Source organism: Streptomyces sp. NPDC047081 (assembly GCF_040643775.1).
Classification (GTDB): domain Bacteria; phylum Actinomycetota; class Actinomycetes; order Streptomycetales; family Streptomycetaceae; genus Streptomyces.
The window spans coordinates 394,611-509,953 of the sequence record NZ_JBEYUY010000003.1 but is presented as its reverse complement, the minus strand read 5'-3'; the positions used below and the strand labels follow the sequence as shown (position 1 = coordinate 509,953).

The following is a 115,343-nucleotide window of genomic DNA, read 5'->3' as shown; positions in this document are numbered from 1 at the left end:
AGAAGGGCGTCGCCACCCTCGTCAGCGAGCGTGCCTCCACCGGCTCCGGCGCGAAGGGTGTGAACGGCACCTGGCTCGGCCAGGTCTCCTACCTCGCGCCGGGCAAGTTCACGGTCTCCGGGCCGAAGGGCGCCGAGCAGGCCTTCTTCGTCGCCGACGACACCGTCATCAAGGGATACGGCACCATCTGCGGCAGCTCCGCGTCCCCCGCCACCTGCACGCTCGACCAGCTGGAGACCGCGGCGAAGAAGGGCCTCGACGCCACGGTCGTCCTCGCGAACGGCATCGCGACGTCGGTCACCGAGGACCACTGAACCGCCGGACGGCCTTCCGGCTACCGGCCCTCCGTGAACCGGCGTCCTACTGCGTCACCGTGAAGTTCCGCAGGATCGCCGCAGTCAGCTCCGGGTCGCCCTCCGCCTTCAGCCGGTCGGCGACCGCGTCCGGCGTCACCCGGCCGCAGGCCAGGCGGACGAAGGTCTCCCAGTCCAGGGTGAGGGTGGCGGCGGGGCCGAGCGCGGGGGCCGTCTCCAGGGTGCCGCGGCCCTGGATGTCGACGCGGATCGTGCGCAGGAACTCGATCGGGCCGTGCACGTCGAAGACGATCGCCGAACTGCGCGGCGCGTCCGCCTTCTCCGCGACCACGGCGGGCAGTGCACCGAGCAGCACGTCCCGCGCGATGTGCGCGCCGGGGGAGTCGAGGTTGCCGGGCCGGCCGAGGGCGGCGCGCAGGTCCTGCTCGTGCACCCAGACGTTGAACGCGTGGCTCCGCACGGCCTCTTCGAGCGTGAGCTCGGTGCCGAGCGGGCCGCGCACCTTGGTGCCCGGGTCCCGCGACTCGTTCCGCAGCTGGCGGTTGCGGCGGATGATCACGTACTCCAGCTCGGAGGTCATCTCCGGCGCCGTGTGATGACGGCGTACGTCGACCTGCATCTCCATGTAGCGCTGGTGGTCGTTGGTGACGTGGAACAGGTCGCGCGGCAGCGTGTGGATGGGCCGCGGGTCGCCGAGCATCTCGCAGTCCAGGCCGATGACATGGGACACCACGTCACGGACAGACCAGCCGGGGCACGGAGTCCGTCGGTTCCACTCACCCTCCACCAGCGGCCCCACCAGCTCGGATATCGCTTCGATGGAATGGGTCCAGGCGTCGGCGTAGGGCTGGAGGGTGGGATGCAGACTCACGGAACGGGACCCCTCGGCGGTCGGTACACGGGCTGGTTGGCGGCGTTGCCAGTGGGAGGTGGCTGCTGTCGGCGGGTGTCTTGAGACGCTAAGTTACGCTGCTGTGAGGCACCCCGGCAGTGCTTTCGTGTGACGATCGTAGGCCCGTGTGAACGACTCGAATGCCAGGACGGTGGTAGTGTGCGCGCCTCTCTGCTCCAGATCGACGTGAACGAGGGCGAATCGGTCGAATCGCGCCGGGGGCGTGTGGCCTCTCTGGTACGGGAGCAGGCCGGGGCCGATCTCGTGGTGCTGCCGGAGCTGTGGACCACGGGTGCGTTCGCGTACGAGGGGTTCACCGAGGAGGCCGAGCCGATCGACGGGCCGACGCACGAGGCGATGGCGAAGGCCGCGAGCGACGCGGGCGTGTGGCTGCACGCGGGCTCCATCCCCGAGCGTGCTCCATCCGAAAGCGGCTCCGCCGCCGGTTCGGGCTCTCTCTACAACACGTCTCTCGTCTTCTCCCCCTCCGGTGACCTGGTCGCCGCCTACCGCAAGATCCACCGCTTCGGCTTCGACAAGGGCGAGGCCGTGCTGATGGGCGCGGGGCGCGATCTGGTGACGGTCCGTCTGCCCGAGACCACGCTTGGCCTCGGCACCTGCTACGACCTCCGTTTCCCCGAACTCTTCCGCGGCCTCGTCGACAACGGCGCCGAGACCCTGGTCCTGCCAGCGGGCTGGCCGGAGCGCCGCCGCTCGCACTGGACGCTGCTGGCCCAGGCGCGGGCGGTCGAGAACCAGGCGTTCGTGCTTGCGTGTGGAACGGCCGGGACCCATGCGGGAGTTCCGCAGGCGGGTCACTCGATCGTGGTGGATCCGTGGGGCGAGGTGCTGGCGCAGGCGGGCGCCGGCGAGGAGGTCCTCACCGTGGAGTTCGACCCGGCGAAGGTGGCGACGACGCGGGAGCAGTTCCCGGCCCTGAAGGACCGGGTGCTGGGCCTGGAGCCCCCGCGCCGCTGAAGCGGGCCTGCACAAAGCAGAACCGGGCCTGCACAACAGCACAACCCGGCCTGCACAAAGAGGGCGTCAGTCCTCCTCCCGCTCCTTCTCCGCCAGGTGGATCACGCACACCGCCACCGCGATCAGCAGCGCCGGGTCCGCGTCGTCGCGTACGACGTCGACGCCGTACGTCTCCCGGACGTGCAGCCAGCGGCGCGAGATCACGGCGAGCAGCTCACCGTCGTACTCGACGGCGAACTCCCGGTCGAGGATCTTGCCGCTGACGTCGAGTTCGGTGCCGTCGACCAGGGTGACCCGGTAGTGGTTGCGCAGCAGCGACAGGCGCTTGCGCCTGATGCGGGCCAGGACGTCGCCGTCCCGTTCGATCACCATCGTGTCGCGCAGGGCGAACATCTTCTGGTGGATGTCGATCAGGACGCGCCCGTGGGTGTCCTTCAGCTCGAAGGTGTCCCTGAGCCGCATCGCCTTGCCGTCGACGAGGAACACCTTGTCGCCGTGCTGGTCCTCGATCCAGTAGTCCTCACCGAAGCCGAGGAGCCGGTCGCGCACTTGGAATCTCATACCGACACCCGTTCCCCGCCGACCGGTCCGAAACGCCGTCGGTAGGCCGACGGACTGAGCCCGGTCTCGCGGCGCACACGCGCGCGTAGGTTGGCCGCCGTCCCCAGGCCGCTGCGTTCCGCCACGACGTCGAGGCGCCGCTCCCCGCGCTCGATCAGCCGGCAGGCCAGCGCCACCCGCTCCCCCGTCAGCCAGGCCAGCGGGGTCGTGCCGAGCTGGGCCTGGAAGCGGCGGTGCAGGGTGGCGGGGGAGACGGCCGCGCGGGCCGCCAGGCCGGCCACCGTCAGCGGCTCCCCCAGCCGCTCCCGTGCCCAGGCCAGCAGCGGCGCGAGCGACTCGTCCGGCACCCGCGGCAGCGGCCGCTCCACGAACTGCCGCTGACCGCCGTCCCGGTGGGCGGCGAACACCAGGCGCCGGGACACCGCGTTGGCGACCTCGGCGCCGTGGTCCCGGCGTACGACGTGCAGCCCGAGGTCGAGGGCGGCGGCGCTGCCCGCGGCGGTGAGGATGCCGCCCTCGTCGACGAAGAGGACGTCGGCCACGAGCCGCACCCCGGGGTGCAGCCGGCGGAACTCCTCGGCCCACATCCAGTGCGTGGTGGCCCGCAGCCCGTCGAGCAGCCCGGCCTCGGCGAGCGCGAAGCTCCCGGTGCACAGGCTCATGACCCGCGCTCCACGCGCGTGCGTGCGCCGGATGGCGTCCAGGACGGCGGCTCCGCGCGGTACGACGTTGTCGGGCCGGCCGGGCACGACCAGGGTGTCCGCGTCGTCCACCGCGTCCAGCCCCGCCGCGCCGGTCAGCGTGAAGAAGCCGTGGTTCATCCGCACCTCGCGCGTGGGCGTGCACAGCGTCACCTCGTACAGCGGGGTCGGCAGCCCCAGCTCGGGCCGCGGCAGCCCGAACAGCTCGGTCGCCACGCCCACTTCGAAAGGGTTGGTGCCCTCGTCGACGATGACGGCGACCTTGTGCGGGCGGCGCCGAGCGGGTTCAGAAGGCCGAGAGCGCTGAGAGGATCCTTGCGGCATGTGCGATTTCTAGCACTCGCCCGCCGCCCGGACCACCCCGCACGATGGCCCCATGCCCACCGAACCGATCCGTCTCGCCCAGGCCCTCGCGTCCTTCAGGGACCAGTGGAGCCCCCGCATCGTCACCACCGTCAACGACTACGACGTCCGGGTCGCCAAGGTCGAGGGCGAGCACGTCTGGCACGTCCACGACCACACCGACGAGTTCTTCCTGGTCCTGGAGGGCGAACTGCACATCGCCCTGCGCGAACCGGCCGGCGAGCGCACGGTGGTCCTCGAGAAGGGCTCGGTCTTCACGGTCCCGCGCGGGACGGAACACAAGCCGTACGCGCGCGTGCCCACCGAGATCCTCCTCCTCGAACCCACCGGCACCCTCACGGTCGGCGACCACCACGACGAGATCCCGTCCCACGTGGACGCGACGACCGGCCACGCCCTCAGCTGACCGGCCCCCGGAATCCACCGGTCCGGGGGGTGTCCCGGAGTTGAACATTCCGCGCCGGAGCGGAAGTTGACCAACCAAACCGGCGCAACCCGAGTCGGACGTTACGCAAGCGGCGCAGCCGTACACGTCCCACTCGGAGGTCTTCATGCACGTTCGTCCCGCCCGCCGCGGCGCGATACGCGCCGTCCCCGCGCTGACGCTGGCCCTCGGCGCGGCCCTGGCCGCACCGCTCGCCCTGGCCGGCAGCGCGGACGCCGCGACCGCGTCGGCCACCGCCGAGGTCAACCAGTACGACTGGCAGCTCACCTACCGGGCCGCCCCCGGCCAGACCAACAAGGCGAAGGTCACCGCGTCGCTCACCGCGGACAAGACGGGGATCACCTACGTGATCGACGACATCGTCCCGATCACCGCGGGCCACGACTGCGCCTATCTGTCCACGAGCGACCACACCAAGGTCTCCTGCACGGTCACCTTCGTGGACAGCCAGGACCCGTACGCCGCCCTGATCGCGAACCTCGGCGACGGCAACGACACGCTCGCCTACGACAACGCGACGGACCAGATCTACTCGTACGCCCAGATCTCCCTGGGCGCCGGCAACGACAAGGCGACCGACTCCGGCCGTCTCGACGGCGCCTACGTCTCGGGCGACGCGGGCAACGACACGATCACCGTGGGCGCGGAGGGCCTGGCCTGGGGCGGTGACGGCAACGACACGATCAACGCGAGCGGCGGCGACAACATCGTGCAGGGCGGCAAGGGCGACGACACGCTGCACGGCGGCAGCGGGGCCCAGTACCTCTCGGGCGACGACGGCAGGGACACGATCACCGGCGGCACCGGCGCCGACACCCTCTACGGCGGCAAGGGCAACGACGTCCTGCACGGCAACGCCGGCAACGACAAGCTGTACGGCAACAGCGGCAACGACCGCTTGTACGGCGGCGCGGGCAGGGACACCCTCTCCGGCGGCCCCGGCTCGGACGTGGTCCACCAGGACTGACGGGGCCGGGCGACTCCGGAACAGGCGGGACGGCGGTCCGCGGGCGGGCCCGGGCCGGTTGTCAGTGGCGGGTGGCACCCTTGATCCATGACCGCTTCGACTCCCCGCCGCGTCCGCGTCCGCGCCCCCGAGCTGGTCGGCAAGGGTGGCTGGCTGAACACGGGCGACAAGCAGTACACCCTCGCCGACCTGCGCGGACGCATAGTCGTGCTCGATTTCTGGACGTTCTGCTGCATCAACTGCCTGCACGTCCTCGACGAGCTGCGTGAGCTGGAGGAGAAGCACCCGGACACCGTCGTCGTGATCGGGGTGCACTCGCCGAAGTTCGTGCACGAGGCCGAGCACGCGGCGGTGGTCGACGCGGTCGAGCGGTACGGCGTGGAGCACCCGGTCCTCGACGACCCGGAGCTCGCGACCTGGAAGCAGTACGCGGTGCGCGCGTGGCCGACGCTCGTGGTGATCGACCCGGAGGGGTACGTCGTCGCGCAGCACGCCGGTGAGGGCCATGTGCACGCCATCGAGCGGCTGGTGACGGAGCTGGAGGCCGAGCACGAGGCGAAGGGCACCCTGCGCCGCGGCGACGGCCCGTACGTGGCGCCGGAGCCGCAGCCGACCACCCTGCGCTTCCCGGGCAAGGCGCTCGTCCTGCCCGGCGGGTCCTTCCTGGTCAGCGACACCACCCGGCACCAGCTGGTGGAGCTGGCGGCGGACGGCGAGACCGTCGTACGCCGGATCGGTTCAGGGGCGCGCGGATTCGCGGACGGTACGCCGGACACGGCCACCTTCAACGAGCCTCAGGGCCTCGCCCTCTTCGATGAAAACTCGGTCGTCGTCGCCGACACCGTCAACCACGCCCTGCGCCGCCTCGATCTCGCGACCGGCGAGGTCACCACCCTGGCCGGCACCGGCAGGCAGTGGTGGCAGGGCTCGCCCACCTCGGGCCCGGCCCGCGAGATCGACCTGTCCTCCCCGTGGGACGTGGCCGTCTTCGGCGGCAAGGTGTGGATCGCCATGGCGGGCGTGCACCAGCTGTGGGCGTACGACCCGGCGGACGGCACCGTCTCCGTCACCGCCGGCACCACCAACGAGGGCCTGGTCGACGGCCCCGGGCAAGAGGCCTGGTTCGCGCAGCCCTCCGGGCTCGCCGCCACCGCCGACCGCCTCTGGCTCGCCGACTCCGAGACGTCCGCCCTGCGCTGGGTGGACCTGGACGGCAGCGTCCACACCGCCGTCGGGACCGGTCTCTTCGACTTCGGCCACCGCGACGGACCCGCCGAACAGGCCCTGCTCCAGCACCCGTTGGGCGTCACCGCGCTCCCCGACGGCTCGGTGGCCGTCAGCGACACCTACAACCACGCCCTGCGCCGTTACGACCCGGCGACCGGAGAGGTCACCACCCTGGCCACGGACCTGCGCGAGCCGAGCGACGCCGTCCTAGTCGGCGAGGACATCGTGGTCGTGGAGTCGGCCCGGCACCGCCTGACCCGGCTGCGGCTGCCGGAGGAGGCCGTACGGGTCGAGTCCGTCGCCCACCGCACCCGGCGCGCCGCCACCGAAGTGGCCCCCGGGAAGCTTCGGTTGGACGTGATCTTCCAGGCGCCGACGGGCCAGAAGCTCGACACGCGGTACGGCCCCTCGACCCGTCTCCTGGTCTCCTCCACCCCGCCGGACCTGCTGCTGGCGGGCGAGGGCGCGGACACGGACCTCTCCCGCACCCTGGAGCTCAACCCGGAGATCGCGGAAGGGGTCCTGCACATATCGGCGATGGCCGCGTCGTGCGACGACGACGCGGCCAAAGAGTACCCGGCCTGCCATGTCCACCAGCAGGACTGGGGCGTCCCCGTCCGCGTCACCGCGGCGGGGACCGACCGCCTGCCCCTGGTCCTGGCCGGCCTGGACGACGTCGGCCTGGACGACCGGACGCCGTGACCGGCCGTCGCTCAGACGCCGTAACCGTCGCTGTAGCCGTCGCGCCGGTGATGGTGGGGACCTGTCCCCTCCTCGTCGATGACCGGTGTGGTGGGCGGCACCACCACCCGGCGCCGGCGCGCGATGCTGCTGAAGGTGCTGACTCCGATCAGACCGACGATCATGAAGATGATCCCCACCAGGTCGAGGTTGACCCCCTTCATGTGCCAGTCGGTCGCGAACGTGAGAATGGCTCCCGCGGCGATGAGGATGATGCATCCACCGAGGCCCATGAGTGTCGCCTCCCTGTCCGGTCCGGTTCTTCCGGTCCTCCGGTCAACGGCGAGTACCCATGGGCCCGGTGTAGGAACCTATCCCTCCAGGAACGCGACCAGGGAGTTCGCCAGCAGGTACGGGTCGTCCGCGCCGCACAGCTCGCGGGCGCTGTGCATCGACAGGATCGCGACGCCGATGTCGACCGTCCGGATGCCGTGCCGGGCCGCGGTGATCGGGCCGATCGTGGTGCCGCAGGGCATGGAGTTGTTGGAGACGAAGGACTGGAAGGGCACGTCGGCCCGCTCGCAGGCGGCGGCGAAGACCGCGCGGCCCGAACCGTCCGTGGCGTAGCGGTTGTTGACGTTGACCTTGAGGATCGGGCCGCCGTTGACCCGCGGGTGGTGCGTCGGGTCGTGCCGCTCCGCGTAGTTGGGGTGGACCGCGTGGCCCGTGTCCGAGGACAGACAGACGGTGCCCGCGAAGGCTCTCGCCCGGTCCTCGTACGACCCTCCGCGCGCGAACACCGAGCGCTCCAGCACGCTTCCGAGCAGCGGCCCGTCCGCGCCGGTGTCCGACTGCGAGCCGTTCTCCTCGTGGTCGAAGGCGGCGAGTACGGGGATGTAGGGCAGGCCGGCCCGGGCCACGGCGGCGAGCGCGGCCACGCCCGCGTGGACGGAGAGGAGGTTGTCCATCCGCGGTCCGGCGAGGAGTTCCTGGTCCCGGCCCAGGTAGGCGGGCGGTTCGACGGAGTGCGTCATCAGGTCCCAGCCGGTGACCTCGCCCGGAGAAAGCCCCTCGTTCTCCTCCAGGAAGGCGATCAGGTCACCGTCCCGTACGTCGCTGCCCAGCCCCCAGATCGGCTGGAGATGGCGCTGCTTGTCCAGCTTGAGGCCCTCCGCGGACACCGAACGGTCCAGGTGGATGGCGAGTTGGGGGACGCGCAGCAGTGGACGGTCGATGTTCACCAGCCGGGTGGAGCCGTCCCGCAGGGTCAGCCGGCCGGCCAGGCCCAGGTCGCGGTCGAGCCAGGAGTTCAGCAGCGGGCCGCCGTAGATCTCCACGGCCACCTGGCGCCAGCCGTGCGCCCCGGTGTCGGGCAGCGGCTTGACCCGCAGGTTGGGGGAGTCGGTGTGCGCGCCGACGATCCGGAACGGCGTGTGGGGCGCCGCGCCCTCGGGGACGTACCAGGCGACGATCGCGCCGCCGCGCAGCACGTACTTGCCGCCGCTCGTCCCGTCCCAGGCGTCCGTCTCCGCGACCTGCCGGAACCCGGCCTTCTCCAGCCGCTCGGCGGCGCTCGCCACCGCGTGGTACGGCGACGGGCTGGCCGTCAGGAAGGACATGAGGTCGTCGGTGTGGCCGCGGTCGAAGCGGGGGGGTTCGCTCATGGGGTTCACCTTAACGACGTACGAGGGCCCGCTCCGCGTACGGGGAGCGGGCCCTCGCGAGGGCGATGGGGAATTCTGGCTACCCAGAACCGGGGGTGCTAGAACGCGGCCTCGTCGAGCTCCATGAGGTCCAGGTCGACGCCTTCGGCGAGCTTGCGCGCACCGGTGACGCCCGGCAGGACGTTGGCCGCGAAGAACTTCGCCGCCGCGATCTTGCCCGTGTAGAAGGCCTTGTCCTTGGCGGAGGCGGTCTCCAGCTTCTCGGTGGCGACCGCGGCCCCCTTGAGCAGCAGGTAGCCGACGACGACGTCACCGGAGGCCAGCAGCAGGCGGGTGGTGTTCAGGCCGACCTTGTAGATGTTCTTGACGTCCTGCTCGGTGGCCGCGAGGTCGGTCAGCATCAGGCCGACGATCGCCTCCAGCTCGACGGCCGCCTTGGCCAGGTGCTCACGCGCACCGGCGAGCTCCTCGCCGCCCGTGCCGAGTGCCAGGAACTTCTTGATGTCCTCGGCGAGGGAGTTGAGGGCCGCGCCCTGGTTGCGGACGATCTTCCGGAAGAAGAAGTCCTGGCCCTGGATCGCGGTGGTGCCCTCGTACAGGGTGTCGATCTTGGCGTCGCGGATGTACTGCTCGATCGGGTACTCCTGCAGGAAGCCGGAGCCGCCGAAGGTCTGCAGCGACTGGGCGAGCTGCTCGTAGCCCTTCTCGGAGCCGTAGCCCTTCACGATCGGCAGGAGCAGGTCGTTGAGGGCGTGGTCGGCCTTGGCGTCCTCGCCGGCCGCCTCCTTGAGCTGGATCGTGTCCTGCACCGCGGCCGTGTACATCACCAGCGCGCGCATGCCCTCGGCGTACGCCTTCTGCGTCATCAGCGAGCGGCGGACGTCCGGGTGGTGGGTGATGGTGACCTTGGGCGCGGACTTGTCCATGAAGTTCGCGAGGTCGGGGCCCTGGACGCGCTCCTTGGCGTACTCGAGGGCGTTCAGGTAGCCGGTCGACAGCGTCGAGATGGCCTTCGTGCCGACCATCATCCGGGCGAACTCGATGATCCGGAACATCTGCCGGATGCCGTCGTGCTTGTCGCCGATCAGCCAGCCCTTGGCGGGGTGCCGGTCGCCGAAGGTCATCTCGCAGGTGTTGGAGGCCTTCAGGCCCATCTTGTGCTCGACGTTGGTGGCGTAGACGCCGTTGCGCTCGCCCAGCTCGCCGGTCTCGAAGTCGAAGAGGTACTTCGGGACGAGGAAGAGGGACAGGCCCTTGGTGCCGGGGCCGGCGCCCTCGGGGCGGGCCAGCACGTAGTGGAGGATGTTCTCCTCCATGTCGTGCTCACCGGAGGTGATGAAGCGCTTCACGCCCTCGATGTGCCAGGAGCCGTCCTCCTGCTGCACGGCCTTGGTCCGCCCGGCGCCGACGTCGGAACCGGCGTCCGGCTCGGTCAGCACCATGGTGGAGCCCCAGGTGCGCTCCACGGCGATCTTCGCGATGTGCTTCTGTACGTCGTTGCCCTCGTCGAAGAGGATGCCGGCGAACGCCGGGCCGGACGCGTACATCCACACGGCCGGGTTCGAGCCGAGCAGCAGCTCCGCGTAGGCCCAGATCAGGGAGCGGGGCGAGGTGGTGCCGCCGATCTCCTCGGGGAGGCCGAGCCGCCAGTACTCCGAGTCCATGAAGGCCTTGTAGCTCTTCTTGAAGGAGGCCGGGACCGGCGCGGTGTTCGTCTCGGGGTCGAAGACCGGAGGGTTGCGGTCGGCGTCCGCGAAGGACTCGGCCAGCTCGTTCTCCGCGAGCCGGGTCAGCTCCTCGAGGATGCTCTTCGCGGTCTCGGTGTCCATCTCCTCGAACGGACCGGCGCCGTACACCTTGTCCCGCCCGAGGACTTCGAACAGGTTGAACTCGATGTCCCGGAGATTCGACTTGTAGTGCCCCATGGCGACGGCTCCGTAAGAGATGATTCGTTCACGTACCAACAAGTAGCTACGATGATGCTACCCGTCGGTAATAAGAAGCAACCCCGATCCGGCCATCTGTGACCGACCCCTCGTGCGGGGTCAGTACTCTGTGTGGCATGTACGGCTACGACCAGAATGTTGGCGCCCAGCAGCAGTACGGCGTCCCGCCGCAGCAGCCGATGCCGGGCGGGTACGGCCAGCAGCCGCCGCTGTACCCCGAGCCGTCCCCGCCGTCCCTCGCGGACGCGGTGCGCGCCTTCACCACGGGCCAGATGTCGGCCGAGGACTTCCAGCAGGTCTTCGCCACGTCCAAGGTCTACTGCCCGCGCGGCGACAACCCCGGCTTCCTGGCCCTGCACAACACCCAGCAGCCGGTGATCCCCATGTTCACCTCCCTCAAGGAGCTGCGCCGGTACGCGGGCAAGGAGTCCAAGTACTTCGTCATCACCGGCGCCGAGGTGATCGACCTCCTCCCCACCGGCTATGGCTTCGTCCTGGACATGGAGGGCGAGCACCGCATGGTCTTCGACGCGAAGGCGGTCGAGCAGATGGTGGAGTTCGCGATGCGCCGGATGTACGGATAACTCACGCGCATGTCACACGGGTTGCCTAGGGTTCCCGCGTGACCTCGACGGATCTTTACCCCAGAGTGCTGCGCGCCCTCGACGGCACCCGGGCCGTGCTGTGGCCGCGCGAACTCCTGCTGGAGGGCGGGGGCGTGCGCCGCCGTATACCTCTCAAGGCGATCGCGCGGGTGAAGGTGCAGGGTGACCGGAGCCGGCGGCTGACGATCGTGCTGCGCACCGCGGGGCACGAACCGGTGACGTACGGCCTCGACTGCCGTGAGTCGCGGTACGTGCAGGAGTTCGCGGAGGCTGTGCGCCGGGTGCTGCCCGAGAAGGTCTCCGGGGGGCCGTTCGACGGGCCGCGACTCGTGACGGAGGAGCCGCTGGAGCGGCGGCTGTCGCCCCGGGCCCGCCGCGTCCGCTGGGCACTGGGCATCGGCTACGCGCTCGGCCCCCTCGCGCTGTGGGCGGGCGGGGCCGGTGCGGTCCTCGTGCTCGTCTGGCTGCTGTTCCCCTGGTGGCTGTTCGCGCTCCGCTGGGTCTTCGGCTCGGGGGCGGATCCGCTCCGTGAGATCTGGGGGCTGCGGACGAGGGGGATCGTGACGGAGGGCCGACTGGAACGTTCCATCAAGCGGTACGCCGTCGAGGGCCCCGTGGTGGACTACGTCTACTCGTACGTCGATGCCGACGGCATGCGCTGTGAGCGCACCGGTCCGCAAGGGGGCCGGCGCACGGTCGAGATCCGCTACGACCCCGCCCGGTCCGGGGTCGCCAAGGTCGGACGCGGCACGGCGGGCTGGCTGGTCGCTCAGGGGGTGCTGTTCCTGCTGCAGCTCGCGCTCGCCCTGTGGGGTCCCGTGCTGCTGGTGGTCCTGCTGGTGAAAGGGCTGGTCAGGTGAGGGCAGGCCGGTGCGGGCCCGTGGGGAATGTTCTCGCGAATCCGCGTGTTCCGGGTGGCAGGAAGTTCAATGCTCAACTAAACTGGCCGCACAAGGAGGTACCGACATGCCTGCAGTGACCGTCGAGAACCCGCTGACGCTGCCGCGCGTGGCCGCGCCGGCCGATGCCGTGGCGCGCCCCGTGCTCGCCGTCACGACCGCGCCGAGCGGTTTCGAGGGTGAGGGCTTCCCGGTGCGCCGCGCGTTCGCCGGGATCAACTACCGCCACCTGGACCCGTTCATCATGATGGACCAGATGGGCGAGGTGGAGTACGCGCCGGGCGAGCCGAAGGGCACCCCCTGGCACCCGCACCGTGGCTTCGAGACCGTCACCTACATCATCGACGGGATCTTCGACCACCAGGACTCCAACGGTGGCGGTGGCACGATCACCAACGGCGACACCCAGTGGATGACGGCCGGCTCCGGCCTGCTCCACATCGAGGCGCCGCCGGAGTCCCTGGTCATGTCCGGCGGTCTCTTCCACGGCCTGCAGCTGTGGGTGAACCTCCCGGCCAGGGACAAGATGATGGCGCCGCGCTACCAGGACATCCGCGGCGGCAACGTCCAGCTGCTCACCACGCCCGACGGCGGCGCGCTGCTGCGGGTCATCGCCGGCGAGCTGGACGGCCACGCGGGTCCCGGCATCACGCACACCCCGATCACGATGATCCACGCGACGCTCGCGCCGGGCGCCGAGGTCACCCTGCCCTGGCGGGAGGACTTCAACGGTCTGGCGTACGTGCTGGCGGGCCGGGGCGCGGTGGGCGCGGAGCGGCGTCCGGTCCACATGGGCCAGACCGCGGTCTTCGGCACGGGCTCGTCCCTGACGGTCCGCGCGGACGAGAAGCAGGACGGCAACACGCCGGACCTGGAGGTCGTCCTCCTCGGTGGGCAGCCGATCCGTGAGCCGATGGCCCACTACGGCCCGTTCGTCATGAACACCCGCGAGGAGCTCCAGCAGGCGTTCGAGGACTTCCAGAAGGGCCGGCTGGGGACCATCCCCGCGGTGCACGGAATGACCGAGGGCGGCCTGTAGGAATCGAGCGACAGGGCCCGAAGCAGCACGTACGCGTGGCGGCTTCGGGCCCTTCCCGCGTTCCGGGCCCCGTCCGTCGTCTGGAGGAGCCGGACAAGCCGCCCCGGCCGGGCCGTGATCCGCTGGACGCGTGCAGATCCTCCCCGAGCCGGTCCGTCGCTTCGCCGCCTGGTGCGCCGTGATCCTGCTGCTCTCCGGGGTCGTCTACGTCGGCGTCCGGCTCTGCTCGGAATTCCGCACCGCCGTCGTCCCCGTGCTCCTCGCCCTCCTCGGCACCGCGCTGCTGGGCCCGCTGCACCGCCGTCTCGTCGCCGCCAAGGTCAACCGCTCCGTCGCCGCCGGACTCACCTGCGTCGCGGTCGTCGCCGTCGTCGGCGGGGCCGTGTACATCGTCGTCGCCGCGCTCATCGACACCGGGGACCAGATCGTCGCCTCGCTGAAGGACGCGGCTCAGGGGGTCGCCGACCACTTCGGGGCCGCCGGCACCTCGCTCGACGACCTCGCCTCCAACGCCGAGGAGCTGCTCACCAAGTTCGGCGCCACCGCAGCCTCCAACGTCATCAGCGGAGTCAGCGTCGTCGGCGAGAGCATTGCCATGGCCGTACTCGCGCTGCTTCTCGTCTTCTTCTTCCTGCGCGACTCGCATCTCGCCGTCGACACCCTGCGCGCCGTCGCACCCCGCGGCACCGCCGACACCGTCGAGGCCATGGCCCGGCGGGCCTTCGAGGCGGTGGAAGGCTTCATGCGGGGGACCACGCTCATCGCGCTCATCGACGCCGTGTGCATCACCGTAGGACTGCTGGTCCTGGACGTGCCGGGGGCCGTGGGACTGGGCGCGCTCGTCTTCGTCGGCGCCTACATCCCCTACCTCGGCGCCTTCATCTCCGGTGCCGTCGCCGTGCTCGTCGCGCTCGCCGACCGGGGGTTCGTCATCGCGCTCTGGGCGCTCGGCGTCGTACTCGCCGTGCAGGTGCTCGACGGACATGTGCTGCAGCCGGTGATCCAGAGCCGGACCGTGCAGATGCACCCGGCCGTGGTGATGCTCGCGATCACCGCGGGGGCGTCCGTCGCCGGCATCCTCGGGATGCTGCTCGCCGTACCGCTCACCGCCGCCGCCTTCGGCGTCGTACACGAACTGCGCGGTCGTTACGAGGGCGACGGGCCGTCGGAGGACGCCGCGCCCGAGTCCTCGTAGAGCTCGAACCAGATGGTCTTGCCTTCGCCGCGCGGGTCGACGCCCCAGGACTCGGCGAGGAGCTCGATGAGGACCAGGCCGCGGCCGGAGGAGGCCAGTTCGCCGGGGCGGCGCTTGTGGGGGAGGTCGTCGCTGGTGTCGGTGACCTCGACGTGCATCCGGCGGGCGCCGGGATCGCCGCGGACCTCGGCCTGGAGCAGGGCGTCGGCGTCGGTGTGGACCAGGACGTTCGTCAGCATCTCGGACAGCAGCAGGACCGCCGAGTCGACCTGGTCCTGGCTGGCCCAGTCGTGGAGGAGTTCGCGCAGCTGCTGACGGGCCACGGCGACGCGTTCCGGCTCCGCCTGGGCCACGGAGAGCATCGTGCGGCGGACCGTCGGCCGCACGGTCACCGCGTCGCCCCAGCCCTCCCCCGTCCGGCACAGCAGCAGTACCGCTATGTCGTCCTCGCGCCGGTCGGCCAGCGGGCCGGTCGTGTGGTGGGAGGACGGGCCGTGCACACCCTGGACCAGGGCGTCGGCGAGCTCCTCCAGGTCGCCCTTGTGGTCCTCCAGGATCGTACGGATGCGCCGCCAGCCGCTCTCCAGGTCGTGGCCGCCGGTCTCGATGAGGCCGTCGGTGCAGATCAGCAGCGTCTCGCCGGGCTCAAGGGTGATGCGGGTGGTGGGGTAGTCGGCGTCCGGGTCGATGCCGAGCGGGAGACCGCCCGCCGTCGGCCGCATCAGCACCGTGCCGTCCGCCATCCGGATCGCCGGGTCGGGGTGCCCGGCGCGCGCGATGTCGAGGGTGCCGGTGGTGGGGTCGGCCTCCACGTACAGGCAGGTCGCGAAGCGCGGGTCGGAGACGTCCTCGTCCAGGGTTCCGTCCGTCATGCCGTGCAGGAAACGGGAGGCGCGGGAGAGCACCGCGTCGGGACGGTGGCCCTCGGAGGCGTAGGCGCGCAGGGCGATCCGGAGCTGGCCCATCAGCCCGGCCGCCCGCACGTCATGCCCCTGGACGTCCCCGATCGCCAGGGCTATGCGGCCTCCCCCAGAGGGGGTGCCCCCAGGCAGCGGGATCATGTCGTACCAGTCGCCGCCGACCTGGAGACCGCCCCCGGTGGGGACGTAACGCGCGGCGACGCTCATGCCCGGGATCTGGGGGCCCAGCGTCGGCAGCATGGAGCGCTGGAGGCCGTCGGTCAGGGCGCGCTCGGTCTCGGCGGCGCCGGCCCGGGTCAGGGCCTGGGCGAGCATCCGGGCGACCGTGGTCAGGACCGACCGCTCGTCCGGGGTGAAGGCGACCGGATAGGCGAAGGACGCCATCCAGGCGCCCATCGTGCGGCCCGCGACGGTCAGCGGCAGGAACGCCCAGGACTCCCGGCCGAAGCCCTCGACCAGCTGCCACATGACCGGGTAGCGGGTCTTGTAGGCGCCGGGCGAGGAGAGGTAGACGGCACGGCCCGTCCGTATGACCTCGGCGGCCGGATAATCCATGTCCAGGGGCATCGCCGAGAACGGGTCGCCGTCCCCGGGCTGGTAGCCGTGCAGACCGGTGATCGTCACCCGGTCGCCCTCCACGCCGAACACCGCGAGCCCGTCCGGGGTGAACCCCGGCATCGACAGGCCCGACGCGACCCGCAGTACCTCCTCCGTGGACCGCGCCTCGGCCAGCGCCCGGCCCGCGTCCAGCAGGAACGCCTCCCGGGAGCGCCGCCAGTCCCCGGTGACGGCGCTGCGTCCGGCCGGGGTGCCCGGCGTCGGTTCGGTGACCTCCTGCAGGGTGCCGATCAGCCGGAAGGAGCGCTTCTCACGGTCGTACGACGGCTTGGAGCGGGAGCGGACGACGCGGATCACCCGGCCGTGCTCGTCCATGATCCGGATCCGCACCTCGGCGAGGGTGCCCTCGGCGACGGCGAGACCGACCACGCCGGTGATCTCGTTCCAGTCGACCGGGTGCAATCGGGCCCTGGCCTGGGCCTCGGTGAGGGTGGTGCCGATGGAGGGCAGGCCGAGCAGCCGTGCCGCCTCGGCATCGACCGTGACCAGCTCGGTGGCGGTGTCCCAGTGCCACAGGCCGGTCGCGAGGGCCTCCAGGACGTCCCCCACGGGCGGCAGAGGCTCGCCAGTGCGCATTGCCCCACTTTATGAAGAGCTGATCGAAGAGTGCCACCGATCGCCTCCGTCAGTTAGGTCACGCCCGCCGGTTAGGTCACGCCCGCCGGTCCCGCGTAATGCTGGAGAGGCGATCTTGGGGTCCCCGGTAGGCTTGGTCGGAGTTTCACGTGAAACACGCCCCCGATCCGCGAAGACTGGATGAACGACGATGCATCGGTACAGGTCCCACACCTGCGGCGAGCTCCGCGCCTCTGACGTCGGCACCGACGTCCGGCTGAGTGGCTGGCTGCACAATCGGCGCGACCTGGGCGGCATCCTCTTCATCGATCTGCGCGACCACTACGGCATCACGCAGCTCGTCGCCCGCCCCGGCACCGAGGCCTACGAGGCGCTGGACAAGGTCACGAAGGAGTCGACCGTCCGGGTCGACGGCCGGGTTGTTTCACGTGGAACCGAGAACGTGAACCCTGACCTGCCCACCGGCGAGATCGAGGTCGAGGTGAGCGAGGTCGAGCTGCTCGGAGCCGCCGCCCCGCTGCCGTTCACGATCAACACCGAGGACGGGGTCAACGAGGAGCGGCGTCTGGAGTACCGCTTCCTGGACCTGCGCCGTGAGCGCATGCACAAGAACATCATGCTGCGCTCGTCGGTGATCGCCGCGATCCGCAAGAAGATGGTCGCCCTCGGCTTCAACGAGATGGCGACGCCGATCCTCTCGGCGACCTCCCCCGAGGGCGCGCGTGACTTCGTCGTGCCCTCCCGGCTGAACCCGGGCAAGTTCTACGCCCTCCCCCAGGCGCCGCAGCAGTTCAAGCAGCTGCTGATGATCTCCGGCTTCGACCGCTACTTCCAGATCGCGCCCTGCTTCCGCGACGAGGACGCGCGCGCGGACCGCTCGCCGGGCGAGTTCTACCAGCTCGACGTCGAGATGAGCTTCGTCGAGCAGGAGGACGTCTTCCAGCCGATCGAGCAGCTCATGACGGAGCTGTTCGAGGAGTTCGGCGGCGGCCGCCACGTCACGTCCCCCTTCCCGCGGATCCCGTTCCGCGAGGCGATGCTGAAGTACGGCTCCGACAAGCCGGACCTGCGTGCCCAGCTGGAGCTCGTCGACATCACCGACGTCTTCGAGGGCTCGGAGTTCAAGGCCTTCGCCGGCAAGCACGTGCGCGCCCTGGCGGTGCCGGACGTCTCCGCGCAGCCCCGCAAGTTCTTCGACCAGCTCGGCGAGTACGCGATCTCGCAGGGCGCCAAGGGCCTGGCCTGGGTGCGGGTGGCCGAGGACGGGTCGCTGTCCGGCCCGATCGCCAAGTTCCTCACCGAGGAGAACGTCGCCGAGCTGACCAAGCGCCTGTCGCTGGCCGCCGGGCACGCGGTGTTCTTCGGCGCGGGCGAGTTCGACGAGGTCTCGAAGATCATGGGCGCGGTGCGGGTCGAGGCCGCCAAGCGTGCCGGGCACTTCGAGGAGGGCGTCTTCCGGTTCTGCTGGATCGTCGACTTCCCGATGTACGAGAAGGACGAGGAGACCGGCGCGATCGACTTCTCGCACAACCCCTTCTCGATGCCGCAGGGCGGCCTTGAGGCCCTGGAGACCCAGGACCCGCTGGACATCCTCGGCTGGCAGTACGACATCGTCTGCAACGGCGTCGAGCTGTCCTCCGGCGCGATCCGGAACCACGAGCCGGACATCATGCTCAAGGCCTTCGAGATCGCGGGCTACGACCGCGAGACCGTCGAGGACAAGTTCGCCGGCATGCTGCGCGCGTTCCGCTTCGGCGCCCCGCCGCACGGCGGCATCGCCCCCGGCGTCGACCGCATCGTCATGCTCCTCGCGGACGAGCCCAACATCCGCGAGACGATCTCCTTCCCGCTCAACGGCAACGCCCAGGACCTGATGATGGGCGCCCCGACGGAGCTGGAGGAGGCCCGGCTGAAGGAACTGCACCTGACGGTGCGCAAGCCGCAGCCGAAGTAGGCACACCGCGTCGTCCTTCAGCCGACGGCCCCGGGAACCGATGTGGTTCCCGGGGCCGTCGTCGTGTGGTTGGTTCACCACTGTTCTATGCCTGCGACCGCGTTGGCGATGACGTCCGTCACCCGGGCCACACCGGTCACGTCCAGCTCGACATCGTCCACGGAGAGGAAGACCTGGTAGGCCCCCTTGTTGCCGGCGTGCCGCCGGACCCCCGGGAGTTTGGCGACGACTTTGTCCAGGCGGATGTTGATCGAGTCACGAGCCGAGCGTCCCGACTTCAACGAGGGCACCGGAAGCTTGTCGGTGACGGCGCACTCGAGTTCCAGGGAAGCGGTCCCCCTCCCGCTAATGTTCTTGACCCGCACCACGATCTCCACCTGGCCCGAGCGACTGTTCATCCGGCACTCGCCCTCGGTGGCGGAGTAGTTGTTCAGCCCGGCGTACAGCTTACCGATGCGACGGCAGAGGTCCGACTCCGCGATCTTGTCCGTTCCGCTGGCGACCTGGATGACGGATTCCGCGTGCCGCAGCTCGCTCACGAAGTCCAGCACGGTCTGCGGTCGCTCACTCGGCTGCTTCGAGGTCGAGCTCTTGTACAGCTCGATGAGGGTTTTGGCTGCCCGGTCGTCCACCCAGCTGCCGAGGTCGTGCGTCAGGATCTCCACGTTCTTGGTGAAGTTCTCACCGCTGGGATCCCGTCCTGTGACGACGAAGAACATCAGCTGGGCAAGACTGAAGACGTCGACGGTCTCGCTGCGGGCTGTCCTCGCGTTCGGCTCGAAGAGCTGCTCGGGAGCGGCGTAGTTGATGACGCCGCCAACACCGATATTCGTCGTGACCGTGCGGTTGGTCTCGTGGTAGGCCAGGTCGAAGTCGGTCAGATAGGGAATGAGGCGTCCGTTGTCGCCGTACGCGGCGATGATGTTCTCGGGCTTTATGTCCCGGTGCCTCACCTGCTGCGAGTGGGCGTGCTGCACCGTCTCGCAGATGTCGATCATCAGCTGCAGTACGGATTCCGGGTCCCCGCGGTCGATGTACGCCTTCCTCAGGTTGTCCCCGGGAATGGAGTCCATGAGGAACCCGTAGGGTGCGGCCAGCATTTCGTGGACGCGCACGATGTACGGGTGTTCCAGCTTCCGCATGTTGTTGTAGCCGTTCGCGAAACGCCGGACCTTCACCTCGTCGTCGAGCTCGTTGCCATGAAAGACCTTCATGGCGTAACGCTTTCCGTCGTCACCTTCCAGTTCCCACACATGGCCGTAGCCGCCGTGTCCGAGGTGTCGGACGACTCGACCGAAGCGGGTCAGCTCGTCGACGCTGATGTCGGCGAGGTTCTTTCTGAACTCCCGTACCCGGGCGACCAGGTTCGTCCAGTCCGCCTTGCGCTTCAGATCCGGGAGTGCCTTCTCGGTCTCCTCGAACCAGCGCACCACCGGCTCCAGTTGGATGGAGCACTTCCTGGAGCCCTGCTGCAGGCGGACGTTGCGCTCGGACAGCTCGGTGAGCTGGAGGTAGTGGTACTGGTCGACGAGGTGGTGCGCCTTGGCGAGGTTCTGGGCCAGTTCGCTCTTGTCGATCGGTGGCCCTTCGCGCTTGGGGAACCCCGAGCCGAGCACCACGGTTCCCGCGATGTCGCCCTTGAACACCGGGGTCTGGAACCCGGGCGACACGGCCGCGGTGACGTAGTCGAAGACGCCGAGGAGTGTGACCTCGCCGTTCCAGTTGACGGCGTCGCCGAGCATGGCGTTGGTCAGAGCGTCGGTGAAGATGCCGTGCCCGCGCTGCTCCTGGGCCCCTTCCTCCGGACGGCAGGCGGCGAGGATGCACCGGCTTTCGTTCACCGTGGGCACCTCCCGCTCGATGTCACCGGCCTGCAGCGGTCTGCTGTTCGCCCAGGTGTACGCGGAACCCGAGTGGCAGCAGTCGAGAATGGTCACCACGTGATCGAAATTGCGGCTGGCGGATTCCATGATCTGTGCCAGGTGCGCCAGCGAGATACCGGGATCGAACATCTCGGCGTCATGCGTGACCAGGTGTCCTGCCTGGCCCAGAACCTGGCCGTGCCCGGCGAAATAGAAGATGAGCGTGCCGCCCTCTTCGTCGCCGTATGCCAGTTCGTGAAGATTCCGCAGGATGTTGCTGCGTGTGGCCCGACCGTTCAATAACACCTTGCTGTCGAAGTCGTACTGTTCCAAGGACAGACAGTCCGCGACGTCTTTGGCGTCGTTCACACAGCCGTACAACGGCGCGTTCGGATAACTGTCGATGCCTACGATCACTGCCTTGTTCAAAAGCCCCCCACACTTGCCCATCGGACGAGACGACATCGTCCGGCGCATCTGATGGCGGATCATCTTAGCTGGGAGACCACTCCTGCGGCAGATGTGTACCCACGCGAAATCGCGGGCCTGAGAGATCATCACTCTCCTCCTCGCGGGCGCTGCCGCACACGGCTTGAAACCGGCGTCGATTTCGAGCCTTTCGCCTAGGCGTCGCCATTCACAGCTCCTTCCGATGTTCCTGCCAGGTGGCGCACGCCTAGCGTCCCTGGCCATGACAGACACTCAGACACCTGAAGAAAGACGGGAGTTGGCCCGCCGTACGGTGCTCGCGGCCGGTGGTGTGGCCGTGACCGCGGTGGGTGTGGGCGGGGCCTTCGTGGCCAGTGCGCAGGCCTCCGACCAGGAGAACGCCTGCTACACGCTCACCTCCGAGCTGGTCGAGGGGCCCTACTACATCGACGCCGACAAGATCCGGCAGGACGTCACCGAGGACCAGGAGGGCGTTCCGCTGCACCTCCGGCTCAAGGTGATCGACGCGGAGACCTGCCGGCCGGTGCGGAACGCCGCCGTGGACATCTGGCACTGCAACGCCTCCGGCATCTACTCCGGGTACGAGGCGATGGGCAGCGGCGGCGGAGGCGGTGGCGGCCCCTCCGGCCCGCCACCCTCGGGCACGCCCACCGACACCCCGACCGGTCCCCCGCCCGGCGGTGGCGGCGGTCACCAGGAGCCGACCGACGACGAGCGCTACCTGCGCGGCACCTGGCGCACGGACCGGCACGGGTACGTCGGCTTCCGTACCGTCTTCCCCGGCTGGTACCAGGGCCGCTGCGTCCACATCCACGTCAAGGTGCACGTGGACGGCACCTGGACGGACGCGGGTTACGAGGGCGGCCACGCCTGCCACACCGGCCAGCTGTTCTTCGACGAGAAGTCGGTCCTCGCATCGGCCGAGGTCGAGCCGTACGCGAGCAACACCACCACCCGCACCACCCTCGACGAGGACACGATCTACCCCGGCAACGGGCACGCGGGCGGCCTGCTCTACCTCAAGTACGACCACCGGCACATCGCCCGGGGCGTCCACGCGCACCTGACGCTCGGCGTCGCGCCGGACGAGACCAACGACGGCTGACCCTCGTCTTGGAAACCTCACCGGAGGCGCACAGGAACACCGAGGGAGGTGCACAGAAGCATGTCGTCTCATAGGGGATGACATCGCAGGTGCGGGCCCCCTTCCGGCCCGGCGGGCAAGGAGGAAGCCATGGGATACGCGATCGCGCTCTCCGCGCTGCTGATCGCCGGTTCGGCCGGCGCGGTCCTCGCGCTGCGCCGGTCGCAGTCGGACCGCGGCACGCAGCGGCTGGACGCCGAGGCCGAGGCCAACCGCTGGCTGGTCCGGCTCAGCGGCAGCCTGATCCCGCCGGGGGCCGCGGCCTGGGCGACCGGCGGCGAGGCGGCCGGCCGCGCGCTGACCGAGGCCGCCGAGTGCCACCGCACCGCCCGCGCCCTGCTGGCCCAGGCCCACACGGCGGCGGACTACGACCGCGTGAGCCGTACCGCCAAGGAGGGCCTGCGCCACGTCCACACGGCCCGCGAGGCGCTGGGTCTGGCTCCGGACCCGGCCCGGGCGCCGGCCCCCGCTCCCGACCGACCACAAGCAAGGCAAGCCTTTCAAGAGCCCTTGCTGAAAAAGGGCGCGAAACCGGCGGTCATTTCGGCCAGGCTTTAGGGAAGGACGGCATCCCGCTCGGCGGACGAACACCAAGGCGCCCGGGACGGTCAAGTCCCGGGCGCTCTTTGTGCGTTCAGATCACCCAGAGGAGCCCGTTGCCGCCGAGCAGGGTGCCGGCGTTCTGGGCGAGGCCAACGGCCTTCGCCGTGATGACGCGGCTGCCGGTGGCCTTCGGTCCGGTGGAGCCGCCGGGGAAGACCCAGACGGCGCCGGTGGAGTAGTTCTCCGCGGGCGCGCCGACGAATAGCTCCGGCCTGCCGTCCTTGTCGACATCCCCGACCGAGACCGTCGTACCGAAGAAGTCGTCGGTCTCGGCGGCGCCGGGGACGCCGGCCGTGTCCTGGGAGAAGGAGTACGAGCCGGTGCCGAGGGCGCCGCTCGCGCGGCCGGGGACCACGGTCACCTGGCCCGCCCTGTTCTCGGCGAGGTCCTCGTACGGCGATCCGATGACGATGTCCGCGAGGCCGTCCCGGTTGAGGTCGGCCACCGCGAGGGCCCCGCCGAAGGCGTCGCCCTTCTCGCTCGTGCCGGGGACACCGGCCGTGTTCTGCGTGATCTGCACCGGCGCCGTGGCCGTGGAGATGCCGGTGGCGGAGCCGTACCAGACCAGCACCCGGCCGCCCGGCATGCCGTCCACGCCCGCCTCTGCGGGCTCGTCCGGGTCGCCGGCCACGAGGTCGGCGTAGCCGTCGCCGTTGACGTCGCCGGAGGCCACGATGAGGCCTTCGCCCTTCAGTTCGTTGCCGTAGGCGGGATCGGCGTAGATGTCACCCCCGGTGCTGCTCGTGCGCGAGGTGGCGACGGCCGGGTCGGGTACACCGTCGCCGTTGAAGTCGCCGAGGGCGGTGGATACGGGGGACACGGTGTTGTCGTTGTACACGACGGACCCGAAGGTGCCCTTCCGGCTGAACGGCCCGCTGAAGTACACGGATGCGTCCCATCCGCTGATCGCTACCCGGGTCTTCGCTCCGGCCCCGGCGCCGAGCGCGGCGATGTCCTCGCCGTAGTGCCCCGGTGAGCTGGTCGGCGACGGCAGGTCCGTCCCGCTCGTCAGCCCGTTCTTGCTGCCCCAAAGGACCGTCACCGCACCGGAGTTCGTGCCCTTCGAGGTGTCCTCGTACGGCGATCCGACCACCAGGTCGGCGTACCCGTCCCGGTTCAGGTCGGCCGTGGCGGTGGCGGCGCCGAAGCCGTCGTAGGCCTCGGCGGCGCCCGGTACGCCGGTCGTGTTCTGGGTGATGGTCTTGCGGCGGCCGGTCGACAGCCCGGAGGCCGAGCCGTAGAGCACGACGACCGCGCCGGCCGCCTCCTTGCCGGACACGTTCGCCCCCGGCGCGGGCAGGACCGCGTCGCGGTAGCCGTCGCCGTTGAAGTCCCCGGGCACGGCGCCGTGCCCGGCGGCCGCCGGGACGGACGGCAGCAGTACGCCGCCGACCAGCGAGGCGGCCACGAACGCGGCCGCACCCCATCTCCGCATGAATTACCCCCTGTGAATGCCTTGATGACCGGTCAGGAAAGGGACTTGTACGAGCCGTAGCCGCTCGCGATCTTCACCCGCGCCGCGAACGACCCCTTGCCGTCACCGGAGTTGCGCCAGAGGTAGCCGCTGGTGTCCCGGGAGACCAGGTCCGCCCTGCCGTCGTCGGTGATGTCGCCGATGCCGACGACCGCGTTGTAGGAGCCGCCCCAGTCGGCGAACAGCTTCACGCGGGCCGCGAAGGTGCCGTTGCCCTTGCCGCTGTAGCGGTAGAGGTTGTTCGACTTGTCCTGGGCGATCAGGTCGCCGACGCCGTCGCCGGTGATGTCGCCGACGCCCACGATCTTCTTGTAGCCCTTCCAGTTGTCGTAGAGCTTGACCGCGGCGGACAGCTTGCCGGTGCTGGTCCCCTTGAAGAGGTAGACCGCCCCGGTCGACGCCTTGCGCGCGAGCAGGTCGGCGCGTCCGTCGCCGCTCACGTCTCCGGGCGAGGTCAGGACGTCGTACTGTGTCCAGCCGCTGCTCGCGAGGGTGGTGTACGAGGTGGACGGCTTGAGTGCAGCGTTGCAGCCCGGCTTGTAGAGGCGCAGGGCGCCGCTGCTCAGCCGGACCAGGACGTCGTTGCAGCGGTCGCCGCTGAGGTCGCCGAACGGCACGAACCGCGCGCTGGTCGGCCAGCCGCCGCCGGTCGTCTTCTCGCCGAACTTCCCGGTACCGGTGCCGTGTTGGTACGTCAGCCCGCCCGAGGCGCTGAGGGTGAGCAGGTCGCCGCGGCCGTCGGGCCCGTCCAGGCTGACGAAGTCGTGGCGGACCGGGCTGCCCTTGCCGAGGTAGCCGTCGCCGGAGGTCACCGTGGCCGGGGCGGCGGTCCCGAGGCCGGTCGCCTTGAGGGTCCAGGTGAAGCGGCCGTTGGGGAAGCGCTCGCCGCTCGCGGTCTTGCCGCTCCAGTTCACCGCCAGGTTCGCCGAGGCGGCCCCGCCGGTGATCGTGCGGGTGGCCCTGCCCGTGGCGCCGCTCTGGACCGAGGTGAAGGTGAGCGACCAGGAGGTGACCGGCCGGGACAGCAGCCACTCGCCGGCCCACGCGCTCACGGGGCCCGCCTCCACCCAGCTCGGGTACTCGGTGCTGAAGGCCGTCGGCGCGGACGGGGCGATGCCCGTGGTGGCGACGTGCGTCTGCTCGTACGCGTCGAACCAGGCGACCAGACCCGTGTACTCGTCGACCGTCCACCGGAAGCGGCGGTCCGTGACGAGCCCCGTGTCGGGCAGGTGGGAGGCGATCACGTGGGTGGTGCCGGTGGCCGCTTCCGTCAGTACCAACTCGTCGGCGGCGTGGTCGTGCCGGACCGTGAACCCGTCGCCGAGCATGACGTCACCGGGGGCGACCGCGACGGACGTACCCGCCTTGCTGTCGTACACACCCGCGGAGGAACCGCAGGACCAGTACACCCAACGGCCCGTCGCCTGAAGCTCGTCCGGGACGCAGTCCAGCGCGGGGACCGTCACCGTGGCGAGGGTCTTCTTCGTGATCAGGCTGTACGAGGTGAGCTTGCCGGCGGTCGTCGTGGCGCTCCACAGAGTCGTGCCGTTCAGGGCGGCGGCGCGCACCGAGCGCTTCAGCTGCTGCCCGTAGCCGAAGCGGCCGACGTACTGCGTCGGTGTCGTACCGCCCGAGTTGTAGACGGCGTACCCGTCGGAGACGTCGACGATCTCGCCGCCCTCGGTGCCGAAGGTGAGGGTGTCGGAGGACCACTCGTCGCCGATCGCGACCAGCTGGTCGGCGTTCTCCAGACCGCTGCCGCCCTCGTCACCGTCGTAGAACGTGTTGAGGAAGACGTCCTCGGGGGCGCTGCCGCTGTTGCCCCACAGCGGGGAGCAAGTGGTGTTCGCGTACGGGCACTCGGGGCTGATCGAGTCGCCGGCGGTGGCCTCGGAGGCGGTCAGCTCGGTGCTGCCGTTGGTGGTGAGGGTGCGGATCGAGGTGGTGTCGGAGGTGCTGCTCGGGTTGTCCTCGGCCACGCGCAGGCTGCCCCGGCTGAGTGCCAGGCCGCGCTTGGGGTTCTCCAGCGGCGCCACCTTGTAGACCTTGGCGAGCTCCGGGGTGCCGTCCGCGCCGGGGACGACCCGCCGGACCCACCAGTCGGCCGCGCCGGTGCCGCCGGTGACCAGCGCGGTCCCGTCGGGGGCGGCCAGGGGGGGTGCCGTACGACCAGGTCAGCAGGGTCTTGGTGGTGGTGCCGTCGGCCAGCGAGACGGCCCGTACCGCACCGCCGTCGGTGGCGAGGACCAGCCAGTCGCCGACCAGGACGGGGGCCGGGGTGCCGGCGGTGTCCTCGCCGGGCACCGGGGTGGTCTCCGCCGCGGTGAGGTCGCCGCGCGGCTTGAGGTGCAGGCCGGAGGCCTCGGTGTACCAGCCCACCTTGTCCGCGGAGAGGACCAGTTGCGGCTGGGCGTCCGCGCCCGTGAACGCCACGGTGAAGTGCGCGGTGGCGAAGTCGAGGTAGCCGACGGTGTAGGACGCGACGTCGCCGTCGACGTAGACCGGGTAGGCGAGCAGAGCGCCGTCCTTGTCCCCGGTGCGGGTGAACATGCCCGACGCCCACTCCGCCTCGGCGGACGGATAGCCGGTCACCCAGCGCTCCCGCCGCTCGCCACCGACGTGGTCGACGAGCCGGGGCGTGGTGCCCTCGACCGTTGTGTAGTCGATGACGGCGTCGTCATCGGCCAGGACGACCGTGTCGCCGTATGTGCCGATGTAGTCGTCCGGCCAGATGGTGAAGGTGTCCGACACACCCCCGTCGGCCGTCCACAGGGACAGGTCCTCGTCGTACTGGGTGGGCAGGGTCACCGTGTCGGTGCCCTGGCCGTAGCGGCCGGAGGGGCAGACGTCGGAGATGTGGTAGCAGGTGGCGTCCTTCGGCGTGTAGGCGCTGCCGGACGCGGATTTCACCGTGACCGTGGTGCCCTCGTCGTAGTCCGTCCACAGCAGGCCGGTCACGCCCGACTGGCGGTGCAGGAAGCCGGTCGCGCCGGCCGACAGCAGGCGGTCGGCGCGCGGGGTCGTGCTGCTCGGGTCGTCCAGGACGATCTCGGTGGTGCCGGTACCGGCGGCCGGTGCGGCGCTGCTGTCCTCCGTACCGGAGAACAGGGTGATCGAGCCGGCCGCCAGTGCGACCGCGAGCGTGGAGACGAGCGCGGCCCGGCCGCCCCGTCCCGGGGCGTGTCTGCCCACGTGAGGTTCCCTCCCCGCGAGGGCCCCCTGCCCTCGCACAAGTGAGCGGACTTTACCAGTACTTGGTGCAGTGACCGGCAACCCGTCCGCCCGCGGCGGCAACTGACCGGTCGAAAGATCCCTCCGCACATCCTTCGTACATAAGGACTTCTCCGTGGCCTCTGCCTCCCACCGCCGGTCCCTCCGCAAGCGGCGCACCGCCGTCGTCTCCGCCGCCGCCGTGGCCGCCGCCGTCGGTGCCGGTGCGATCGTGATGAACGCGAACGCCGGGACGACGACCGTCGACCTGTACCACCAGACGCTCGCCGCCAAGGACGGCTGGGCCTCCTCCGGCACCGGCACGACCGGCGGCGCGAAGGCCGACTCCGCGCACACCTTCACCGTCTCCACCCGCGCCCAGCTGGTGAAGGCGCTGGGCTCGGTGTCGGACACCACCCCGCGGATCATCAAGATCAGCGGCACCATCGACGCCAACACCGACGACTCCGGCAAGAAGCTGACCTGCGCCGACTACGCGGCGGGCACGGGCTACTCGCTGTCGGCGTACCTCAAGGCCTTCGACCCGGCGACGTACGGCACCTCCAAGCTGCCCTCCGGCACCCAGGAGACGGCCCGCGCCGCCGCGCAGGCCAAGCAGGCGAAGAACGTCACCTTCAAGGTGCCCGCCAACACCACCATCGTCGGCGTCCCCGGCACCAAGGCCGGCATCACCGGCGGCATGCTGCAGATCCAGAAGGTCGACAACGTCATCGTCCGCAACCTGACCTTCTCGGACACCGAGGACTGCTTCCCGCAGTGGGACCCGACCGACGGCTCCACCGGCAACTGGAACTCCGCGTACGACTCGGTCACCCTGCGCACCGCCACCCACGTCTGGGCCGACCACAACACGTTCACCGACGCCGGGCACTTCGACAGCACCAACGCGACGTACTTCGGCCGTGAGTACCAGGTCCACGACGGCGAGCTGGACATCACCAAGAGCTCGGACCTGGTCACCGTGGAGCAGAACCGCTTCACCGCCCACGACAAGACGATGCTGATCGGCAGCAGCGACAGCGAGCCCAGCGGCAAGCTGCGCGTCACCCTGCACCACAACATCTGGAAGGGCGTCGTCCAGCGCGCCCCGCTGACCCGCGTCGGCCAGGTGCACATCTACAACAACTTCTACGACGTCACGACGCAGAACGGATACGCGCTCCAGTACAGCATCAACTCGCGCGCCAAGGCTCAGGTCGTGGCGCAGAACAACTACTGGAACGTGCCCAGCACCGTGAAGGTCTCCAAGATCTTCAGCGGCGACGGCACCGGCGCGATCGCGGGCAGCGGCAACCTGGTCAACGGCACGACCACCGACCTGGTCGCCGCCTACAACGCCGCCAACTCGAAGAAGATCCTGACGACGGTGAACTGGACGCCGACCCTGACGGCCGGCCTGGAGTCGTCCGCGAAGAACCTGCCGGCGGAACTGGTGAAGTCGGCGGGCGCCGGCATCCTGTCGTAGCGGCAGCGGCTAGGTGTCGTACGAGCCGTCCCAGGGCGCGGTGAAGAAGAGGCGGTCGGGGTAGAGCTCGGCCCAGCTGCCCTCCTCGTCCTCGCCGGTCAGCAGGCCGAACAGCACGCCGTCCACGGTGACCTGGAACGGTTGTACGGCGATGTCGGTGTACGACCGGCGGGGCAGGCTGCGCAGGAGTTTCGCCAGGTGCACCCGGGCGCGCTGGAGGACCGAGTCCTCGCCGTCCGGGTTGCGCAGCTGCTCGGCCCAGGTGCCGGCACACCAGATCTCGGAGTCGCGGTAGCGGCCCTCGGCATCGAAGGTGTGCAGCACGGTGTAGAGACGTTTGTGCTCTTCCCAGCCCTGGTCGAGACGGAATCCCGCCGGGAAGGCGTACGTGATCGACGCCAGGAACTGACCGTCCGCGTACCGGCCGATGGACTCGGTCCGGCCTCTCGGCTCGTAGGCGATCGGAACGACTTCGGGTACTGCCATGGCGGAACAATACGGGGCCCGGAAAGCTGTTCGGCTTTCCGAGCCCCGTCTCTCACCGTTCCTACGCGTTCAGCCCTACTCGGACTCGCCGCCGAAGCGCTCCTACGGTCGCCAGGCGGAGACGACCTCCCCGGGACCCCACACCAGCCCGACCTCGCCCGCGGCGACGGAAGCCGTCGTACCGGACAGGGACACGATGGCCGACTTGGTCGTGTCCGGCGCGAAACCGGGGATCTCGGCGGCGCCCTGCACGAGGGTGGCCAGGTCGTGGTTGTCGAAGGGAGAGGCCAGCCACTTCACGGAACCGGCAAAGAAGACGGTTCCGGCCACGGGCGCGCGGTCGGCGCCGATCAGGTCGATCTCCGGAGAGAAGCGGCGGTTCCACCATGCGCCCACGACTTCCGTGTCCGGCCAGGGGAAGTCCCCTGATGCGGCGGCGAGTTCCAGCGCCTGACGGATCAGGGGCTCCACGGCGCGGCCCCGCCAGGTCGTCCAGCGGCGCTCGACCACCCGGTAGGCGGCCTCGGGGCGGCCGCGTCTGGACAGTTCCTGCGCGGAGCGGGTGGCGGCCAGGTAGAGGCGCAGATTGCTGTCGGCGACGTGATACAGGGCGGGTCTGCCGGGTTTGGTGGAGAGAGGGGCGTCAGTGGCGAGGATCCGCTTCTCCTCGGTGAGCCGTCGCAGGAGTGGGGAGAGTATTCCGGACGGCAGCGCGCCGCTCTGACTACCGGCCGTCGCCGCGATGTTGGCGTGCGTGCGGTCGCCGCTGCCCACCGCCTCCAGGACCCGGCGTGCCTGGTCGGGCGCCGGGAACTCGGCCAGGAGGGTCGCTTCGGGGACGCCGAAGAGCGGCGAGGCCGGGTCGGCGCATTCCGCCTCGATGAAGTCGAGGGCGGGGGTGGCGTGGGGCCAGGAGCGCAGGATCCCCGGCAGGCCGCCGGAGACGAGATGCGCGTCGATGGCGTCCGCCGCTTCCAGGCCCAGCGCGGCACCTGTTTCTGCGGGGTTGAGCGGGCCGAGGACGAAGCTGTCGGCGCGGCCGTAGAAGGGGCGGTCGTATGCGGTCAGCCGCTCCATCATGTGCAGGTCGCTGCCGAGGAGCAGCAGGAGCACGGGCCGGGTGGCCAGCAGCCGGTCCCAGGCGGTCTGGAGCGCCCCGTCGAACACGGGGTCCTGTTCGGCGAGCCAGGGCAGTTCGTCCAGTACGACGATGCTGGGCGTCCGGGGCAGCGCGGATGCGAGGGCGCGGAAGGCGTCGGGCCAGTTCGGGGGGGCGGTCAGGGGGACGAGATCGGGGTCGGCCGGGAGGGAGGAGTCGCGCAACTCGGCCATGAAGTCGGCGATCCCCTCCACGGGGGATGCCCCCTTGGTCGCGGCGAAGTAGAGGTACGGCCGCCCGGCGCGGTCACAGAACTCCTGCACGAGTCGCGACTTCCCGACCTGCCGGCGCCCCCTTATGGCGACGGCTACTCCACCGCCTGCGGCTGCGACTCGGTCGAGGCGCTTGCGGAGGAGAGCGAGTTCGGCTTGGCGGCCTACGAAGGGGGGCACGATGGCTCCAGGTTGAGTAGAACTGTTCTACATAGATTGATGCTACCCAGAGCCAGGACCAACTTGGCGTCGTCATCCGACCGAGTGGTTCTCTTGTCGGCTGTTGTGCGCGTTTCCCGTGTTCGGTGGTTCTGTTCGCTGCTTGCGGAGGTACCGAAGTGGCTAATGTGCAGGCTTATGAGAATCACCAGACGGCTCGACAGTCCCTCGGAGCCCTGCACAAGTAACGCAACGTGTCCAGCAGTGTTTGTCATGGAGTCGGGAGACGTCGGGTTCATCGGAAGCGAGGTCCCCACCGAGACGCATCACACGCTGCCTCCCGGCTCAGGAGTGGGGGACGGCGAGAGATTTGTCGTAGTGCCGAGGGACGTTCTGATCAGCGCCGGATGGACCCCGCCGACTTTTTGACCGTCAGTGCGGTTCGGCCAGATCGTCTGCGCCGGACCGCGTAGACATGTTCAGCAGTTGGCGCTGGTAAGCCATCTCGGCGATGTCGTAGAAGTCCCGCATCTCGCCGCTGTGCGGCGTTCCCCCGTCTCGTGCCCCACGCGCCTTTTCCCAGAATTCACACATCTTTGTGCTGCTGAAGATGTAGTGCAGCACGTCCTGGAACTCGGCGTCGTCGATGTATTCCATTTCCCAGCATGTCCGCTGATACGTGAGGATCAGGTTTGCGTACATGAACTGCCTGGCGGTGTCCTCGGTGATATCGGGACCGTACGCAGGCCAGACGGCCATCAGGAGAGGGTCGTCGAGCGCCATCTGGGTCAGCCTCCGATGCTGCTCCCGGATCGAGGCTTCAGCGACGCGACGAGCGGTGTTGTGCTGCTCCTCCGCCACCTTGCGCATCAGGCGGGATTCCTCGCCCTGCTGGTGAAAAGTGCGGGCGATGTAGATGAGGACAACCACCGACGAGGCGGCGGCTGCTGCTCCGAACGATTCTCCGGCGTATCCGCGGGCTGCCGACTGCATACCGGATATGCTCGTCAAGGCGATGCTCAGTCCTATTGTTCCCAGGCAGGATCCAATAGTGACAGCTGCCATGATCCAAACCTCGCGGGCGGAACGAGAGCCTGTCATGGCACCCCCGATGGAAGCCCCATTACTGACGGGTACATCTGCTGCGCATCGGATTTATTCCCTCGGAGTGCGCATTGAAAACAACGCAGTGAGGCAGGCAGGGTGCACGGAGGCACGGCTGTGCGTGAAGCCCCGGGAGAATGTTTTCTTCCGGATTCTCCCGGGGGTAATGGTGAGGGCGTGGAAATAGATGCCCCTTGGCTCTACTCGCCGCCGAAGCGTTCCTTGTAGGTCTCCAGGTCCTCGTCCGTGAGCTTTGCGAAGAGGACCGGGGGGACCGTGAAGGGGGTGCCGGCGGGGACGGCGGTCAGGGTGTGGGCCTCGTCGGCGGTGACCCAGGTGGCCGTGTCGTCGTTGAGGGAGAACGCCTGGCGCATGGTGGCCGCCGTGCTCGGGATGAAGGGCTCCGAGACCACCGAGTAGAGGTGGATCAGGTTCATCGCCGTGCGCAGGGTGAGGGCCGCGGCCTCCTTGTCGGTCTTGATCTCCAGCCAGGGGGCCTTCTCCTCCAGGTAGGAGTTGCCGGCCGACCACAGGGCGCGCAGGGCGGCGGCGGCCTTGCGGAACTGGAGGGACTCCATGTGGGTCTCGTACTCCGCGAGGAGCTCGGCGATCTGCTCGCCCAGCTTCGTCTCCGCCTCGCCGGGGGTGCCGCCCGTGGGTACGTCGTCGCCGAAGCGCTTGCGGGAGAAGGACAGGACGCGGTTGACGAAGTTGCCGAGGGTGTCGGCGAGGTCCTTGTTGACCGTCGCCGTGAAGTGCTCCCAGGTGAAGGAGGAGTCGTCGGACTCGGGGGCGTTGGCGATGAGGAAGTAGCGCCAGTAGTCGGCGGGGAGGATCTCCAGGGCCTGGTCGGTGAAGACGCCCCGCTTCTGGCTCGTGGAGAACTTTCCGCCGTAGTACGTCAGCCAGTTGAAGGCCTTGACGTAGTCGACCTTCTTCCACGGCTCGCGCACGCCGAGCTCGGTGGCGGGGAACATGACGGTGTGGAAGGGGACGTTGTCCTTGGCCATGAACTCGGTGTAGCGGACGGTGTCGTCCACCTCGTACCACCACGACTTCCAGTCGCGGTTCTCCGGGTCCAGGTCGGACCACTCCTTCGTCGCGCCGATGTACTCGATCGGGGCGTCGAACCAGACGTAGAAGACCTTGCCCTCCGCCGCCAGCTCCGGCCAGGTGTCGGCCGGGACCGGGACGCCCCAGTCCAGGTCGCGGGTGATCGCGCGGTCGTGTAGACCCTCGTTCAGCCACTTGCGGGCGATCGAGGAGGCGAGCTGGGGCCAGTCGTCCTCGTGGCGGGCGACCCAGGCCTCGACCTCGTGCTGCAGCTTGGACTGGAGGAGGAAGAGGTGCTTGGTCTCGCGGACCTCCAGGTCGGTGGAGCCGGAGATCGCGGAGCGGGGGTTGATCAGGTCGGTGGGGTCGAGGACGCGGGTGCAGTTCTCGCACTGGTCGCCGCGGGCCTTGTCGTAGCCGCAGTGGGGGCAGGTGCCCTCGACGTAGCGGTCCGGGAGGAAGCGGCCGTCGGCGGGGCTGTACACCTGGCGGATCGCCCGCTCCTCGATGAAGCCGTTCTCGTTCAGGCGGCGGGCGAAGTGCTGGGTGATCTCGACGTTCTGCGGGGAGGAACTCCGGCCGAAGTAGTCGAAGGCGAGCGCGAAGCCGTCGTAGACCGCCTTCTGGGCGTCGTGGGCCTGTGCGCAGAACTCGTCCACGGGGAGGCCCTGCTCCTTGGCCGCCAGCTCCGCCGGGGTGCCGTGCTCGTCCGTCGCGCAGATGTAGAGGACGTCGTGGCCGCGCTGGCGGAGGTACCGGGAGTACACGTCCGCCGGGAGCATGGACCCCACCATGTTGCCCAGGTGCTTGATTCCGTTGATGTACGGAAGGGCGCTGGTGATGAGGTGTCGAGCCATCTTGGGGCTGCTCCCAGGTCGGGTCGTCTTGTTTTGCGAACCTTGAAATGGTAGCCGACATGGGTATGCCGTCCGCTTCTCGTTTTACGAGGTGAGAAGGGACGGCATACGAGGGCCGTGGACTGCGGGGTGTGCTTACGGGCGCCAGTCGATCAGTACGCCGTCGTAGAGCTCCGCGTCCGTGAGTTCCAGGGGGGTGGGGCCCGCGTGGAAGAAGGCCGTGTTGTCGGTCTTCAGTTTGCGGAGGTAGTCGAAGGCCTTGTTGTCGTGGTCGCCGAACGCGACGAAGGAGAAGAAGACCGAGGGGTGGGTCTTCGCGGCGTCGGTGAGGGACTGGGTGGCGGGGGTTTTCGCGTCCGGGGCGCCGTCGGTCTGGAAGATGACGAGGGCGGGGGTGGGCGGGGTGGCGTTCTTGTCGTGGTGCTTGTCGTAGTGGGTGAGTACGGCTTCGACGGCGGCGTGGTAGCTGGTGCGGCCCATGCGGCCGAGGGCGGCGTGGGTGTCGTCGATCGCGTTCTCGGGGGAGGTGGGGGTGAGGTCGGTGGTGCCGTCCACTTCCGTGGAGAAGAAGACGACGTGGACGGTGGGGGTCTCGCCGTCCGGGGTCAGGCGGGTGGCGAGGGCGAGGGTCTGGTCGGCGAGGGCCTGGGCTGAGCCGTCCTTGTAGTACGGGCGCATGCTCGCGGAGCGGTCGAGGACGAGGTAGGTGGTGGCTCGGGTGCCGGTGAGGCTGGCCTTGGCCAGGGCGGTTGCGGCGGCGTCGCTGTCGGCCTCGGCTTCGCCTTCGCCTTCGGCCGAGTCGTTCCCACCCGCACCACCCGTGACAGTTTCGTTGTCGGGTGCGGGTGGCCCCTGTGGGGCGACCTCGCCATCGGCGGCCGCGGGCTCGTCCGTGGCAGCGGCGGCAGCGACAGCAGCGACCGTCTCGGGCTCCGGTTCGGTTACCTGCTCCGGCTCCGGTTCGGTGGCTTGCTCAGGCTCCGGTTCCGTGACCTGCTCAGGCTCCGGCTCGGTGGCCTGTTCCGGCTGCGGTTCGGTGGCCTGTTCCGGCTGCGGTTCGGTGGTCTCGGGCTCCGCCTCGACCACGGCCTCGGCTTCCGCGACGGGCTCCTCGGCCACGGCCACGGGCTCCGCCTCTGTCGCAGGCTCGGGCGCCGATTCCTCCTCGACATCCGCCGCCGGCGCGGGCTCCTCCTCGACATCCGCCGCCGGCGCTGGCTCCTTCTCGACCTCGGCCTCGGTAACCGGCTCCTCCACCGTGCCCTCGGGCGCGACCTCAGCGACCGGCTCCGGCGTCGGCTCCCCCTCGACCTCCCCCTCGGCGACGGGCTCAGCCTCCGCCTCCTCGGCCACCGGCTCCACAACCATTTCCGCCTCAGCCGCCGCCTCCTCAGCAGCAACCTCCGCGACCGGCGCCTCCGCAACCGTCGGCGCCTCCGCAACCGTCGGCTCCTCCGCCACCGGCGTCGACTCCACCGTCTCCGCAACCGGCGTCGGCTCCTCCACCCCCGTCGGCTCCACCGCCGAAGCCGGCCTCGGTACCGACACGTTGTCGAACGCCGCCGAGACCAGCTCGTGCTCGTCGTCGGTCTTCTCTTCCGGCGTTGACAGGCGCGGCTCCGGCACCTCCCGTACCTCCGCCGCCCGCGTCGTCTCGGGGGACGGCGTCGGGGACGGCACCGTCGGTGTCTGCGAAGGGGTTCGGTCCGCACCCTCTGCTTCGGCGGCACGCCCCTTGCGTGACCTGCCGAACGCATTCCGCAGGAGAGTGAGAATGCCCATGTGCGCAACCCTTCGCGTGAGTTGAAACCGTCAATCACTGGCCAGGACGGACACGTAAGGTTAGCGGCCCCGGATGGCGATCTTGGGCAGGGGCGGGGTACAGGGAACGCTCCGCTGTCAACACCCCCTCGGAGCCCCGGGATTCACCTTTCGTTCATGTGAGCGCAGTGTCACCGCACATACGTACCCCTAACGTCACGCACACACCAAGGGATCGCAAGGGGAGAGTAAAGTGCGCAAGCTGCTGCCGATCGTCGGTCACTCGGGTGGGCGGTCCGCCCTCACCTGCCGGTTCCGGTGCGGGGACGCCTGTTTCCACGAAGTGCCCAACACCAGCGACAACGAGTACGTCGGCGACGTCATCGCCGGTGCCATCGGTCGGCGGTCGATGATGCGCGGCGCCGCCGTCGTGACCGTCGCCGCCGCGGCCGGGGCGGCAACCGTCAGCGGCGCCCAGCCCGCCCGCGCCGCCGCGCCGCAACCGTCGTACACCAAACCCACACCCCCCAAGAGCGCCCGCGGGCTTCGGTACTCCTCCGTCGCCCCCAACACCCTCGACGCCGTGGTCACCCCGGACGGCTACGGGCAGAACGTCGTCATCCGCTGGGGCGAGCCCATCCTCCGCGGCGCCCCCGCCTTCGACCCGGAGAACCAGACCGCCGCCGCCCAGGCCGGGCAGTTCGGGTACAACAACGACTTCCTCGCGCTGCTGCCCCTGCCGGGTGAGCCCAACCGGCAGCTCCTCGTCGCCAATCACGAGTACACCGATGAGATCCTGATGTTCCGGGGGTACGACGCCGCCAATCCCACCCGGCAGCAGGTCGAGGTCGCCTGGGCCGCGCACGGGCTGTCCGCCGTCGTGGTGGAGGGGGAACGGAAGAGCGGGCGGCTCGTCGCCGTTTCGCGGCATCCGCTCAACCGGCGCGTCACCGCCACCAGTGAGTTCCGGCTGACGGGGCCTGCCGCCGGGTCCGATCTGCTCAAGACCTCCGTCGATCCGACCGGGACCAGAGTCCTCGGCACCCTCAACAACTGCTCCGGCGGCACCACCCCTTGGGGCACCACCCTCCACGGCGAGGAGAACTTCAACCAGTACTTCGCCAACTCCTCCCGTACCACCGACAAGCGGTACGGGATCGGGACCGGGGCCACCGAGCGGAAGTGGGAGCGGTTCGACAAGCGGTTCGATGTCGCTCAGGAGCCCAACGAGGTGCATCGGTTCGGGTACGTCGTCGAGTTCGATCCGTATGATCCGGACTCCGTGCCCCGTAAGCACACCGCCCTCGGGCGGTTCAAGCACGAGGCCGCCACCGTGCGGCTCACCGACGACGGGCGGCCCGTCGTCTACTCCGGTGACGACGAGCGCTTCGACTACTTCTACAAGTTCGTCAGCAGCAAGAGGGTGAAGCACGGCAGTTCCCGGGCCGTGCGCGAGCACAATCTCTCGCTGCTGGATGAGGGGACGCTGTACGTCGCCAGGCTCAGCGGCGACTCGCCCGCCGGTGAGATCGACGGGAGCGGGAAGCTGCCGGGCGACGGGGAGTTCGACGGGAGCGGGGAGTGGATTCCGCTCGCCACCGCCACCGCGAAGGGTGCCGTCTCGCACGTCGACGGGATGAGCACGGAGGAGGTGTTCGTGTTCACGCGGCTCGCCGGGGACAAGGTCGGCGCCACCAAGATGGACCGGCCCGAGGACATCCAGCCCTCCCCGCACACCGGCAAGGTGTACGTCGTCCTCACCAACAACACCAACCGCGGTGTCGGTACGAACGCCAAGGCCGACGAGGCCAACCCGCGCAACGCCAACAAGCACGGCCATGTGCTGGAGCTGACCGAGCGGCGGAACCGGGCCGAGAGCACTTCCTTCGGCTGGTCGCTCTTCCTCGTCGCGGGGGATCCGGACGACCCGGCCACCTACTTCGCCGGGTTCCCGAAGGACGACGTCAGTCCCATCTCCTGCCCGGACAACGTCGCCTTCGACCCGTACGGCAACCTGTGGATCTCGACCGACGGCAACCAACTCGGGTCGCACGACGGGCTGTTCGGGGTCGCCACCAAGGGTGAGCGAAGGGGGGAGCTGAAGCAGTTCCTCACGGTGCCCACCGGCGCCGAGACCTGTGGGCCGGTGATCCAGGAGCGGCGCGTGCTCGTCGCCGTGCAGCATCCCGGTGAGATCGACGGGGCCTCCGTGGAGAAGCCCGCCAGCACCTGGCCCGACGGGCCCGGGAAGATCACGCGGCCGGCCGTGGTCGCCGTATGGAAGAAGGACGGCTCGGACATCGGTGTCTGAAACACGCCCTACGGGAGGGCTGGGGCCCGGGGCGAAGCGTCGCGTTCCAGCCACTCCCGGTACGGCGGGGACTGGTGGGCCGTCTCCCGGTACGCCTCCTCCAGTGCGGGCAGTGCGCCGTCCAGGTCCGTCTCCGTGCGGGCCGCCAGCAGGAGGCGTACGCCCAAGGGGTCGCCGTGCAGGCGGCGTACCGCCGTGTCGGGGCGGGAGAGGGCCGTCGGCTGGCAGACCGTGACCACCTCGCCGGTCGCGACCAGGGCGGCGGCCGTGTGGTAGTCGCCGTGCAGGACGTGCGGGCTGATGCCGGCCGCGCGGAACATGCGCTGCACGGCGTCCCACTCGCCGTCCACCGTCGGGTCGATCATCCAGCGGTCGTCGGCCAGTTCGCGGACCTGGACGACGAGGTGCGCGGCGGCCGGGTGGTCGGCGGGCAGGGACACGAACTGCGGCTCGCGGTCGACCAGGACGCGCAGGCGCAGGCCCTCGGGGATGCGCAGCGGGCAGCCCTCGACCTCGTGCACGAAGGCGACGTCGAGCTGACCGTCGGCGACCATGCGCAGCAGGGCGTTCGGGGAGACGTTCATATGGAGGCTGGGGTCCTGGCCGCGGGCGCGCAGCCGGCGCAGCCAGCCCGCCAGGGCCTTGCTCGCGGTGGAGCCGACGCGCAGTTCCGGGCCACCGGTGGCGGCGGCGCGCGCCTCGCTGACCAGGGAGCGCATCTCGGCGACCAGCGGGCGGGCGCGGCTGAGCACCAGGCGGCCCAGCGGGGTGGGGCGGCAGCCGGTGCGGGCGCGGACGAACAGCGGCCCTCCCAGTTCGTGTTCGATCCGGCGCAGCTGGGTGCTCAACGACGGCTGGGCGACGCCGAGTTGGCGCGCGGCGCGGTGCAGACTGCCGGTGTCGGCTATGGCGCACAGCGCGCGGAGGTGCCTCACCTCTAGGTCCATGCCCTCGGAGCGTAAAGCGGAACCCAAGGTTTCACCAGACGCACAAACCCCGTCCGGCACACGCGAATTGGGCGCGGGGCGGCGGCGATACGGCCGTGCTATCGCCGGTTGCCATCATCACAGCCGCCCCACAGACACCCACACTCGCATCGACGACGACTCACCCCCCACCCAGGAGTCTTCGATGCGCATGCCCAGCTCCAAGTCCACGTCCATATCCCTGTCCACGTCCATGGCCCGGGCGACGGCCGCGGCAGGTCTCACTCTCGCGGTCTTCGGTCTCGGTACGGCCGTACCGGCGACCGCGGCCCCCGCCCCCTACTCCGGCTACACCGGGTCGGCCGCCGAGGCCATGGCCGATCAGGCGTTCTTCCAGGCGGTCCTGAAGTCCGTCGCCGAGAAGCGCGCCGCCCATCCGAACAGCGCCGCCGCCGTCACCGTCGTCTACGACGCCTCCGGTGCGCCGACGTTCAGCGCCCAGATAGCCCGCAGCGCGCAGATCTGGAACAGCGCGGTGTCGAACGTGAAGCTCCAGTCGGGCTCGAACGCCGACTTCAGCTACCGCGAGGGCAACGACTCGCGCGGCTCGTACGCCTCGACCGACGGTCACGGCAGCGGGTACGTCTTCCTCGACTACGCGCAGAACCAGCAGTACGACTCCACGCGCGTGACCGCCCACGAGACCGGGCACGTCCTCGGACTGCCGGACCACTACTCGGGCCCGTGCAGCGAGCTGATGTCGGGCGGCGGGCCGGGCCCGTCCTGCACCAACTCCCAGCCCGACGCCAACGAGCGGGCCCGCGTGGACCAGTTGTGGGCCAGCGGCTTCCAGGCGGCCCTCGAAAAGGCCATGAGCGACAACGCGGTGAGCGACAAGTCCCTGCACAAGAGCGCGCGTTAGCCACTCTCGTCAGCCACCGCCCCCCACCCCGGTGCGGGCCGCCCTCCTGTACGAGGCGGCCCGCACCGCGGCGTCGGCGGCTCCGTAGGTCGCGTCAGCTCGGGATGCCCAGGGTGTACCTCTCCCGGGTCTCGATGGCCGTCGGGTAGCCCGCGTCCGCCTGGCGGATGACGCCGAGGCCGGTGTCCGCGTCCATCACGCGGCGGAGGCGGCGGGCGGCCTCCGGGGTGCCGTCGGCGATGGTGGTGGGGCCGGAGTTGAGGCCCTTCAGGCCCCAGCCGATGACCGACGTGAGGTCCGCTCCGGCTACTCCGTTGAGGATCGCGTTCAGGAGCGGCCAGTCGCCGACGCAGTCGCTGCCGTCCAGCATGTTCTCCGTCTCGCGGTAGCGGGCGGTCACGCTGCCCGCGTCGAGGTGGTCGCGGCTGAAGGCGACCGGGCCGGTGATCTCGCCGCGCGCGATCATGTCGTTGATCGCGAGGGCCGCGCGGGTGCGTTCCGTGTGGCCCAGCCAGCACACGCGCGCGGGCAGGCCGGTGAAGGCGATCTCCTTGGCCCGGCCGAGCCAGTCCACGACCCGGGGCACGTCGGCGAACTCCCGCAGCAGCATGGCGTCGATGGCGTGGATGGTGGCCGGGTCGCCCTGGATCGCGATGATCCGGAACGGTCCGATGCCCTGGCAGAACAGGGGGCGGATGAACATGTCGATGAACCCGCCGATCTCGAACGCGTCCTCGACGCCCACCTCGACGGCCTGCTTGCGCAGGTTGTTGCCGTACTCGAAGACGATCGCGCCCTTGCGCTGGAGGTCCAGCAGCCCGCGCACGTGTTCCGCGAGCGTCGCGTTCGAGCGGCGCAGCAGCTCGTCCGGGTCGGAGGCCAGGAGCTCCTTCGCGCCGGCCTCGTCGAGCCCTTCGGGGAGGTATCCGGCCAGCGGGTCCGTCGAGGTCTGGTCCGTCACCACGTCGGGCACGACACCACGGGCGGCGAGTTCGCGCAGCACCTCGGTGATGTTCGCCGCGATGCCGAAGGACGCCGCACGGCCCTCGGTCGCCGCCGCGAGCCAGTCGTCGACGCCGGCGCCGATGTCGTCCGTCATGCGGTCGAGGTAGCCCTCGTCGATCCGGCGGCGGAGGTGGCTGGGTTCCGCGTCCACGACCAGGATCGAGGCACCGGCCAGTTTGCCGGCGAGCGGCTGCGCGCCGCCCATGCCGCCCGCGCCGGTGGTGAGGATGGTCCGCCCGCGCAACGAGCCGCCGAGTCCCTGCCGCGCGGCCTGCATGAACGACTCGTACGTGCCCTGGATGATCCCCTGGCTGCCGATGTACTGCCAGGCCCCGGCGGTCATGCCGTCGACCATCAGCAGTTCCTTGTCGAACAGCTCCCGCGTCTCCGCCTCGGTGCTGCCCGTCGCCACGCCGTTGACGATGATGACGAGCGGTGCGTCGTCCGAGGTGCGGAACACCCCGACGGGCTTGCCGGACTGGACGACCAGGGTCTGGTCGGTCTCCAGTTCCTTGAGGCTCCTGACGATGGCGTCGAAGGCGTCCCAGTTGCGGGCGGCCTTCATGTTGCCGCCGTAGATGACGAGGTCCTCGGGGTTGGCGGCGTTCTCCAGGTTGTTCTCCAGCAGGCGGAGGATGGTCTCCTGACGCCAGCCCTTGCAGCGGAGTTCGGGGCCGCGGGCGGCGGTGATTCCTCGGGGCATGGTGTTCGTCTTCTCCTGTGCGGGGCGGGTGGGTCAGGGGGCCGGCTTGTGCGTGGCGCGCTCGTCGGCGAGGCGGTCGGCGAGGCCGAGGAAGGCGGTGCGGTCGCGGGCGACGCGGGCCAGGCGGCCGTCGTCCCACGGGTAGAACCCCGAGCCCGACTTCGCACCGTAACGCCCCTCGGCGCAGAGGCGTTCCACCGGCTCGGGTACGTCGGTGCCGGACGACAGCGCGGGCATGATCACCCGGGAGACGCGCCGTACGGTGTCCAGCCCGGCCAGGTCCATCAGTTCGAAGAGCCCGGAGGCGCACCAGCGCGGCGCGAGGGCGCGGGAGACGGCGAGGTCGACGTCCTCGGCCGACACCACGCCGTCGGCGACCAGGGCGAGCGCCTCGCGCATGATCGCGTACTGCAACCGGTTCACGACGAAGCCCGGCACGTCCTCCCGGACGACGACCGTCTCCTTGCCGAGCGAGGCGCAGACGCGTTCCGCCGTCTCCAGCACGGCGGGCGCGGTCGCCTCGCCGAGGACCAGTTCGACGAGCGGCATGACGGACGCCGGGTGGAACCAGTGCATGCCGAGCAGCCGGGCCGGGTCCCGCAGCCCGCTCGCCAGCCGGGAGATCGACAGGCTGGAGGTGTTGGTGGTGAGGATGCCGTCGGGCGCGAGGTGCGGTTCGACCTCGGCGAGCAGGGCGGTCTTGAGGTCGGGGTCCTCGACGATCGTCTCTACGACGAGATCGGCGCCGGTGGCAGCGGCGACCGCGCTGTCCGTGCCGGTGATCGTCGTCTCCTCGTCCAGGAGAGCCGCGACCGTCGCCGGCGAGCGGGACCAGACGGTCACCCGGTGGCCGGCGCCCGCGAACAGCCGGGCGATCTCCCGGCCCATCGTGCCCGCGCCGAGCACGGCCACGCGCAGGGCGGTCACCGGAGCACCTCCGCGAGCGCGTAGGGAGCGTCCACGCCGAGCGTCCCGGACAGGACGAGGTGCCTCGCCGCCTCGATGTCGTCGCAGAGGTCGGTCCGGGACTCGTACGGCTCGACGGCCGAGCGCAGGGCCCGATAAGCAAGCCCGGTGCCGTGGCCGAGCGTGGTCGGCCGGTGGAAGTCGAGCGCCTGGGCCGCGCACAGCAGCTCGATCGCGACCACCGAGGCGGTCCGGTCCAGTAGCGCGAGGAGCCCCCGGCCCGCGTTGACGCCCTGGCTGACGTGGTCCTCCTGGCCGGCCACCGTCACCATCGAGTGGATGGTGGACGGTCCGGCCAGCTGCCGTATCTCCCCCAGCAGGGCGGCGGCCGTCACCGGGAGCACCATCAGGCCGGACTCGGCGCCGCCGCGCCGCGAGAGGAACGGCGGCAGCCCGCTGAGGGACGCGTTGGTGAGGCGGTCGAGGCGGGCGTGGGACATGTTCGCGACCGTCCCCAGTGCGATCGCGAGGTGGTCCAGCGCCTGGGCGCAGGCGGCGCCGTGGCCGTTGCCGTTGGCCAGGACGTCGACCGAGCCGTCGTCCGCCACCAGGAAGGCCGGGTTGTCCGTCACCGCGTTGATGTCGATCGTCACCGTGCGGGTGACGAAGTCGAGCGTGTCGCGGGCCGCGCCGTGCACCTGGGGCACGCAGCGCAGGCTGAGGGCGTCCTGCAAGCGGTGGTGCCGGTTGGCGGCGATCGGCTCGCTGCCCTCCAGGAGGGACATCAGACGGGCCGCGGTGCTCACCTGCCCCGGCTGCGGGCGCAGCCGCTGCACCGCGGGCTCCCAGCCGCGCGTGTTGCCGCGCACCGCTTCGAGGCACATGGCGGCGGTGACGTCGGCCGCGTCGAGGACCTTCGACGCGCGGTCCAGGGCGAGCGCGCCCAGGGCCGTGATCTCGTAGGTTCCGCTGATCATCGCGTGGCCCTCGCGGAGCACTGGGCCGTCGGTGGCGATCCCGGCGCGCCGCATGGCCTCGCCGCCGGGCAGCACGGTCCCGTCGTACCGGGCCCGGCCGGCCCCGAACGCGACCAGCGCGATGTGGGAGGGCGCGGTCAGATAGCCCACCGAACCCTGGGCGGGCACGACCGGGGTGACGCCCCGGTTCAGCATCGCCGCGAGCCGTTCGACGAGCGCCGGGCGCACGGCGCTGTGCCCCTGTGCCAGGGCGGCGGCGACGCACGCCATGACGGCCCGTACGACGTCGTCGGCGTACGGCTCGCCGACCCCGGTGGCGTGTGCGCGGAGCATCGCCAGCTGGGTGTCGTCGTGGGCGGCGCCGCCCACGGACTCCTTGTAGAGGTCGCCGACGCCGGTGGTCAGGCCGTAGATCGGGGTGCCGTTCCGGTGCATGGCCTCGACCGCGCGGTACGTGGCCCCGCAGCGGGCGAGCGCGGCCGGGTCCACATCGACGACCGCGCCGGCGGCGACCGCCGCGATCCGCTCATGGGTCAGCGGCCCGGCGCCGACCGTGACGATCCCGCTCACAGGCCGCTGGCCTGCAGCCAGGCCTTCGCCACCGTGGCGACGCTCTGGTGCTTGTTGCCGACCTTGTCGTTCATGTCGATGAGGTCATTGGTCGTGAGCCTCGCCGAGACCGCGTTCAGGGCGGTGTCGATCTTCGTGCTGTCCGCCGAGGTACGCACGAGCGGCGCGATGTTCTGCGGCAGGAAGAGCCCCTTGTCGTCCTCCAGGACGGTGAGGGACTTCAGCGCGGGGTCGGTCGAGGTGAGGGGGCCCACGTCGATCCGTCCGCTCTTCAGGGCCGCGAGGGTCAGTGGTCCCGCCGAGTCCAGGGGTACGAAGGACTTGAACGTGATGCCGTAGATCTTCTTCAGTCCCACGACGCCCTCGTACCGGGTCTTCCACTCGGGTGCGCTGCCCTCGCTGAGGTCGGCGGCGTGCGGGGCCAGGGAGCTGATGGTGGTCAGGCCGTACTTCTCGGCGGTCTCCTTGCGGACGGCCAGCACGTTGACGTCCTGCGCCGGGGAGGCCTTGAGCATGGTCAGGGACTTGGGGAGCTTCGAGGTGAGGGTCGCGGTCAGGGCGCTCGCCGACACATGACCGACAGCCGGGTCCAGGTAGGTGAGAAGGGCGCCCTGGTAGTCCGGGATGAGGTCGATCGAGCCGTCCTTCAGCGCCGGGATGTAGGTCTCGCGGCTGCCGATGTTGAACTTGCGCGTGACCTTGACGCCCGCCTTCTCCAGCTTCTGGGCGTAGATCTCCGCGACCAGTTGGCTCTCGGAGAAGTTGGCGGAGCCGATCGTCACGCCCCCGGAGGTGCCGGCGCTCGCCGTCGCGTCGGCCGACGAGCAGCCCGCGAGCGCGAACGACGTGGTGGCGGCCGTGGCGAGGGCGGTGAGGAAAGTACGTCTACGCATTGCTTGCTCCAGGAGAGGGGGTGAGGGTGAACCGGCCGGTCCTGCGGGACAGTCCGGGCGAGACCAGGAAGGCCGTCAGGACGGCGAAGAGTCCGTCGGCGACGACGACGAGCACGGCGATCAGGACACCGCCGGAGACCATCTCGGAGAAGTTCTGCTGCGCCTGGCCGTCGATGATCAGGCGCCCCAGACCACCGAGGGAGACGTAGGCAGCGATCGCCGCTCCCGAGATGACCTGGAGGAACGCGGTCCGCACGCCCGCCAGGACGAGCGGTAGCGCGCAGGGCAGTTCGACGCCGAAGGCGATGGCGAACGGGCCGAGCCCCACGCCGCGGGCGGCGTCGAGCACGTTGCGGTCGACCGCGTCGATGCCCGCGACGGTGTTGGTGAGGATCGGCGGCACGGCGAGCAGGACCAGGACCACGGTGGCGGGCAGGGAGAACGCCAGGTTCGAGTGCAGGTGCGGCGCGAGCAGGATGACGAGCAGCACGACGATGCCGAGGGTGGGCAGTGCCCGCAGCGCGTTCGCGAAGGAGACGACCGCGCGCTTGCCGCGGCCGGTGTGCCCGACGGCCAGGCCGAGCGGCAGGGCGATCAGCAGGGCGATCAGGACGGCCGTCAGCGAGTACTGGAGGTGCTCGGCGACCCGTACGGGGACTCCGTCGGCGCCGGACCAGTTGCGGGAGTCGAACAGCCAGTTCATGAGTGCCTCACTCGGCTCGGCGGACGCCAGGGGGTCAGCAGCCGGCCGGCCGTGAGAACGACCAGGTCGAGTACGGCCGCGAGCGCGAGGCTCAGTACGACTCCTACGACGACCGGATCGACGTAGAGCTGCTGCGCTCCCTGGGTGAAGAGCTGGCCGAGCTGCGGGACCCCGATCAGGGAGGCCACCGAGACGATGCTCACGTTGGTGACGACCGCGACCCTGAGGCCGGCCGAGATGACCGGTACGGCCACCGGGAGTTGCACGAGCACCAGCCTGGCGAGCGGCCGGTAGCCGATGGCCACGGCGGCCTGTTCCGTCTCCGGCGGGACGGAGTCCAGGCCGTCGACCACGGTGCGGATCAGGAGGGAGGTGCTGTAGATGACCAGCGCGATCACGACGTTCAGCGGGTCGAGGATCCGAGTGCCGATGATCGTCGGCAGCACGGTGAAGATCGTGAGGGAGGGGATCGTGAAGAGGACTCCGCCGACGCCGAGGACGACGGCCTTCCAGCGGCGCGAGCGGTGGATCAGCGCGCCGACGGGCAGCGAGATCGCGAGCGCGATGAGGATCGGCACGACCGACAGGTAGAGGTGAGAGGTCGTCAGATCCCAGATGTACGACGACTGTTGCCGGGCCCAGGTCAACATCGCGCCGCTCCCTTGCTCGGCGCGAGCTCGGGGAGCACCGCGTCGATCGGTACGACGCCGGCCACGCCTCCCTCGCCGTCGACCACGAGCGCGGCCGAACTGGGCGAGCTGAGGGCCGCGTTGAGCAGATCCCGCAGGGACGCGTTCGGTCCCGCCGTCGCGCCGCAGGGCAACAGGCGTGCGCGCTCGGCCGGTTCGTACGGCGGCAGCCAGCCGACCGGGCGGCCGGACTCGTCGACCGCCAGCCGCCACCGCTCGTCCTCGGGGGTGCCCGGGTCGTCCAGGCTCACCGTGGGGACGGGAACCGGCCGCAGCCCCTCACCGTGCCGGAAGGCGAGCGAGCGATAGCCCCGCTCGCTGCCGAGGAACGCGGCGACAAAGTCGTCCTTCGGGGCGCTCAGCAGCGTGTCCGGCGTGTCGAACTGGGCGATGTGCCCGCCCTCGCGGAACACGGCGATGCGGTCGCCGAGGCGCAGCGCCTCGTCCACGTCGTGGGTGACCATGATGATCGTCTTGCCGAACTCGCGTTGCAGGCGCAGGAACTCGTCCTGCAGCTGGGTGCGCACGATGGGGTCGACGGCGCTGAACGGCTCGTCCATGAGCAGGAACTCGGACTCGGCCGCGAGCGCCCGCGCGACGCCCACCCGCTGCTGCTGCCCGCCGGACAGCTGCCAGGGGTAGCGGCGGAAGAACTCGGGGCCCAGGCCCACGCGCTCCAGCAGTTCGCGCGCGACCTCGACGGCCTGCTTGCGGGGCTTGCCGGTGAGGCGGGCCGTGACGGCGACGTTGTGCTCGATGGTGCGGTGCGGGAACAGGCCCACGTGCTGGATGACGTACCCGACGCGGCGGCGCAGTTCGGTCTCGTCCAGCCGTGCCGCGTCGTCGCCGTTCAGCCGGATCGTGCCGGACGACGGGCGGATGAGGCGGTTCACCATGCGCAGCGAGGTCGTCTTGCCGCAGCCGGACGGGCCGACGAAGACGGTGAGCTGGCCCGTCTCGGCGGTGAGCGAGAGGTTCTCGATGGCCCGTGCCCCGTTGGGATACGTCTTCGAGACTTCGTCGAATTCGATCATGTCATGCCCTCGGCCCTCATTTACATCTGATGAAAATGGCTCATGTCGCAGAGTGAAACACATGGACGATGCGTAATAAACCGCCGTGAAAACAAAGGAACTTTGACGAAACAGGATGAAACATCCTGGAAACGAGGAGGACGGAGAAGCCTCAGGACTCGACGACCGCCGGGGGTCTCCGCACGCTGAGCCCGGGAAGCGGGCCGTGCCACGGCTCCACCGAGACGAGGCAGAGCTGACCCGTCGAACCCTGTCCGAGCCGGGACGTCCCGATGTCGCGGGTCACGCTGTTCGGGTTGCCGCTCACGCACAGCCGCTCGTCGAAGTCCGGATCGAACCACGCACCGGTCGGCACCCGCACGACGCCCTCACGCACATCGGGCGAGAGAGCCGCCACGGCGAGCAGGGACGCGCCACGGCGGGATCTGACGCGTACCGCGTCACCCGCCGCCAGTCCCAGGCGGGCCGCATCGGCCGGGTGCATCGTCAGGGACTCACGGCCCCGCTGTTTCGTCGCCATGCTCGCCGCTCCCATGTCGAGCTGGCTGTGGAGCTTCCCGGCCGGCTGGTTGGCCACGAGCACGAACGGATACTCACGGGCCGACGGCGAGCCGTGCCACTCCTGCGGCTCCAGCCAGACCGGGTGGCCGGGGCAGTCGTCGTACCCGAACCCGGCGACGGTCTCCGAGTACAGCTCGATCCGCCCGCTGGGGGTGTCGAGCGGACGGCCCTCGGGGTCGGCCCGATACCAGTCGAGCCAGCTGTGCGGCGCCGGATCGAGCGGGATCTCCGTGCTGCCCCGCTCCCAGAACTCCGCGAACGGCGGGGGGTCCGGCGCCGTCGTCCGCGCCCGCGCCCGCCACTCCTCGTACATGGCCTCGAGCCACTCCCGGGGCGAGCGCCCCTCCGTGAAACGCTCCCGGAGGCCGTGGTGCGCGGCGATGTCGGCGAAGATCCGGTGGTCGTCGCGGGCCTGGGCGTACGGCGGCACGATCTGCTTCATGGCGATCATCGCCGGCTCGTTCGACGCCGCCGCGATGTCCTCGCGTTCCACCGTCATGGTGACGGGCAGCACGATGTCCGCGTGCCGCGCCGTCGAGGTCCAGAACGGCTCGTGGACGACGACGGTCTCGGGGCGCTGGAAGGCCTCGTGCAGCCGGAAGAGGTCCTGGTGGTGATGGAAGGGGTTCCCGCCGGCCCAGTACACGAGGCGCACCGTGGGATACGTGTGCTGCCGGCCGTCGAAGTCGAACTTCTCGCCGGGGTGCAGCAGCATGTCCGCGACACGGGCCACCGGGATGAACGCGGCGCACTCGTTGCGCCCTTGCGGCAGCCGCGGGTTGTGCAGCAGGCCCGGCTGGTTGCCGTAGTAGCCCATCGAGCCGTGGCCGACGGAGAAGCCCGAACCCGGCGCGCCTATTCCGCCGAGCATCGCCGCGAGCGCGATCCCCATCCAGACGGGCTGCTCCCCGTGTTCGGCGCGTTGCAGAGCGGGGGCCACGGAGATGAACGTGCGCTTCGCCGCCATCTCGTCTGCCAGCGCCCGGATGTCGTCCGCCGGCACGTCGCAGATTCCGGCCGCCCACTCCGGGGTCTTCGCACGGCCGTCGGTGACCCCCGTGACGTAGTCGCGGAGACGGTCGTAGCCGACGGTGCAGCGGTCGAGGAAGTCGTTGTCCGCGCGCCCGGTGGCGATGAGACGGTGGGCGAGTGCCAGCATGAGCGCCACGTCGGTGCCGGGGCGGCAGCCGATCCACTGGGCCGGGGCGTCCGCGAGGTCGGAGCGGATCGGGCCGATGTTGACCAACCGGCAGCCGGACTCGTGCAGTTGGCGTACGGCCCGACGGGCCTCGTGGCGCACGGGGCCGCCGGAGTTCACCGCGGCGTTCTTCGTCGCGATGCCGCCGAACCCGACGAACAGCTCGCAGTTGCCGACCAGGTCCGACCAGGTGGAACTCGCGTGCAGCATCGAGCCGTTGGCGCCGACGACATGCGGCACGACGACCAGGGCGGCGCCCAGCGAGTAGTTGGTCACGCCGCGGACGTAGCCGCCGTAGAGGTTCAGGAACCGGTGCACCTGCGACTGCGCGTGATGGAACCGGCCCGCGCTGGCCCAGCCGTAGGAGCCGCCGAACACCGCCTCGGGCCCGAACTCGCCGTAGACACGGCTGATTTCGTCGGCGACGAGCCGGGTCGCGCGCTCCCAGCCGACCGGGACGAAGACATCGCGGCCGCGCCGCGCGGTGCGGTCGCCGTCGAGCCAGCCGCGACGGACGTACGGCCGGTCGATCCGGGTCGGATGCCTGACGGAGTCGGTGACGTTGCGGATGAGGTCGTACGGTTCGGGATCGAGTTCGTGCGGGCGGAGCTCGATGCGACCGTCCGCGGTGCCGCGCGCACGGAACGAGCCCCAGTGGGAGGAGTGGGAGAGGAACTCCCGCTCTGGTCCGGCACCCATCCGCTGTCCTTTCCGATGCCGAGGTCGCTGGGGGGACGGCCCGACGCCCCCTCAGGGATGCGCTCAGGCTGCGTAGTAGTCGTTTCCGACCGAGAACTCGATGAAGGTGCACGCGGTGTCACCGACGCTCCATGCGTCGTGCCCCGGCGGCAGCATCATCACGTCGCCCGCCGAGAACTCCTCGTACGAGCCGTCCACCATCGAGACGGCCAGGGTGCCGCCGGTGACCAGCGCCACGTGCGGGAGCTCGCAGAGGTCGGTTCCGGCGTACTCCTTCAGGTCGCTGGACCACTTCGCGCCGACGCCGAAGGTGACCTCCGTGACCGCCACGCCGTCGAGTTGCGCGGTCTTCTTGCTGATCAGGCCGTGTACGTCGGGTTCGACGGCGAGGAGGGCCGCCTTCTGCATCGCGGGGTTCGCGGGCATGTGCTGATCCTTCTGTGAGGTGGTGTCGGCTACCAGCGGTAGTCGAGGAACTTGCCGTCGAGCGTGACCACGACGCGGTCGCCGTCGGGATCAGGGCGTCGCTCGACGGAGAGGGTGAAGTTGATGGCGCTCATGATCCCGTCGCCGAACTCCTCGTGGATGAGCTCCTTGACGGCCGGGCCGTAGACGGAGAGCGCCTCGTAGAAGCGGTAGAGGGTGGGGTCGGAGGGCGCTCCGCCGTCCAACGTGCCGCGGTAGGGCTGCAGTTGGAGTTCCCGGGCGTCGTCGGCGGAGAGTCCGAGCGCTTCCGCGACCGTGTCCGCCTCGGTGGCGCTCAGCGGGTGCTGCCCGAAGAGCGCGGCCACGGTCCACACCGGCGGCCGGCCGATGCGCTCGGCGAGTTCGGCCCAGGTCACGCCTTTCGCCTGGCGGGCCAGGCGGATCCGCTTGGTCAGGTCGGACTGAGGGAGTTCGGCCATGTGGGGCTTCCTCTCTTCGAGTTGGGGACTACGCGGTGAGGTACGCGGGTTCGCAGGCGTGCGCCGCCGCCCGCCGCCGCGCCGCGTGGCCGATGAGCACGCTCAGCAGTCGGCTGAGCGTGACCGAGGTCGTGGTACCCACGTCGAGACCGGGGAAGTGCTCGACGATGTCGATCCCGGCGAAGTCGAAGTCCCGCCCGACCGCGGCGAACAGGGCGCCGGCCTGCCGGAAGTCCAGGCCACCGGGGAGCGGGCAGCTGGTGCCCGGGGCGATGGTGGGATCGAGCCCGTCCACGTCGAGCGTCACGAACCACGGCAGGTCGTCGCGCATGGCCGCGGTGACCGCGTCGACCCCCTGGCTGTGCACCTGCTCGGCGGGCACGACGACATTGCCCGCCTCCAGCGCCGCCGCCAGGTCCTCCGGACGTGCGCTGCCGGTGCCGCGCGCACCGACCTGCACGATCTGACCGACCCACGGCATCTCCGACATCCGGCGGACGGGGCTGGAGTATCCGTCGCGGATGCCGTCCACCTCGTCCCGGAAGTCGATGTGCGCGTCGATCTGCAGAACGTTGATCACGGGACGGTCGGCGGCGAACGCGCGGGCGCACAGGATCGGTACGGAGTCGTCGCCGCCCAGGACGACCGGCGCCGCGCCCCGGTCCACGATCACCCGCATCGCCTCGGTCGCCGCGGCCGCCGTACCCGGAAGGTCGCGCGGGTCCCCGACGACGTCGCCCACGTCCACCATGCCCAGCCCGGTCTCACCGAACAGGGTGCCGCCGAGGTCGAAGTCCCAGCGGTCGCCGTGCGAGCCGAACCGCGCGTTGGCGCGCTCGCGGAAGACACGCGGCGCGTCGGCCGCGCCGGAGTGGACGTTCTCCATGCGGTACGGGGAGCCGTAGGGCACCCCGATGACGGCGAACGCCGCGCGCAGGTCGTCGAGGTCGCGCAGCTCGTCCGCGCCCAGGAGCGGGGCCGCCGCCGGGCGCAGCCGATATGCCGCCGCCCGCTCCGCGTTCCGCCCTGCCACCGGTCCAGGTCTCATTGCCCACGCCCCATCGTTAGTCATACCGTGAAAACGGACGGTACCATCAGATGAAAAGGTTGGCGACGGTCGACCGCTGGAAGAAAGAGATTGGTGCACGGATGAAACGCCGCATCGACACACTTCTCGTGCATGCCTCCGAGCTCGTCACGCCGGCACCCGAACTCGACGGCCCCGCCCGCGGCGCACAGCTCGACCGGCTCACGGTCGTTCCCGACGGGGCCCTCGCCGTCGACGCGGGCCGCGTGGTCGCGATCGGCACCACCGCCGAACTCCTCGACCGGTTCGACGCCGACGACGTCGTCGACGCGAACCACCGCCTCGTCTCGCCCGCCTTCGTCGACCCGCACACGCACCTGCTCCACGGCGGCTCCCGCCACGACGAGTGGCAGGGCAAGGTGCTGGAGCGAGCGGTACCGGGGATCGACGCGGGTATCCGCACCACGATCGCCGCCACCCGTGCCGCCACGGACGCGGAGCTCACCGAACGCGCCCTCGCGGACCTGGACGAGGCGCTGGCGCACGGCACGACGGTGCTGGAGGCGAAGACCGGATACGGTCTGAGCCCCGAAGCGGAGATACGGCTGCTCGGTCTGACGAGGTCGCTCGCGCACCCCGTCCATGTGCCGGCGACCTACCTCGGGGCACACACCGTCCCGGCCGAGTACCTGGAGCGGCGCGCCGAGTACGTACAGTCCGTGCTGGACACCCTGCCGGGCATCGCGGCCACCGCCGACTTCTGCGACATCGCCTGCGATCCGGTGTCCTTCACCGTCGAGGAGAGCCGGCGGATCGCCGAGAGGGCCCGTGACCTCGGGCTGGCCCTGAAGTTCCACGCCGACCAGACCGGCGATGTCGGGGGGACCCAACTCGCCGTGGAATTCGGTGCGGTGTCGGTCGACCACCTCGACGAGGCATCCGACGCGGCGCTCAAGGCGCTGGCCGCGAGCGAGACCGTCGGGGTCGTCTTCCCCGGCGCCAACTTCCACCTCCTCGACATGACCGCGTCGCTCCTGCCCGACGGGCGGCCCCCCAAGGACCTGGCCGCCTGGGCGGACCGTGTCCTGCGTTCCGGCGCGGCGCTCGCCCTGTCCACGGACTACAACCCGGGCACGGCTCCGTCGCTGTCGATGCAGATGGTCATGCAGCTGGCCGCGCGGCTCTACCGCTGGTCGTACGCGCAGGTCTGGCACATGGCGACCCTCAACGCCGCCGCGGCCCTGGGCCTGCAGGACACCCGGGGCAGCCTCGCGCCGGGCAAGTCGGCGGACTTCGTCGTCTGGTCCGTCCGCGGCCACGGCGAGGTCGTCCACCGGTTCGGCACCAACCTGGCCGACCGGGTGTACGCCGGGGGCCGGCTCGTCGCGGCGGCGGGGCGGCGGCTGCCCGGCACGGGCGCGGCAACGCCGCCCTCACCTGCGCTATAGCATGAGCCGCCTGGCACACGAACACGGAAACCCAGGTCCTCCCATGTCACTGAACGACCCCGAGCAGGGGGCCGACGGGCCTCGGTCCGTCCATCGCGCACTGATGCTGCTGACGTGTGTCGTCGAGCGGGGACCCCAGACGCTGTCCGAACTGGCGCGCGTTCTCGAGATGTCGCCCAGCACCGCCATGCGGCTGGCCCGGGCACTCGTGCACTGGGGATACCTGGACCGGGACGAGTCCGGGACGTACTCGACGGGCCGACGCTTCGCCTCCCTGCAGAGGACCGTCCGTGAGGCGCCGGAGACCGACATCGTCGAGCTGTCGGGGCCGGTGCTGCGCGCGCTGACCGACGACACCCAGGAATCGAGCTATCTCAGCGTCCAGGGTGCCGCCCAGACCCTGATGTACCTCCGCCAGGTGCCGAGCCCGCAGGCGATCCGGCACGTCAACTGGACCGGGCGCAGCATGCCCATGGCGGGAACGGCGGCCGGCGCCGCGCTGACCGGCCAGGTCGACGAACACGGGGTCGCGGTCGCCAAGGCGATCGCGACCGAGGGCGCCACCGCCATCGCCGCACCGGTCCGCGACGCACAGGGCACCATCGTCGCCGCGCTCAGCATCGTCGGCCCCTCGTTCAGGATGCCGCCACGAGCGATCGCACGGTACGCCGAACGAGTCCGCCTGCGTTCCATGGAGCTGTCGGACCTTGTCGCCGGCAAGACGCCGTAGCGATGCGGGTCAGCGCGGTGAGGCGATCGCCCGTGCCGCCGCCACCTCCTGCCGCAGGGGTTCCAGCACGCTGTCCGCCGGGCCGGTGAGATCCGTGCGGACCGGATACAGCACCTCGGTGTCCCGCAGCCCCTCCGCCAACGCGCCCAGCTGCAGGGCGACTTGGCCGATCTCCGCGGTGGACGGCGGGGTCGCCCCATGCCGTACGCGCACGCGTGCTGCCGTGGTCGCGTCCACGATCCGCTCCACGGCGACGACCAGCGGCCACCACGCCGCGGCCCGGCGTCCGGTGGGCGGGGGCTCGGTCAGGGCCCGCTGGAACTCCGTACGGATGACGGACAGATCGCGGTAGAGGCGGCGGCGCATGCGGGCGCGGGCGGCCGGTTCGGTGCCGTCGCCGAAGGCGGACTCGACATAGCGCGCGGTGTCGGCGACCGCGTCCGCGAGCCGGTCGCCGACGCGGGTGTGCCAGCTCTCCGGCCAGAGGAGGTAGCCGGCGACGAGCGCGATCCCGCAGCCGATGAGCGAGTCGACCAGCCGGGGCAGGAGCAGGGCGGTGCCCTGGTGGTTGAGGACGTCGGAGAGGAGCAGGATCACCGGGGTGATGGCGGCCGTCTGATAGCCGTAACCCCGCGGGGTGAAGGCGGGGATCAGGGGTGCGAGCAGCAGCATCACGGGTACGTCCCACCAGCCGCGCGGCACCTCGGTGAGCACCGCCGCCGCGACGACGAGTCCGGCGACCGTGCCCAGGGCGCGCAGCAGGGCTCGTGAGAAGACCGAGCCGAAGTCGGGCTTGAGGACGAAGGTGATGGTCAGCGCCACCCAGTAGGAGCGCGGGACCGGGACGATCGAGACGAGGGCCTGGGCGAGGCCGATGCACAGGGCCAGACGGAGGCCGTAGCGCCAGGAGTTGGCGGACAGGGTGACGTTGCGGGCGGCTCGGGCGGTGCGGATGGAGAGGGCGGCGGGGCGGCCGAGGCGGTCGTCGATGCCCCGGGGGTCGACGTCGGGCGCCGTGACGACCCCGGCGGCGTGACGCAGGGCGTGCTCGACGGCGCGGGCGCTCTCGGAGGCGGGCTCGGGCAGCTTCAGCCCTATCGGCCCCGTGTAGCCGGTCTCGATGGCCTCGGCGAGATGGCGTACGGCCTCCGGGACCTCCGGCGGCATCGGCGTGCCGCTGAGATGGGCGGCCGGGGCGGCCTCCACGACCGGGGTGATGGCGTTCAACTGGGCCAGCAGCCGGGTGAGTTCGGGGCTGCGGCCGTGGTGGCGGGCGCGCCGGGCGAGGACCAGGTCGTACGACTGGTTCAGCGAGGTGGTGACGGCGTGGCGCGCGGCGTCGTACTCCTCCCGCCCGCAGGCGGCCATCAGCGCGGCGACCGTGCGGTACGTCCCCGCGACAGCCGCCCGCTCGGGGATCCCGGACCTGAGCGGCCAGGCGAGCAGCGCGAGCAGGAGCACGAGGAGGCCGCCGCCGGACATCAGGACCGGCGCCAGCCACCACTCGCCCGGCATCGGAAGTCCGGCCCCGACAACGGAGTTGAGCAGGAGCAGCAGTCCCGACACGGAGGCCACGGCCCCGATCGTGGAGATCATCCCGGAGACGAGCGCGACGCCGGTGATCACGGCGACCGCGAGCCAGCCGTGGCCGTACGCCAGCGCGCCCAGGGTCACGCCGACGGCGCCGAAGAGCTGCGGGATCGCGATGTTGAGGATCCGCATCCGGTAGGCGTCGGCGGTGTCGCCGATGACGCCGGAGAGGGCGCCCATCGAGGCGAGGGCCCCGTAGGCGGGCCGGCCCACTGCCAGTCCGATGGTGAGCGGGAGGGCCATCGCGGCGGCGGCCCGGGCCACGGCGGCCCAGTTGACCGGCGCCTGCTGGGGTTGGAGGTTCCGGACCAGCCAGTCGGGAGGGGTGAGGCCGATGGGGAACTCGCGGGACATGCGCCCATTATGGGCACCCCGGCCTGGGTCATCAGCGCTGGTGAAGCGTGATGTTCACGAGGAGCGCGCGGTGGTCGGTGTCGTTCAGCCTGATGAAGCGGGCGTCGCTCGCCGAGAAGTCCTTCGACACGAGTACGTGGTCGATCTGGGCGCCGAAGGCCGGGGTGAGCCGCGCCGGCCAGCTCGGCGTCCGGTCGTGCCCCGCGAGCCGGGCGGCGTCGCGCACACCGGTGTCCAGGATGCGGCGGAAGGCGGCGTGGTCCTGGGAGGCGTTGAAGTCCCCGGCGAGGATCAGCGGCGTACTGGTGGCGGCCGCGGCCTCCCGGAGCCGCCCCAGCTCCCTCTTCCACACGCCGACCTGGCCGGGCAGCGGCGGCATCGGATGCGCGAGCTGCAGCCGTACGTCGTGCCCGCGCACGTCGGCCACCGCACCGGGCATGCCCATGGTCCCGTCGACCCCGCCGGTGGCCTTCAGCGGGAACCGGCTGAGGACGACCGACCCCTCCGAGCCGCCGGCCACCACGGCCTGCCGGTACGGGTACGTACTCGCGAAGTCCCGCCGCAGCGTGCCCTGGCAGGTGTACTCGCACTCCTCCACGAACACGATGTCCGGCTTCCGCGCCCGGATGACCGGCACGAGCGATCCCGTCCCCCGCCCGAACTCGACGTTCGAGGTGAGCACCTTGAGCTCCGCGACCGGTGTGCCCCCGGGCTCGTCCGTCTCCCCGTACGGCTCGATGAACCACGCCAGCACGGCGAGCACGAGCAGCGACCAGACGATGCCGAGCCGCCAGCGGGCGAGCAGCGCGAGGGCGAGCGAGAGCCCCGCGGGCACCAGCAGCCAGGGCAGGAAGGCGAGCACCTGGGGGACGGGGGTGATCCCGTCGGCGTCGGCGACACGGCATCCGACGACGACGCTGGTGCAGGCCAGCAGCAGCGCGGCGAGCCAGGCGCCGAACCGCCGGGCGCCCGTGGCCCCCGGACCCCCGCTTCGGCCCTGAACGGGCCTCGTCCTCAAGCGCCGGACGGGCTGTGTCGTCACCGGCACGACATTACGGGCGTATCTCCACTCGCGCCATAAACCCGTCCAGCGCCTCGTTGAACTCCGCGGGCCGCTCCAGGTTCGGGAGATGGGCTGCCCCGTCGATCACCCGCAGCGTCGAATCCGGCAGCGCGGCATGCATCGCCTCCGCGTCCGCCACCGGCGTGTACGTGTCGTCGGCGCCGACCACGACCAGCGCCGGGACCGTGACCTTCGTCAGGAGATCCCGGTAGTCGGGGCGGGCCGCACGGGCGCGCAGGGCCGCCGCGGCCGACTCGGGGCGGGTGTTCGTCATCATGCGGTGGACGTGCGACTTGACCTCGGGGGCCGCGTACGGCGCCACCATCTTCTCCAGGACCTCGTCGGCGTATCCGCGCATGCCCTCCCGGAGGAGGCGGTCCGCCATGGCGTGGCGGGCGGTCACGCCCTCCGGGGTCTCCGGTGCCGGGAAGGTGTCCGCGAGGACCAGGCCGCGGACGCGCTCCGGGAAGCGGCGGTAGAAGTCCATCGCGATCTGGCCGCCCATGGAGAGGCCTACGAGTACGCATGCCTCCACCTGCTCCTCGTCCAGCAGCGCCCCGATGTCCTGGGCGAACTCCCCGAAGCGCTCGACGGTGGCGGTGGTGGCCGGCGCGGTGCCGTAGCCGCGCAGGTCGGGGGCGATGACCCGGCGCGAGGTGGAGAACGCCTCCAGCTGGGGACTCCACATCGTGTGGTCGAAGGGGTGGCCGTGGATCAGGACCAACGGGACTGCTGCTGCCATGCGTTCGACCGTAGGCCCGGCCAACTCCTCGGTGCAATAAGATCTTTGCCCTCGGTGCAATCCATGGACGGGGGAGTCCACATGCCGCACGACTACCGGCGTATCGCCGACCGCATAGCCGCCGACATCACCGCCGGCCGCCTCCGCCCCGGCGAACGCCTGCCCCCGCAGCGGAAGTTCGCCCGACGGCACGGCATCGCCGCGTCGACGGCCGAGCGCGCGTACGGCGAACTCGTGCGGCGCGGGCTGGTGGTGGGCGAGGTGGGGCGCGGGACGTTCGTGCGGGCGGCGGACGGGGCGCCGGCCGGGCGGGCACTCACGGAGGTGACCGACACCGAGACGGTGACCGCCCTGGCGTCGGGTGCCGAGGCGACCGTCAACCTGGAGCTCAACTACCCCTCCGCACCTGGCCAGTCCGAACTGCTCGCCCCCGCCCTGGCGCCGCTGCTCCGGCCGGACGTGCTGACCGAGGCGCTGCGCCCCGCCCCCGCCACCGGCACCGCGGCGGCCCGCGCGGCGGTCGCGGCCCTTCTGTCGACCCCGGGCTGGCGCCCCGCCCCCGAGCAGCTTCTCTTCACCGGCAACGCCCGCCAGGCCATCGCCGCCGCGCTCGCTTCCCTGGTACGGCCCGGCGGTCGCGTCGGCGTCGAGCCGCTCACGTATCCGCTGGTCAAGGAGATCGCCGCCCGGCTCGGCATCACCCTCGTACCGCTGGAGAGCGACGACGAGGGGCTACGGCCCCAGAGCGTCCGCGGCCGTCGGCTGTCCGCGCTCTACCTCCAGCCGACCCTGCACAATCCGACCTCGGTGAGCATGACGGCCGAGCGGCGGCATCAACTGGCCGAAGTCGTCGGCGAGTTGAATCTGCCCGTCGTGGAGGACCGCATCTGGTCCTTCCTCGACGGCTCCGACGGCTCCGGCCCTGATCCCCTCGCCGCCCACGCCCCCCACCTCACCCACGTCGTCGACGGGCTCTCCAAGCGGGTCGCGCCGGGGCTCACCGTCGGGTTTCTCGTCGTACCGGAGCGGCGGGTGGAGGCGGTGGGGGAGGCCGTGCGGTCCGGGGGGTGGAGTGCGGGGCGGTTCGCGCTGGAGGCGGGGGTGCGGTGGATCGAGGACGGGACCGTGGGGCGGCTGGTCGCGGCCAAGCGGGCGGACGCGGTGCTCCGGCAGCGGCTGGTGGCCGAGTGTCTCGACGGGTTCCGGGTGCGTACCGACCCGCGGGCCTGTTTCGCCTGGTGGGAGCTGCCCGCGCCGTGGCGGGCGGACACCTTCACGGCCGCCGCGGCGGCGCGCGGGATCGCCGTGACCCCGGGACGCGCCTTCGCCGTGGACCCGCACCGCACGCCCGACGCGGTACGGCTCGGGCTGGCCTCGGCCGCAGTGCCCGAACTGGCGCGGGCACTGCGGACGCTCGCGGGGCTGGCCGGAGGTCAGTCCAGCAGGCCGTCGTAGTCCGGCAGCTTGTACGTCGCGTCGGCGTAACCACCGGTCAGGTCGGTCGTGTTGTTGCCGATGTTGGCGACGATGTCGTAGCCGTTCGCCTCGATCGCCTTGCGCTGCGAGGTCTTGAAGTCGGCGACCGACTCGGTCAGCATCTGCGCGACCGTGCGGGCGTACAGGCCGTCGACCGTGTAACCGACCGACGTCAGGTTCGACTTGGTGATCGAGTTGAACAGGTTGCTGCGGGCGCTGATGAAGAACACGCTCAGGCCCTTGGCGTGCGCGTCCTGGGCGAGGGCGAGCACCGGCGGGGTGGCCGGGGTGGAGGTGCCGGCGCCCTCGAAGTAGGTCTCCAGCGAGGTGTTGTCGATGTCGAGGACGATCGCCTGCTTGGCGCCGGAGGTGTTGGCGGCGGCGCGGCCGTCGATGTAGGTCTGCGCGGGGCCGGTGACGGCGGCGACGTCGGACAGCCACTGGGCCTCGGTGACGTCGGCGGCCTGCGCGGGCAGGGCGGCGGCGAGGGACAGGGCCAGGCCGGCGAGGGCGACCACGGCGGTGCGGCGCGCGGGGGGACGGATCATCGGGGGGTGCTCCTCGGTCACGGTGGCCGCCGGCTCCGTACCGGCGGACATCGTCAGCCCACGCTGCCCGCCTCAGGAGTGGAACGGGTGACTCCTGATTGATCACCCGGTGACGTCATGACCATGTTCAGTTCGGGAACCTGTGAATCCGGGCCGAGAGGTTTGACGGCACGGCCGCGCCCGCGCAGCCGTACGTACCGGCTCAGCCAGGCGGCGAGTGCCACCGTCAGGCCGAGGGCGACCAGCAGCCAGGAGGCCTGGCGCAGGGTCGCGGTCAGGGCGTCGTAGATGGCGCCCGCGGCCGGGCGGCGGGCCTGTTCGGGCAGGTCGTCGAGGGTGAGGCGGCGGCAGATCGCCACCGCGAGGCCGAGCAGGGCGCCGCCCAGCGCGGTGCCCAGGCCGGTCGCGGTGACCGCGCGGCGGCGGCGGGCGGCGACCGCGATGCCGGTGACCGCGAAGACCACGGCGGCCGACGGGAGCCAGAAACCGGCGACTTCCAGCACCTGGAACCCTTTCCGGAGCCGGTCCAGGTCCTGGGCCGGGAGTACCGGGACCGCGGTGTGCTCGACCGGGATACGGGCCGCCAACGGCACATGGTCGACGGTGAGTTGGTGCTTGACCTGGGCGGTGACCGGCGCGAGGTCGACGGTCACCTCGCGCTCGCGTTCGTCGCGCAGGGCGTGCAGCACGGCGTCGTGCAGGGCCCGGTTGCCGGCGTCCCAGGCCAGCCGGAAGGCCTCGGTGCGGGTGAAGGAGCGCACCGCGTCGTGCACGAAGGGGCGCACCGTGCCGCGCACGGGACGTACGTCGGCCCGCTGGTCGACCTGGTCCATGATCCCGGCGCCGACGGTGTCCGCGACCGCGTCCGTCACGGCGGGATCGGCGGCCAGCGGCGCCATGGCGGTGACGTACCGGCCGGTGTCGGCGAGCCCGTACGCTGCCCAGGCCGCGAGCGCGCCGCACGGCGCGAGGAGGCAGGCGAGGGCGATCAGGGCGGCCGACAGGGCGTTCCTGAGACGTGAGGGCAGCACCCTCCCAGGCAAGAGCCCCGGGACGGGGCCCGCCACCGGGGTGACTGCATATGGCGGCACACGTGCAGCCGTACGGGCGCTGTGGGAGGGAAAGCGGTGCGGAGCTGCGCATTCCGGCCCCCGGCCGCGCGCGGCGGCGCTCCGGTGGAGGCTTCACCCGAACGGGTGTCTCATGGTGCTGGGGAGAAGGAGGCCGATCATGCGCACCACTCCGGCCCTGCGGACCCTGGCCGCGACCCTGCTCGCCGGCGGCACGCTGTTCGCCGCGGCGGCGGGGACGGCGGCGGCCGCCTCGCCGACCCATACCGAGGGTCATGGCGGTGGCGGCGGATCCGGGAGTCCGATCTGGGGCACCATCGTCTCCCGCACCGCACTCAACGTCCGGTCGGGACCCACCGTCAACTCACCCGTCGTCGACCAGCTCTCGCCGGGCAGTCAGGACCGCGTCCAGTGCATGGTCCAGGGGCAGAGCGTCAACGGCAACCCGTACTGGTACTGGCTCGTCGGCGCACAGGGCTGGGCGAGCGCCGCCTTCGTGGACACCGGCGGGCAGTGGGTGCCGACCTGCGCGGACCCGTGTCCGCAGTGGCGGGACGGCAACTGGTCCAACGCCAACTGGAACGACCCGAGCTGGGACGGCTCCTGGGCCGCCTCGGCATCCGGCTCCTGGAGCGCCTCGGGCTCGTGGAGCTGGAGCGCGGCCGGATCCTCGGCAGGGATGTGGAACTGGCTGCCGGGTTGGTGAGGGAAGGGAAACACAGGGAGGTGTACGGCCCCGGCGACCCAGCCGGGGCCGTACACCTGTCCCGTTCTGCTCAGCGGACGCGGTTTCCCTCGGCGTCCTCGCGCGTGTAGTAGCGGTAGAAGAACACCAGGAACACGCCCGCCGTGACGACGACGCCCAGGGCCACCGAGCGGTAGACGGACTCGCCGGTCTGGCTGTAGAGGAAGCCGACCGCGGCGCCCGCGAACGCGGACTTCACCAGCGAGTGCAGCTCGCGCTTGAGCAGCGGCGCGAAGGTCGCGACGGCGATGCACAGCACGATGAACACGGCCGCGGTGACGAAGCCGAACAGGATGTTCCAGCCGGTGATCTCGCCGCCGCCGCGGCGGTTGGCGGCCGCCCAGAAGCCGTAGACGAGACCCAGGACGACGGGGATGCCGTACCGCCCGACGGCGTGGACCCGCTCGTCGAAGAGGTCCGGGGTACGGGTGGGCCGGGCCGCTCGGTTCGACCTGACCTTCGCCATCATTCCGCCGTGCGCGGGTGCCGCTTGAGCCATGAGAGCACTCCTCTCTCTCCTCGCCCCCGCCTTCCAGAGCACACCTGGGAGAGGGCCGTGGCAAGTCGGCGGAGGGAAGGATTCACGGCTTCCATGCCCCGGATGCGGGGCGCAAGGGGGCGTGTTTCGCTGGGGCCGTGAGCGGGCGTGGGTTGCGGGCGGCCGGGGGGCGGCGCGGGATGCTCGACCGGTTGCCGCGGGCCGGGCACGAGGACGCCCTGCGGCGGCACCAGCTGCTGCGGGTGCGGGGGCGCAGCGTCGCCTGGGTGCCGCCCTTCCTGCTGCTCCTGGGCATCACCTTCGTCGACTTCAACACCACCGGCGAGTTCCGGATCATCTCCTGGATCGTGCTGGTGCCCGGCATCGCCGCCGCGATCTGCGGGGTGTGGGGGACGGGGGTCTTCGCGGTGCTCGCCGTGGTGACGTACGTCGTCGCCGACCAGGCCTGGCCGCACCAGTACCAGACCGGTCTGCCCGACTTCATCCTCGTCGCCGTCGGCGGCATCCTGGCCGTGCTCGCCTGCTCGGTCCGCGTCCGCGGCGAACGCCGCATGCTGCACATGCGGGACGTCGCCGAGACCACCCGCCGTACCGTGCTGCGCCCCCTGCCCGCGGAGTGGGGCGGCCTCGAACACGCCGCCGTCTACCTCCCCTCCGACGTCGAGGCCCGCGTCGGCGGCGACTTCTACGACATCCAGCCCGGCCCGCACGGCACCCGCGTCCTCGTCGGCGACGTCCAGGGCAAGGGCCTCGGCGCGGTGGAGGCGGCCGCCGCCCTGCTCGGCACCTTCCGCGAGGCCGCGTACCACGAGGCCGACCTCGCCACGGTCGCCGACCGCCTGGAGACACGCATGCTGCGGCACCGCCGGCACACCACCGCGCTGGGCCGCGACGACGGCGACCGCTTCGCCACCGCCGCGCTGATCGGCTTCCCCGAGGACGACGAGAACGCCGTGGACGTCGTCCTGTTCGGCCACGACCCCCCACTCGTCGCAGGGCCCGCGGGTGTACGTCAACTGCCGCCCGGCGACGGCCTCCCGCTCGGCCTCGGCGAACTCGCCGGGGACGGCCCGCCGTCCGTGCGGCGCGTGCCGCTCGCGACCGGCGAGACGCTGCTGCTCACCACCGACGGCGTGACCGAAGCACGGGACGCCGACGGGGAGTTCTATCCGCTCGCCGCGGACCTGGCCCGAGCGGTCGTGACGGAGCCGCGGGTCACCGAACCCCGGCGGCTCGTCGCGTTCGTACGGGACCGCACGCTGCGGCACTGCGCCGGGCGGCTCGCCGACGACACGACCGTCTTCGCCGTACGCCGGCGCGCGCCCGGATGGCCGGGCGGAACCGGACGTTTGCGGTCCTGAGGCCCGGCTTTGCAGCCGCAGCGGTTACGGTGCTGACGTACGTGATCGACGGGGGCTGGGGAGGGAACGATGACCGGAACCGTGCTGCTGCTCGCCGCCGCACCGGCGGGCAAGGGGTGCGTGGTCGACGCGGCGTCCGTCCTTCCCGTCCTGGCCGCGGTGCCGCCGTCCGTCCTTTCCGGCACGGACACAGCCAACGTTGTCGAACTCGCCGACCCGCTCGAACCGCAGGCCGTGCTGACTCGCCTGCGGGCGGCGGCGGTTGCGCCCGGGCCGCTCACGCTCTTCGTCACCGGGCAGTTGCAGCTGGACCGGCGGCAGCGGCTGCCGCATCTCGCGCTGGCGCGGACGACTGCGGCGACGGTCCGCTACACGGGGTTGCCCTGGCACTGGATCCGGGAGGAGTTGAGGCTGCGGCCCGCTGGGGCGACGACGCTCTTCGTCGACCTGCATGCCGATGCGGAGACCTGGGAGTGGTTGCGGACGAATCGGCTCGACTCCGGGTACAACAACGCGGTCTACGGGCGGATCGCGCCGCCGCCCGGGCGGCGGGCGGTGGCTGTGCCGGCGTATATGAAGGCGGTGGCGACGATTCTGCGGAGTGGGCATCGGCCGCACCCGGGGGATCTTCATCAGCAGGCGTTGGGGAGGGTGGGGGCGGACGGGTTCGCCGACCTGTTGTTGTCTGCGGGTGGTTTGGGGGCCGGTGTTCCTGGGGGCTCTGCCCCCAGACCCCCGTATCGGCCTGAACGGCCTCGTCCTCAAACGCCGGACGGGCTGGAGGGGATCGACCCGCACGCCGCTATTACGGCCGCCGTCCAGTCAGGTCGTCACCTCGACGCCGATGCCCTCGCCGCCCAGCACGAACAAACCGCCCTCCACACCCACGGCGTCGGCTCCGAGCAGGCCCTCCACTGGGCCGAAGTGCGGGCCGATCTCGCGATGTTCGCGGGGGATCCTGTGCGCAGTTGCCGGACCTGGCTCGGGGTCGCCTCGGCGCGGCTGGCTGCCGGGCAGGCTCCGGACGCGCCCGCCGTCGAGGCCGCCGTGGACCGGGCGCATCACCAGTGGGGGCAGATCCGGGACGCCGGGGCCGCGCGCGAGCTCGGCCCCGCCCTGGCCGATCTGCGGTCCCGGGTGCCGGGCCGCCGGCAGGGGGCCCTGGACCACGTACGCCGCCAGTTGCAGCAGTTGCAGACGCAGAACTGATCGAGGTCGTCCCTCTCCCCGTCCGGTACGAGCCCTCCCCTCTCGTCAACCCCGGTGTCATGATGGTGAGTTATGGCTGAGGGGGATGGAGTGGCCAACCGAGAGATACGGGTACGTCTGGACCGGACCGCGAGTGAGGGCGATGTCGGCGCTCTCAGGGAGTGGCTGGCGCGGGAGCAGCCGCTGTACGTGTGGGCCAGCCGGGGCGAGTTGGCGATCGAGAAGCGCGAACGCAGCGAGGTCGAGCCCGGCAGCCCGATGGGCTTCGGGGACGAGATCGTCGTCGCGTTGATCGGCGCCGGCGCCTCCGCCCTGTTCAAGGAGCTGCTCCAAGCGGTCCGGTACGCGGTGGAGGCCTGGCGGGACAACCGCCGTGACGTCGAGGACGGTGAACCGCCCGGCGTCGACGTCGACGGTGTGGACCCCGACGCCAGGTAGCCCCGTGAGCCCCTTCGACCCCCGCGGGAAGGTGAACAGGGCGCTGCTCGTCGGCGTGAGCGAGTACGACGTCAGGAAGCCGACGCCGCACGGGGTCCCCGGCGATCTCCCGGCCGTCCGGCACAACCTGGACCGGCTGAAGGAAGTCCTGCCGGGCGGGCGGGTGTTCGGCGCCCACGAGGTCACCGTGCTGCGCTCGCCCTACCAGCACGACTTCCAGCGGGCGCTGCGGACGGCCGCGGGGGAGGCCGAGGGGCTGCTGCTGGTGTACTTCGCCGGGCACGGCGCCGTTCCCAGCGCGGCCAACGAGCTGTTCCTGCAGATGCGGGGCGCCGAGGTCTACCGGGGGCGCCAGGACTCCGTCTTCCCCGGCGCCGAGATGTTCACGACCGTGCTGACCATGCTGGACGCGAGCCGCGCCGAGCGGATCGTCGTCGTCCTCGACTGCTGCTACGCCGGCAACGCCGCTTTCATCTGGGAGCAGTTCCCCGACCGGCGCCGGGTGCTGCTGCTCATGAGCGTGCAGGCCAACCACCGGATCGACGCGGGGGACGAGGGGACTCCGACGCCCTTCACGAAGGAACTGGCGGAACTGCTCGGCTCCCAAGGGGATTTGACCTTCGGCGGGCTTTCGGAGCGGCTGCGTGACCGGATGCGGGCGGCCGGGCTGCGGACCGTGCGGGGCGAGGAGTGGGAGCCGCTGAGCAGGACGGAGCCGCAGGAGGACGTACTGCTGTCGGCGCCGCCCGTCAGGGTCGTGGCCCCGCCCGACACCGAGTCCCTCGACGGGCGTTCCGGTCCGCACCGCGAGGAGTCCGAGCGGCCGCCCGGAGGGAACACACCGAAGCCCCGCCGCATCTCCCTTGCCCCGGCCCTCCTCCGCCGCTCCCTCAGGGCCCTCGGCGCCTGGTTCGCCGGGCTGCGCGTCGTCTCCCGCATCGCCCTCGTCCTCCTCGCCCTCGCCACCCTCGGCCTCGGCTCCTACGGGCTCTCCGCCCTCCGTACCGGCGGCTCCTCCTGCGCCCCGCCCCTCGAACTGCGCGTCCTCACCGACCCCGATCTGGAGCCCACCGTCACGGCCGCCGCCGACGCCTATCTGACCTCCGGCGACAACACCGACGGCGACGGGTGCCGGCGCAGCGGGATCACCGTCTACAGCGCGGGCGCCGCCGACGCGGTGAACGCGCTGCGGCGGCAGACCGAGGTCTGGAAGGAGCCGCACGACGAGGACACCAACCCGCAGCGGGACATCGGCCCGCAGCCGGACGTGTGGATCCCCGCCTCGCCCGCCGACGTCGCGCGGGTCACCGCCGGGCAGGACACGGACAACGTCGCCCGTCTGGAGGCCGCCGAGCAGCCGCTCGCGTACTCGCCGATCGTGCTCGCCGTCCCCGACGACATCGCCGTCGAGCCGCTCGGCGAGCGGACCGGGCAGCCCCTGCCGACGCTGCTGAAGCAGCTGAAGGCGCGCGCTGAACAGTCCCAAGTACGGCGCCCCGACCCGGAGTTCGCCGACGCCGCGCTGCTCGCCACCCTGGGCCTGTACGGCACCGGCACCGATCCGGCCCGGGCCGAGCGGCAGGTCGCGCAGGCGGGGCCGCCCTCCCGTACCGCCGCCGACCTGCTGTGCACGCTGCCCGACGACACCGGCGTGGACGCCCGGACCGCCGCCCTGGTCCCCGAGTTCCTGCTGAAGACCGGCGTCGGCTGCGACGGTACGACCCGCAGTCCCCGTACGGCCGAGTACCCGGACGACGTCCCCGGCGTCGAGGCCACCTTCGTCCGCGTCCGCTGGGACGACGCCGACCGGGACGGAGGGGAGCGGGATCGCGCGGCCGAGCGGTTCCGTGCCTGGCTCGGCGGGGACGGCGGGCGGGCCGTGTTCGCGAGGGACGGGTTCCGGAGCGCCTCCCACGGGCGGGAGCTGCTCGACGCGCAGGACGTCGCCCACGGCGTCCTGCGTGATCCCTCGCCCCTCACCGAGGCCGCCGGACGGCAGGCGATGGAGTGGGCGCTGGACCGGTACCGGGGGGCCAACGGGCCCGGCCGGGTGCTGTATCTGCTCGACAACTCCGGTTCCATGAGCGGCCTTTGGGACGGTCCGAGCGGCGGGCCCGGACTGCTCAAGCAGTCGCTCGGCGGGCTGGGCGGCGACGACGAGTACGGGGTGTGGGGCGTCTCCGGGACCGGCGGGAAACGGCCGTACGAGGAACTGCTCGGCTTCGGGCGGCACGCGCGCAAGGACGCCGAGCGTGCCGTCGACAGGGCGAAGGTGCGCGACGCTGAGGCCGATCCGCACGCCGCGCTGCTCGCCGCGCTCGACCACATGCGCGGGCGCGGCCTCGACGACGACCGGCCCCAGCTCGTCGTGTACGTCACCGACGACGAGGACGACACCCGGCTGACCGGCGGCAATCTGGACGACGTCCTCGCGCGGGCCCGCAGCGCGAAGGTCCCGGTGACGATGGTGTCGCTGGTCAGCGGCGGCTGCGACCGGGGCAAGCCGGACGCCCGGATCTCCGCGGCGAGCGGCGGCCGCTGTCTGGACGCCGACGACGACCTCGGCGCGGGCCTGACCGACGAGGTCGCGCGCACCGGGACCGGGGAGGACTGAACGATGGGTGTACGGCGGCTCGTGGTGGGCCTCGGCTGCTTGCTGCTCGTGGCCGCCTGCACGGGTGGGGGCGGGTCGCGCGACGGCTCGGCCGCCGAGGTGCCGGGTGAGATCGTGGTCGCCAGCGGGCGGGACGTCACCGGCAAGAACGGCATCCGCGAGCAGCTCATCGACGCCTGGAACCGGCAGCAGGACCGGGCGGGTTCCGGGTATCGCGCGCGGCTCGTCGAGCTGCCGGGGAGCGCCGACGAGCAGCGCAGCCAGCTGCTCGGCGCCCTGCAGTCCGGCAGCGCGTCGTACGACGTGGTCAACCTGGACGTGACCTGGGTGCCGGAGTTCGCCGCCGCCCGTCTCGTGCGGGCGCTGCCCGCTTCGATGATCGACGGCGATGTGATCAAGTCCGTGGCCAGTACGGCCAGTTGGGGCGGCAAGGTGTACGCGGTCCCGTTCAACAGCGATGTCGGGCTGCTCTACTACCGGCGCGACTGGCTGGCGCGGGCCGGTGTCCGGCAGACCGACCTCAGCCGCTCCCCGCTCACCTGGTCGCAGCTCGACGCGCTGATGAGCGTGGTGAACGACCTCGACCCCCAGGGCTTCGAGAAGGCGTGGACCACGCAGCTGGCCGGTTACGAGGGGCGGACCGTCAACGCGGTCGAAGCGTTCGCGTCGGCGGTGGAGGACTTCTCGATCACCGACTCCGACGGGCATTACGACGCCACCGTGGACGAACTCGCCCAGGGGGTGGCCGAGTTGAGGCGGCGCACCGAGGGGGCCTATCTACTCCCGGACGCCGTGCACTCCGACGAGGCGGCCTCCATGGGCGACTTCGCGGCCGGCCGCACCGCCTTCCTGCGCCACTGGCCCTACGCCTACCGCACCCTCTTCCAGACCTTCACCGACAAGCGGCTCGGCGTGGCCCCGCTGCCCGGCCGCGCGGTGCTCGGCGGCCAGAACCTCGCGGTGACCGCGTCCTCCCCGCGGGCGACGAAGGCCGCCGAGCTGATCGCCTACCTCACCGGCAAGGAGAGCGAACGCTGTCTGCTGGACGCGGGGTTCGCGGCGACACGGACGTCGGCGTACCGCGACGACGACCTGCGCTGCACGACGGGCACCTCCTCCTCCCCGTCCGCCTCCCCCACCGGCGAGCGCGCCGACCCCATGCCGCGGGACGCGGCCGGGCGCCCGAAGTACGCCCGCCCGATCCTGCTGCCCGCCCTCCAGAACGCCGTCCAGCGCCCCCGCACGCCCCTCTACGGCGCCTTCACCCAGACCTTCACCGCCCAGCTCGGCGCGCTGTTCGGCGACAGTCCGCCGGAGGACGAGACGCTGGCCGAGAACCTGGACGCGGCCTTGCGGAAGGCGCTGCCGGACTAGGTGAGGTAGGCGAGCGCACCCGACACCAGGGTGCGCACCCCGGGTGTCACGGTCGACAAGTCCGGCGCGAAGTGCGGGCTGTGGTTGCTGGGTACGGCCAGGAACTTCTCCATCAGGTCGGTGCCGGGGGCCGCGTCCCACACCTCGGCCGAGGTGGTCGTGACGAACCAGTACGAGTACGGGATGCCGCCCTGCGCGAGGTGCGGGAAGTCCTCGCTGCCCATCACCGGGCCGAAGTCCAGCACTGTCCCCGCCCCGAGCGTCTCCTCGTGCACGGTGGCGATGCGCCGGTCGGTGTCGGCGTCGTTCAGGGTCACCGGGAAGGTCGCGCCCACCGTCACCTCGGGTTCGCGCGGGCAGCCGGCCGCCAGGGCCTCGCCGGCCGCGATGCGCCGGATCGCGGTGAGCATCCGCTCGCGGACCTCGTCGGACTGGGTGCGCAGGTTGAGGGCGATGCGCGCCTCGGACGGGATGATGTTGTGCCGGGTGCCCGCCTCGATACGCCCCACGGTGAGGACGGCGGACTCGCGGGCGGCGATCTCCCGGGCGACGACGGTCTGCAGGCGGGTGACGAGGTAGGCGGCGGTGACCACCGGGTCGACGGTCGTCTCGGGGCGGGAGCCGTGTCCGCCGCGGCCGTGGACGACGATGTCGACGTCCGTCGAGGCCGACATGATCAGGCCCGGCGAGTGGGCGTAGAAGCCGACGGGTCCGGGCGCCGCGTGCTGCCCGAGCAGGACGTCCGGGCGGGCGAAGCGCTCGTACAGGCCGTCGGCGACCATGGCCTGTGCGCCCTCGCCCGTCTCCTCGGCGGGCTGGCCGACGACGAGCAGGGTGCCGGACCAGGCGTCCCGCCCGGCGGCCAGCGCCTCGGCCGCTCCGGCCAGCCAGGTCACGTGCATGTCGTGCCCGCAGGCGTGCATCACCCCGGGCACCTCGGAGGCGTACGGCAGTCCGGTCTCCTCGGCGACCGGCAGCGCGTCCATGTCGGCGCGCAGCAGCACGGTCGGGCCGTCGCCGTTGCGCAGCAGGCCGACGACGCCGGTGCCGCCGACGCCCTCGGCGGTCTCGTATCCCGCCTTGCCGAGCCGCTCGGCGAGCTTGCCGGCCGTGCGGTGCTCGCGCAGGGACAGCTCGGGGTGGCGGTGCAGGTCCCGGTAGAAGTCCTCCAGGTCGGGGACCGGGAGGTCGGCGGTGAGGTCCAGCGCGGTGCGGGCGGCGGCAGAGGTCATCCCGGCAGCGTACGCAGGTCGGGCGCCGGTTGGGCGTAAAGGAGCGGCCGCCGACGCCGGGGGGGGAGAGGGGGCGTCGGCGGCCGCGGTCTGCGGCGCGTACGTCAGAAGGCGGGGACCGCGGACGGGCGGGCCTTGTTGACGTTGCTGATGAAGTTCTTGCCGATCTGGAAGTTGGCGTTGCCCCAGTTGCCGTTCAGCTTGCCCTGGAGGCTGCTGTCGAGGCTGGAGAAGTTGACCAGCGCGGGGGTGTCCCAGCCGCCGTTGCCCCAGGCCACCGGCTTCTCGCCCCACTTGGCGAAGCGGAAGGCGTGGGTGCTGGCGCCGTCCTTGTGGTAGACGATCTCGACGTGGTTGCCGTTCATCGGCACCTCGTTGATCGGGTGGGTGCTGTAGCCGCCGTGCCGGGAGGCGGCCAGGTAGCGCGGCTTCTCCTCACCCTGCTTCTGGAAGACGACGACGGACTCCCAGTCGTGCCGGTGCCCGCAGTCGGTGATGCCGGTCGGGTCGCACTGGTCCTTCTCGAAGTACAGCGTGTACGCGTAGGCGCACCAGCCGTTCTTGCACAGGGACTGTGCGTAGGTGTTCGCCTTGCCGAGGTGGCCGGTGCGGCACTTGCCGGTGAGCGAGCCGGACGGGTTGAGGCCGCCGTTGACGTTGCCGTTCGCGTCGACGGCAGCCGCTGGGAAGCAGCTGTCCGAGTCGTAGTCGAAGTACGGCTGGTACTTCGCCTGGAAGGTGCTGCCGCTGTAGGGCAGCGGGTTGAGGACGCCGGCGTCGGCGCTGCCCGCCAGACCGACGGCCAGCGCGGTGGCGCTGAGCGCCACGAGCGAGGCCTTGCCGATACGGGACTTCGTTCGCTGGAACATGCGGGTGCTCCCCGTTGCTCGGTGGCCGGATCCGGGCGGATCCGGGGTGACGGCACCGAGACTGGCAACCGGGGAATTGATCGGCACCCCCCTTTGATCAGGGCAATCAATCCCGGACAGCCCTGTGCTATGTCACATAGCACAGGGCGCGCCTCGGCTCAGGCGTACGGGTCGAAGCTGATCCCGCTCGGCAGGGCCTTGTTCAGGTGGTCGTCGAACTTGGAGTCCTGCAGCGGGAAGTTCGCGTCGCCCCAGTCGGAGGCGTTGAGGATGTCGCGCAGGTTGGACGCCATGTTCTCCCAGGTGAGCAGGTTCTCCTGGTGCCAGGCGGCGTCGTCGTTCTCCGGGGTCTCGCCCCACTTGGCGAACCGGAAGTCATGGGTGCTCAGGCCGTCCTTCTGGTAGACGACCTGGACGCGCTGGCTGACCATCGGCACGTCGGCGACCGCCTCGGTCTCGAAGTCGCCGTGCTGGGAGGCGGACAGGTACGACGGGGTGGAGTCGCCCTCCTTGACCCAGACGACGATGCACTCCCAGTCGTGGCGGTGGCCGATGCCCGGGGAGGCCTCGTCCTTCTCGAAGTAGCTGGCGTAGATGGTGCCGCACCAGCCGTTGTTGCACTTGGTGCGCGAGTAGGTGTTGGCGTGGTCCAGGTGCCCGGTGCGGCAGCTGCCGGTGACCGAGCCGGTCGGCTTGAGGCCGCCGTTGAGGTTGCCGTCCGGGTCGATCGCGGCGGCGGGGTAGCAGCTGTCCGTGTCGTAGTCGTACAGCGGCTCGAAGTTCTTCTCGTACGTGGTCGCGTTCTCCGGCAGGTTCTGCAGCACGCCCGCGGAGGCGGTGAACGGCAGGGCGACGATGAGCGCGGCGGCGCTGCCCGTGACGGCGGCGGCGCGGGCGAGGCGGAGGGTCCTGGTTCGGGACATCGGGGGGCTCCAGTCGACGATCCACTCGACCCGGACATGACATCCGGGGGTCGACCGGAGACTGGCAACCCGAGGGCTCGATGGAAAGGCTTTTCTACGAACGCCGGGCGGCTTTTTACCCAATTGATCAACTGGGGTTCACAGGAATGTGGTGTCAGACGCCTACGAACGTCGTGAAAGCCACCAGTGGGACGGAGGTGGGCGCGCCCGTGGGCCGACCCGAGAGACCTGTTGACCCCGAGGCCGGACCCGTCCAGCGCCTCGCCCATCAACTGCGCGAGCTGCGCAAGGCCGCCGGCGCGCCCTCGTACCGCACGATGGCGAGGACCGCCGGTTTCTCCGCGACCACGCTCTCCCAGGCCGCCGCCGGTGAGCGCCTGCCGTCCCTCGACGTCGTGCGCGGGTACGCGCGCGCGTGCGGCGCGGATCCCGAGGAGTGGGTGCCGCGCTGGAAGGAGGCGGAGGCCGAGGCGAGCGGCGCGGCCCGGCCCGACGAGAACGTCCCTCCGCCCTACCGGGGCCTCGCCCGTTTCGAGCCCGCCGACCGTGAGCTGTTCTTCGGCCGCGACGAACTCGTCGCCGAACTGCGGGACCTGGTCTGCGACCACCGTTTCGCCGTGCTGTTCGGCGCCTCCGGCAGCGGCAAGTCCTCCCTGCTGCGGGCCGGTCTCATCCCCGGCCTCCAGCACGAGATCGCCGCCCGGGGCCGCCCGGCCGTGCTGCGGGTGCTCACCCCGGGCGACCGGCCCGCGAGCACGTACGGGCATCTGCTCGCGCCCGCCGAGGGCGAGCCGGAGGCCTGGGTGGTGGTCGACCAGTTCGAGGAGGCCTTCACCCTGTGCCGGGACCGCGCCGAGCGGGCCCGCTTCATCGACCTGCTGCTCACCGCCCGCGACCCGGACAGCCGCCTGCGCGTGCTGATCGCCGTACGCGCCGACTTCTACGCCCGCTGCGGCGAGCACCGGGGCCTCGCGGACGCCCTGCGCGGCGCGGGCCTGCTGGTCGGTCCGATGAACGCCGACGAGCTGCGCGAGGCCGTGATCAGACCGGCGCAGGCCGTCGGCCACCTGGTCGAACGCGAGCTGACCGCGACGATCGTCGAGGAGGTCCTCGACCAGCCCGGCGCCCTGCCGATGCTCTCGCACGCCCTGCTGGAGACCTGGCGCCGGCGCAAGGGCCGGATGCTGACGCTGGCCGCGTACGAGGCGGCGGGCGGGGTGCGCGGCGCGATCGCGGCCACGGCGGAGGAGGTGTACGGGCAGCTGACCGCGGCTCAGCGCCGAGCGGCCCGGCAGCTGCTGCTGCGCATGGTCCAGCCCGGCCGCGGCACCCCCGACACCCGCCGCCCCCTCACCCGCGCCGAACTCGCGGAGTGGGCCGACCCCGACGTACCGCCCGCCGTGGAGCGGCTGGCCGCAGCCCGGCTGCTGACCGTCGACGAGGAGGGCGTCCACCTCGCCCACGAGGCCCTGATCAGCTGCTGGCCCCGGCTGCACGGCTGGATCGAGCAGGACCGCGAACGGCTGCGCCACCACCGCGCCCTCACCGAGGCCGCCCGCACCTGGCTGGAGCACGACCGCGACCCCGGCGCCCTCTACCGCGGCACCCGCCTGGCCCGCGCCGAGGAGCTCTTCCCCGACCACACCACCGACACCGCGCTCACGGTGACCGAACGGTCCTTCCTCACCGCCGCCCTGGAGGTCCGCGAGGCGGAGCGCCGGGCCGCCGCCCGCGCCGCCCGCCGCCACCGCGTCCTCACCGTCTCGCTCTCCGCGGTCCTCGCCATCGCCCTCCTCACCGGCTTCGCGGTCTGGCGCGAGTACGACGACAACCAGACGCAGCGCACCCAGAACGCGGCCCGCCGGGTCGCCGACGTCGCCGACGCCCTCCGTACGACCGACCCGCGCACCGCGCTGCTGCTCGGCGCCGCCGCCTGGCGCGTCGCCGAGCTCCCGGAGACCCGCCGCGCCCTGCTCGGCTCCCTGGCCCAGCCGGAGACGGACACCTACACCGACCCCACCCCCGGCGACGAGACCCGGCGCACGCTCGCTGGCACCGGCCGCGTCCTGCTCAGCGCCGACGGCCCCGACTGGCGCACCTGGAACGTCACCACCCACCGCGCGATCGCCTCCGGCAAGGTGCCCCGGGGCACGGTCACCGGCGCCACCCCCGACGCACGGGTGCTCGAAGTGACCCAGGGCGACGGCATACGGCTGTGGAACACCGCCACCGCCCACTGGACCGGCGGCAGCGACTGGCTGCACGACGTCGGCGACGTCCGCTTCACCGGCGACGGCCGCGCGTTCCTAGCCATCGAGGGCGCCGACGTCCGCCTGCGCTCGGTCACCGACGGCAAGGTGCTGTTCGAGACCCGGTCGCCGGACACGGGGATAGCCGAGGTGAGCGGAAACGGAAAACTGGCGGCCCTCTGCCCCTCGGGCAAGACCCCACAACTGTGGGACACGGCCACCCACCGCGCCCTGCCCGGCGCCTGGCAGCACGACCGCCTCTGCGACGAGGACACGGCGTTCCTCGCGCTGGGCACCCACCGCCTGGCCGCCGCCATCGACACCGGCGTCCGCGTCTGGGACACCACCACGGGCCGCAAGCTCGCCGACCTCTACGACCCCGGCGTCCTCTACACCTCCGTCAGCCCGGACGGCGACTTCGCAGCGACCGCAGACCACTCCGAACTCCGGGTCTGGCGGCTCGCGTCCCCCGGCGCCCCCGTCCTCCGCCACGAACTCAACAACCAGCACCTGTACGGCGGTCTCGTCTGGGACCGCGACGGCCGCACCCTCCGCTACCTGGAGGGCGGCACGGTCCACACCCTCGACCTCGGAGCGGCCGTGACCCGCTCCTGGCGCGGGACCCCGCTCGCCGAGGTACGCCTCAGCCCGGACGGCCGCACCTACGCCACGGCGGAACGCACGGGCGACCACTACGACTTCCGGCTTTATGCCACCGCCGACGGCCGCGTCCTGCACACCTTCCCCCCGCTGCCGGTCCCGGTCTCCGCCGACCCGACCCTGCCGGTCGTACCCGCGGACACGCTGCCGCTGGCCGCGTTCAGCTCGGACGGCACGCGGTTCGCGTACGGCGTCTCGGCGCCCGGCCGGGAGGTGCGGCAGCAGCCGGTCGCGCTCTGGGACCTGCGGCACGGGCGCGCCCTGCGCTCACTGGACCTGCCGGGCGGTGCGCTGATCGACGTGGGCCTGGGCAGGGACGGCCGCACCCTGTACGCGGTCCGCTCGGCCTACCTCGGCTCGCTGACCGACGAGGTGTGGGACGTGACGCACCGTCACCGGACGACGGTCCTGACCGGTGTCTCCGGCAGCCACTTCGCCGTCAGCCCCGACGCCGGGCTGCTGGTCGGCGAGGGCCGGGTGGCACGGCTGCCCTCGGGGCGGGCCGCCGGTCACGATCTCGTCCAGGGCGACCAGATCGGAGCGCTGGGCTTCACGGCCGACGGTTCGCTCCTTGCGGCGGGCGATCAGACGGGCCGGGTAGCGCTGTGGGACGGGACCGTGGAACACCGCGAGGGGATCCTGCGCAACACGTTCCCGAGCCCGCTCGGCACGACCCCCGAGGGCGTGACGTCCCTCGCCTTCAGCCCCGACGGCCGCACCCTCGCCGTAGGCGGCAACGCGGGCAGCCTCCAACTCTGGGACGTAGCCACCCAACAGCCCCTCGGCAACCCCCTGACCACCCCGGGCGAGGAGATCGACTCCCTGGCCTTCAGCACGGACGGCAAGACGCTGTACGCGTCCGGCGTGAACGTCCCGCTCCAGCGGTACGTCGTCGATCCGGCGCGGGCGGTGGAGAGGGTGTGCGCGCGGGCGGGGGGCGCGGGGCTGACACGGGGGCAGTGGCGGACGTATGTGCCGGAGGCGGGGTATCGGAAGGTGTGCGGGAGTTGATTGATTGCGCGGGTTTCTTGATTTCCACTACCTGAGCGAAATCGTCCAGTTACTCTCAGCTACATGGCCAACATTCGCGAACTCGACCCGAGCGCCTCCCCGTTGGACTACTTCGGCTACGAACTCCGCAGAAGGCGCGAGGCGGCGGGGATGAGACTGGCCGACCTCGGCTCCGCGATCTTCTGTACGGGGTCGCTGATCGGCCAGATCGAGACGGCGAAGAAGGTGCCGACCCGGGAGTTCGCGGAGCGGGCCGACGCGGCGCTGATGACGGACGGGTGCTTCTCGCGGCTGGTGGGGCTGGTGTTGAGGAGCCAGTTGCCGAGCTGGTTCCAGGCGTATGCGGAGATGGAGGCCAAGGCGACGTACATCTCCACGTACCAGGCGCAGGTCGTGTACGGGCTGCTGCAGACGGAGGCGTATGCACGTGCGGTGCTGGGCGCGCCGCAGCCGGACAACCTCGACGAACTGGTCGGCGCCAGGCTGGAGCGCCAGCGCCTCCTGGGCAAGAAGCACCCGCCGGTGGTGTGGGTGGTGCTGGACGAGGCCGTGCTGTACCGCCCGATGGGCAGCCGCGAGGTGATGCGGGAGCAACTGGCGCACCTGCTCAGCTTCCGTGATCAACGGCGGCTCAAGATCCAGGTGTTGCCGTTCTCGGCGGGCCAACACCCGGGTCTGCCGGGCGCCTTCAACCTCCTGCGCTTCGACGACCACCCGGACATCGCGTACACCGAGGACTTCATCCAGGGGCACATGACCGCCAATCCGGACGCTGTCAGCGAGGGCTGGCTCCATTACGATCAACTGCGGGCTTCCGCACTCTCCGTGCGGGACTCGGCAGAGCTGATCGCCCATGTGATGGAGGAGCGCTATGCAGACGAGTCGACAGCCGAAGGGCGCGACGTGGCGTAAGTCCAGCTACAGCAGCAGCAGCGGAGGCGACTGCGTAGAGGTAGCGGCGCGGTGGCGTAAGTCCAGCTACAGCGGCAACACCGGCGGTGATTGCGTCGAGGTCGCCCACCTCGAACCCCGTGTCGCCGTCCGTGACTCCAAGAACCCCGCCCACGGCATCCTCGCCCTCTCGCCGGAGGCGTTCGCGGTGTTCGTCGGTTATGTCAAAGGCTGACTACAGGCCGGCGATGCTGTCCTGCACCGACTTGCCCCAAGCCACGCCCTCGGCGTGTGTGTTGGCGAAGTCCGGGTCCACGTAGATGTGGATCCTCTTGATGAGTTCACCCTCGAACTCGAACACATTGCAGAACAGCCCGAAGGAGGAGACGCCGTCAGGGAAGTCCACGCCTGACGTCGTCGTTCCCTTCTCCGCACCTTCGACGATCACGTGGTTCCCGGACGACAACACGGTGAAGCCGTCGATCTCGTGCTCGAGCGACGCGATTCCCCGGGCGAGCCCCTGAGTGAATGCTCCGATCTGCGCCTTCCCTCTCGCGATGCCGAACTTCGGGTAGAACATGCGGGCATCCTCCGTGAAGAAGTCGACAACCGCGGGGTTGCCGGCGTCCACCATGCGGAAGTAGCTGATCGCGATCTCTTGGCGACGCTTCTGGATATCGCTGACGGCGCTCACTTTTCCTCCAGGCACGGTCCGGTTCTTGACTGGTTCGTCCAGAACGCTAGCCATCTGGACACCGCCCGGGAGCGGTTCTGGTCGGGTGGGTACGCCGCCACGCGGATGGAGGACATCGCCGAGGCGACGGGGCTCGGCAAAGGCAGCCTGTACGGCGCGTTCGGCGGAAAGCAGGAGCTGTTCCACCGTGTGTTCGACGACTACTGCACCTCCGTCGTCGACGCTGCGAGCCGGCAGCTGCGCGGCGACGACGCGGACGCCTACGCGCGGCTGTCCGCCCACGTGCACGGGGTGGCGGCGGCGACTGCTGCGGACACCGCCCACCGCGGATGTCTGCTGGCCAAGGGCGCGGCAGAGCTGGCCGAACACGACGAGACGGTGGCCAAGCGAGCGCGCGCGGCCATCGAGGCGCTGCAGGTGCTGCTGGAGGGCGACATCGCAGCGTGCCAGCGCAATGGCGACATCGCAGCGGACGCGGATCCGGGAAAGCTGGCCGCGCTGGTGCTCGCCGTACTGCGCGGCATCGAAGCGCTGGGCAAGGCCGGAGCGGGCGAGGAAACGCTGACCGGCATTGCCCGGACGGCCCTTGCCGTACTGCCCCGTCCCGCTCGCTGAGAGGGCGGACCGTGAGCTGATGCCCATGTCTCCGTATCCCCGCCGAAACGTAACAGCACACCCGTTCGAGTGAACGACTCCGGATTCGCGGGACGGGCTTCCCGTCTACCCTGAGATGGTCGCGTCGAGCGAAGGAGGTCTGTCATCTCCGGTCCTTACGACCCTGACGGCGACAGTGACGCGGACAGTGGCGTGCCCGACAACTCTCACACGAGCGTGGAAGCGGCCTTCGAGCGCATCAGTGCGGCAGCCCCCCTGGGCTGGCGCGTGGAGCTGATCGAAGGAGAGATCTGTGTGACGCCACCGGCCAACGGGGAACACGGGGAGTCTGTGTTACACCGGCATCGGCCTGAGGGTTCCCGGCTCGTCCGAGACCGGTCGTGTCCTTCCCGACCTGGCCATCGCCCCGAAGGGCAGCTTCCGCGGGCCCGAGAAGTGGAACGACCCCTCTCCTGTGCTCCTTGTCGCCGAAGTCACCTCCACCAGCACCGCCGACCGCGACCGCACCAAGAAGATCCACGGCTACGCTCGCGCCGGCATCCCCGTCCACCTGTTGATCGATCGCGAGGAGGAGGAAGTCACCGTCTACTCCGAACCCTCCGGCGATGACTACGGCCAAGCGCCCAAGGTCAAGCTCGGGATCGCCATTCCCCTCCCCGCCCCCCTCGACTTCGAGCTGGACACGGCGGAGTTCTGAGCTCCCGTTCCCTCAGCCCCCGTGGCCGGCCTGCTGCACCTGACCAGGTGGCGGTGTCGTGTCCGCCGCCCTCGCCGGGCCGGCGTTCGCGGCCAGGACCAGGGCCGCCACTGCGATGATGGCTGCGCCGAGACCTCGGGCGTAACGCTCGGAGATGTGTCGAAGCACGGCAACCTCTCAACAGCGTTTCAACAGAGATGTATTAAGCGCACTTAAGACGCCGCTTAACCTAGAGGTCCATGTGGGGCAACGGCAAGAGGGCCAGGGGGAGTTGGCGATGTCGGACCGTGATGATCCGGTGACGATCGGGAGAAGGGTCCAGCAGCTGCGGGGCGAGCGCGGGCTGACGCAGCGGCAGTTGGCGGAGCCTGCCTATACACCCGCCTATATCTCCACCCTTGAGGCCGGCCGGGTCCGCCCCTCCGACGAGGCGCTGCGGCACATCGCCGAGCGGCTCGGGGTCGCGTACGAGGAACTGGTCACCGGACGTCCGGCCCGCCTCGCCACCGACCTGCGGCTCAGGCTGACCGAGGCGCAGCGCACGCTCGCGGCCGGCGAGGCCGAACGCGCCGCCGAGCAGTACACCGCGCTGCTCGGCGAGGCCGAGGCGCACGAGCTCGCCGACGTCCAGGCCGCCGCCCTGCTCGGGCTCGGCGAATGCGCCATCGACACCGGTGAACTGGGCGCCGCCCGCACGTACTTCGAGCGCTCCGAGCAGACCCTCGCCGACGCCCCGCTGCCCGCCCGCGTCCCCGCCCTGCGCGGCCGTGCCGTCTCCCACTACCTCGCCGGTGAACTCCGTTACGCCGTCTACCTGTTGGAGTCCGCCCTCGACGAGCTCAATCGTGGGGGGCTGCACGACCCGGACGCCCTGCTGCTCCTGTACGCCAGCATCATCGGGCCCTACATGGACATGGGCGCGCACGCCCGCGCCGCCCAGGCCGCCGAGTTCGCCCTCGCCCTCGCTCCACAGGCCGCCGACCCCGCCCTCGTCGCCCGTATGCACCGCTCGGTCGCCCGCACGCTGCTCGCCGAGGGCCGGATCGCCGAGGCCGACGCGTCCCTCGCCAAGGCCGCCGAGCTGTACCGGACGCTGCAACTGCGCACCGAGCTCGCCAACTGCCACTGGATGCGCGGGTACGTGTGTGCGCAGAACGGCGAACTGGAGCGCGCCGAGGACGAGTTGAGGCTGGCTCTGAAGATGCTCGCGGAGGGGCGCGCGGCGCTGTACGGCAGCCAGGCCGCGGTCGAGCTCGCCGACGTACTGCACCGGCGCGGCAAGTCCGAGGAGGCCGCCACGCTGCTCCACGACACGCTCAGCGACCTCAGCCCGGAACGCGGCGCCCTGCACTCCGCCGCCGCCCACCGCCTCCTCGGCATCATCGCCGAGGACGCCCGCGACACGGAGACGGCCGAGGAACACTACGTCCGCGCCCTGAGCCTCCTGGAACGCGCGGGCGCGGCAGGCGACCTGGCCGACCTGTGCCGCCTCCTCGGCGACCTGCTCCGCCGCACCGGCAGGGTGGAGGCCGCACTGGACGCGTACCGCACGGGACTGGGCCACCGAACGGCCCCGGGCACGACCACGCTGGGCCCGGCCCCGGCCCAGCCCCCGCTCTGACCGACCCCCCACAGCCCCCTCTGTGGCCACTCCCATCCCCCGCACAGCCCCCGCTGGTTAGCCTTCGCGAGGGCAGGGAGCCGGACGGCAGAGGCGGGTGTGGTGGAAGAGCGGCGAGTGGTGGCCGACGGTGTGCGACTCGTCGTACGGGCCCTCGTGTACGCCGTTCTCGGCGGCTCCGCGCTGATCGCCATCGCCACCGTCGTCTCCGTCCTCGGGCCGATGCTCGCGCTCGACCTCTACACCCCGCCGGTCGCCGCCTGGTGGACCGTGTTCACCGCGATCGCCGTGCAGGGGGTTCCCTTCCTGCTGCTGGGTACGGTCGTGTCCGCGGCCATCGGCGCCTTCGTGCCCGAGCGGGTCTTCAGCCGCCTCCTCCCCCGCAACCCCGCCCTCGCCGTCCCCGTCGCCGGAGCCGCGGGTGTCGTGCTCCCCGGCTGCGAGTGCGCCTCCGTGCCCGTCGCCGGCAGCCTGATGCGGCGCGGTGTCGCACCGCCCGCCGCCCTCGCCTTCCTCCTCTCCGCGCCCGCGATCAACCCGGTCGTGCTGGTGGCCACGTCCATCGCCTTCCCGGGGCAGCCCAGGATGGTCCTCGGCCGCCTCGTCGCCTCCCTCGCGACCGCCGTCGTGATGGGCTGGCTGTGGGCGAGGTTCGGCCGCGACGACTGGCTGCGGCCCCCGAAACGGCACGCCCCGCCCACCGCCTCCGGCCTGCGCGCCTTCGGCGCCGGGCTGCAGCACGACTTCCTGCACGCCGGCGGCTTCCTGGTGCTCGGCGCGGCCGCCGCGGCCACCTTCAACCTCGTCGTCCCCCGCTCCGTCCTGGACGTCTTCACCGGCTCCGCCTGGCTGTCGGTCCTGCTCCTGGCCGTCCTCGCGGTCGTCCTGTGCGTGTGCAGCGAGGCCGACGCCTTCGTCGCGGCCTCCCTCAGCGGCTTCCCGCCCACCGCCCGGCTGGCGTTCATGGTGGTGGGCCCGATGGTCGACCTGAAGCTGATCGCCCTGCAGACCGGCACCTTCGGCCGCGCTTTCGCCGTACGGTTCTCGACCGCGACCTGGGCGGTCGCCGTCACGAGCAGCGTGGCGGTGGGGTGGTGGCTGTGGTGAGGCGATACGGGTCTGCCGTGCTGCTCGTCCTCGTCGGCGCGGCCATCCTGCGGATCTCGCTTCTCAGCGATCTGTATCTGCGGTACGTGCAGGCGGGGTTGCGGCCGTATCTCGTCATCTCGGGGGTGGTGCTGGTCGGACTCGGGCTGCCGGCAGCGGTCGTACGCAGTCGGTCGTACGACGATGACGAGCACGGTGAGGATCACGGCCACGCGCACCACGGCCCCCGCCTCGCCTGGCTGCTCGCCCTCCCCGCGCTCGCCCTGCTGCTCTTCCCGCCGCCCGCCCTCGGTTCCTACAGCGCCGAGCGGGAGGCGGCTCAGGTCGCCGCGCAGGGGGTCGGGAGCTTTCCCGCGCTGCCGGCCGGGGATCCGGTGGAGCTGACGCTCGCGCAGTTCAGCTCGCGGGCGATGTACGACAGCGGGCGGTCGCTGAAGGGCCGTACCGTCCGGATGACCGGTTTCGTCACGCACGGCGACGACGGCACCTGGTACCTCACCCGGCTGCTCGTCTCGTGCTGTGCCGCCGACGCCACCACCAGCAAGGTCGAGATCCGGGGCGCCGAGGCTCCGCCCGTCGACACCTGGGTGACCGTCACCGGCACCTGGCATCCCAAGGGCAAACTCGGCACCGACGCCGCCTGGCCGCCCGTACTCGATTCCGCCACCGTGCGGACGGTCCGGCAGCCGGCCGATCCCTACGAGCAGCGATAGGCGCACCACCAGGCGTTTCGCCCCTCCTGGGAGGGGTAGTCGGGCAGCGCTCCCGAGCGGGCCGTTACCAGGCCCGACCCCTGCCTCGGCGAGTCCGTTCCGGGAGTCCACGGAGGTGTACCAGCGCGAAGGAGGCGGTGGCCGTGCGGCCCGACGACGAGCGCCACGGCTTCCCCGGGGACGAGTTCCGCTCCGGCGGCGACGGGACCGGTTCGAACGGTGGGGCAGGCTGCCGTCCGGAGGACGGTGATCCTTCCGGGAGCGGTGACGCATCCCGCGCCCCGCGCCCCGCGCCCGGCTCGCGCCCGGCGCCCCGCGTGGACCGGATACACGCCGCCGAAGTCGTCGCCGAGGAGATGCGGGGTGCCCGGCCCGAGGAGGTTCCGGCGCGGCTGTGCCGGCTGGCGGTGCGGCTGCTGCCGGTGAACGGCGCGAGCGTGTCGCTGCGCAGCGACGGGGCCGCCGTGCGGATCGGCGCGAGCGGCGAGGACGCCGTGCATCTCGCGGAGGTGCAGTCCACCCTCGGCGACGGGCCCTGCCAGGCCGCCTGCCTGGCCGGTGAGCCCGTGCTCGCGAGCAACCTGACGGCGGGCCGGGACGCGGGGCGCTGGCCGGTCTTCGCACAGCAGGCCACGGCCGCCGGTGTACGGGCGACGTACTCGGTGCCGCTCGGTCCCGGAGGGGACTGCTTCGGCACCCTCGACCTCTACCGCGACACCCCCGGCGAGCTCACGGAGGAAGAGCTGCGCGTGGCGCTGCTGGTGGCCGGTGTCATGACGGTGGCTCTGATGGAACTCCCCTGGGACGAGAACGGAGACGGAGCGGGCCAACGCTGGTTGGACGGCCTCGCCACGGACCACGAGGTCAACCAGGCGACCGGCGTGGTCATGGCGCAGCTGGGCGTCGACGCGGACGTGGCGCTGACCCGGCTGCGGGCGCGCGCGTTCGTACGGGGCCGGACCGTCACGGAGCTGGCGCGGGACGTGGTCGCGCGGCGGGAGAGGTTCGAACGGGACTGAAGTACCGGCGTGCGGTCGGATTCGGGACAGCCCCTAGGATTCCGGTCATGGACACGCTCGGTTACACCCTGGCTGCCGTTGCGCTGCTCATCGGCGTCGGCAGCATCGAGAACCGGATCTCCCGTGCGGACCAGCGGGTGGCGCGGGTCGAGCGCAAACTCGATCTGATCCTCGGCCACTTGGGGCTGCGCGAGGACGAGCCGTGGAGCGCGGAGGTGGCCGACCTGGTGCGGGCCGGGAAGAAGATCGAGGCGATCAAGATGTACCGGGAGGCCACCGGGGTGGGGCTGAAGGAGGCCAAGGACGCGGTGGAGAAGCTGGGTTAGACCCGCTGGGAGGCTCGGCAGGGGGTCGGCTTCAGACCTGTACCCGCGCCTGCTTCCTGATCTCCGCCAGGCGCTGGACGCCCAGCTGCAGGGCCCCGTTCGTCGCGTCGGGCGATACGTCGCCCAGGCCGCCGTGGGTGAGGGCGATCGTGTCGTCGCCGATCCGGACCGTGGCGACGTCCAGGGTCAGCACCGTCTGCTCGCCGTCCGCGTTCTCGCCGGTCAGCGTGACCCGCAGGCCCTGGCGGGTGTCCCCGGTGTTCGGCAGCGCGGTCTCCGTGACCCGGACGTTCTGTACGGCGCCGTGTTCGGTGACCGCCGTGAACGTGCCGCAGGTCTTCGGCAGCGTCTTCATCCAGGCCAGCGTCCGGTCCACGTCCGGGATGGGCAGGTCGAGCACCTGGTAGCGCAGCTGTGCCTGGTCCATCGCGTCGTCCAGGCCGGTCACGGCGCGGGTGCCGGGGTCGCCGCCGAACAGGTCGTCGGCGTACAGGGCGTCCAGGAGCCGCTTGCAGTCCGGTGCCTCGGTCGTCGCCTTGAGCAGCCCGTCCCGCCAGGTCGCGGCACCCTGGGTCGGAGCCCACGGCTCGCCCAGATCGGTCGCGGTGACCAGCGCGGCCTGGGCCTGCGCCTGGGTGAGCGAACGGGGTGAGGCGGCGGGGCTCGCCGAGGGCTTGGCGGTGGGGGAGACGGTGGGCAGGGGGGCGTGGGCCTGGGGCATGGTCGACAGGCAGGCGCTTGTGCCGAGCAGCACGCCGGAGGACAGGGCGGATGCGGCGAGGAGACGGCTGGCGGCAGGGATGTGGGGCATCGGGGCCTCCTCGGCGTACAAGATCAGCGGTGACTGACTCCAAGGGACCACCAAGCACGGGGTCCCACCAGCGCGCCGGTCCGTCCGGGGTACGGGGCTCCGCCTCGGGTTGCGGAAAACCGCTCGTGCCGCCGCCCCGCCCCGCGCTACCGTCCCCGCATGCAGCGTGCCCAGTCGTTCCTCACGACGACGCCGGAGAGTGTCCCGGCGCGCTGAGTCCTGTACTGGATGTCCGAAGCCCCGGGGCGAGTGCCCCGGGGTTTCTTCGTGGTCGCTCGCCCCTCCCGCCCTTTCGACGCGAGGAGAACGCCATGTACGACCACCGACGTCTCGGCCGTGAACTGGAACTGTTCGACACCGATCCGCTGATGGGCGCGGGGCTGCCGTACTGGCTGCCCGACGGTGCGGTCGTGCGGCACACCCTGGAGGAGTACGTCCGGGAGATCGAGCGCGCCGCCGGGTACCGGCACGTGTACTCGCCCGTGCTCGGCAAACGGGAGCTGTACGAGATCTCCGGGCACTGGTCCCACTACAGCGACGACATGTTCCCGCCGATGCGGCTGGGCTCGGAGGAGGTCGTACTGCGGCCGAGTCTGTGTCCGCATCACGCGCTCATCTACCGGTCCCGGTCGCACAGCTACCGCGAACTGCCGCTCCGTATCGCCGAGTTGGGCGGCATGTACCGTTCCGAGCTGTCCGGTGTGCTGGGCGGGCTGACCCGGGTGCGGTCCATCCAGCTCAACGACGCGCACATCTTCTGCACCCTGGACCAGGCCGTCGACGAGGCCCGTGACGCCCTCGCGCTCATCGCCCGCGCCTATGCCGACCTCGGCATCCGCGCGCACCGGTACCGGCTCTCGTTGCCCGGTGAGGGCGGCAAGTACGTCGCCGATCCGGGGCTGTGGGAGCGGGCGACCGGGCTGCTGAAGGAGGTGCTGGCCGAGGCGGGGGTGGAGTACGAGGAGGCGGCGGGCGAGGCGGCGTTCTACGGGCCGAAGATCGATGTGCAGATCGTGGATCCGGCGGGGCGTGAGGCCACCCTGTCCACCGTGCAGATCGACTTCCATCAGCCTGAGCGGTTCGATCTGCGCTACATCGGCGCGGACGGGGCGAAGCACCGGCCGGTGATGGTGCACCGGAGCATCATCGGCAGTGTCGAGCGGGTGGTCGCGCATCTTGTGGAGGTGCACGGCGGGGCGTTTCCGGCGTGGCTGGCGCCGGTGCAGCTGGTGGTGCTGCCGGTGGGGGAGGAACAGCGGGCGCGGGGGGAGGAGTTGGTGCGGCGGGCGGTGGCGCGGGGGGTACGGGCGGAGCTGGCCGGGCCGGAGGAGGGCACCCTCGGGGCGCGGATCCGGGCGGCGCGGCTGGTGCCGTACCAGGCGGTGATCGGGGAGCGGGAGGCCGCCGCCGGTGACCTGGCGGCGGTGCGGCTGCGGGGTGGCCGGCGGGTGGGGGCCGCGGGTGGTGGGGAACTGCTGGACCGGGTCTGCCGGGGGGTGCGTCGTGGGTCGGGGCCGGGGCGGCACGGCGAACCCGCCGCCGACGGTGTCACCGTCCGTTGGGAAGCGGGCGAACCCGAGTAGCAACGTACGCGGCGGGTTGCGCCGCACCGCCCCGACCCACTCCCGAGCGTGCGCGCCCGCGGGCCGGTGGGGCCGCACCAAGCGGGTCCCGTTGTCTTGCGGCTGCGGGGCGCCGCGCCGCGCCGATCTGCTCCCGCGCGTGCGCGCCTGCCGGCCGGTGGGGCCGTGCCGACCTACTCCCGGGCGTGTGCGCCGGCGGTGTGGTGGTGTCGGCTGTGACCCGGTTGCCGGTGTGGTCGTAAGGTCGCTGTCGTCCGGTCGCGTGGGGTGGCTTGGGGATGTGGAGGGTGTTGTGATGGGCGGTCTGCCTGTTCCGGTGATCATTGACTGTGACACCGGGGTTGATGACGCGCTCGCCCTGCTGCTTGCCGTGCGGCATCCGGGGCTGGAGTTGCGTGCCGTCACCTGTGTTGCCGGGAACACCGATGTCGACGGGGTCGTGCGGAACACCTTGACCGTGCTGGAGGTGGCCGGGGCCGGGGACATTCCCGTCGGGCGGGGTGCCGAGCGGCCGTTGATCGAGCGGGCCCGGTCGGCTCGGCATGTGCACGGTGAGGACGGGATGGGGGATATCGGAGGGTTGCCCGTGCCGCGGCGGGGTCCCGCCGACGTGGATGCCATCAGCTTGCTGCGGCGCGAGATTCTCGCCTCCCCGCGACCCGTCACGCTGATCCCGACCGCGCCGCTCACCAACATCGCGCTGCTCCTTCGTACGCACCCCGAAGTCGTCCGCAACATCGAGCGGATCGTCTTCATGGGCGGCGCGGTCGCCACCGGGAACGCCACGCCCGTCGCCGAGTTCAACGTCTGGCACGATCCGGAGGCCGCCGCGATACTGCTGACCGCAGGGGTGCCGATCACCATGTACGGCCTGGACGTCTTCCAGCGGGTCGTCGTCCCCGGCGCGGATGTACGGCGGCTGCGAGCCAGTACGGAACCGGGCACCCGGCTCGCCGGCGAGCTCCTCGCGCACCGGCCCTCCGCGCCCGACCCCGACGGCGACGACCCCTCCGGCGGCCTCGGCGACGCGGGCGCGGTCTGCGCGGTGATCGACCCGGAGGGGATCGGTACGCGGCTGTTGCCCGTCGAGGTCTCGTTGGCGCCCGGACCGACCCGGGGGCAGACCATCGTCGACCGGCGTTCGCGTCCCGGTGAGGCGGAGATCCATGAGGGTGGCCGGCAACAGGCCCTGGTGCACGTCGCGTTGGACGTCGACGTCGAGCGGTACGTGAAGCTGTACCTGGAGACCGTGGAGCGTACTGACTGAATTTCCCGAAAGGTGAAGTGCGGTGTCCGAATGCCGCCTTGTCCGGGTCCGTGGGGCTGGGCAACGCTCGTGGGGCATCGTCCGACACTCCACCTCTCGGAGAACCCCCCATGTTGCGCGTGCACTTCACGGCGGAGGACATCGCGCGCGTGCGCGTCGCCGCCGTACCCGATCCGCTCTGGGAGATCGCCAACAGTTTCCAGTTACTGGCTTCTTCCGACGACTCTCCCGTGTTCGGGCAGTGGCGGCGTCTTGTACGGCCGCTGCTCGGGCCGGCCGACACACTGCTCACCGCGCTGCTGCCGCCCCGCGGCTACTCGCCCGACTTCCTCACCCCCGACCGGCTCGGCACCCATGACCTGGCGAGCGCCGTCGACACCGTGCTGACCACGCCCCGCACGCGGCTGCGCGCCGACCTGACCCGGCTCGCGGTCTCCCCGCACCTCCGTAGGCTCCTGCCGGACGTCCGTCCACTCGCCGACGGCGACCCCGAGGCGTTACGGCGGCTCGGTGCCGCCCTGCACGGATACCACCGGCGAGCCCTGGCCCCCTTCTGGCCGCAGATCCGGGCCCAGGTCGACGCCGACCGGCAGGACCGGGCCAGGGCGGCGCTCGCGGGCGGCGTCGACGGGCTGCTCGCGGGGTTCTCGCCCGCGCTGCGCTGGAGCCCGCCGGTGCTGGAGGCCGACTATCCCGTCGAGCGCGATGTGCATCTGGGTGGGCGGGGGCTGGTGCTGCAGGCTTCCTTCTTCTGTGTGCGAAGACCCGTCATGCTCGCCGACCCGGCCGCCGACCGGGCGCCGGTTCTCGTGCACCCCATCGAGCACACCCTCGGCTGGGCCCGCGGGCGCGGCGGCGGGCGGTCCGGGGCGGAGCTGGGCGCGCTGCTCGGGCGTACCCGGGCGGCGATCCTGGAGGACGTCGTCACCGGGCGCACCACCGGTGAACTCGCCGAGCGGGTCGGCATATCGGGGGCGGCGGCCAGTCAGCACACGGCGGTGCTGCGGCGGGCGGGGCTGCTGCTGAGCGTGCGGCGCAAGCGGTACGTCCTGCACACCATCACGCCCGCGGGCCTCGCCCTCCTCACCGGCACGCGCACCTCCGTTTAAGGCACGGCTTCAACTCGTGGCCCGCTGGTGGTGGCTCCCGCCAGTCTGGGCGACGACCAAGTCGCGTCCATTACAGGGGGTTTCACAGATGCGCGACAAACGATCCGTACTCGGGCTGCTCGCCGCGTTCGCGGTGGCGCTGGCGGCGCTGTTCGTGGCCGGCCCGGCGCAGGCGGCCGCGCCCGCGGCTCACGGCAAGGCCGGTCATGTCCTGACCGCGCCCGCGGCACCCAAGGATGCGCGGGCGATGTCGGCGCTGGCCGTCTCGCCCGGCATCTCGCCGTCCACGAGCACCACCCACGTGGCGCCCGGAGCCACGTACACCTGCAACGTGGGCAACTTCTGCGCCGGTGTCTGGGACCCGACGACGAGCAACTGGAAGGTGTTCTTCCTGTACAACTGCGCCCGGTACTCCCTGTCCAACTGGAACGGCACCGGCTTCTACTGGGACAACCAGACGGGCAATCCGACCACGTACTTCTACAACCAGGGCGGCGGCGTGATCGCCACGGTCACCCCGGGCGCCGGTCAGGTGTCCTACGACTGGACGCCGGTCTGGTCCATCCGCAACTGCTGACCCCTCACGGCGTGTCGGCGGCTCGCGCGGTCCATCTCTGTTCCACCCGCGCGAGCCGCCAGTACGTCACCGCCGCCGCCCAGACCAGCACGAACAGGCCGACCACGATGTAGCCGACGTTGCCGAGGTCGAGGCCGAAGAGTTCCGTCGTGGCGATGAAGAAGGCGACCGCGATGGACAGACCGGTGATCGTGAGGTTGTAGAAGACCTTGCGGACGGGGTTCGAGAAAGCCCACTGGTAGGCGAAGTTCATGAACGTGCCGTCGAGGGTGTCGAAGAGGCTCATGCCGGCCGCGAAGAGCAGCGGGAGGCAGAGGATCGCGTACCAGGGGAGACCGGACGCCGCTCCCGAGCCCGCCATCACCATCAGCGTGACCTCGGTCGCCGTGTCGAAGCCGAGGCCGAAGAGGAAGCCCAGGGGGAACATCTGGCCGGGGCGGGTGATCGACCTGGTGAGGCGGCCCAGGACGCGGTTCATGAAGCCCCGGGAATCCAGGTGCTGTTCGAGTTCCTTCTCGTCGTACGAGCCCGCCCGCATCGCCCGGAACACGCGCAGGATGCCGGCCAGGGCGACCAGGTTGAGCGCGGCGACCAGGTAGAGGAACGTCGCCGAGACCGTCGTACCCATGAGGCCGAGGACTTGATGGGTGCGGGAGTTCTCGTCCATCACGCGGCCCGCGAGCTGTGTGCCGCCCGCGATCATCGCCGCCAGCAGGACCACCACGCTGGAGTGGCCGAGCGCGAACCAGAAGCCCACCGACACCGGCCGCTTGCCGTCGGCCATCAGCTTGCGGGTGGTGTTGTCGATGGCGGCTATGTGGTCCGCGTCGAAGGCGTGCCGCATGCCCAAGGTGTAGGCGGTGACGCCGAGTCCGATGCCGAAGGCCTTGTCGCCGACCTCGTAGTGGCCGGGCGCGACGAGCAGGAACAGGATGCCGAAGGCCACGACGTGCAGGACGGCTATCGCTCCCATCAGGACCGCCGTCCTGACGGTGTCCTCGCGTCGCCAGCGGAAGGCGGCGGACGGACCGGGCTCGGTCGTACGGCGGTCGGGCTCGTTGTGGATCACTTCGTGACCGTAAGCCATGACATGACGAACGCCCCGGAGCGGGGGTCTCCGGGGCGCTCGTCCTCAGGGGGCTGGCTCAGGAGCGGGACGTACGGCGGCGCCGCGTCGTCACCACGATGGCCGCGCCGGCCGCGAGGAGGGCGGCGGCGCCGCCAGCGATGATGCCGCTGTCGCTGCCGCCACCGGTCTCCGCGAGGTCACCGCTGCCGCCGTTCGGGGACGGCGAGGAGGCCGGGGTCGCGGTCGACTCGGAGGCGGACGGGGTGGGGGACTCGGTCGACGGCGTCTCGGAGGCCGGCGGGGTGGTCTCCCCGGCCGGGGTCGACGGCGGCGTGGAGGCGGGCGGGGTGGAGGCGGGCGGGGTGGTCGGGGGCTGCGACTCGGTGGTCGTGCAGTCCTTCGTGCCGCCGTTCCAGGAGGCGATCAGCTTGTCCTTGATGACCGCGTGGTCGGGACCGGCGGGCAGGTCGCCGTGCTCGAAGCCGTCGCCCGCGTCCAGCTTGCCGTCGAACTTGGTGGCGCCCCGGTAGAGGTCGATCTGCGCGAAGCAGCCCGCGTCCGGCACCGCGATGTCGAGGGTGTCGGTCTTGCCGGGCTTCACGGTCACCGTGTCGAAGTCGTGGAAGACCTGCTGGCCGGAGGTGGCGAAGGTGGCGCCGTGGGCCAGGTAGGAGGCGAGCGAGGCGGTGCAGGTGGAGGCGTCGCCGGCGGTGCGGACCGTGACGTGGACCTTGCCGTCGTCGGTCGGCTTGAGGTTCAGGTCGTCGACCTTGACCGAGGCGTAGAAGTTCTTGCCGTCGAGGGAGAACTCGCAGCGGTCGGTCTCGGTCTTCGAGCCGGCGCCCGTCCCGGGCTTGTAACTGCCACCGGACTCCCAGCCGTCGCCGCCCGGGCAGTCACCGGCCCAGGCGACGGAGGCGGTGGCGGCGCAGATCGCGAGCGACGCGGCGCCCGTTCCCAGCAGGCGTCGCACGATGACACGGCTCGCTATGGACATGCGGATCCCCATCTCGGCATGCAGGACCCGGGTACGGCGGCGCGGGCAGCATGCGGCAGCCGGCCGTACCGGGGATGATGGTCTGAGTAACACCGGGCCCACTGGTCACATGGGCCACAGGTGCGATCACATCGTGGATCCCGTGGTCGAACGCTGTCAACCTGCGGTAACGCGGGGATAGTTCAAAGCTCCATCACAATTTCGCCACAGCAGGAACGGGCGGCTCCGCATTCGGTCGCCGCCCGTCATCCGTTCGTCGCTCGGCCTGCCGTCCGTTCACCCCACCGTCGGGCTCGGGCTCGCGCCCGTACCCGCCGAGGACTCGCCCGGCAGGACCGGCGGCTGGGTGGTGCTGTCCACCGGTGGCGTGAGCACGACCTGCGGCTGGCCGGCGGCCGGGGGCGGCGGGGTCAGGTCCTTGGCGGGCAGCTTCGGCGGGGTCGTCTCCTGGAAGAGGACCTGGTCGAAGTTGACCAGGCCGGTGTTCTCCATGACGGTGATGTGGTCCAGCACCGTCGCGTTGGCCTGGTCGGCGAGCGCCCGCACCACGGTGTTCTTGGTGGTCGAGCGGATCTTCGCGATCGTGTTGAAGATCGAACCGTGCGTCACCCGCAGGATGTTGGCGAAGTCCGTGTCGAACTGCTTGCCGCTGTCCGCCTTGAGGGTGTTGACGAAGCCCACCTGCTGGGGGCTGGCCACGTTGGGGATCGTGATGTTCAGCATCGTGCTGATCTTGCGGCAACTGGCGTCCAGCGCCGCGTGACCGTCGATCAGGTGCTTGCTGGCGGTCTTGACCGCCTGGCTCTGGCCTTTCTGCAGGCCCAGCTGGCCGACCGGGTACTCCCACAGACCCGCCGCGCGCACCTTGACCACGAAGTCGCGGTCCGCCTCCGTCAGCGGTCCCCACTGGGTCTGTGCGATGACTCTCGATCCCGAACTGGACACGGTGTTGACGCCGAGCATCGCGGGATAGGCGAGTGCGGCGAGAGTGAGACTGAGGGCTCCGCCCACAAAGAGCGTTCCCGTCGCGTTCCGCGAAAAGCGCACCGTGCCTCCTGCCCGGTCGGGGATACCGCCTGTGGTCGTACGGCGGTTGGTCGGACGGAGGGGAGTACGGATCACAACGGGCCGCCGAACCTTTTGATTTGGCAAAGACCGGCGGATGTGAGGCACGCCATGCCGACGCGATGGAGATGTTGCTGGCTGTGGTCATGACAACTGTTGACGGAATGTTGACCAGTTGACGGGTGAGTCTGGAGGAAACCTCGACCTAGATTCGGCCCATGCCCCCACAGCCCCAGCCGAGGATTCCCGCGGCCCTTCCCGTCCTGCCCTACCGCAAGCCCACCAAGGGCCGCGACTTCTGGGTGTTCGACGACGTCCTGCCGGACGTGGACGCCGTACGGGACCGCTGTCTGGCGAAGGACGACTGGGTGCGGGGCTACCCGTACACCTCGGAGACCTGGCCGGGCCTGCGCACCATGCCGGGCCTGGAGCCGGCCGAACTCGCCGTCGTGGAACGGCTGGTGAAGAAGGCGACCGGCGCAAAACAGCTCTGGGTGCAGCAGGCGCCCGGCGGCGGCACCCTCAACCACAACTGCGTCCAGGTCGTCGGCGAGGGCGAGAGCGAGCCGCGCCCGCACACCGACTCACGGGCGCTGTGCCGGTACGCGGCCGTGCTGTACCTCAACCCCGGCGTCGGCAAGGACTGCGGCACCGCCTTCTACCGCCAGTCCCTGCCCGGCGGCCGACTCGGCGGCAACGTCGTCCAAGCCCCGCACAACAACCTCGTCGAGGCCCTCGGCACCCGGTTCGTGCCCGGGGACCACTTCGAGGAGGACGTGCGCGTCCCGCACAAGTACAACCGCCTGCTCCTCTACAACGCCAACCTCGTGCACAGCGCCACCGGGTACACCGGCAAGACGCTGGAGGAGAAGCGGATGACCGCGGTCTTCTTCTGGATGGCCTGAGCAGGGCTTCCTTGCAGGGCGTCCTTTACGGCGGCCCGCTCGTCGCCCGTCGCTAGGAGTGCCCGAGGCCGCCGCTGCCGAAGCTGCCGCTGCTGCCCGGCAGCCAGCGCCTGCGCTGCTGGTCCCTTCCCGTCCTGCTGCCCGAGTGGTGGAGGTCGTAGGGCATGAGGCGCTGCCCGTCCGGCGCCTGCGGGACCTCGTCCGGCTCCCGCATCTCGCGCGTCTCCCACACCGGACCGCCGGCGGGGAGATGGGGCTGCTCGTCCGGATTCGGCCGCGGAAGCTCGCGGTCGCGGACCCTCATGCCGAACTGCACGGCCCAGATCAGTGCACCGGCGATGATCAGGCCACCGACAAAGGCGGCGATCACGTTGAGTACCTCGCTCGACGTGGCCGCTACTACAAACGTCGCCGTACTCATGCTTCGATTATCGACCCAAACGGGAGGAATGGGGAGGTCGAGACCGTGCGGATCGCCGATTACGACCCGGACTGGCCCCGCCGGGCCGCCGAGGCGGTCGCCGCGCTGCGGTCCGCGGCCCCCGGGCTCTTCCTCGGCCTGGAGCACATCGGCTCCACGGCGGTCCCCGGCCTCCCCGCCAAGCCGGTCATCGACCTCATGGGAGCCGTCCACGACCTCGCCGACGCCCGCCCCCACGAGCCGGCCCTCGCCGCGCTCGGCTTTTGCCCGCACGACAACGGCATGACCGACCGGCTCCTGTACGTCGTCCGCACCGGGGCCGGCGCCCGCAGCCACATCCTGCACGTGGTGACGTACGACAGCTGGCCCACCAGGAACCAGCGGATCCTCCGCGACTACCTGCGCGCCCACCTCGCGGAGGCCGCCCGCTACGGGCAGGCCAAGCGGGCCCTGGCCGCGGCCGGCACACCGGCCCGGGACTACGCGCGGGCCAAGACCGCCGTCGTCCAGGAACTCACCGACCGCGCCCGCGCCGAGCTCGGGCTGCCGCCGGTGCCGGTGTGGGAGAAGGGCGACGGCCCTCGCCGTCGCCCTTCACAGTCGCCCTAGTTGGAGAAGTACAGGTACTTCCACCCGCTGTAGGTCGTCGAGTTGACCGTGTCACCCGACGAGGCGTTGATGTACGCCGAGCGGAAGCGGGCCCTGATGCCGGACTCGCCCGGGGCGCCGAGCTGGAGGACGGACTTGCCGCTGGTGCCGAGCGCGAAGTAGTTCGGGTCGAGGTCGGCGTCGTACCACTTGCCCGCGTAGTAGACCTGGAGGTCGAGGCGGTGCTTGCGGCCCTTGTAGTACGTCATGGTCGTGGTGAGCACCGGGTCGGTGTTCTTGTGGAACCAGTAGTACTTCGTCGAGCCGATCTTGGCCGTCTTGTAGTGCTTGGAGACCGCCGTGGAGACGCTCACCCTGGCGTAGGCCGTGACCTTGACCGTCTTCGGCGCGTAGCGCGAGTCACCGGCGAAGACCGCGGAGACCGTCGTGTCGCGCTTCATGTCGACCCAGGCGGCGATGTTCCCGCTGGAGTTGACCGTGCCGGACTTGACCAGCTTCTTCGGCTTGTCCGCGCCGAACGGGTCGGCCCAGATCTCGACCTTGCGGTTCTTGTACGTCGTACCGAGGTGCGCGGTGAACTTGACGTCCTTGCCGTACGAGTACACCTTGCCGTTGTTGTTCAGGCTCAGCGACGTGGACTTGCGGGACACCGTCACCGCGTCCGAACCGGCCGCCGCCACGTGGGTCGCGTCGCCCGCGAAGGACACCTTGTAGGTGACCTTGCCGCCGGCCGGCGGGGTGTCGGTGAAGGAGAAACTGCCGTCGGCCTTCGTCTTCGCGACCGGCAGGGCCTTGCCGTTCGGGGAGTCGAGGTCGGTACGGGTCACGGTCAGGCTCGTGCCGGCCGGGAGCGGGGTCCTCGACGTCAGCTTGCCGGTGACCGTCAGCTTCTTCGCCCGGTCCGCCTTCGCCGGAGCGGAGACCTTGAGGACCGGCAGCTCCTTGGTGGGGTCGGTCAGCACGCGCAGGGTGAAGACGCCGCCGTTGTTCTCGGACACGGCGAACAGGCGGCTGCTGTCCGGCGCCCAGGCCAGCGCGCCCGGCACGAGGAGGTCGGAACCGCTGCTGGTACCGGTGTTGGGGAAGTCGTACTCCCGCACCGGGGACTGCTCGCCGGGGTGGAAGACGTGGACGTCGGGGTCGTACGAGGAGTCGCTGCCGCCCGCCACGGTGCCGTCCGGGGCGACCCGCACGGCGTTCGGGTACGCGTCGACGGGATAGCCCGTCTGCTTGCCCAGGTCGGTGGCCGAGTAGGCGCCGATGGCGTAGCCGGTCTCCGGGTCGCCCCACGAGGTGAGGACCTGCTTGCCGTCGGGCGTCAGGTCGAGCTGCTTCGTGCTCGTGTCCATGCTGCCCTTGGTGCGCAGCGTGGCGCCGTCGGCCGTGACGTCGTACACGGCGAGCTCGCCGCCGTTGCCCGCCACCAGGACGCCCGGGACGGCCGGGTCGGCGGCCAGGAAGGTCCCGTACGCGCCGGAGAAGTCGACGTCGCCCTTCTGCGCGAGGTGTACGACGGGCTCGGCGCCGGAGATGTCGAGCGAGCCGAAGTCGGTCGCCGTGGAGAACCAGATCCGGCCGTCCACCAGCTCCAGGTCGTCCGGCGCGGCCGTGCCCAGCGAGTAGCTGAAGATGGGCGTCGCGGTCTGGGTGTCGATCGCGACGATCCGCTTGTCGCCCTTGACGGCCGCGTACAGCTGCGAGGAGTCGGCGGACAGGGCGAGACCGGTCACCCCGGGCTCGCCCGCCACCGTCGCCCGCACCGCGCCCGTGTAGTCGGCGACCACGATCTTGCCGCTGGTCGGGTCGGAGACGTAGACGAGCTTGTGCACGCCGTCCACGACCACGTCGCCGACCGACTTCACCGGCAGGACCTTGGCGGAGTCGGCCGCCGCGGTGCCGGTCGCGGAGACGGCGAGCGCCGCCGAGCTGAAGAGGACCGCGAGCGCCGTCGCGGTCGAGATGCTGCGCCTGCGCACAGTTACTGATACCCCCACGAAGAAACCCCGTACGAGACGGGGGAGATGAGAGCGCCGCGCAACACCCTGACGTGCGGTGACGAAGGGGCGCGGCTGCCTGGGGGCACCTTATGTCATGCCTGTGACACCCGGGAAAGGTATTTCGGACGGCCGGGCTTTCAGGGCTTCCTCAGGGCTTCAGACGTCGGCGTCCCGCGGCAGCACCGTCACCCGGTGGAAGTTGCACAGTCCCGTCGACACGTCCGGGGCCGGCGGGCGGCCGTGGTGGGCGGCGTGCGCCTTGAGGGCCACGCTGACCAGGCTGAGCAGCAGGTCGACATCGGTGTCGCAGTCCAGGTGCACGGTGACCCAACGGGAGCCCGGGACCATGCGGATCGCGGTCGACTCAGCGAAGTCGTAGTGCAGCCGCTGGATCGCCGGCGTGGTGAGGTGCAGGTCCACGTCCCGGTCGGAGTGGAAGTGGACGATCTCGTCCCGGGCGTACCTGAGCGCACGGCCCGTGCCGCAACTGGTCGGACATGGCGTGAGATCGGGCCATGCCTCCAGCGCCTTCATGGCTTTCTGGGCCGGTGTCATGAACCCATAGTGCGGTGCTCACCGCGCAGCCACCAGAGATTGGAGGATTCGTAACCCGTAGGAGACGGATCCGGATGTGCCGGAGATGCCTCCTGTGCGGACACCTCCACAGACGCCCCACTGAAATGACATGGACCGTTCATTCGCTGGCCATAGATCACGCCACGCGGCGACAGGAACCGGCCATTGACTCTCTCCGCGCGGCACCACCTGGGGACGCGTAGGGGGCGAATCGTTTCCTTTGGGGGGCGCACGTGCTGTCCGCTCAGAAGGATTCCGGCAGACCGGAATCCGACGGATCGGAGTCCGGTAGACCGGAGTCCGGCAGTCCGGGGTTCGGTGGTCCGGAGTCCGATCCGGCCGTGCCGCGCAGGCCGCAGTCGGCCCGCGGGCTCGGCGACCGGCTCTTCCGGCACCAGTTGACCGCGACCGGCGTCGTGGTCCTCGCGATCATGGCGGCCGTCGGACTGTTCCTGCTGCTGCGGGCCGCGCAGGCGCTGCGCGCGGTGGGTGTCGTCAAGTTCCTCACCACGGCCGAATGGCAGCCGGACGTCCACAGGTTCGGCATCGCGGCCGTGCTCACCGGCACCCTTCTGGTGGCCGCCGTCGCGGTCGTCGTATCGGTACCTCTGGCGGTCGGCACGGCGTTGTTCATCTCGGACGTGGCCCCGCGCCGGCTGCGCCGCACCCTGGTCACGATGGTCGACCTGATGGCGGCGGTCCCGTCGGTGGTGTACGGCCTGTGGGGGCTCTTCTTCTTCCAGCAGCACGTCATCGGCCTGTCCCGCTGGCTGTCCGACTGGCTCGGCTGGATCCCCGTCTTCAAGGTGGACGGCACCCAGCCGGGCGAGCCGCTCGCCTCGGACAGCGTCTACACGGCGTCCACCTTCGTCGCCGGCCTGGTCGTCGCGCTGATGGTCGCGCCGATCCAGTGCTCGGTCATGCGCGAGGTGTTCGCTCAGGCGCCCGCCGGTGAACGGGAGGGCGCGTACGCGCTCGGCGCGACCCGCTGGGGCATGATCCGCTCGGTCGTACTGCCGTACGGCATGGGCGGGATCATCGGCGGCACCATGCTGGGGCTCGGCCGGGCGATGGGCGAGACGATCGCCGTCTACATGATCATCTCGCCGGTCTTCGTGATCCAGCCGCACATCCTGCAGACCGGCTCGAACTCGGTCTCCTCGCTCATCGCCCTGCACTACGGCGACGCGTCCACCTTCGGCATGTCGGCCCTGATGGCGGCGGGCCTGGCGCTGTTCCTGCTCACCCTGGCGGTCAACTTCACCGCCTCCTCCATCGTGGCCCGTTCCCGGTCCGGCGCGCAGAGCGAGGCATGAGATGACCGTCGTGGAAAAGACTCCCCTGGCGGCGGGGGCGGTTGAGGCAGCGGCCCCCGCTCCCGAGACTCCCGACCGCCCCCGCCGTATCGGCGGCCCGACCCGCTCCGGTGTGCTGTCCCTGTTCGGCGCGGCGGCCTCCGGCCTGTGCGTCGCGGTGCTGCTGTTCGGTGAACTCGCCCCGTTCTCCGGCCCGTTGGGCTTCTTCGTCACCGCGTACGTGGCCTTCCTGCTCGTCTACGCCGTGCTGACCGGCCTGGAGGAGGACGGTCAGGCGGTACGGGACCGGGTGATGACGGTCGTGCTGTGGACGGCGGCGGCGCTGCTGTTCACCGCGCTCGCCCTGGTCGTCGGCTTCACCGCCTGGCGCGGTCGCGAGGCCCTGCCGCACGGCAACTTCCTCACCCAGGACATGCAGGCTGCGGGCCCGCTGGATCCGCTGACCAACGGCGGCATCGCGCACGCCATGCTCGGCACGCTCATCATGATCACCATCGCGCTGGCGATCACGGTCCCGCTGGGCCTGGCCTGCGCGGTGTACCTGAACCAGATCCCGGGCCGCTTCTCCCGCTTCGTCCGCACGATCGTCGAGGCGATGACGGCGCTGCCGTCCATCGTCGCGGGCCTGATGGTGTACGCGGTCTGGATCCTCGGGCTCGGCATGCAGAAGTCGGGCCTGGCGGCGGGGTTCGCGATCAGTGTGATGATGCTGCCGATCGTGATCCGCGCGGCGGACGTCGTCCTGCGCCTGGTACCGGGCAACCTCACGGAGGCGGCGGAGGCGCTGGGCGCTCCGCGCTGGCGGACGGTCTGGCACGTGGTCCTGCCGACGGCCCGCTCGGGCCTGGCGACGGCGGTCATCCTCGGCACGGCGAGAGGCATCGGCGAGACGTCCCCGGTCCTCCTGACGGCAGGCTTCACGGCGGCCCTGAACGCCAACCCGACCAACGGCCCGATGATCTCCCTCCCCCTGGCGGTCTTCAACTTCGTCCGCTCCCCCGAGCCGACGATGATCGCCCGCGGTTTCGGAGCGGCGGCGGTCCTGATGGCACTGGTGCTGGTGCTCTTCGCGATCGCACGGATCATCGGCGGGCGGGGGCCGGGCCACCAGAGCAAGAGGCAGGCCCGCAGGGCGGCGAGGGCGTCCCGACGGGACCTCGAAAGGTTCGTGGAGATCAACGCCGCTAGGGGCGCGGGGAACTGCGCGACCAGCCACGAAGCACCCGCACCAGACGACGAACCCAACACCGCAACCGAAGGCGACCGCCACTGATGTCCAGCCTAGTCATCAACGCCCTCAGACGCCTGGGCATCCTGGCCGCGCTCATAGGCATCCTCGCCACAGCCACCCCCGCCCAGGCCGACAGCTACACCCCCATCGCCGGCGCCGGCTCCACCTGGGCCGAGAACGCCGTCGACGAATGGCGCCGGGCCGTCAACCAGTACGGCATGCGCATCAGCTACGCCGGCACCGGTTCCTCGGACGGCCGCCGCCAGTTCCTCTCCGGCACCGTCGACTTCGCCGTCTCGGACATCCCCTTCCAGACGCACCCCACCGACGGCAGCGCAGCGGAACGCCCCGCCGCCGGAAGCTACGCCTACATGCCGATCGTCGCCGGCGGCACCGTCTTCATGTACCACCTGACCGTCAACGGCAAGCGCGTCACCAACCTCCGCCTCTCCGGCGACGTGGTCACCAAGATCTTCACCGGCGTCATCAAGACCTGGGACGACGCGGCGATCAAGGCCGACAACCCCGGCATCCAGCTCCCGCACCGCACGATCGTCCCGGTCGTCCGCTCCGACGGCTCCGGCTCCACCGCCCAGTTCACGATGTGGATGGCCAACCAGCACAAGGCGCTGTGGAACGCCTACTGCGCAAAGGTCGGCCGCTCGGGCGCGTGCGGGCAGACCTCGTACTACCCGACCGTCTCGGGCATGATCGCCCAGTCCGGCGACCTCGGCGTCGCGGGTTACGTCGCCCAGAACTACGGCGAGGGCGCGATCGGTTACGTCAACTACTCGTACGCCCTCAACGCGCACTATCCGGTGGCCAAGGTCCTCAACCACGCGGGCTACTACACCGAGCCGACCCCGCAGAACGTGGCGGTCTCCCTCCTCAAGGCGAAGATCAACACCAACAAGAGCTCGGCGGACTACCTCACCCAGCAGCTCGACGGGGTCTACAACGACAGCGACCGGCGCAACTACCCGCTGTCCAGTTACTCGTACATGATCCTGCCGCTGAAGGAGCAGGGCACCTTCACCAAGGCCAAGGGCAAGACGCTCGGAGCGTTCTCGTACTACTTCATGTGCCAGGGCCAGCAGCAGGCGCCCGACCTCGGCTACTCGCCGCTGCCGATCAACCTGGTGCAGGCCGGCTTCGACCAGATCCGCCGGATCCCGGGCGTGAAGACGCAGAACATCAACATCAAGGGCTGCAACAACCCGACCTTCACCGCGAGCGGCCGCAACCGGCTCGCGGAGACGGCGCCGTACCCGAAGGCCTGCGACAAGAAGGGCGCCGCGCCCTGCACCACGGGCAGCGGCGGCGCCAAGGCCGGTAGCGGCGGCGGGAGTTCGGGCGGCGGTGGTACGACCGGCGGGTCCTCCGGCGGTACGTCCGCGGGCGGTGCGAGCGCCGGCGGTACGGCGGCGGGCGGCGCGTCCGGCGGCAGCGGTCAGCCCTCCGTCGACCCCGACACCGGCCAGACCCTCTCCCCGGACGGCACCGGAACCGCGGCCACGAACGCGGGCGGCACCGTCGCCCTCGCCCAGCCGGTCGCGGTGGCCGGGCGCAGCGGCTGGACGAGCACCCAGACGCTGATGGTGCTGGCCGCCTTCCTGATCCTCGGCCTGATCCTGCTGCCCTCGATCGTCTCGCGCCTCATCGGCCGCGCCTCGGACGGGAGTTCGCGATGACCGGAACCGGATTCGCCGCCGCCGGACGGGAGTTCGCGACCCGTCGGGTACGACGTCTGCTGCTGCGGATCGTCGCCGGCGCCACCGTCGGCGCGCTCGCCGGCTTCGCGGTGGCCCAGTCCGCGCCGCCCGCGACGGCAGCGAGTGGCTCCGCCGTCACCGTCTCGGGGCGGGGCGAGTTCAAGGACATGAGGTTCACGGTCTCGCAGACCAGCCACCTCACCAGCCAGGCGATCACGGTCTCCTGGACCGGTGGCGCCTCGACGAGCTTCGCGGGCACGCAGTTCGACACGGACTTCGTGCAGATCATGCAGTGCTGGGGCGACGACGACGGCACGGTCCCGTCCAACCCCGGCCCGCCGCGCACCCAGTGCCAGTACGGGGCCTCGCCGACGACCGACCGCTCCAGCTGGCCCGGCAACGACTACGACGACACCCGCAAGGTCTTCTACAGCGCCGAACCCACCAACTACGGCCAGGACAACCGCTACGGCGCCGCGAACCCCAACGCGCCCGGCGAGGTCCCCTTCAAGTCGGTGGACGGCACGACGATCACCACCAACACCCAGAACAACCAGTTCTTCAACCGCAACACCACCAACGAGGTCGACTTCGCCCGCACCGGCGCCGACGGCACCGGCAGCGAGTTCTTCGAGGTGCAGACCGCGAACGAGGCCCCGCACCTCGGCTGCGGCGCCCCGGTGAAGACCAACGGCGTGACCAAGCCGCGCAGTTGCTGGCTGGTGATCGTCCCGCAGGGCCACCTCGACCTCGACGGCAAGCCGTACGCCGACACCAGCCAGGTCAACGCGGGCTCCCCCGTCTCCTCCACCAACTGGGCCAACCGGGTCGCCGTCCCGCTGCGCTTCAACTCCGTCGGCACCAACTGCGCGCTCGGCGCGAAGGAGCGTCCGACCACCGGCAGCGAGCTGGCCGCCGACGCCATGACCAGCTGGCAGGCGGCCCTGTGTCCCACCGGCAAGGTGTACAGCTACACCGAGATGGGCGAGCCGGACGCCCGCGCCCGGCTCAGCAACGACGGCTCCTCCGGACTCACCTTCACCACCAGGGCGTTGGGCGCCGACGCCAGCTCGGCCGCGCCCTCGGACACCACGACGTACGCACCCGTGGCCCTGTCCGGAGCGGTCATCGGCTTCACCATCGAGCGCAGACCGAAGGCCGACGCGCCCGCCTCGATCGAGAAGCTCGCCGGCACGAAGGTCATGTCGATCAGGCTGACCCCGCGCCTGGTCGCCAAGCTGCTCACCGAGTCGTACCGCAACTCCCCCTGGGGAGCCATGATCAGCGGCAGCGCGGCCAAGGGCTACGGCTGGGCCAAGAACAACCCGGCGGGCCTGGCGAGCGACCCCGAGTTCATCGCCCTCAACCCGGAGTTCGCCCACCTCTCGGTCTCCGAGACGCCGGCCACCGACACCGACCTGATGACCTCGCTCGGCCACACCGACAGCGCCCGCGCGCTGTGGCAGTGGATCACCTCGGACAAGGAGGCCCGGCAGTTCCTCGCCGGGGTCCCCGACGACGACGGCATGCGGGTCAACCCGTACTACAGCACCAACGCCGACCTGAACCCGACCGGCGCCGCGTTCGAGCCGTCGAACCTCGACGAGTACCCGAAGAGCGACCCCTGGTGCACGATCCCGCCCGGCAGCGGCGCCACGCTCAAGCAGTGCATGACCGACTTCCACCCGTACGTCGAGGACATGCACGCCGGCGCCCTGCACACCCGCCGCGCCGACACCCTGTGGAAGTCGAGCTGGGACGCGCTCGCCAGCCCGCCGGCCTTCAAGAGCCCCGGCCCGCAGAACGTCGGCTCCCGCTTCGTCATCACCATCACGGACGCGGCCTCGGCGGCGCGCTACGGTCTCCAGACGGCCCAACTCCGCAACGCTGCGGGCAAGTTCGTCGCCCCGACGACCGCGTCCCTGACCGCCGCGGCCAACAGCGCGACCGGCAAGGGCGCCGCCGAGATCACCCCGGCGGGTGCCAAGGCCAAGGGCGCCTATCCGCTGGCCCAACTGGTCTACGCGGCCGTCCGCCCGGCCAAGCTGAAGACCGACGCCCGTAAGGACTACGCCTCCCTGCTCACGTACGCGGCGAACTCCGGGCAGGTCAGCGGGGCGGACCCGGGTCGGCTGCCGGCCGGGTACGCGCCGCTCTCCACGAAGCAGCGGGCGCGGACGGCCGCGGCGGCGACGGCGTTGCTCCACTACAAGGGGAGCTCCTCGGCCGACGGCTCCGGATCCTCGGGCGGCTCGACTGGCGGTGACTCGGGCTCGGGCACGGGGGCCGACGGCAGTACGAGCGGTGCGGGGGCTGGCGGTGGTGCTGGTGCGGGGGGCGGCGGGGCGAGTGCCTCGCCTAGCGCGTCCGCCTCGTACGACGGCGGGAAGGCCCTGCAGACGACGGCCGCCGGTACGACCCCGGCCGACCCGGCCAACCCGCTGCGTTACGCCGTGCCGGTCGGTGCGGCGCTCGGTGCGGTTGCCGGGGCCGGGGCGCCCTTTGCGGGCGGAAGGCGGCTGCCATCGATGGCTACCGCGAGGACGGCAGTTCGTCGGCTGCGGGCCCGTCGTGGCTTGTCGCGCAGTTCCCCGCGCCCCTAGAAGAGGGCGCTACGCGCCCTCCCCACAGACGGCCGCCCGCCCCGAAAGGCAGTCGGGGCGGACGGCCTGTACCACCCTGCCAGATCCACCCCTTCGCACAGTCACGGAGACTCTCCATGCGCACTACGCGCTACACGGCGACGCTGGTCGCCGCCGCCGTGGTGGCCGGCGGCCTGGCTCTGTCGAGCCCGGCGTACGCCGACCCCACCCCCGCCGGGACCTTCCGCCAGCTCGTCGGCGTGGGCTCCGACACCACCCAGGACGTGCTCAACGCGCTGGCCGGCGACACCGTCAACAGCATCAGCTACTCCGCCACCGCCGTGAAGTCGGCGTCCGGTGCCGGCGTCGCCTCCTACGACGCGATCGAGCCCGGCACCGGCTCGACCACGTCGAAGATCACCACCCGCTCCGGCGGCCCCTCCTTCGCCCGCCCGAACGGTTCTGGCAACGGCCGTATCGCGCTGACGAAGTCGCTGACCGGCGAGACGTACCCGGACTCCGCCGGTGTCGCCATCAAGGGCCAGGTCGACTTCGCCCGCTCCTCCGGCGGCCCGTCCGCCTCGGGTTCCGCGCTCACCTACATCCCGATGGCGCGGGACGCCGTCGGTGTCGCGGTGCGCGGCTCGGCGCTGGACACGCTGACCGTCAAGCAGCTGCACGACATCTACAACGGCAGCCTGACCACGGTGAACGGCCAGACCGTGCACCCGCGGATCCCGCAGTCCGGCTCGGGCACCCGCAAGTTCTTCCTGAACGCGATCGGCCTGCAGGACACCGAGCTCGCCGCGAGCGTCACGGTCGTCCAGGAGAACCAGGGCAACGCCGCGCTCACCGAGGACGGCGCCCTCGTCCCGTTCTCGGTCGGCAGCTGGATCGCCCAGAACAACGGTGTCTCGCCCGACTACACCACGACCTCGGCCGCCGCCGGCGGTCACCTGGCGTCCGTCCAGCTGCCCGGCGACACCGGCGCCACCAGCCCGGTGACCACGGTCAACGGCAAGCTCTCGCCGGTCAACGCGTACTACGAGAACTCCACCTTCGGCCGCGACGTGTACAACGTCGTCCCGACCCGCGCGGTCGACCCGACGAGCATCTTCTTCGACAAGGACCTGTACGACGTCTTCGTCACCAGCGGCAGCCACACCGCCGCCCTGGCCTCCGACTCCGCCGAGAGCGTCATCGCCTCCTTCGGCTTCGTCAACGAGTCCTACAACGGCTCGGTCAACCTGGCCAAGCACGCCAAGCAGGGCGGCCTGGAGGGCACCGGCGTCTCCACCGCCGTGCCGGCCGCGCCCGCCCTCAAGACCACCCTCGGCGACCAGAGCGTGAAGCTCGCCTGGACCGCCCCCGACGCCACCGCGCTGCCGGTGACCGACTACCGCGTCACGCTGTACGGCTCGGACGGCGCCGTCGTCGCCACCAAGGACCTGCCGGCCACCACGACCTCGGTGAGCTTCACGGGCCTGGCCATCGGCAAGTACTCCGCCACGGTCACCGCCGACAACCTCAGCGGCACCGGCGCGGCGGCCGACTGGTCCGGCGCGGTCAAGTACAAGAGCACCACGACCGCGTCCGTCGGCACGACCGCGTACGGCAAGACCCCGAAGGTCGCCGTCACCGTCGCCGGCAGCCACGGCGTGAAGCCGAGCGGCAAGGTCACGGTGAAGGAGGGCTCCACGGTCCTCGGCACCGGCACGCTCGACGCGAGCACCGGCAAGGTCACCGTCTCGCTGTCGAACCACCTCAAGGTGGCCACCCACACGCTGACGGTCTCCTACCCCGGCACCAGCAAGCTGCTGTCGTCCTCGGCGACCGCGACCCTCAAGGTCACCAAGGCGACCGCGTCCGTGAGCACCTCGGCGCCCGCCACGGTCAGCCACACCGCCAAGGCCAAGGTCACCGTGAAGGTCACCGCGACCGGCACCACGCCCGGCGGCACCGTGAAGATCTACCAGGGCACCAAGGTCATCGCCACCGGCACGCTCAGCGGCGGCAAGGTCACCATCACGCTGCCGAAGCTGGCCAAGGGCAAGCACACCCTGCACGCCACGTACACGGGCTCCTCGACGGTGAACGCCAAGACCGGCGCGAACTTCGTCATCAAGTCCACCTGATCCATCTCCCCACGGCTGCCGGGGAGGGCCCCTCCTCCCCGGCAGCCCCCTGCAACCTCTCTCGAAGGAGGCGGGCCGCCGTGACGGTCGCCGTAACACTCACGCTGCCGCGCGTGCCGGGCGTCACCGTGGTCCGCCATCTCGCCCGGGGCGGCCTGCTGAGCCTGGCCGCCCTGCTGCTCGGCATCACCGCCCAGCTGCTGCTGGTCAGCGGCGTCCAGGAACACTCCGCGCAGCACGCCGCGTTCGACGAGCTGCGCGGTCAACTCGCCCTGGGGACGGCCCCGGTGGCACAGACCGACCAGGACGGGAAGCTGCTCGCGCCGGGCACCCCGGTGGCGGTCGTCGACATCCCCAGGCTGGGGATGAGCCAGGTCGTCATGGAGGGCACGGACTCCTCGGTGCTGACCGACGGGCCCGGTCACCGCCGGGACACCCCGATGCCGGGCCAGGCCGGCACCAGCGTGCTGATGGGCCGCGCCGCCGCCTACGGCGGTCCCTTCGGCAGGCTCGGCTCGCTCGCGGAGGGCGACAGGTTCACCGTGATCACCGGGCAGGGCAAGGCGACGTACCAGGTCATCGACGTCCGTCGGGCCGGCGACCAGGCGCCCGCGCCGCTCGCCGCCGGCAAGGGGCGGCTGGTCCTGGTGACCGCCACCGGTCCCCGTTTCATGCCGGCCGGTGTGCTGCGCGTCGACGCCGACCTGGTCTCCGCGCCCTTCCAGACCCCGGCGGCGGTCATCCGCTCCGGCACGCTTCCCGGCTCCGAGGAGCCCCTGGCCCGCCCGTCCGGGGTGCCCTGGCCGCTGGTGATGTGGCTGCAGGCGCTGCTGCTGGCCGCGGTGGCCGCGGTCTGGGCCTGGCACCGCTGGGGCCGCCACCAGACGTGGATCGTCTTCGCGCCGGTCGTCGCGGTGCTCGGCCTCCAGGTCGCCACGCGCATGACCGAACTCCTCCCCAACCTGCTGTGACCGCATCCCCCGAGGTGACCGACGTGACCGAACTGACCGACGCGAGCGGCTCGCCCGCCGACGCGACCGACTCTCCGACCGACACGATCGTGCTGCCGCCGGTCGCCGCAGGGGCTGCCGGTGCCGCCCCCGCGACACTCGAGGCGAGGGCGGTCTCCGCGTGGTTCGGCAGCCACCAGGTGCTCAGCCAGGTGTCGCTGACCATGCCCGCGGGCCGGGTGACGGCGCTGATCGGCCCGTCCGGCTGCGGCAAGTCGACGTTCCTGCGCACGCTGAACCGCATGCACGAACTGGTGCCGTCCGCGCAGTTCGGCGGCGAGGTGCTGTTCGAGGGCGAGGACATCTACGACCCGTCGTGGCGGCTGACGGACGCGCGCCGCCGTATCGGCATGGTCTTCCAGAAGCCGAACCCGTTCCCCGCGATGTCGATCTACGACAACGTGGTGGCGGGCCTGCGGCTGACCGGCACGCGGGCCGGGCGCCGGGAGAAGGACGAGCTGGTCGAGGAGTCGCTGTCCCGGGCCGGCCTGTGGAAGGAGGTCCGCGACCGCCTCCGCAAGCCGGGCGGCGCGCTCTCGGGAGGCCAGCAGCAACGCCTGTGCATCGCACGTGCGTTGGCGGTACGCCCCCGAGTCCTCCTCATGGACGAACCGTGCTCGGCCCTGGACCCCACGTCCACCCGCCGCGTCGAGGAAACGATCCACGAACTGGCCGGCCAGGTCACGGTCGTCATCGTCACCCACAACATGCAACAGGCCGCCCGAGTCTCCCAACAGTGCGCCTTCTTCCTGGCCGAACAGGGCACCCCCGGCGGAATAGTGGAAGCGGGCCGGACAAACGACATCTTCGGCACCCCGAACGACCAGCGCACGGCGGATTATGTGGCGGGGCGGTTCGGCTGACGGGGGCCTCAGAGGAAGTTCAGCACCTTGCCCACCTCGAAGATGGTCGGCCGGTCTCCGGGGGCGTGGCTTTCGGCAACTTCATGTCTCTGGACGGAGCGTGAAGCATCGTCCGGATACTCGACGGCCCGCCAGCCGGCGGCAGAGATGAGCAGGGAGGCGCCGAGCGCGTAGACATCGGCTTCCGATGTCGGCTCGGCTTCTCCGGTGTCGAGCACGCTGCGCGCGATCTCCGGGGGCTTCGTAGTGGACGAGGCAGCCGCGGAACGGGAAGTCGTAACCTTCGGGCACGTGTCCGCCCTGGGCAAGGGCGAGGTCGATGATGTGGGTCTGTTCCGGCCCGATGATGAAGTGGGCGGGCTGTACGTCACCGTGCGCCCAGCCCCTGGCATGCAGTTCGGCCAGCACTTGGACGCACCCCAGCACCACGGTAATGCAGGAGTCCAGGGCGCAAATGGCGCGCTGTCGGGGTGTCGATCCCGTACGGCCAGGCCGTGGCCCATGAAATGGTGTGGCGATGTGGAGTTCACGACTCCACAGGTCACATACGCGTGCAGGGCCGATGTCCGTGCAGAGGCCCCTCCGGTGGCCTGGAAACGCACAGACACCGTCCGAGAAACCTCGACGGTGATCCCAGTGGAGGCGGCCGCCGGAGTGAGGCGGTCCGGATCCTGCACCACTTGGCGGGACATCATCACTGGGCGTTCGGCTCGGCGGTACAGCATCATCAAGGGATGGTGGATTCCGAGCCGGAGACAGCACCGTCGGCAGCAGATGTTCCACTCCACGTGAGCGCCCTGGGCTCCCCCCTCAAGCATCTTGAAGGGGTGTGGGCCTTGGCGTGGGTTCGAGACGGCGACGGCCGACTGCTCCTGGCCACCTGCAGCGGTTCGGGGGAGGTGCGGATCTGGGAGGTGGACCCTAGCGACGGCCGCCTGAGCGCCCTGGGCTCCCCTTTCTACCACCCCGATGGCGGAGGAGTGCGGCACATGGCGTGGGCGCAAGACGGCGACGGCCGGCTCTTCCTGGCCACTGGTAGCACCTTTTCCCGGAAGTTGGGTGTCTGGGAGGTGGACCCCGCCGACGGCCACGCGAAGGCCCTGAGTACCCCCCTCCACGAGACATACGGAGTGCGGGCGGTGGCGTGGGCACGAGACGGCAGCGGCCGACTCCTCCTGGCCACCACCAACGGCGACGAGTACAACGGGGAGGTATCGATCTGGGAGGTGGATCCCGCCGCCGGCCGCCTGAGCGCCCTGGGCTCCCCCCTCAACCAACCCCCCGCGGTGGGGCCGCTTGCGTGGGTGCGAGATGGCAACGGCCGACTCCTTCTTGCCGCTGGCTCCTGGGGCAACGACGGAAGAGAGGTGTGGATCTGGGAGGTGGATCCCGCCGACGGCGGAGCGAGCGTTCTGTGCCGCTTCGACTGCGACCTCACTGTGACGTCGTTGGCGTGGGCCCGAGATGACGACGGCCGACTGCTCCTGGCCGCCAGCCTACTGTCCGGTGCCGCCCGCTTTGACGAGGTGCGGATCTGGGAGGTGGACCCCGCCGTCGGCCACGTCAGCGCCCTGGGCTCCCCCCTCAACGACCTCGTTGGGGCATCGTCGTTGGCGTGGGCGCGAGATGGCAACGGCCGACTCCTTCTTGCTGCAGGCGGCAGTGGTATTGGTAGAGCAGAGATCTGGGAGGTGGACCCCGCCAGCGGGCGTGTGAGCGCACTGGGCTTCCGCAGCAGACACCCCGAGATGGTGTGGGCGGTGGCGTGGGCGCGAGACAGCGACGGGCGGCTCCTTCTTGCCACCTGCAGAGGTGACGAGCGTTTCGGGGAAACGCGGATCTGGGAGGTGACGAGGAAGCGGTTGGTGCAAAGGCGGCATTTCCGCTCGGATGTGGCGGTGGGAAAGGACGAGCTGGGCCGAGTGCAGGACGCGCGGGCGGTGGCGGAGTTGGTGGCGGCACCATCGGTGCGCCCGCCATTGGCTGTGGGCCTGTTTGGGGAGTGGGGCGAGGGCAAGAGTCACTTTCTGGATCTGATCCAGCGGGAGTTGGCAGAACTGTCCGAGCCGGCCGCACCAACAGGCGCGGGCCGGATCCGGCAGGTGCGGTTCAACGCCTGGCACTACGCCGAGTCCAGCTTGTGGGCAAGCCTGGTGGCGGAGCTGTTTCGGCAGCTCGCCGCCGATGAGGACGCCGGCCCCGAAGTCGGCCAGCGCCGCCTCTCGCGCCTATCCGCCGAACTGCTGGAGCACCGCGGGACACGTCGACGCCTGGCGGGCGCTAAGGAGCGCCTGGCCGCACTCGAAGGTGCGGGGGCCTCCAGGTCGGCCGCCGGTTCCCTGAGCCAAGCCGACATCGAGGATATGGCGCGTGCCACGGGGCTTCGCCCCGAGGAGGCCACTCGTTATGCCCGGCTGCGCCCGGACCTGGGAAGTCTGCGCGCCGGGGTGGTGCTGTCGTGGATTACTCTGCGTGCCATCGGCTGGCGACGGCTTGTGGCGCTGCTCGCCGTCACGGCCGCGCTGTGCGCCTTGGGGTTCGCAACCTCATTGGTGTGGCCGGTCCTGCACGGGTGGTGGGCCTCCCCGCCGCTCCTGGCCTTCCTGCTGCTGGCAAGAAGCGTCCTGCCGACGATCAGGCGCGCCCGACAGCAGGGGCTGGCCGCGCTGCATTGGCTGGGGCGGGTGGCTGAGGAGCAGCGCGACCGGCTGGCACAGGCCACCGAGGCCGCGCGGGCGGAGGTGGCCGCGCTCGAGCGCGAGGTGCGCGACTTCACCGCGGCGGGGCAGCTGGCCGGGCTGGTCGCTGACAAGGCCGCCGCCGGGGATTATCGCGGCCAGTTGGGCATCATGACGCAAATCCGGGAGGACTTCGCACACATGGCACGGCTATTGGCAGATACCCACGCCCAGAACAGCACGGACACTGATGCTGCCGATGACCAGCTGCCGCAGATCCACCGGATCGTGCTCTACATCGACGACCTCGACCGCTGCCCGCCCGCCCGGGTGGTCGAACTGCTGGAGGCAATCCACCTGTTGCTCGCCGTGAACCTCTTCGTGGTCGTCGTCGCGATCGACCCACGCTGGATGCTGCGCGCCGTCACCGCCCACTACCGCGACGTCCTGGACGCACCCCGGGCCTCCGGGCCTGCTGCCGACCCCGACGAGGAGGCGCTGTGGCAGGCTAGCCCAGCCCAGTACCTGGAGAAGATCTTCCAGGTGGTTCTCACCCTGCCAGCCATGGACCAGACCGGCTACCAGCGCCTCCTGCGCTCTGTCCAGGCCACCCCCACATCAGCTGCCCTACCTGCCACCCCCATACCGGCCGACAGCATCCTCGTCCCAACCGCGATCAAGGGAGTATTCGAGGTTCGTGAACCCAGTGCCGACAGCACCATCGAGCCGCAGGATCTGAACCTGCTCACCACCCTGTCCGGCGCTGACGAGAACCAACCTCTACGCATTCAGGCCGTGGTCATGCCCGACCCCTTCGAACTGACAGCGCAGGAACTCGATCTACTCGATCTGCTCGGTCCCCCGCTCCTGGTCCGCACCCCACGCTCGGTCAAACGCCTCAGCAACAGCTACGGCCTCCTCACCGCCATGCGCAGTACAGCCGGACACCGCAACGCGGACCTGCGCGACCAGCCCTACCCGCACCCACTCGGCACCGCCAACAACACCGCGGTGCCGCACACCTACCGGCCCCACCGCGCGGGCATGGTGCTGCTCGCCACCCTGACCGCCTATCCCACCCTCGGCCCGGCCCTGAGCCTGCACCTGCACCACCAAGCCACCGAGCACCCCACCAAGCTCTGGAGCGACTTCTGTAGCAACCTGAACCCTGCCAATCGCGCCGGCCTCCACTCCAATGCCGCCAACCAGACCCAGGCCCAGACGGCCCAGTGGACGGCACTGCACCACGCCCTGCTACGCGTCACCCACGACGCTGCAGAGCGAGGCGTGCCGCTCCCCGCCCAACTCGGCTGCTGGCGCGAATGGGTGGCCCCCGTCGCGCGGTTGTCCTTCCCCGCTGGACGCATCGTCAACGACCTTGCGCAAAAGGATCACACCTCGACCGTTACCAGAACCGTTCCGGGCCCTGCGGCGCAACCAACCCCAAACGACACACCGCCCACCAGCTCGACGCAGGACACCGAAGTTCCCTGAATGCCCCACTACCAACTCGGTTCCAGAGTGGGTCGGTGGACGGCAACCCATGGGCCAGCCCCTCGTCTCCCATTGTCCAAGGCCGCGCGTAGCTTCGGCTCGCTGTTAGGCGTGGTCTTGTTGCGCACCCTCTTGCCGACTGGGGTCAGTACATGCTCCTGATGGACGCTCTTGCCTGCGTCCATGCCGAGGAAGGCGCCAACACCGCTGGTGTCGAACATCGCACCGATCCCCAGGAGTTGAATGGTGCCGACCTCGCCGGTGGTGTCGTAGGCGCGCACCCATGTTATGCGGCCCTGCCGCCCGTGAGGTGTCCGTCACTCCACAGGTCATGCCTTCGGCAAGAAGCCAAAGTCATACGGACCCGGAGGTCAGTGACCCTCTCGCAGGACCACGGAAAACATCACGGGACGGCGCCGTCGCACACCCGGCGTTCGACACCAATCTGCCAGCGCATACCGCCGTCCACGATGGACAAGCCCTTTGGGTGCAGCAAAGGGGGGTGGCGCGTGTGTATGTCGGCCTGGTGGGTCGCGCCCTTGGTCGGCGAGGATGGGGCCCTCGGGCTCGCCGGGGCCGGATGGGTGCTGCGGGCCATGTGGGAGGTGCGGCTCTCCGTCGCGGGGGAGCCTGACTCGGGCCGCCGGATCAGGGGGGCGGGATCCATCAGCCGCTCAACGCGCTGAGAACTCGTACCACTTCTTGAATGCTCCTCTCCTTGAGGGGGAGGGGATTCCTGGCTCAGGCTGCCGGGCGGAACTGCGTTCCGTCCGGTCTTATGCCCTCGGCACCAGCAGGGCTCAAACCCGCCCTGACGAGCATCACGCGTGCGGAGTTCTTGTCTCTGGGCGAGACGTGTCCGCAGGCGGTGCAGGTGTAGGTGCGTTCACCCAGCGGGAGTTGGTGCTTGGTTCTCGCACCGCACCCTTCGCAGTCCATCGTGGTGTACGCGGGGTGGACCAGGTGCACGATCCTGCCGTGCTTGCGGGCCATGTGGAGCAGGGCCTGCTTGGTGGCGCCGATGGCGGCGTCCGCGGCCTTCTTCGCCATGGTGGACTTGGCCAGGAACTGGGGCTTGAAGTCCTCCACCGCGAGGGCGTCGTGGTCGGTGACGACGTGCTTGGCCCACTTGTGGGCAGTGTCCCGGCGTTGCCGGGCGATCTTCTTGTGGGCCCTGGCGCGCAGGTGTTTCGCCGCCCGGTAGCCACGCGAGGCGGGCTGTCCCTTCTTGGGTTTGCGGCGGGCCATCATCCGGTCGTACCGGGACAGCTTCGCCTTGGCCTTCGTGCCGTGCCCGGGATGCGGCAGATCGTGTGGATCGGAGGTGGTGGTGGCGATCTCCCTCACGCCCCAGTCCACGCCGATCACCGCGCCCGTCCGGGGCAGGGGTTCGACGACGGCGGGGACGACGAAGCTCGCATACCAGTGGCCGAGGCTGTCCTGAAAGACGCGGACACTGGACGGAGCGGCAGGCAGCGGCCGCGACCACACCACACTCAGCACGATGCCGCCCGCCAGATGCAGCCGTCCGTCGTCCTTGAGCTGGAAGCCACGCCGGGTGTAGTTCAGCGTCGGGCGCGTCTCGTGCCGCTTCTTGAAGCCGGGCATCCCGGCCCGCTGCCGCACCGGCAGCCGCTCCATGACGTCCTTGAGCGCCTTGGTACGGGACTTCCCGAAATCCCGGATGATCTGCTGCTGGGGCACGCTGGAACCCGCCCGCAGCCAGGGCGTTGCGGCCCGTGCCTGGGTGAGCATCTTGTCCAACTGGGCCGGACCGCACGTCCGCTTGTCCTGCGGATGCGCGACGTTGTGCTGATGGGTGGCCTTCGACCGGGCCACGGCCTCGTTCCAGACCCACCGGCACCGGCCCCACTCCGCGCCCAGCGCCGCCTGCGCGGTGGCCGACACCCGCAACCGGTAGGCGAAGCGGGCATGCCCCGCCCCCTCACCGCCTGCTGCCGCCCTGGCCGCCATGTCCTCCCCCCCCGCCCGTGCCGTTGTCCCGGTCGTGCACCCCACTGGGGAGCGACCATACGAGCGAGGTCCGCACAATTGCCCGTACTTCCCGCCATGATCACCCCCGCCAGCGATCACAGGTACACGCGTTCGCATTCACCCCGGTTCAGCCGCGTCGCTACCACAGGATGCGATTCCTCCCCGGCGTGAACGCCGGGGCATCCTCACAAGACATCAGGTGAACACGGCGAGTGGCCTCGCCGCGCTGCTCTGCGCGGTCGCCTTCATCGGCTGGATGTGGCGGATCCGGGACAACGGGCTGGCGCTGTCCGGGGCCCGGCCGCGTTACGCGGGGATGTGGGTCTACCTCGGGTGGATCGTGCCCGTCGTCAATCTGTGGTTCCCGCGGGGGATCATCGCCGACGCCTACCTGGCCGGCGCGCCCGGTGCGCGGCTGCCGCGGTCGCTGAACGTGTGGTGGGGGCTGTGGCTGATCGCGATGGTCGGCGGGGCCGGGTTGATCTACACCGACTCCACCGACAAGGTCATCGCCCGCGCCTACGACGACCTCTGGCAGCTGCTGGTGGCCGACGCCGCCGTCGTCGGTGCGGCGGTGGCCGGCATCCTCATGGTGCGGGCCGTCACCGCCGTACAGGAGAAGGCCGGTTGAGCCGGACCGTCAGTTCACGCAGATCAGGTTGAGCACGCACAGGCCCGACGGGGACGTCGAGTCGGAGCTCGTGTCGGACGAACCGGATGAACTGGATGTACCGGTGGAATCCGACGTGCCCGAGCCCGCGGTGGATGTCGATGTCGACGTGGACGTCGATGTCGAGCTTCCCGTGCTTGTGCTTGTGCTCGTACCCGTGCTCGCCGTCGCTGTCGGCGTCGAAGTCGTGGCCGTGGACGACGACGTGTTCTGCTGAGTTGCCGCCGCCGTCGGGGTCGACGCCGTGTACGGCTGGGTCTTCGCCGACTCGGTGTGGGTCGCGCTGCCGGTGGTCGAACGGTGCTTCCCCGTACCGGAGTTGGACGTCTCCGTCGTGTCCGGCTTGCGGTGCTTGCCCGTGCCCGGGGTGACCGACTGGGTCGCCTCGGTCGCCGGGAGTTCGTCCGTGCCCATGCTGGAGAGGTCCGTGGCCGTCGTCGCCTCGGCGCGGTGGCCGCCCCCGCCGCGGTCCATCGACGCGACGGTCAGGCCGCCGCCGACCAGGGCGACGGCGGTCGCCACGACAGCGCGGCGCTGGTTCTTCTTCCAGCGCGCCCGCTGCCGACGCCGGGCCGCGCGGCCTTGGGCGGTCACGGGTGCCGGGCCACCCTCGAAGTCACCGTCGCCGTCACCGTCGGCGTCGCCCACGTGGTCGTCCTCGTAGGAGTAGTCGTAGGCGCCCAGGTCCGGTCTCGCGGCCGGCACCGGCCACGTCGCCGTGGTGGCGGGAGCATGTCCGGTCATCGGTGCGATGTCCGGGGCGTAGGCACCGCAACCGGGGCACACCAGGGCGCCGTTGAGGTGCCGGCGGCACGAGGAGCAGTAGTCCATCCGCTGTCTTCCTGACGGTTAGCTGACGGTTCGCACGTGAGAATCGAACGGGCGCCAACGGTAGCGGTGGCTTCGAAAGACTGTGTGAGGTCTGTGTGGGCCTCCTGCGCGGATTCTCTGCACACGGCGTGCCCGGTCGGCGAACTCCCAGCTCAGCGCCGGAAATCCCGGACGACCGGGCTGCCGTGGCCCTGATCACAGTGTCCTCGCTCTACCGGCCCGTGAACCGCGCGAAGGTGTGGCTGAAGTACCACGTGTCCTGGGCGATCCCGGAGCAGTCGTTGGCCCCGGCGGTGCCCACGCAGTTGCCGTTGTCGCGCTGGAGGGCCCAGAAGGAGAGGGTGTTGATGCCCGTGGC

The 115,343-nt window shown here is 70.9% G+C and carries 96 protein-coding genes and 3 pseudogenes (2 of these 99 cut by a window edge); 49 read left to right on the top strand and 50 right to left on the bottom strand.

The window, feature by feature from the left end; all coding sequences use genetic code 11:
- A protein-coding gene (locus ABZ848_RS08070) for a hypothetical protein (RefSeq protein ID WP_360827018.1) crosses the window boundary here: on the top strand, positions 1-314 show its end. 454 nt of this gene lie to the left of the window's left edge; only the last 314 of its 768 coding nucleotides appear in the window; the start codon falls outside the window, past its left edge; its stop codon occupies positions 312-314.
- Between the two features lie 46 nt (positions 315-360).
- On the opposite strand, the gene ABZ848_RS08065 is transcribed toward ABZ848_RS08070, so the two are convergent.
- Entirely contained in the window at positions 361-1,185 is an 825-nt protein-coding gene (locus tag ABZ848_RS08065; protein WP_360827015.1) for a maleylpyruvate isomerase family mycothiol-dependent enzyme, read from the bottom strand.
- Between the two features lie 180 nt (positions 1,186-1,365).
- Between ABZ848_RS08065 and ABZ848_RS08060 the strand changes: the two genes are divergently transcribed.
- Positions 1,366-2,184 (top strand): carbon-nitrogen family hydrolase, encoded by an 819-nt coding sequence (locus tag ABZ848_RS08060; protein WP_360827012.1) that lies wholly within the window; start codon positions 1,366-1,368, stop codon positions 2,182-2,184.
- Positions 2,185-2,250: 66 nt separating this feature from the next.
- On the opposite strand, the gene ABZ848_RS08055 is transcribed toward ABZ848_RS08060, so the two are convergent.
- Both ABZ848_RS08055 and ABZ848_RS08050 read right to left on the bottom strand, forming a co-directional pair.
- Positions 2,251-2,745: an LURP-one-related family protein gene (locus ABZ848_RS08055; RefSeq protein ID WP_360827009.1), complete on the bottom strand. Its 495-nt coding sequence runs from the start codon at positions 2,743-2,745 to the stop codon at positions 2,251-2,253.
- Positions 2,742-3,770 (bottom strand): helix-turn-helix domain-containing protein, encoded by a 1,029-nt coding sequence (locus tag ABZ848_RS08050; protein WP_360827006.1) that lies wholly within the window; start codon positions 3,768-3,770, stop codon positions 2,742-2,744. Before ABZ848_RS08050 ends, ABZ848_RS08055 begins: the two co-directional genes overlap by 4 nt.
- A 52-nt stretch (positions 3,771-3,822) precedes the next feature.
- On the opposite strand from ABZ848_RS08050, the gene ABZ848_RS08045 reads away from it, so the two are divergent.
- The 3 genes from ABZ848_RS08045 to ABZ848_RS08035 all read left to right on the top strand — a co-directional run bounded on the left by ABZ848_RS08045 (position 3,823) and on the right by ABZ848_RS08035 (position 7,150).
- Positions 3,823-4,215, top strand: a complete 393-nt coding sequence (locus ABZ848_RS08045; RefSeq protein WP_360827003.1) for a cupin domain-containing protein — start codon at positions 3,823-3,825, stop codon at positions 4,213-4,215.
- A 145-nt stretch (positions 4,216-4,360) separates the two neighbouring features.
- Positions 4,361-5,221, top strand: a complete 861-nt coding sequence (locus ABZ848_RS08040) for a calcium-binding protein (protein WP_360827001.1) — start codon at positions 4,361-4,363, stop codon at positions 5,219-5,221.
- Between the two features lie 87 nt (positions 5,222-5,308).
- Positions 5,309-7,150, top strand: a complete 1,842-nt coding sequence (locus ABZ848_RS08035; protein WP_360826998.1) for a thioredoxin-like domain-containing protein — start codon at positions 5,309-5,311, stop codon at positions 7,148-7,150.
- A gap of 11 nt (positions 7,151-7,161) precedes the next feature.
- On the opposite strand, the gene ABZ848_RS08030 is transcribed toward ABZ848_RS08035, so the two are convergent.
- From ABZ848_RS08030 to ABZ848_RS08020, 3 genes are all read right to left on the bottom strand, one after another.
- Positions 7,162-7,422: a DUF6458 family protein gene (locus ABZ848_RS08030; protein WP_360826995.1), complete on the bottom strand. Its 261-nt coding sequence runs from the start codon at positions 7,420-7,422 to the stop codon at positions 7,162-7,164.
- A 78-nt stretch (positions 7,423-7,500) separates the two neighbouring features.
- Positions 7,501-8,793 (bottom strand): M18 family aminopeptidase, encoded by a 1,293-nt coding sequence (locus tag ABZ848_RS08025; RefSeq protein WP_360826992.1) that lies wholly within the window; start codon positions 8,791-8,793, stop codon positions 7,501-7,503.
- Positions 8,794-8,891: 98 nt separating this feature from the next.
- On the bottom strand, positions 8,892-10,718 hold the full coding sequence (locus ABZ848_RS08020) for an acyl-CoA dehydrogenase (RefSeq protein ID WP_360826989.1): 1,827 nt from the start codon (positions 10,716-10,718) through the stop codon (positions 8,892-8,894).
- Between the two features lie 137 nt (positions 10,719-10,855).
- On the opposite strand from ABZ848_RS08020, the gene ABZ848_RS08015 reads away from it, so the two are divergent.
- From ABZ848_RS08015 to ABZ848_RS08000, 4 genes are all read left to right on the top strand, one after another.
- Positions 10,856-11,323 carry an SseB family protein gene (locus ABZ848_RS08015; protein WP_360826986.1) on the top strand — a complete coding sequence of 156 codons (468 nt, stop codon included), beginning with the start codon at positions 10,856-10,858 and terminating at the stop codon, positions 11,321-11,323.
- Between the two features lie 38 nt (positions 11,324-11,361).
- Positions 11,362-12,204, top strand: a complete 843-nt coding sequence (locus ABZ848_RS08010; RefSeq protein ID WP_360826983.1) for a hypothetical protein — start codon at positions 11,362-11,364, stop codon at positions 12,202-12,204.
- Positions 12,205-12,310: 106 nt separating this feature from the next.
- Complete coding sequence (locus tag ABZ848_RS08005) at positions 12,311-13,282, top strand: pirin family protein (protein ID WP_360826980.1); 972 nt, start codon at positions 12,311-12,313, stop codon at positions 13,280-13,282.
- Between the two features lie 130 nt (positions 13,283-13,412).
- A complete protein-coding gene (locus ABZ848_RS08000; RefSeq protein WP_360826977.1) occupies positions 13,413-14,477 on the top strand; it encodes an AI-2E family transporter in 1,065 nt (354 codons plus the stop codon).
- On the opposite strand, the gene ABZ848_RS07995 is transcribed toward ABZ848_RS08000, so the two are convergent.
- Positions 14,429-16,591 carry a SpoIIE family protein phosphatase gene (locus ABZ848_RS07995; protein ID WP_360826975.1) on the bottom strand — a complete coding sequence of 721 codons (2,163 nt, stop codon included), beginning with the start codon at positions 16,589-16,591 and terminating at the stop codon, positions 14,429-14,431. The two genes, ABZ848_RS08000 and ABZ848_RS07995, sit on opposite strands and share 49 nt — an antisense overlap.
- 190 nt (positions 16,592-16,781) lie before the next feature.
- Between ABZ848_RS07995 and aspS the strand changes: the two genes are divergently transcribed.
- A complete protein-coding gene (gene aspS, locus ABZ848_RS07990; RefSeq protein WP_360826972.1) occupies positions 16,782-18,545 on the top strand; it encodes an aspartate--tRNA ligase in 1,764 nt (587 codons plus the stop codon).
- Between the two features lie 74 nt (positions 18,546-18,619).
- On the opposite strand, the gene ABZ848_RS07985 is transcribed toward aspS, so the two are convergent.
- A complete protein-coding gene (locus ABZ848_RS07985) occupies positions 18,620-21,100 on the bottom strand; it encodes a caspase family protein (protein ID WP_360827244.1) in 2,481 nt (826 codons plus the stop codon).
- Between ABZ848_RS07985 and ABZ848_RS07980 the strand changes: the two genes are divergently transcribed.
- Positions 21,099-21,962 carry an intradiol ring-cleavage dioxygenase gene (locus tag ABZ848_RS07980; protein WP_360826969.1) on the top strand — a complete coding sequence of 288 codons (864 nt, stop codon included), beginning with the start codon at positions 21,099-21,101 and terminating at the stop codon, positions 21,960-21,962. The genes ABZ848_RS07985 and ABZ848_RS07980 overlap by 2 nt on opposite strands.
- Positions 21,963-22,091: 129 nt before the next feature.
- Positions 22,092-22,559, top strand: coding sequence for a hypothetical protein (locus ABZ848_RS07975; RefSeq protein ID WP_360826966.1), 468 nt, complete (start codon positions 22,092-22,094; stop codon positions 22,557-22,559).
- A 76-nt stretch (positions 22,560-22,635) separates the two neighbouring features.
- On the opposite strand, the gene ABZ848_RS07970 is transcribed toward ABZ848_RS07975, so the two are convergent.
- The 3 genes from ABZ848_RS07970 to ABZ848_RS07960 form a co-directional block, all read right to left on the bottom strand.
- Entirely contained in the window at positions 22,636-24,039 is a 1,404-nt protein-coding gene (locus ABZ848_RS07970; RefSeq protein WP_360826963.1) for a VCBS repeat-containing protein, read from the bottom strand.
- A gap of 32 nt (positions 24,040-24,071) precedes the next feature.
- Entirely contained in the window at positions 24,072-25,406 is a 1,335-nt protein-coding gene (locus ABZ848_RS07965; RefSeq protein WP_360827241.1) for an FG-GAP-like repeat-containing protein, read from the bottom strand.
- 439 nt (positions 25,407-25,845) lie between these two features.
- Positions 25,846-27,270: a hypothetical protein gene (locus ABZ848_RS07960; protein WP_360826960.1), complete on the bottom strand. Its 1,425-nt coding sequence runs from the start codon at positions 27,268-27,270 to the stop codon at positions 25,846-25,848.
- A gap of 154 nt (positions 27,271-27,424) precedes the next feature.
- Here ABZ848_RS07960 and ABZ848_RS07955 point away from each other — a divergent pair, with 154 nt between their 5' ends.
- Positions 27,425-28,774: a pectate lyase gene (locus ABZ848_RS07955; protein WP_360826957.1), complete on the top strand. Its 1,350-nt coding sequence runs from the start codon at positions 27,425-27,427 to the stop codon at positions 28,772-28,774.
- A 9-nt stretch (positions 28,775-28,783) separates the two neighbouring features.
- On the opposite strand, the gene ABZ848_RS07950 is transcribed toward ABZ848_RS07955, so the two are convergent.
- The 5 genes from ABZ848_RS07950 to ABZ848_RS07930 all read right to left on the bottom strand — a co-directional run bounded on the left by ABZ848_RS07950 (position 28,784) and on the right by ABZ848_RS07930 (position 35,586).
- Entirely contained in the window at positions 28,784-29,260 is a 477-nt protein-coding gene (locus ABZ848_RS07950; RefSeq protein ID WP_360826954.1) for a hypothetical protein, read from the bottom strand.
- 102 nt (positions 29,261-29,362) lie between these two features.
- Positions 29,363-30,811 carry an ATP-binding protein gene (locus ABZ848_RS07945; RefSeq protein ID WP_360826951.1) on the bottom strand — a complete coding sequence of 483 codons (1,449 nt, stop codon included), beginning with the start codon at positions 30,809-30,811 and terminating at the stop codon, positions 29,363-29,365.
- A gap of 411 nt (positions 30,812-31,222) precedes the next feature.
- On the bottom strand, positions 31,223-31,783 hold the full coding sequence (locus ABZ848_RS07940; protein WP_360826948.1) for a DUF6082 family protein: 561 nt from the start codon (positions 31,781-31,783) through the stop codon (positions 31,223-31,225).
- A gap of 311 nt (positions 31,784-32,094) precedes the next feature.
- Positions 32,095-33,804 carry a methionine--tRNA ligase gene (gene metG, locus ABZ848_RS07935; RefSeq protein WP_360826946.1) on the bottom strand — a complete coding sequence of 570 codons (1,710 nt, stop codon included), beginning with the start codon at positions 33,802-33,804 and terminating at the stop codon, positions 32,095-32,097.
- Positions 33,805-33,939: 135 nt separating this feature from the next.
- On the bottom strand, positions 33,940-35,586 hold the full coding sequence (locus ABZ848_RS07930) for a VWA domain-containing protein (protein ID WP_360826943.1): 1,647 nt from the start codon (positions 35,584-35,586) through the stop codon (positions 33,940-33,942).
- A gap of 232 nt (positions 35,587-35,818) precedes the next feature.
- Between ABZ848_RS07930 and ABZ848_RS07925 the strand changes: the two genes are divergently transcribed.
- Positions 35,819-37,876 carry a PhoX family protein gene (locus ABZ848_RS07925; protein WP_360826940.1) on the top strand — a complete coding sequence of 686 codons (2,058 nt, stop codon included), beginning with the start codon at positions 35,819-35,821 and terminating at the stop codon, positions 37,874-37,876.
- 8 nt (positions 37,877-37,884) lie between these two features.
- Here ABZ848_RS07925 and ABZ848_RS07920 read toward each other — a convergent pair whose 3' ends face one another.
- Positions 37,885-38,823 carry a LysR family transcriptional regulator gene (locus ABZ848_RS07920; RefSeq protein WP_360826937.1) on the bottom strand — a complete coding sequence of 313 codons (939 nt, stop codon included), beginning with the start codon at positions 38,821-38,823 and terminating at the stop codon, positions 37,885-37,887.
- 190 nt (positions 38,824-39,013) lie between these two features.
- Between ABZ848_RS07920 and snpA the strand changes: the two genes are divergently transcribed.
- On the top strand, positions 39,014-39,724 hold the full coding sequence (snpA, locus tag ABZ848_RS07915) for a snapalysin (protein WP_360827238.1): 711 nt from the start codon (positions 39,014-39,016) through the stop codon (positions 39,722-39,724).
- A gap of 94 nt (positions 39,725-39,818) precedes the next feature.
- Here the strand turns inward: snpA and ABZ848_RS07910 are convergent, their stop codons facing one another.
- The 11 genes from ABZ848_RS07910 to ABZ848_RS07860 form a co-directional block, all read right to left on the bottom strand.
- Positions 39,819-41,432, bottom strand: a complete 1,614-nt coding sequence (locus ABZ848_RS07910) for a urocanate hydratase (RefSeq protein ID WP_360826934.1) — start codon at positions 41,430-41,432, stop codon at positions 39,819-39,821.
- A 33-nt stretch (positions 41,433-41,465) separates the two neighbouring features.
- Positions 41,466-42,359, bottom strand: coding sequence for a 3-hydroxyacyl-CoA dehydrogenase family protein (locus ABZ848_RS07905; RefSeq protein WP_360826931.1), 894 nt, complete (start codon positions 42,357-42,359; stop codon positions 41,466-41,468).
- Positions 42,356-43,885 carry an aromatic amino acid ammonia-lyase gene (locus ABZ848_RS07900; protein WP_360826928.1) on the bottom strand — a complete coding sequence of 510 codons (1,530 nt, stop codon included), beginning with the start codon at positions 43,883-43,885 and terminating at the stop codon, positions 42,356-42,358. The genes ABZ848_RS07905 and ABZ848_RS07900 overlap by 4 nt, the downstream gene beginning before the upstream one ends.
- The gene (locus ABZ848_RS07895; RefSeq protein ID WP_360826926.1) at positions 43,882-44,778 is read right to left on the bottom strand and encodes an ABC transporter substrate-binding protein; all 897 of its coding nucleotides are present in this window, start codon (positions 44,776-44,778) and stop codon (positions 43,882-43,884) included. Before ABZ848_RS07895 ends, ABZ848_RS07900 begins: the two co-directional genes overlap by 4 nt.
- A complete protein-coding gene (locus tag ABZ848_RS07890; RefSeq protein WP_360826923.1) occupies positions 44,771-45,481 on the bottom strand; it encodes an ABC transporter permease subunit in 711 nt (236 codons plus the stop codon). The genes ABZ848_RS07895 and ABZ848_RS07890 overlap by 8 nt, the downstream gene beginning before the upstream one ends.
- Entirely contained in the window at positions 45,478-46,131 is a 654-nt protein-coding gene (locus ABZ848_RS07885; protein ID WP_360826920.1) for an ABC transporter permease, read from the bottom strand. The genes ABZ848_RS07890 and ABZ848_RS07885 overlap by 4 nt, the downstream gene beginning before the upstream one ends.
- Entirely contained in the window at positions 46,125-47,204 is a 1,080-nt protein-coding gene (locus ABZ848_RS07880; RefSeq protein ID WP_360826917.1) for an ABC transporter ATP-binding protein, read from the bottom strand. Before ABZ848_RS07880 ends, ABZ848_RS07885 begins: the two co-directional genes overlap by 7 nt.
- A 151-nt stretch (positions 47,205-47,355) precedes the next feature.
- Entirely contained in the window at positions 47,356-49,662 is a 2,307-nt protein-coding gene (locus tag ABZ848_RS07875) for a molybdopterin-dependent oxidoreductase (RefSeq protein WP_360826915.1), read from the bottom strand.
- Positions 49,663-49,725: 63 nt separating this feature from the next.
- Positions 49,726-50,088: a cupin gene (locus ABZ848_RS07870; RefSeq protein ID WP_360826912.1), complete on the bottom strand. Its 363-nt coding sequence runs from the start codon at positions 50,086-50,088 to the stop codon at positions 49,726-49,728.
- 29 nt (positions 50,089-50,117) lie between these two features.
- The gene (gene cynS / locus ABZ848_RS07865) at positions 50,118-50,567 is read right to left on the bottom strand and encodes a cyanase (RefSeq protein ID WP_360826909.1); all 450 of its coding nucleotides are present in this window, start codon (positions 50,565-50,567) and stop codon (positions 50,118-50,120) included.
- A gap of 28 nt (positions 50,568-50,595) precedes the next feature.
- A complete protein-coding gene (locus ABZ848_RS07860; RefSeq protein ID WP_360826906.1) occupies positions 50,596-51,600 on the bottom strand; it encodes an arginase family protein in 1,005 nt (334 codons plus the stop codon).
- A 116-nt stretch (positions 51,601-51,716) separates the two neighbouring features.
- Between ABZ848_RS07860 and hutI the strand changes: the two genes are divergently transcribed.
- Both hutI and ABZ848_RS07850 read left to right on the top strand, forming a co-directional pair.
- The gene (gene hutI / locus ABZ848_RS07855) at positions 51,717-53,042 is read left to right on the top strand and encodes an imidazolonepropionase (protein WP_360826903.1); all 1,326 of its coding nucleotides are present in this window, start codon (positions 51,717-51,719) and stop codon (positions 53,040-53,042) included.
- Between the two features lie 43 nt (positions 53,043-53,085).
- Complete coding sequence (locus tag ABZ848_RS07850; RefSeq protein ID WP_360826900.1) at positions 53,086-53,772, top strand: helix-turn-helix domain-containing protein; 687 nt, start codon at positions 53,086-53,088, stop codon at positions 53,770-53,772.
- Positions 53,773-53,781: 9 nt separating this feature from the next.
- On the opposite strand, the gene ABZ848_RS07845 is transcribed toward ABZ848_RS07850, so the two are convergent.
- From ABZ848_RS07845 to ABZ848_RS07835, 3 genes are all read right to left on the bottom strand, one after another.
- On the bottom strand, positions 53,782-55,716 hold the full coding sequence (locus ABZ848_RS07845; protein WP_360826897.1) for an FUSC family protein: 1,935 nt from the start codon (positions 55,714-55,716) through the stop codon (positions 53,782-53,784).
- A 31-nt stretch (positions 55,717-55,747) separates the two neighbouring features.
- Positions 55,748-56,653 (bottom strand): endonuclease/exonuclease/phosphatase family protein, encoded by a 906-nt coding sequence (locus ABZ848_RS07840; RefSeq protein ID WP_360827235.1) that lies wholly within the window; start codon positions 56,651-56,653, stop codon positions 55,748-55,750.
- A 115-nt stretch (positions 56,654-56,768) separates the two neighbouring features.
- Entirely contained in the window at positions 56,769-57,521 is a 753-nt protein-coding gene (locus ABZ848_RS07835) for an alpha/beta hydrolase (protein ID WP_360826894.1), read from the bottom strand.
- 81 nt (positions 57,522-57,602) lie between these two features.
- Between ABZ848_RS07835 and ABZ848_RS07830 the strand changes: the two genes are divergently transcribed.
- Entirely contained in the window at positions 57,603-58,976 is a 1,374-nt protein-coding gene (locus ABZ848_RS07830) for a PLP-dependent aminotransferase family protein (RefSeq protein WP_360826891.1), read from the top strand.
- Here ABZ848_RS07830 and ABZ848_RS07825 read toward each other — a convergent pair.
- Positions 58,955-59,545: an HAD family acid phosphatase gene (locus ABZ848_RS07825; protein WP_360826889.1), complete on the bottom strand. Its 591-nt coding sequence runs from the start codon at positions 59,543-59,545 to the stop codon at positions 58,955-58,957. The genes ABZ848_RS07830 and ABZ848_RS07825 overlap by 22 nt on opposite strands.
- 53 nt (positions 59,546-59,598) lie before the next feature.
- Positions 59,599-60,573 carry a hypothetical protein gene (locus tag ABZ848_RS07820; RefSeq protein WP_360827231.1) on the bottom strand — a complete coding sequence of 325 codons (975 nt, stop codon included), beginning with the start codon at positions 60,571-60,573 and terminating at the stop codon, positions 59,599-59,601.
- 202 nt (positions 60,574-60,775) lie between these two features.
- On the opposite strand from ABZ848_RS07820, the gene ABZ848_RS07815 reads away from it, so the two are divergent.
- On the top strand, positions 60,776-61,321 hold the full coding sequence (locus tag ABZ848_RS07815; protein ID WP_360826886.1) for an SH3 domain-containing protein: 546 nt from the start codon (positions 60,776-60,778) through the stop codon (positions 61,319-61,321).
- A gap of 70 nt (positions 61,322-61,391) precedes the next feature.
- Here ABZ848_RS07815 and ABZ848_RS07810 read toward each other — a convergent pair whose 3' ends face one another.
- A complete protein-coding gene (locus ABZ848_RS07810; protein WP_360826883.1) occupies positions 61,392-61,859 on the bottom strand; it encodes a hypothetical protein in 468 nt (155 codons plus the stop codon).
- Between the two features lie 179 nt (positions 61,860-62,038).
- Here ABZ848_RS07810 and ABZ848_RS07805 point away from each other — a divergent pair, with 179 nt between their 5' ends.
- The 5 genes from ABZ848_RS07805 to ABZ848_RS07785 all read left to right on the top strand — a co-directional run bounded on the left by ABZ848_RS07805 (position 62,039) and on the right by ABZ848_RS07785 (position 68,855).
- Positions 62,039-63,220: a PP2C family protein-serine/threonine phosphatase gene (locus ABZ848_RS07805; RefSeq protein ID WP_360827228.1), complete on the top strand. Its 1,182-nt coding sequence runs from the start codon at positions 62,039-62,041 to the stop codon at positions 63,218-63,220.
- 69 nt (positions 63,221-63,289) lie between these two features.
- Positions 63,290-64,429: a hypothetical protein gene (locus tag ABZ848_RS07800; RefSeq protein ID WP_360826880.1), complete on the top strand. Its 1,140-nt coding sequence runs from the start codon at positions 63,290-63,292 to the stop codon at positions 64,427-64,429.
- A gap of 72 nt (positions 64,430-64,501) precedes the next feature.
- The gene (locus tag ABZ848_RS07795; RefSeq protein WP_360826877.1) at positions 64,502-64,867 is read left to right on the top strand and encodes a hypothetical protein; all 366 of its coding nucleotides are present in this window, start codon (positions 64,502-64,504) and stop codon (positions 64,865-64,867) included.
- Positions 64,868-64,871: 4 nt separating this feature from the next.
- Positions 64,872-67,481 carry a substrate-binding domain-containing protein gene (locus ABZ848_RS07790; protein ID WP_360826875.1) on the top strand — a complete coding sequence of 870 codons (2,610 nt, stop codon included), beginning with the start codon at positions 64,872-64,874 and terminating at the stop codon, positions 67,479-67,481.
- Between the two features lie 3 nt (positions 67,482-67,484).
- Entirely contained in the window at positions 67,485-68,855 is a 1,371-nt protein-coding gene (locus tag ABZ848_RS07785; protein ID WP_360826872.1) for an extracellular solute-binding protein, read from the top strand.
- Here ABZ848_RS07785 and ABZ848_RS07780 read toward each other — a convergent pair.
- The 3 genes from ABZ848_RS07780 to ABZ848_RS07770 form a co-directional block, all read right to left on the bottom strand.
- Positions 68,852-70,087, bottom strand: a complete 1,236-nt coding sequence (locus tag ABZ848_RS07780; RefSeq protein WP_360826869.1) for an amidohydrolase — start codon at positions 70,085-70,087, stop codon at positions 68,852-68,854. The two genes, ABZ848_RS07785 and ABZ848_RS07780, sit on opposite strands and share 4 nt — an antisense overlap.
- A 104-nt stretch (positions 70,088-70,191) precedes the next feature.
- Complete coding sequence (locus ABZ848_RS07775; RefSeq protein WP_360826866.1) at positions 70,192-70,956, bottom strand: NPP1 family protein; 765 nt, start codon at positions 70,954-70,956, stop codon at positions 70,192-70,194.
- Positions 70,957-71,114: 158 nt separating this feature from the next.
- Positions 71,115-71,879 carry an NPP1 family protein gene (locus tag ABZ848_RS07770; protein WP_360826864.1) on the bottom strand — a complete coding sequence of 255 codons (765 nt, stop codon included), beginning with the start codon at positions 71,877-71,879 and terminating at the stop codon, positions 71,115-71,117.
- 209 nt (positions 71,880-72,088) lie between these two features.
- Between ABZ848_RS07770 and ABZ848_RS07765 the strand changes: the two genes are divergently transcribed.
- The 3 genes from ABZ848_RS07765 (at position 72,089) to ABZ848_RS07755 (ending at position 76,925) form a co-directional block, all read left to right on the top strand.
- Positions 72,089-75,799 carry a helix-turn-helix domain-containing protein gene (locus ABZ848_RS07765; RefSeq protein WP_360826861.1) on the top strand — a complete coding sequence of 1,237 codons (3,711 nt, stop codon included), beginning with the start codon at positions 72,089-72,091 and terminating at the stop codon, positions 75,797-75,799.
- 63 nt (positions 75,800-75,862) lie between these two features.
- Positions 75,863-76,711: a helix-turn-helix transcriptional regulator gene (locus ABZ848_RS07760; protein WP_360826858.1), complete on the top strand. Its 849-nt coding sequence runs from the start codon at positions 75,863-75,865 to the stop codon at positions 76,709-76,711.
- Entirely contained in the window at positions 76,671-76,925 is a 255-nt protein-coding gene (locus ABZ848_RS07755; RefSeq protein ID WP_360826855.1) for a DUF397 domain-containing protein, read from the top strand. The genes ABZ848_RS07760 and ABZ848_RS07755 overlap by 41 nt, the downstream gene beginning before the upstream one ends.
- On the opposite strand, the gene ABZ848_RS07750 is transcribed toward ABZ848_RS07755, so the two are convergent.
- A complete protein-coding gene (locus ABZ848_RS07750; RefSeq protein ID WP_360826852.1) occupies positions 76,926-77,384 on the bottom strand; it encodes a nuclear transport factor 2 family protein in 459 nt (152 codons plus the stop codon).
- Positions 77,385-77,438: 54 nt separating this feature from the next.
- On the opposite strand from ABZ848_RS07750, the gene ABZ848_RS07745 reads away from it, so the two are divergent.
- The 7 genes and pseudogenes from ABZ848_RS07745 to ABZ848_RS07715 all read left to right on the top strand — a co-directional run bounded on the left by ABZ848_RS07745 (position 77,439) and on the right by ABZ848_RS07715 (position 83,482).
- Positions 77,439-77,999 carry a TetR family transcriptional regulator gene (locus ABZ848_RS07745; protein WP_360827225.1) on the top strand — a complete coding sequence of 187 codons (561 nt, stop codon included), beginning with the start codon at positions 77,439-77,441 and terminating at the stop codon, positions 77,997-77,999.
- Positions 78,000-78,191: 192 nt separating this feature from the next.
- Positions 78,192-78,696: pseudogene (locus ABZ848_RS07740) on the top strand (Uma2 family endonuclease).
- 277 nt (positions 78,697-78,973) lie between these two features.
- On the top strand, positions 78,974-80,317 hold the full coding sequence (locus tag ABZ848_RS07735; protein WP_360826849.1) for a helix-turn-helix transcriptional regulator: 1,344 nt from the start codon (positions 78,974-78,976) through the stop codon (positions 80,315-80,317).
- 102 nt (positions 80,318-80,419) lie between these two features.
- Entirely contained in the window at positions 80,420-81,424 is a 1,005-nt protein-coding gene (locus ABZ848_RS07730) for a permease (RefSeq protein WP_360826846.1), read from the top strand.
- Positions 81,421-82,137 (top strand): TIGR03943 family protein, encoded by a 717-nt coding sequence (locus tag ABZ848_RS07725; protein ID WP_360827222.1) that lies wholly within the window; start codon positions 81,421-81,423, stop codon positions 82,135-82,137. Before ABZ848_RS07730 ends, ABZ848_RS07725 begins: the two co-directional genes overlap by 4 nt.
- Positions 82,138-82,280: 143 nt before the next feature.
- Complete coding sequence (locus ABZ848_RS07720; RefSeq protein ID WP_360826843.1) at positions 82,281-83,156, top strand: GAF and ANTAR domain-containing protein; 876 nt, start codon at positions 82,281-82,283, stop codon at positions 83,154-83,156.
- Between the two features lie 47 nt (positions 83,157-83,203).
- Positions 83,204-83,482, top strand: a complete 279-nt coding sequence (locus tag ABZ848_RS07715; RefSeq protein ID WP_360826840.1) for a ribosomal protein L7/L12 — start codon at positions 83,204-83,206, stop codon at positions 83,480-83,482.
- Positions 83,483-83,513: 31 nt separating this feature from the next.
- Here the strand turns inward: ABZ848_RS07715 and ABZ848_RS07710 are convergent, their stop codons facing one another.
- The gene (locus tag ABZ848_RS07710) at positions 83,514-84,293 is read right to left on the bottom strand and encodes a hypothetical protein (protein ID WP_360826837.1); all 780 of its coding nucleotides are present in this window, start codon (positions 84,291-84,293) and stop codon (positions 83,514-83,516) included.
- Between ABZ848_RS07710 and thrS the strand changes: the two genes are divergently transcribed.
- The 4 genes from thrS to ABZ848_RS07690 all read left to right on the top strand — a co-directional run bounded on the left by thrS (position 84,254) and on the right by ABZ848_RS07690 (position 88,829).
- The gene (gene thrS / locus ABZ848_RS07705; protein WP_360826834.1) at positions 84,254-85,876 is read left to right on the top strand and encodes a threonine--tRNA ligase; all 1,623 of its coding nucleotides are present in this window, start codon (positions 84,254-84,256) and stop codon (positions 85,874-85,876) included. The two genes, ABZ848_RS07710 and thrS, sit on opposite strands and share 40 nt — an antisense overlap.
- 295 nt (positions 85,877-86,171) lie before the next feature.
- On the top strand, positions 86,172-87,143 hold the full coding sequence (locus tag ABZ848_RS07700; RefSeq protein ID WP_360826832.1) for a nucleoside hydrolase: 972 nt from the start codon (positions 86,172-86,174) through the stop codon (positions 87,141-87,143).
- Positions 87,144-87,253: 110 nt separating this feature from the next.
- Positions 87,254-88,252, top strand: a complete 999-nt coding sequence (locus ABZ848_RS07695; protein WP_360826829.1) for a helix-turn-helix domain-containing protein — start codon at positions 87,254-87,256, stop codon at positions 88,250-88,252.
- Between the two features lie 88 nt (positions 88,253-88,340).
- Positions 88,341-88,829 carry a hypothetical protein gene (locus ABZ848_RS07690; protein ID WP_360826826.1) on the top strand — a complete coding sequence of 163 codons (489 nt, stop codon included), beginning with the start codon at positions 88,341-88,343 and terminating at the stop codon, positions 88,827-88,829.
- A gap of 4 nt (positions 88,830-88,833) precedes the next feature.
- On the opposite strand, the gene ABZ848_RS07685 is transcribed toward ABZ848_RS07690, so the two are convergent.
- The 3 genes from ABZ848_RS07685 to ABZ848_RS07675 all read right to left on the bottom strand — a co-directional run bounded on the left by ABZ848_RS07685 (position 88,834) and on the right by ABZ848_RS07675 (position 91,906).
- Positions 88,834-89,916, bottom strand: a complete 1,083-nt coding sequence (locus ABZ848_RS07685; protein ID WP_360826823.1) for a HoxN/HupN/NixA family nickel/cobalt transporter — start codon at positions 89,914-89,916, stop codon at positions 88,834-88,836.
- A gap of 58 nt (positions 89,917-89,974) precedes the next feature.
- Complete coding sequence (locus ABZ848_RS07680; protein ID WP_360826820.1) at positions 89,975-90,895, bottom strand: LAETG motif-containing sortase-dependent surface protein; 921 nt, start codon at positions 90,893-90,895, stop codon at positions 89,975-89,977.
- A gap of 276 nt (positions 90,896-91,171) precedes the next feature.
- A complete protein-coding gene (locus tag ABZ848_RS07675) occupies positions 91,172-91,906 on the bottom strand; it encodes a DUF4142 domain-containing protein (RefSeq protein ID WP_360827219.1) in 735 nt (244 codons plus the stop codon).
- A gap of 272 nt (positions 91,907-92,178) precedes the next feature.
- On the opposite strand from ABZ848_RS07675, the gene ABZ848_RS07670 reads away from it, so the two are divergent.
- Positions 92,179-92,865 (top strand): DUF6445 family protein, encoded by a 687-nt coding sequence (locus ABZ848_RS07670; RefSeq protein WP_360826817.1) that lies wholly within the window; start codon positions 92,179-92,181, stop codon positions 92,863-92,865.
- A 52-nt stretch (positions 92,866-92,917) separates the two neighbouring features.
- Here the strand turns inward: ABZ848_RS07670 and ABZ848_RS07665 are convergent, their stop codons facing one another.
- Positions 92,918-93,286 (bottom strand): DUF6479 family protein, encoded by a 369-nt coding sequence (locus tag ABZ848_RS07665; protein WP_360826815.1) that lies wholly within the window; start codon positions 93,284-93,286, stop codon positions 92,918-92,920.
- Positions 93,287-93,331: 45 nt separating this feature from the next.
- Between ABZ848_RS07665 and ABZ848_RS07660 the strand changes: the two genes are divergently transcribed.
- The gene (locus tag ABZ848_RS07660; RefSeq protein ID WP_360826812.1) at positions 93,332-93,895 is read left to right on the top strand and encodes a GrpB family protein; all 564 of its coding nucleotides are present in this window, start codon (positions 93,332-93,334) and stop codon (positions 93,893-93,895) included.
- Here the strand turns inward: ABZ848_RS07660 and ABZ848_RS07655 are convergent.
- Both ABZ848_RS07655 and ABZ848_RS07650 read right to left on the bottom strand, forming a co-directional pair.
- Entirely contained in the window at positions 93,892-95,871 is a 1,980-nt protein-coding gene (locus ABZ848_RS07655; protein ID WP_360826809.1) for an Ig-like domain repeat protein, read from the bottom strand. The genes ABZ848_RS07660 and ABZ848_RS07655 overlap by 4 nt on opposite strands.
- A 177-nt stretch (positions 95,872-96,048) precedes the next feature.
- The gene (locus tag ABZ848_RS07650; RefSeq protein ID WP_360826806.1) at positions 96,049-96,447 is read right to left on the bottom strand and encodes a luciferase family protein; all 399 of its coding nucleotides are present in this window, start codon (positions 96,445-96,447) and stop codon (positions 96,049-96,051) included.
- Positions 96,448-96,809: 362 nt separating this feature from the next.
- Here ABZ848_RS07650 and pstC point away from each other — a divergent pair, with 362 nt between their 5' ends.
- The 7 genes from pstC to ABZ848_RS07615 all read left to right on the top strand — a co-directional run bounded on the left by pstC (position 96,810) and on the right by ABZ848_RS07615 (position 107,317).
- Positions 96,810-97,784 (top strand): phosphate ABC transporter permease subunit PstC, encoded by a 975-nt coding sequence (gene pstC, locus ABZ848_RS07645; protein ID WP_360826803.1) that lies wholly within the window; start codon positions 96,810-96,812, stop codon positions 97,782-97,784.
- Between the two features lie 10 nt (positions 97,785-97,794).
- A complete protein-coding gene (pstA, locus tag ABZ848_RS07640; protein WP_360826800.1) occupies positions 97,795-99,057 on the top strand; it encodes a phosphate ABC transporter permease PstA in 1,263 nt (420 codons plus the stop codon).
- On the top strand, positions 99,057-100,706 hold the full coding sequence (gene pstS / locus ABZ848_RS07635) for a phosphate ABC transporter substrate-binding protein PstS (RefSeq protein ID WP_360826797.1): 1,650 nt from the start codon (positions 99,057-99,059) through the stop codon (positions 100,704-100,706). The genes pstA and pstS overlap by 1 nt, the downstream gene beginning before the upstream one ends.
- Positions 100,703-103,330 (top strand): hypothetical protein, encoded by a 2,628-nt coding sequence (locus ABZ848_RS07630; RefSeq protein ID WP_360826794.1) that lies wholly within the window; start codon positions 100,703-100,705, stop codon positions 103,328-103,330. The genes pstS and ABZ848_RS07630 overlap by 4 nt, the downstream gene beginning before the upstream one ends.
- 116 nt (positions 103,331-103,446) lie before the next feature.
- Positions 103,447-105,444, top strand: a complete 1,998-nt coding sequence (locus tag ABZ848_RS07625; RefSeq protein WP_360826791.1) for an Ig-like domain repeat protein — start codon at positions 103,447-103,449, stop codon at positions 105,442-105,444.
- Between the two features lie 80 nt (positions 105,445-105,524).
- Positions 105,525-106,415 (top strand): sortase, encoded by an 891-nt coding sequence (locus ABZ848_RS07620; RefSeq protein WP_360826788.1) that lies wholly within the window; start codon positions 105,525-105,527, stop codon positions 106,413-106,415.
- Between the two features lie 179 nt (positions 106,416-106,594).
- Complete coding sequence (locus tag ABZ848_RS07615) at positions 106,595-107,317, top strand: phosphate ABC transporter ATP-binding protein (RefSeq protein WP_360827216.1); 723 nt, start codon at positions 106,595-106,597, stop codon at positions 107,315-107,317.
- Between the two features lie 8 nt (positions 107,318-107,325).
- Here ABZ848_RS07615 and ABZ848_RS07610 read toward each other — a convergent pair.
- Positions 107,326-107,749: pseudogene (locus ABZ848_RS07610) on the bottom strand (protein kinase); the annotation flags it as partial.
- A gap of 74 nt (positions 107,750-107,823) precedes the next feature.
- On the opposite strand from ABZ848_RS07610, the gene ABZ848_RS07605 reads away from it, so the two are divergent.
- Entirely contained in the window at positions 107,824-111,489 is a 3,666-nt protein-coding gene (locus ABZ848_RS07605; RefSeq protein ID WP_360827213.1) for a P-loop NTPase fold protein, read from the top strand.
- 83 nt (positions 111,490-111,572) lie between these two features.
- Here the strand turns inward: ABZ848_RS07605 and ABZ848_RS07600 are convergent.
- Together ABZ848_RS07600 and ABZ848_RS07595 are read right to left on the bottom strand one after the other, a co-directional pair.
- Positions 111,573-111,710: pseudogene (locus ABZ848_RS07600) on the bottom strand (IS110 family transposase); the annotation flags it as partial.
- A gap of 520 nt (positions 111,711-112,230) precedes the next feature.
- Positions 112,231-113,463, bottom strand: a complete 1,233-nt coding sequence (locus ABZ848_RS07595; protein ID WP_360826785.1) for a transposase — start codon at positions 113,461-113,463, stop codon at positions 112,231-112,233.
- Positions 113,464-113,683: 220 nt separating this feature from the next.
- On the opposite strand from ABZ848_RS07595, the gene ABZ848_RS07590 reads away from it, so the two are divergent.
- A complete protein-coding gene (locus tag ABZ848_RS07590; RefSeq protein ID WP_360826782.1) occupies positions 113,684-114,115 on the top strand; it encodes a DUF4328 domain-containing protein in 432 nt (143 codons plus the stop codon).
- Positions 114,116-114,124: 9 nt separating this feature from the next.
- Here ABZ848_RS07590 and ABZ848_RS07585 read toward each other — a convergent pair whose 3' ends face one another.
- Together ABZ848_RS07585 and ABZ848_RS07580 are read right to left on the bottom strand one after the other, a co-directional pair.
- Positions 114,125-114,985 (bottom strand): hypothetical protein, encoded by an 861-nt coding sequence (locus ABZ848_RS07585; protein ID WP_360826780.1) that lies wholly within the window; start codon positions 114,983-114,985, stop codon positions 114,125-114,127.
- 211 nt (positions 114,986-115,196) lie between these two features.
- Positions 115,197-115,343, bottom strand: the end of a protein-coding gene (locus ABZ848_RS07580; RefSeq protein WP_360826778.1) for a chitinase. It continues 921 nt past the right edge of the window; the window shows 147 of its 1,068 coding nt (coding positions 922-1,068); the start codon falls outside the window, past its right edge; it ends in the stop codon at positions 115,197-115,199.

Bases quoted from the DNA above. Each gene is read 5' to 3' on its own strand.
- ABZ848_RS08055 (WP_360827009.1), bottom strand. From the start codon at position 2,745: ATGAGATTCCAAGTGCGCGACCGGCTCCTCGGCTTCGGTGAGGACTAC.
- ABZ848_RS08050 (WP_360827006.1), bottom strand. From the start codon at position 3,770: ATGCCGCAAGGATCCTCTCAGCGCTCTCGGCCTTCTGAACCCGCTCGG.
- ABZ848_RS08045 (WP_360827003.1), top strand. From the start codon at position 3,823: ATGCCCACCGAACCGATCCGTCTCGCCCAGGCCCTCGCGTCCTTCAGG.
- ABZ848_RS08040 (WP_360827001.1), top strand. From the start codon at position 4,361: ATGCACGTTCGTCCCGCCCGCCGCGGCGCGATACGCGCCGTCCCCGCG.
- ABZ848_RS08035 (WP_360826998.1), top strand. From the start codon at position 5,309: ATGACCGCTTCGACTCCCCGCCGCGTCCGCGTCCGCGCCCCCGAGCTG.
- ABZ848_RS08030 (WP_360826995.1), bottom strand. From the start codon at position 7,422: ATGGGCCTCGGTGGATGCATCATCCTCATCGCCGCGGGAGCCATTCTC.
- ABZ848_RS08025 (WP_360826992.1), bottom strand. From the start codon at position 8,793: ATGAGCGAACCCCCCCGCTTCGACCGCGGCCACACCGACGACCTCATG.
- ABZ848_RS08020 (WP_360826989.1), bottom strand. From the start codon at position 10,718: ATGGGGCACTACAAGTCGAATCTCCGGGACATCGAGTTCAACCTGTTC.
- ABZ848_RS08015 (WP_360826986.1), top strand. From the start codon at position 10,856: ATGTACGGCTACGACCAGAATGTTGGCGCCCAGCAGCAGTACGGCGTC.
- ABZ848_RS08005 (WP_360826980.1), top strand. From the start codon at position 12,311: ATGCCTGCAGTGACCGTCGAGAACCCGCTGACGCTGCCGCGCGTGGCC.
- ABZ848_RS07995 (WP_360826975.1), bottom strand. From the start codon at position 16,591: ATGCGCACTGGCGAGCCTCTGCCGCCCGTGGGGGACGTCCTGGAGGCC.
- aspS (WP_360826972.1), top strand. From the start codon at position 16,782: ATGCATCGGTACAGGTCCCACACCTGCGGCGAGCTCCGCGCCTCTGAC.
- ABZ848_RS07980 (WP_360826969.1), top strand. From the start codon at position 21,099: ATGACAGACACTCAGACACCTGAAGAAAGACGGGAGTTGGCCCGCCGT.
- ABZ848_RS07985 (WP_360827244.1), bottom strand. From the start codon at position 21,100: ATGGCCAGGGACGCTAGGCGTGCGCCACCTGGCAGGAACATCGGAAGG.
- ABZ848_RS07975 (WP_360826966.1), top strand. From the start codon at position 22,092: ATGGGATACGCGATCGCGCTCTCCGCGCTGCTGATCGCCGGTTCGGCC.
- ABZ848_RS07970 (WP_360826963.1), bottom strand. From the start codon at position 24,039: ATGCGGAGATGGGGTGCGGCCGCGTTCGTGGCCGCCTCGCTGGTCGGC.
- ABZ848_RS07965 (WP_360827241.1), bottom strand. From the start codon at position 25,406: ATGCTCGGCGACGGGTTCACGGTCCGGCACGACCACGCCGCCGACGAG.
- ABZ848_RS07950 (WP_360826954.1), bottom strand. From the start codon at position 29,260: ATGGCAGTACCCGAAGTCGTTCCGATCGCCTACGAGCCGAGAGGCCGG.
- ABZ848_RS07940 (WP_360826948.1), bottom strand. From the start codon at position 31,783: ATGCAGTCGGCAGCCCGCGGATACGCCGGAGAATCGTTCGGAGCAGCA.
- metG (WP_360826946.1), bottom strand. From the start codon at position 33,804: ATGGCTCGACACCTCATCACCAGCGCCCTTCCGTACATCAACGGAATC.
- ABZ848_RS07930 (WP_360826943.1), bottom strand. From the start codon at position 35,586: ATGGGCATTCTCACTCTCCTGCGGAATGCGTTCGGCAGGTCACGCAAG.
- ABZ848_RS07920 (WP_360826937.1), bottom strand. From the start codon at position 38,823: ATGGACCTAGAGGTGAGGCACCTCCGCGCGCTGTGCGCCATAGCCGAC.
- snpA (WP_360827238.1), top strand. From the start codon at position 39,014: ATGCCCAGCTCCAAGTCCACGTCCATATCCCTGTCCACGTCCATGGCC.
- ABZ848_RS07910 (WP_360826934.1), bottom strand. From the start codon at position 41,432: ATGCCCCGAGGAATCACCGCCGCCCGCGGCCCCGAACTCCGCTGCAAG.
- ABZ848_RS07895 (WP_360826926.1), bottom strand. From the start codon at position 44,778: ATGCGTAGACGTACTTTCCTCACCGCCCTCGCCACGGCCGCCACCACG.
- ABZ848_RS07890 (WP_360826923.1), bottom strand. From the start codon at position 45,481: ATGAACTGGCTGTTCGACTCCCGCAACTGGTCCGGCGCCGACGGAGTC.
- ABZ848_RS07885 (WP_360826920.1), bottom strand. From the start codon at position 46,131: ATGTTGACCTGGGCCCGGCAACAGTCGTCGTACATCTGGGATCTGACG.
- ABZ848_RS07880 (WP_360826917.1), bottom strand. From the start codon at position 47,204: ATGATCGAATTCGACGAAGTCTCGAAGACGTATCCCAACGGGGCACGG.
- ABZ848_RS07875 (WP_360826915.1), bottom strand. From the start codon at position 49,662: ATGGGTGCCGGACCAGAGCGGGAGTTCCTCTCCCACTCCTCCCACTGG.
- ABZ848_RS07870 (WP_360826912.1), bottom strand. From the start codon at position 50,088: ATGCCCGCGAACCCCGCGATGCAGAAGGCGGCCCTCCTCGCCGTCGAA.
- cynS (WP_360826909.1), bottom strand. From the start codon at position 50,567: ATGGCCGAACTCCCTCAGTCCGACCTGACCAAGCGGATCCGCCTGGCC.
- hutI (WP_360826903.1), top strand. From the start codon at position 51,717: ATGAAACGCCGCATCGACACACTTCTCGTGCATGCCTCCGAGCTCGTC.
- ABZ848_RS07850 (WP_360826900.1), top strand. From the start codon at position 53,086: ATGTCACTGAACGACCCCGAGCAGGGGGCCGACGGGCCTCGGTCCGTC.
- ABZ848_RS07845 (WP_360826897.1), bottom strand. From the start codon at position 55,716: ATGTCCCGCGAGTTCCCCATCGGCCTCACCCCTCCCGACTGGCTGGTC.
- ABZ848_RS07835 (WP_360826894.1), bottom strand. From the start codon at position 57,521: ATGGCAGCAGCAGTCCCGTTGGTCCTGATCCACGGCCACCCCTTCGAC.
- ABZ848_RS07830 (WP_360826891.1), top strand. From the start codon at position 57,603: ATGCCGCACGACTACCGGCGTATCGCCGACCGCATAGCCGCCGACATC.
- ABZ848_RS07825 (WP_360826889.1), bottom strand. From the start codon at position 59,545: ATGATCCGTCCCCCCGCGCGCCGCACCGCCGTGGTCGCCCTCGCCGGC.
- ABZ848_RS07815 (WP_360826886.1), top strand. From the start codon at position 60,776: ATGCGCACCACTCCGGCCCTGCGGACCCTGGCCGCGACCCTGCTCGCC.
- ABZ848_RS07810 (WP_360826883.1), bottom strand. From the start codon at position 61,859: ATGGCTCAAGCGGCACCCGCGCACGGCGGAATGATGGCGAAGGTCAGG.
- ABZ848_RS07805 (WP_360827228.1), top strand. From the start codon at position 62,039: ATGCTCGACCGGTTGCCGCGGGCCGGGCACGAGGACGCCCTGCGGCGG.
- ABZ848_RS07800 (WP_360826880.1), top strand. From the start codon at position 63,290: ATGACCGGAACCGTGCTGCTGCTCGCCGCCGCACCGGCGGGCAAGGGG.
- ABZ848_RS07795 (WP_360826877.1), top strand. From the start codon at position 64,502: ATGGCTGAGGGGGATGGAGTGGCCAACCGAGAGATACGGGTACGTCTG.
- ABZ848_RS07785 (WP_360826872.1), top strand. From the start codon at position 67,485: ATGGGTGTACGGCGGCTCGTGGTGGGCCTCGGCTGCTTGCTGCTCGTG.
- ABZ848_RS07780 (WP_360826869.1), bottom strand. From the start codon at position 70,087: ATGACCTCTGCCGCCGCCCGCACCGCGCTGGACCTCACCGCCGACCTC.
- ABZ848_RS07775 (WP_360826866.1), bottom strand. From the start codon at position 70,956: ATGTTCCAGCGAACGAAGTCCCGTATCGGCAAGGCCTCGCTCGTGGCG.
- ABZ848_RS07770 (WP_360826864.1), bottom strand. From the start codon at position 71,879: ATGTCCCGAACCAGGACCCTCCGCCTCGCCCGCGCCGCCGCCGTCACG.
- ABZ848_RS07760 (WP_360826858.1), top strand. From the start codon at position 75,863: ATGGCCAACATTCGCGAACTCGACCCGAGCGCCTCCCCGTTGGACTAC.
- ABZ848_RS07755 (WP_360826855.1), top strand. From the start codon at position 76,671: ATGCAGACGAGTCGACAGCCGAAGGGCGCGACGTGGCGTAAGTCCAGC.
- ABZ848_RS07735 (WP_360826849.1), top strand. From the start codon at position 78,974: ATGTCGGACCGTGATGATCCGGTGACGATCGGGAGAAGGGTCCAGCAG.
- ABZ848_RS07715 (WP_360826840.1), top strand. From the start codon at position 83,204: ATGGACACGCTCGGTTACACCCTGGCTGCCGTTGCGCTGCTCATCGGC.
- thrS (WP_360826834.1), top strand. From the start codon at position 84,254: ATGCGGCGAGGAGACGGCTGGCGGCAGGGATGTGGGGCATCGGGGCCT.
- ABZ848_RS07710 (WP_360826837.1), bottom strand. From the start codon at position 84,293: ATGCCCCACATCCCTGCCGCCAGCCGTCTCCTCGCCGCATCCGCCCTG.
- ABZ848_RS07700 (WP_360826832.1), top strand. From the start codon at position 86,172: ATGGGCGGTCTGCCTGTTCCGGTGATCATTGACTGTGACACCGGGGTT.
- ABZ848_RS07695 (WP_360826829.1), top strand. From the start codon at position 87,254: ATGTTGCGCGTGCACTTCACGGCGGAGGACATCGCGCGCGTGCGCGTC.
- ABZ848_RS07690 (WP_360826826.1), top strand. From the start codon at position 88,341: ATGCGCGACAAACGATCCGTACTCGGGCTGCTCGCCGCGTTCGCGGTG.
- ABZ848_RS07685 (WP_360826823.1), bottom strand. From the start codon at position 89,916: ATGGCTTACGGTCACGAAGTGATCCACAACGAGCCCGACCGCCGTACG.
- ABZ848_RS07680 (WP_360826820.1), bottom strand. From the start codon at position 90,895: ATGTCCATAGCGAGCCGTGTCATCGTGCGACGCCTGCTGGGAACGGGC.
- ABZ848_RS07670 (WP_360826817.1), top strand. From the start codon at position 92,179: ATGCCCCCACAGCCCCAGCCGAGGATTCCCGCGGCCCTTCCCGTCCTG.
- ABZ848_RS07665 (WP_360826815.1), bottom strand. From the start codon at position 93,286: ATGAGTACGGCGACGTTTGTAGTAGCGGCCACGTCGAGCGAGGTACTC.
- ABZ848_RS07650 (WP_360826806.1), bottom strand. From the start codon at position 96,447: ATGACACCGGCCCAGAAAGCCATGAAGGCGCTGGAGGCATGGCCCGAT.
- pstS (WP_360826797.1), top strand. From the start codon at position 99,057: ATGTCCAGCCTAGTCATCAACGCCCTCAGACGCCTGGGCATCCTGGCC.
- ABZ848_RS07630 (WP_360826794.1), top strand. From the start codon at position 100,703: ATGACCGGAACCGGATTCGCCGCCGCCGGACGGGAGTTCGCGACCCGT.
- ABZ848_RS07625 (WP_360826791.1), top strand. From the start codon at position 103,447: ATGCGCACTACGCGCTACACGGCGACGCTGGTCGCCGCCGCCGTGGTG.
- ABZ848_RS07605 (WP_360827213.1), top strand. From the start codon at position 107,824: ATGGTGTGGCGATGTGGAGTTCACGACTCCACAGGTCACATACGCGTG.
- ABZ848_RS07595 (WP_360826785.1), bottom strand. From the start codon at position 113,463: ATGGCGGCCAGGGCGGCAGCAGGCGGTGAGGGGGCGGGGCATGCCCGC.
- ABZ848_RS07585 (WP_360826780.1), bottom strand. From the start codon at position 114,985: ATGGACTACTGCTCCTCGTGCCGCCGGCACCTCAACGGCGCCCTGGTG.